This is a genomic window from Albirhodobacter sp. R86504, assembly GCF_042466415.1.
Taxonomy (GTDB): domain Bacteria; phylum Pseudomonadota; class Alphaproteobacteria; order Rhodobacterales; family Rhodobacteraceae; genus Albirhodobacter.
This window is the reverse complement of sequence record NZ_JAXHCH010000001.1, coordinates 2,501-117,843: the sequence shown is the minus strand read 5'-3', so window position 1 is coordinate 117,843 and position 115,343 is coordinate 2,501. Positions and strand designations below refer to the sequence as shown.

91 protein-coding genes, 1 tRNA gene, 2 rRNA genes and 7 pseudogenes (1 of these 101 cut by a window edge) are annotated in these 115,343 nt (G+C 58.0%); 47 read left to right on the top strand and 54 right to left on the bottom strand.

Annotation, left to right across the window (positions count from 1 at the left end; translation table 11 throughout):
• The 3 genes in view from SJY32_RS00520 to SJY32_RS00510 are tightly spaced (at most 28 nt apart) and all read left to right on the top strand, a layout consistent with a single transcriptional unit that may run on beyond the window.
• Window positions 1–1,115: the 3' portion of a GMC family oxidoreductase gene (locus tag SJY32_RS00520; RefSeq protein WP_376870346.1), read on the top strand. It extends 481 nt beyond the left edge of the window; the window shows 1,115 of its 1,596 coding nt (coding positions 482–1,596); the start codon falls outside the window, past its left edge; it ends in the stop codon at window positions 1,113–1,115.
• A 28-nt stretch (window positions 1,116–1,143) separates the two neighbouring features.
• Window positions 1,144–2,367 carry a mandelate racemase/muconate lactonizing enzyme family protein gene (locus SJY32_RS00515; protein ID WP_376870344.1) on the top strand — a complete coding sequence of 408 codons (1,224 nt, stop codon included), beginning with the start codon at window positions 1,144–1,146 and terminating at the stop codon, window positions 2,365–2,367.
• The gene (locus SJY32_RS00510) at window positions 2,364–3,812 is read left to right on the top strand and encodes an aldehyde dehydrogenase family protein (RefSeq protein ID WP_376870341.1); all 1,449 of its coding nucleotides are present in this window, start codon (window positions 2,364–2,366) and stop codon (window positions 3,810–3,812) included. The genes SJY32_RS00515 and SJY32_RS00510 overlap by 4 nt, the downstream gene beginning before the upstream one ends.
• 91 nt (window positions 3,813–3,903) lie before the next feature.
• On the opposite strand, the gene SJY32_RS00505 is transcribed toward SJY32_RS00510, so the two are convergent.
• From SJY32_RS00505 to SJY32_RS00465, 9 genes are all read right to left on the bottom strand, one after another.
• On the bottom strand, window positions 3,904–5,055 hold the full coding sequence (locus SJY32_RS00505; RefSeq protein WP_376870339.1) for a TauD/TfdA family dioxygenase: 1,152 nt from the start codon (window positions 5,053–5,055) through the stop codon (window positions 3,904–3,906).
• Between the two features lie 35 nt (window positions 5,056–5,090).
• Window positions 5,091–5,846 (bottom strand): class II aldolase and adducin N-terminal domain-containing protein, encoded by a 756-nt coding sequence (locus tag SJY32_RS00500; protein ID WP_376870337.1) that lies wholly within the window; start codon window positions 5,844–5,846, stop codon window positions 5,091–5,093.
• 4 nt (window positions 5,847–5,850) lie between these two features.
• The gene (locus tag SJY32_RS00495) at window positions 5,851–6,870 is read right to left on the bottom strand and encodes an NAD(P)-dependent oxidoreductase (protein WP_376870335.1); all 1,020 of its coding nucleotides are present in this window, start codon (window positions 6,868–6,870) and stop codon (window positions 5,851–5,853) included.
• 138 nt (window positions 6,871–7,008) lie between these two features.
• On the bottom strand, window positions 7,009–8,625 hold the full coding sequence (locus SJY32_RS00490; protein ID WP_376870333.1) for an ABC transporter ATP-binding protein: 1,617 nt from the start codon (window positions 8,623–8,625) through the stop codon (window positions 7,009–7,011).
• The gene (locus SJY32_RS00485; RefSeq protein ID WP_376870330.1) at window positions 8,618–9,436 is read right to left on the bottom strand and encodes an ABC transporter permease; all 819 of its coding nucleotides are present in this window, start codon (window positions 9,434–9,436) and stop codon (window positions 8,618–8,620) included. Before SJY32_RS00485 ends, SJY32_RS00490 begins: the two co-directional genes overlap by 8 nt.
• Window positions 9,433–10,389, bottom strand: a complete 957-nt coding sequence (locus SJY32_RS00480) for an ABC transporter permease (protein WP_376870328.1) — start codon at window positions 10,387–10,389, stop codon at window positions 9,433–9,435. Before SJY32_RS00480 ends, SJY32_RS00485 begins: the two co-directional genes overlap by 4 nt.
• A gap of 7 nt (window positions 10,390–10,396) precedes the next feature.
• Window positions 10,397–11,986 (bottom strand): ABC transporter substrate-binding protein, encoded by a 1,590-nt coding sequence (locus SJY32_RS00475; protein WP_376870326.1) that lies wholly within the window; start codon window positions 11,984–11,986, stop codon window positions 10,397–10,399.
• Window positions 11,987–12,430: 444 nt separating this feature from the next.
• A complete protein-coding gene (locus SJY32_RS00470; protein ID WP_376870323.1) occupies window positions 12,431–13,897 on the bottom strand; it encodes a PLP-dependent aminotransferase family protein in 1,467 nt (488 codons plus the stop codon).
• A gap of 67 nt (window positions 13,898–13,964) precedes the next feature.
• Window positions 13,965–15,347, bottom strand: a complete 1,383-nt coding sequence (locus SJY32_RS00465; protein WP_376870321.1) for an aspartate aminotransferase family protein — start codon at window positions 15,345–15,347, stop codon at window positions 13,965–13,967.
• A gap of 305 nt (window positions 15,348–15,652) precedes the next feature.
• On the opposite strand from SJY32_RS00465, the gene SJY32_RS00460 reads away from it, so the two are divergent.
• From SJY32_RS00460 to SJY32_RS00450, 3 genes are all read left to right on the top strand, one after another.
• Complete coding sequence (locus SJY32_RS00460; RefSeq protein ID WP_376870319.1) at window positions 15,653–16,633, top strand: ABC transporter substrate-binding protein; 981 nt, start codon at window positions 15,653–15,655, stop codon at window positions 16,631–16,633.
• 100 nt (window positions 16,634–16,733) lie between these two features.
• Window positions 16,734–17,519, top strand: coding sequence for an ABC transporter ATP-binding protein (locus SJY32_RS00455; RefSeq protein WP_376871014.1), 786 nt, complete (start codon window positions 16,734–16,736; stop codon window positions 17,517–17,519).
• Window positions 17,520–17,524: 5 nt separating this feature from the next.
• Window positions 17,525–18,778: an ABC transporter permease gene (locus tag SJY32_RS00450; protein WP_376871011.1), complete on the top strand. Its 1,254-nt coding sequence runs from the start codon at window positions 17,525–17,527 to the stop codon at window positions 18,776–18,778.
• Between the two features lie 75 nt (window positions 18,779–18,853).
• Here SJY32_RS00450 and SJY32_RS00445 read toward each other — a convergent pair whose 3' ends face one another.
• From SJY32_RS00445 to SJY32_RS00435, 3 genes are all read right to left on the bottom strand, one after another.
• Window positions 18,854–19,588: a TSUP family transporter gene (locus SJY32_RS00445; protein ID WP_376870317.1), complete on the bottom strand. Its 735-nt coding sequence runs from the start codon at window positions 19,586–19,588 to the stop codon at window positions 18,854–18,856.
• Entirely contained in the window at window positions 19,588–21,078 is a 1,491-nt protein-coding gene (locus SJY32_RS00440; RefSeq protein ID WP_376870314.1) for an aldehyde dehydrogenase family protein, read from the bottom strand. Before SJY32_RS00440 ends, SJY32_RS00445 begins: the two co-directional genes overlap by 1 nt.
• Before the next feature lie 487 nt (window positions 21,079–21,565).
• The gene (locus SJY32_RS00435) at window positions 21,566–23,080 is read right to left on the bottom strand and encodes an acetyl-CoA hydrolase/transferase family protein (protein WP_376870312.1); all 1,515 of its coding nucleotides are present in this window, start codon (window positions 23,078–23,080) and stop codon (window positions 21,566–21,568) included.
• A gap of 413 nt (window positions 23,081–23,493) precedes the next feature.
• On the opposite strand from SJY32_RS00435, the gene SJY32_RS00430 reads away from it, so the two are divergent.
• On the top strand, window positions 23,494–24,399 hold the full coding sequence (locus tag SJY32_RS00430; protein WP_376870310.1) for a bestrophin family protein: 906 nt from the start codon (window positions 23,494–23,496) through the stop codon (window positions 24,397–24,399).
• 87 nt (window positions 24,400–24,486) lie between these two features.
• Here SJY32_RS00430 and SJY32_RS00425 read toward each other — a convergent pair whose 3' ends face one another.
• The gene (locus SJY32_RS00425) at window positions 24,487–25,119 is read right to left on the bottom strand and encodes a GntR family transcriptional regulator (RefSeq protein ID WP_376870308.1); all 633 of its coding nucleotides are present in this window, start codon (window positions 25,117–25,119) and stop codon (window positions 24,487–24,489) included.
• Between the two features lie 259 nt (window positions 25,120–25,378).
• Here SJY32_RS00425 and SJY32_RS00420 point away from each other — a divergent pair, with 259 nt between their 5' ends.
• From SJY32_RS00420 to SJY32_RS00380, 9 genes are all read left to right on the top strand, one after another.
• Window positions 25,379–27,103, top strand: coding sequence for an ABC transporter permease subunit (locus SJY32_RS00420; protein WP_376870305.1), 1,725 nt, complete (start codon window positions 25,379–25,381; stop codon window positions 27,101–27,103).
• Entirely contained in the window at window positions 27,100–28,206 is a 1,107-nt protein-coding gene (locus SJY32_RS00415; RefSeq protein WP_376870303.1) for an ABC transporter ATP-binding protein, read from the top strand. Before SJY32_RS00420 ends, SJY32_RS00415 begins: the two co-directional genes overlap by 4 nt.
• Window positions 28,207–28,236: 30 nt before the next feature.
• Window positions 28,237–29,304, top strand: a complete 1,068-nt coding sequence (locus SJY32_RS00410) for an extracellular solute-binding protein (RefSeq protein ID WP_376870301.1) — start codon at window positions 28,237–28,239, stop codon at window positions 29,302–29,304.
• An 89-nt stretch (window positions 29,305–29,393) separates the two neighbouring features.
• The gene (locus SJY32_RS00405) at window positions 29,394–30,341 is read left to right on the top strand and encodes a 2-hydroxyacid dehydrogenase (RefSeq protein ID WP_376870299.1); all 948 of its coding nucleotides are present in this window, start codon (window positions 29,394–29,396) and stop codon (window positions 30,339–30,341) included.
• 58 nt (window positions 30,342–30,399) lie between these two features.
• The gene (gene dld, locus SJY32_RS00400) at window positions 30,400–32,112 is read left to right on the top strand and encodes a D-lactate dehydrogenase (protein WP_376870297.1); all 1,713 of its coding nucleotides are present in this window, start codon (window positions 30,400–30,402) and stop codon (window positions 32,110–32,112) included.
• A 94-nt stretch (window positions 32,113–32,206) separates the two neighbouring features.
• Window positions 32,207–32,863: a GntR family transcriptional regulator gene (locus SJY32_RS00395; protein ID WP_376870294.1), complete on the top strand. Its 657-nt coding sequence runs from the start codon at window positions 32,207–32,209 to the stop codon at window positions 32,861–32,863.
• Window positions 32,864–33,032: 169 nt separating this feature from the next.
• The gene (locus SJY32_RS00390) at window positions 33,033–33,389 is read left to right on the top strand and encodes a cupin domain-containing protein (RefSeq protein WP_376870291.1); all 357 of its coding nucleotides are present in this window, start codon (window positions 33,033–33,035) and stop codon (window positions 33,387–33,389) included.
• Window positions 33,390–33,707: 318 nt separating this feature from the next.
• Complete coding sequence (locus SJY32_RS00385; protein WP_376870289.1) at window positions 33,708–35,036, top strand: glutamine synthetase family protein; 1,329 nt, start codon at window positions 33,708–33,710, stop codon at window positions 35,034–35,036.
• Between the two features lie 31 nt (window positions 35,037–35,067).
• Window positions 35,068–36,363 (top strand): NAD(P)/FAD-dependent oxidoreductase, encoded by a 1,296-nt coding sequence (locus SJY32_RS00380; RefSeq protein ID WP_376870286.1) that lies wholly within the window; start codon window positions 35,068–35,070, stop codon window positions 36,361–36,363.
• Between the two features lie 190 nt (window positions 36,364–36,553).
• Here the strand turns inward: SJY32_RS00380 and SJY32_RS00375 are convergent, their stop codons facing one another.
• The 8 genes from SJY32_RS00375 to SJY32_RS00340 form a co-directional block, all read right to left on the bottom strand.
• On the bottom strand, window positions 36,554–36,910 hold the full coding sequence (locus SJY32_RS00375) for a DUF5368 domain-containing protein (protein ID WP_376870283.1): 357 nt from the start codon (window positions 36,908–36,910) through the stop codon (window positions 36,554–36,556).
• A 10-nt stretch (window positions 36,911–36,920) separates the two neighbouring features.
• Window positions 36,921–38,240, bottom strand: coding sequence for an NAD(P)/FAD-dependent oxidoreductase (locus tag SJY32_RS00370; RefSeq protein ID WP_376870280.1), 1,320 nt, complete (start codon window positions 38,238–38,240; stop codon window positions 36,921–36,923).
• A 54-nt stretch (window positions 38,241–38,294) separates the two neighbouring features.
• On the bottom strand, window positions 38,295–38,735 hold the full coding sequence (locus tag SJY32_RS00365; protein WP_376870278.1) for a hypothetical protein: 441 nt from the start codon (window positions 38,733–38,735) through the stop codon (window positions 38,295–38,297).
• A 30-nt stretch (window positions 38,736–38,765) separates the two neighbouring features.
• Window positions 38,766–39,743 carry an SLAC1 anion channel family protein gene (locus SJY32_RS00360; protein WP_376870275.1) on the bottom strand — a complete coding sequence of 326 codons (978 nt, stop codon included), beginning with the start codon at window positions 39,741–39,743 and terminating at the stop codon, window positions 38,766–38,768.
• A 71-nt stretch (window positions 39,744–39,814) separates the two neighbouring features.
• Window positions 39,815–39,955, bottom strand: a complete 141-nt coding sequence (gene cydX, locus SJY32_RS00355) for a cytochrome bd-I oxidase subunit CydX (RefSeq protein WP_376870272.1) — start codon at window positions 39,953–39,955, stop codon at window positions 39,815–39,817.
• A 15-nt stretch (window positions 39,956–39,970) separates the two neighbouring features.
• Window positions 39,971–41,134 (bottom strand): cytochrome d ubiquinol oxidase subunit II, encoded by a 1,164-nt coding sequence (gene cydB / locus SJY32_RS00350; protein WP_376870269.1) that lies wholly within the window; start codon window positions 41,132–41,134, stop codon window positions 39,971–39,973.
• A gap of 5 nt (window positions 41,135–41,139) precedes the next feature.
• Window positions 41,140–42,750 carry a cytochrome ubiquinol oxidase subunit I gene (locus SJY32_RS00345; RefSeq protein ID WP_376870266.1) on the bottom strand — a complete coding sequence of 537 codons (1,611 nt, stop codon included), beginning with the start codon at window positions 42,748–42,750 and terminating at the stop codon, window positions 41,140–41,142.
• 215 nt (window positions 42,751–42,965) lie between these two features.
• The gene (locus tag SJY32_RS00340) at window positions 42,966–44,339 is read right to left on the bottom strand and encodes an SLC13 family permease (RefSeq protein ID WP_376870263.1); all 1,374 of its coding nucleotides are present in this window, start codon (window positions 44,337–44,339) and stop codon (window positions 42,966–42,968) included.
• 66 nt (window positions 44,340–44,405) lie between these two features.
• Between SJY32_RS00340 and SJY32_RS00335 the strand changes: the two genes are divergently transcribed.
• On the top strand, window positions 44,406–45,173 hold the full coding sequence (locus SJY32_RS00335) for a helix-turn-helix domain-containing protein (RefSeq protein WP_376870260.1): 768 nt from the start codon (window positions 44,406–44,408) through the stop codon (window positions 45,171–45,173).
• A gap of 7 nt (window positions 45,174–45,180) precedes the next feature.
• Here the strand turns inward: SJY32_RS00335 and SJY32_RS00330 are convergent, their stop codons facing one another.
• Window positions 45,181–46,050: an MBL fold metallo-hydrolase gene (locus tag SJY32_RS00330; RefSeq protein ID WP_376870257.1), complete on the bottom strand. Its 870-nt coding sequence runs from the start codon at window positions 46,048–46,050 to the stop codon at window positions 45,181–45,183.
• A 271-nt stretch (window positions 46,051–46,321) separates the two neighbouring features.
• Window positions 46,322–46,966 (bottom strand): peroxiredoxin, encoded by a 645-nt coding sequence (locus tag SJY32_RS00325; protein WP_376870254.1) that lies wholly within the window; start codon window positions 46,964–46,966, stop codon window positions 46,322–46,324.
• 103 nt (window positions 46,967–47,069) lie between these two features.
• Between SJY32_RS00325 and SJY32_RS00320 the strand changes: the two genes are divergently transcribed.
• Window positions 47,070–47,945 carry a LysR substrate-binding domain-containing protein gene (locus SJY32_RS00320; protein WP_376870251.1) on the top strand — a complete coding sequence of 292 codons (876 nt, stop codon included), beginning with the start codon at window positions 47,070–47,072 and terminating at the stop codon, window positions 47,943–47,945.
• Between the two features lie 8 nt (window positions 47,946–47,953).
• Here SJY32_RS00320 and SJY32_RS00315 read toward each other — a convergent pair whose 3' ends face one another.
• Both SJY32_RS00315 and SJY32_RS00310 read right to left on the bottom strand, forming a co-directional pair.
• Window positions 47,954–49,648 (bottom strand): amino acid ABC transporter ATP-binding/permease protein, encoded by a 1,695-nt coding sequence (locus tag SJY32_RS00315; RefSeq protein WP_376870248.1) that lies wholly within the window; start codon window positions 49,646–49,648, stop codon window positions 47,954–47,956.
• Window positions 49,645–51,309, bottom strand: a complete 1,665-nt coding sequence (locus SJY32_RS00310; protein WP_376870245.1) for an ABC transporter ATP-binding protein/permease — start codon at window positions 51,307–51,309, stop codon at window positions 49,645–49,647. The genes SJY32_RS00315 and SJY32_RS00310 overlap by 4 nt, the downstream gene beginning before the upstream one ends.
• 140 nt (window positions 51,310–51,449) lie before the next feature.
• On the opposite strand from SJY32_RS00310, the gene SJY32_RS00305 reads away from it, so the two are divergent.
• The 6 genes and pseudogenes from SJY32_RS00305 to SJY32_RS00280 form a co-directional block, all read left to right on the top strand.
• A complete protein-coding gene (locus SJY32_RS00305; protein ID WP_376870242.1) occupies window positions 51,450–51,923 on the top strand; it encodes an Rrf2 family transcriptional regulator in 474 nt (157 codons plus the stop codon).
• On the top strand, window positions 51,916–52,560 hold the full coding sequence (locus SJY32_RS00300; protein ID WP_376870239.1) for a class I SAM-dependent methyltransferase: 645 nt from the start codon (window positions 51,916–51,918) through the stop codon (window positions 52,558–52,560). The genes SJY32_RS00305 and SJY32_RS00300 overlap by 8 nt, the downstream gene beginning before the upstream one ends.
• A gap of 13 nt (window positions 52,561–52,573) precedes the next feature.
• Complete coding sequence (locus SJY32_RS00295; protein ID WP_376870236.1) at window positions 52,574–53,785, top strand: HlyD family efflux transporter periplasmic adaptor subunit; 1,212 nt, start codon at window positions 52,574–52,576, stop codon at window positions 53,783–53,785.
• Window positions 53,782–54,954, top strand: a complete 1,173-nt coding sequence (locus SJY32_RS00290; protein WP_376870234.1) for an FtsX-like permease family protein — start codon at window positions 53,782–53,784, stop codon at window positions 54,952–54,954. The genes SJY32_RS00295 and SJY32_RS00290 overlap by 4 nt, the downstream gene beginning before the upstream one ends.
• Window positions 54,955–54,961: 7 nt before the next feature.
• A complete protein-coding gene (locus SJY32_RS00285; protein WP_376870231.1) occupies window positions 54,962–55,657 on the top strand; it encodes an ATP-binding cassette domain-containing protein in 696 nt (231 codons plus the stop codon).
• A gap of 758 nt (window positions 55,658–56,415) precedes the next feature.
• Window positions 56,416–56,619: pseudogene (locus SJY32_RS00280) on the top strand (IS481 family transposase); the annotation flags it as partial.
• A 108-nt stretch (window positions 56,620–56,727) separates the two neighbouring features.
• On the opposite strand, the gene SJY32_RS00275 reads toward SJY32_RS00280, so the two are convergent.
• The 11 genes and pseudogenes from SJY32_RS00275 to SJY32_RS00225 all read right to left on the bottom strand — a co-directional run bounded on the left by SJY32_RS00275 (window position 56,728) and on the right by SJY32_RS00225 (window position 69,467).
• On the bottom strand, window positions 56,728–57,522 hold the full coding sequence (locus SJY32_RS00275; protein WP_376870229.1) for an IS110 family transposase: 795 nt from the start codon (window positions 57,520–57,522) through the stop codon (window positions 56,728–56,730).
• Window positions 57,523–57,610: 88 nt separating this feature from the next.
• Window positions 57,611–58,175: pseudogene (locus SJY32_RS00270) on the bottom strand (transposase); the annotation flags it as partial.
• 83 nt (window positions 58,176–58,258) lie between these two features.
• Window positions 58,259–59,038, bottom strand: coding sequence for a hypothetical protein (locus SJY32_RS00265; RefSeq protein WP_376870227.1), 780 nt, complete (start codon window positions 59,036–59,038; stop codon window positions 58,259–58,261).
• Window positions 59,039–59,060: 22 nt separating this feature from the next.
• Window positions 59,061–59,987: an OmpA family protein gene (locus tag SJY32_RS00260; protein ID WP_376870225.1), complete on the bottom strand. Its 927-nt coding sequence runs from the start codon at window positions 59,985–59,987 to the stop codon at window positions 59,061–59,063.
• Window positions 59,974–61,233, bottom strand: a complete 1,260-nt coding sequence (locus SJY32_RS00255; RefSeq protein WP_376870222.1) for a hypothetical protein — start codon at window positions 61,231–61,233, stop codon at window positions 59,974–59,976. The genes SJY32_RS00260 and SJY32_RS00255 overlap by 14 nt, the downstream gene beginning before the upstream one ends.
• Complete coding sequence (locus SJY32_RS00250; RefSeq protein WP_376870220.1) at window positions 61,226–62,617, bottom strand: hypothetical protein; 1,392 nt, start codon at window positions 62,615–62,617, stop codon at window positions 61,226–61,228. The genes SJY32_RS00255 and SJY32_RS00250 overlap by 8 nt, the downstream gene beginning before the upstream one ends.
• Window positions 62,618–62,967: 350 nt before the next feature.
• Window positions 62,968–63,414, bottom strand: coding sequence for a hypothetical protein (locus SJY32_RS00245; protein WP_376870218.1), 447 nt, complete (start codon window positions 63,412–63,414; stop codon window positions 62,968–62,970).
• Window positions 63,415–63,706: 292 nt separating this feature from the next.
• A complete protein-coding gene (locus tag SJY32_RS00240) occupies window positions 63,707–64,078 on the bottom strand; it encodes a DUF4870 family protein (RefSeq protein ID WP_376870216.1) in 372 nt (123 codons plus the stop codon).
• 45 nt (window positions 64,079–64,123) lie between these two features.
• Window positions 64,124–65,917 (bottom strand): hypothetical protein, encoded by a 1,794-nt coding sequence (locus SJY32_RS00235; protein WP_376870214.1) that lies wholly within the window; start codon window positions 65,915–65,917, stop codon window positions 64,124–64,126.
• A gap of 190 nt (window positions 65,918–66,107) precedes the next feature.
• A complete protein-coding gene (locus tag SJY32_RS00230) occupies window positions 66,108–67,022 on the bottom strand; it encodes a hypothetical protein (RefSeq protein ID WP_376870212.1) in 915 nt (304 codons plus the stop codon).
• Window positions 67,023–67,139: 117 nt separating this feature from the next.
• Entirely contained in the window at window positions 67,140–69,467 is a 2,328-nt protein-coding gene (locus SJY32_RS00225; RefSeq protein ID WP_376870210.1) for a CHAT domain-containing protein, read from the bottom strand.
• Between the two features lie 71 nt (window positions 69,468–69,538).
• Here SJY32_RS00225 and SJY32_RS00220 point away from each other — a divergent pair, with 71 nt between their 5' ends.
• Window positions 69,539–70,264: a hypothetical protein gene (locus tag SJY32_RS00220; protein WP_376870209.1), complete on the top strand. Its 726-nt coding sequence runs from the start codon at window positions 69,539–69,541 to the stop codon at window positions 70,262–70,264.
• Entirely contained in the window at window positions 70,257–71,777 is a 1,521-nt protein-coding gene (locus SJY32_RS00215; RefSeq protein WP_376870208.1) for a type IV secretory system conjugative DNA transfer family protein, read from the top strand. Before SJY32_RS00220 ends, SJY32_RS00215 begins: the two co-directional genes overlap by 8 nt.
• Here SJY32_RS00215 and SJY32_RS00210 read toward each other — a convergent pair whose 3' ends face one another.
• From SJY32_RS00210 to SJY32_RS00190, 5 genes are all read right to left on the bottom strand, one after another.
• Window positions 71,778–72,590 (bottom strand): metallophosphoesterase, encoded by an 813-nt coding sequence (locus tag SJY32_RS00210; RefSeq protein WP_376870207.1) that lies wholly within the window; start codon window positions 72,588–72,590, stop codon window positions 71,778–71,780. It abuts the gene before it with no gap.
• Between the two features lie 101 nt (window positions 72,591–72,691).
• Entirely contained in the window at window positions 72,692–73,423 is a 732-nt protein-coding gene (locus SJY32_RS00205; protein WP_376870206.1) for a hypothetical protein, read from the bottom strand.
• A gap of 13 nt (window positions 73,424–73,436) precedes the next feature.
• Window positions 73,437–73,913, bottom strand: coding sequence for a hypothetical protein (locus tag SJY32_RS00200; RefSeq protein WP_376870205.1), 477 nt, complete (start codon window positions 73,911–73,913; stop codon window positions 73,437–73,439).
• Between the two features lie 200 nt (window positions 73,914–74,113).
• Window positions 74,114–74,296: a hypothetical protein gene (locus tag SJY32_RS00195; protein ID WP_376870204.1), complete on the bottom strand. Its 183-nt coding sequence runs from the start codon at window positions 74,294–74,296 to the stop codon at window positions 74,114–74,116.
• A 15-nt stretch (window positions 74,297–74,311) separates the two neighbouring features.
• Complete coding sequence (locus SJY32_RS00190; protein WP_376870203.1) at window positions 74,312–75,376, bottom strand: hypothetical protein; 1,065 nt, start codon at window positions 75,374–75,376, stop codon at window positions 74,312–74,314.
• Window positions 75,377–75,469: 93 nt separating this feature from the next.
• On the opposite strand from SJY32_RS00190, the gene SJY32_RS00185 reads away from it, so the two are divergent.
• Together SJY32_RS00185 and SJY32_RS00180 are read left to right on the top strand one after the other, a co-directional pair.
• Window positions 75,470–76,623 (top strand): IS3 family transposase gene (locus tag SJY32_RS00185; RefSeq protein WP_376870199.1). Its coding sequence is split into 2 segments (ribosomal slippage): window positions 75,470–75,737 and window positions 75,737–76,623, totalling 1,155 coding nucleotides; the frame shifts between segments, so codons are not numbered across the junction.
• Window positions 76,624–76,743: 120 nt separating this feature from the next.
• On the top strand, window positions 76,744–77,505 hold the full coding sequence (locus SJY32_RS00180; RefSeq protein WP_376870202.1) for a hypothetical protein: 762 nt from the start codon (window positions 76,744–76,746) through the stop codon (window positions 77,503–77,505).
• Between the two features lie 61 nt (window positions 77,506–77,566).
• Here SJY32_RS00180 and SJY32_RS00175 read toward each other — a convergent pair.
• The 4 genes and pseudogenes from SJY32_RS00175 to SJY32_RS00160 all read right to left on the bottom strand — a co-directional run.
• Window positions 77,567–78,064 (bottom strand): annotated as a pseudogene (locus SJY32_RS00175) (ArdC-like ssDNA-binding domain-containing protein); the annotation flags it as partial.
• 40 nt (window positions 78,065–78,104) lie between these two features.
• The gene (locus SJY32_RS00170; protein WP_376870201.1) at window positions 78,105–78,575 is read right to left on the bottom strand and encodes a hypothetical protein; all 471 of its coding nucleotides are present in this window, start codon (window positions 78,573–78,575) and stop codon (window positions 78,105–78,107) included.
• A gap of 139 nt (window positions 78,576–78,714) precedes the next feature.
• Window positions 78,715–79,868, bottom strand: a protein-coding gene (locus tag SJY32_RS00165; protein WP_376870199.1) for an IS3 family transposase whose coding sequence is annotated in 2 segments (ribosomal slippage) — window positions 78,715–79,601 and window positions 79,601–79,868 — 1,155 coding nt in all. Because the reading frame shifts where the segments join, the coding sequence is not laid out codon by codon here.
• Between the two features lie 294 nt (window positions 79,869–80,162).
• Window positions 80,163–80,455: pseudogene (locus SJY32_RS00160) on the bottom strand (Tn3 family transposase); the annotation flags it as partial.
• Between the two features lie 136 nt (window positions 80,456–80,591).
• Between SJY32_RS00160 and SJY32_RS00155 the strand changes: the two are divergent.
• Window positions 80,592–80,828 (top strand): helix-turn-helix domain-containing protein, encoded by a 237-nt coding sequence (locus SJY32_RS00155; RefSeq protein ID WP_376870198.1) that lies wholly within the window; start codon window positions 80,592–80,594, stop codon window positions 80,826–80,828.
• A 62-nt stretch (window positions 80,829–80,890) separates the two neighbouring features.
• On the opposite strand, the gene SJY32_RS00150 is transcribed toward SJY32_RS00155, so the two are convergent.
• Window positions 80,891–85,435, bottom strand: coding sequence for a calcium-binding protein (locus SJY32_RS00150; protein WP_376870197.1), 4,545 nt, complete (start codon window positions 85,433–85,435; stop codon window positions 80,891–80,893).
• 70 nt (window positions 85,436–85,505) lie between these two features.
• On the opposite strand from SJY32_RS00150, the gene SJY32_RS00145 reads away from it, so the two are divergent.
• The 4 genes from SJY32_RS00145 (at window position 85,506) to SJY32_RS00130 (ending at window position 89,420) form a co-directional block, all read left to right on the top strand.
• Window positions 85,506–86,321 carry a hypothetical protein gene (locus SJY32_RS00145; protein ID WP_376870196.1) on the top strand — a complete coding sequence of 272 codons (816 nt, stop codon included), beginning with the start codon at window positions 85,506–85,508 and terminating at the stop codon, window positions 86,319–86,321.
• An 839-nt stretch (window positions 86,322–87,160) separates the two neighbouring features.
• Complete coding sequence (locus SJY32_RS00140) at window positions 87,161–88,138, top strand: YHYH protein (RefSeq protein WP_376870195.1); 978 nt, start codon at window positions 87,161–87,163, stop codon at window positions 88,136–88,138.
• Window positions 88,135–88,740, top strand: a complete 606-nt coding sequence (locus tag SJY32_RS00135) for a YbhB/YbcL family Raf kinase inhibitor-like protein (protein ID WP_376870194.1) — start codon at window positions 88,135–88,137, stop codon at window positions 88,738–88,740. Before SJY32_RS00140 ends, SJY32_RS00135 begins: the two co-directional genes overlap by 4 nt.
• 32 nt (window positions 88,741–88,772) lie before the next feature.
• Window positions 88,773–89,420: a PEBP family protein gene (locus tag SJY32_RS00130; protein WP_376870193.1), complete on the top strand. Its 648-nt coding sequence runs from the start codon at window positions 88,773–88,775 to the stop codon at window positions 89,418–89,420.
• Between the two features lie 274 nt (window positions 89,421–89,694).
• On the opposite strand, the gene SJY32_RS00125 is transcribed toward SJY32_RS00130, so the two are convergent.
• Window positions 89,695–91,191 carry a Mob protein gene (locus SJY32_RS00125; protein WP_376870192.1) on the bottom strand — a complete coding sequence of 499 codons (1,497 nt, stop codon included), beginning with the start codon at window positions 91,189–91,191 and terminating at the stop codon, window positions 89,695–89,697.
• Between the two features lie 766 nt (window positions 91,192–91,957).
• On the opposite strand from SJY32_RS00125, the gene SJY32_RS00120 reads away from it, so the two are divergent.
• Both SJY32_RS00120 and SJY32_RS00115 read left to right on the top strand, forming a co-directional pair.
• On the top strand, window positions 91,958–93,118 hold the full coding sequence (locus tag SJY32_RS00120; RefSeq protein WP_376870191.1) for an AAA family ATPase: 1,161 nt from the start codon (window positions 91,958–91,960) through the stop codon (window positions 93,116–93,118).
• Window positions 93,119–93,706: 588 nt separating this feature from the next.
• Entirely contained in the window at window positions 93,707–95,395 is a 1,689-nt protein-coding gene (locus tag SJY32_RS00115; protein ID WP_376870190.1) for a recombinase family protein, read from the top strand.
• A gap of 320 nt (window positions 95,396–95,715) precedes the next feature.
• Here SJY32_RS00115 and SJY32_RS00110 read toward each other — a convergent pair whose 3' ends face one another.
• Window positions 95,716–97,086 (bottom strand): PLP-dependent aminotransferase family protein, encoded by a 1,371-nt coding sequence (locus SJY32_RS00110; RefSeq protein ID WP_376870189.1) that lies wholly within the window; start codon window positions 97,084–97,086, stop codon window positions 95,716–95,718.
• Between the two features lie 272 nt (window positions 97,087–97,358).
• On the opposite strand from SJY32_RS00110, the gene SJY32_RS00105 reads away from it, so the two are divergent.
• The 9 genes from SJY32_RS00105 (at window position 97,359) to SJY32_RS00065 (ending at window position 104,454) form a co-directional block, all read left to right on the top strand.
• Complete coding sequence (locus SJY32_RS00105) at window positions 97,359–97,841, top strand: MSMEG_0572/Sll0783 family nitrogen starvation response protein (RefSeq protein WP_376870188.1); 483 nt, start codon at window positions 97,359–97,361, stop codon at window positions 97,839–97,841.
• Window positions 97,842–97,904: 63 nt separating this feature from the next.
• On the top strand, window positions 97,905–98,924 hold the full coding sequence (locus tag SJY32_RS00100) for a Nit6803 family nitrilase (protein ID WP_376870187.1): 1,020 nt from the start codon (window positions 97,905–97,907) through the stop codon (window positions 98,922–98,924).
• Window positions 98,917–100,017 (top strand): MSMEG_0568 family radical SAM protein, encoded by a 1,101-nt coding sequence (locus tag SJY32_RS00095; RefSeq protein WP_376870186.1) that lies wholly within the window; start codon window positions 98,917–98,919, stop codon window positions 100,015–100,017. The genes SJY32_RS00100 and SJY32_RS00095 overlap by 8 nt, the downstream gene beginning before the upstream one ends.
• Window positions 100,017–100,562 carry an MSMEG_0567/Sll0786 family nitrogen starvation N-acetyltransferase gene (locus tag SJY32_RS00090; protein ID WP_376870185.1) on the top strand — a complete coding sequence of 182 codons (546 nt, stop codon included), beginning with the start codon at window positions 100,017–100,019 and terminating at the stop codon, window positions 100,560–100,562. The genes SJY32_RS00095 and SJY32_RS00090 overlap by 1 nt, the downstream gene beginning before the upstream one ends.
• Window positions 100,559–101,533, top strand: coding sequence for a sll0787 family AIR synthase-like protein (locus tag SJY32_RS00085; RefSeq protein WP_376870184.1), 975 nt, complete (start codon window positions 100,559–100,561; stop codon window positions 101,531–101,533). Before SJY32_RS00090 ends, SJY32_RS00085 begins: the two co-directional genes overlap by 4 nt.
• On the top strand, window positions 101,526–101,813 hold the full coding sequence (locus tag SJY32_RS00080) for an MSMEG_0570 family nitrogen starvation response protein (protein ID WP_376870183.1): 288 nt from the start codon (window positions 101,526–101,528) through the stop codon (window positions 101,811–101,813). Before SJY32_RS00085 ends, SJY32_RS00080 begins: the two co-directional genes overlap by 8 nt.
• Window positions 101,814–101,824: 11 nt before the next feature.
• The gene (locus SJY32_RS00075; RefSeq protein ID WP_376870182.1) at window positions 101,825–103,096 is read left to right on the top strand and encodes an MSMEG_0569 family flavin-dependent oxidoreductase; all 1,272 of its coding nucleotides are present in this window, start codon (window positions 101,825–101,827) and stop codon (window positions 103,094–103,096) included.
• Window positions 103,093–103,914, top strand: a complete 822-nt coding sequence (locus SJY32_RS00070) for a Pnap_2097 family protein (protein ID WP_376870180.1) — start codon at window positions 103,093–103,095, stop codon at window positions 103,912–103,914. Before SJY32_RS00075 ends, SJY32_RS00070 begins: the two co-directional genes overlap by 4 nt.
• Window positions 103,915–104,037: 123 nt before the next feature.
• Window positions 104,038–104,454, top strand: a complete 417-nt coding sequence (locus tag SJY32_RS00065) for a DUF983 domain-containing protein (protein ID WP_376870178.1) — start codon at window positions 104,038–104,040, stop codon at window positions 104,452–104,454.
• Between the two features lie 46 nt (window positions 104,455–104,500).
• On the opposite strand, the gene SJY32_RS00060 is transcribed toward SJY32_RS00065, so the two are convergent.
• Window positions 104,501–104,731 carry a LysR substrate-binding domain-containing protein gene (locus tag SJY32_RS00060; RefSeq protein WP_376870176.1) on the bottom strand — a complete coding sequence of 77 codons (231 nt, stop codon included), beginning with the start codon at window positions 104,729–104,731 and terminating at the stop codon, window positions 104,501–104,503.
• Window positions 104,732–104,809: 78 nt separating this feature from the next.
• Here SJY32_RS00060 and SJY32_RS00055 point away from each other — a divergent pair.
• Window positions 104,810–106,035: pseudogene (locus tag SJY32_RS00055) on the top strand (IS3 family transposase).
• A 290-nt stretch (window positions 106,036–106,325) separates the two neighbouring features.
• On the opposite strand, the pseudogene SJY32_RS00050 reads toward SJY32_RS00055, so the two are convergent.
• Both SJY32_RS00050 and SJY32_RS00045 read right to left on the bottom strand, forming a co-directional pair.
• Window positions 106,326–107,108, bottom strand: a pseudogene (locus SJY32_RS00050) (DUF3644 domain-containing protein); the annotation flags it as partial.
• 85 nt (window positions 107,109–107,193) lie between these two features.
• A pseudogene (locus tag SJY32_RS00045) lies at window positions 107,194–108,545 on the bottom strand (IS3 family transposase).
• Window positions 108,546–108,634: 89 nt separating this feature from the next.
• Here SJY32_RS00045 and SJY32_RS00040 point away from each other — a divergent pair.
• Together SJY32_RS00040 and SJY32_RS00035 are read left to right on the top strand one after the other, a co-directional pair.
• Window positions 108,635–109,753, top strand: a complete 1,119-nt coding sequence (locus SJY32_RS00040; RefSeq protein WP_376870175.1) for an AAA family ATPase — start codon at window positions 108,635–108,637, stop codon at window positions 109,751–109,753.
• Window positions 109,754–110,408: 655 nt separating this feature from the next.
• Complete coding sequence (locus SJY32_RS00035) at window positions 110,409–112,085, top strand: recombinase family protein (RefSeq protein ID WP_376871008.1); 1,677 nt, start codon at window positions 110,409–110,411, stop codon at window positions 112,083–112,085.
• Here the strand turns inward: SJY32_RS00035 and SJY32_RS00030 are convergent.
• From SJY32_RS00030 to SJY32_RS00020, 3 genes are all read right to left on the bottom strand, one after another.
• Window positions 112,042–112,118 (bottom strand) — tRNA-Met (locus tag SJY32_RS00030). The genes SJY32_RS00035 and SJY32_RS00030 overlap by 44 nt on opposite strands.
• A gap of 94 nt (window positions 112,119–112,212) precedes the next feature.
• Window positions 112,213–112,327, bottom strand: a 5S ribosomal RNA gene (gene rrf / locus SJY32_RS00025).
• Between the two features lie 82 nt (window positions 112,328–112,409).
• Window positions 112,410–115,244, bottom strand: a 23S ribosomal RNA gene (locus SJY32_RS00020).
• Between the last annotated feature and the right edge of the window lie 99 nt (window positions 115,245–115,343).

Here is a 115,343-nt window from a genome sequence, read left to right as displayed (position 1 = left end):
GGGAAGAATTAGGCTATCCGGCAATTGCGGATATGAACGCGGGCGAAGGCGTGAGCTATTACCGCAGCAATGTGCGGCGCGGGATGCGGTGGTCAGCGGCGGATGCCTTCTTGCGGCCCGCGTTGCGCCGCAAGAACGTGACATTGGAAAAGCGCGCGCATGTCACCGTGCTCGATTTTGACGGGCAGGCCGTCAGCGGGCTGACCTATAAGCAAAACGGGACACTCCACCGTGTCACCGCGCGACGAGAAGTGATCTTGAGCGCTGGCGCGATCAATTCGCCGCAACTGCTGCACCTGTCCGGCATTGGTCCCGCGGAGATGCTGAAGTCAAAGGGGATTGCTGTTCGCCATGATATGCCCAATGTCGGGCGCGGGCTTCAAGATCATCTGGCAGTGTCCTACCAGTTCCGCGCGACGCAAAAGACGCTCAACGCGATCCTCGGGAACCCTCTCGGACGGCTTGCGGCGGGGATAAAATACGTGCTGACGCGGCGCGGGCCGCTGGCGGTTCCGGTCAATCAGGTCGGTGGGTTTGTGCGTTCGTCCGAGGCATGCACGGCGCCTGATATCCAGTTATTCTGCAACCCTGCATCCTACGAGATTTCGCCCTCCGGCGAGGTGGTGATTGATCGTGCGCCGGGATATCTCCTGTCGGCGCAACCTTGCCGCCCGACAAGTCGCGGATCGGTTTCGCTCGCATCAGCGGATTACCGCGACGCGCCAGTCATTCAGTCAAACGCCCTCGCAACCCAAGAAGATCGCGACACGGCGATCCGCGCCAGTCGTATCGTCCAGCGCCTTGCACAGACAAAGGCGCTAACATCTGTCACCTCTAGCTCCAAATTTGAGGGTTTTGAAACGATGGGGGATGCTGAGCTTTTGGCAGAGTTCCGCAATCGTGCCTCAACCGTTTATCATCCGACATGCACCTGCCGGATGGGCAAGACTGCGTCGGACTCGGTGTTGAATGAGCGGTTGCAGGTCCACGGGATCGCGCGGCTGCGTGTTGTTGATGCCTCCGCCTTCCCGAATATCACATCGGGCAACACCAATGCGCCGGTGATGATGCTGGCCATGCGCGCGGCGGATCTGATTTTACAGGACGCCTCATAGGGCGCCCCAAACCGTAAAGGAGAAGCATATGCGTCTCGAGAAACTAGAAACATTTGTTGTTGGAAACCCGCCCCCCCGTCACGGCGGGCGCTATTTCATCTTTGTGCGCCTGACGACGACCTGCGGTATTACGGGCGTCGGCGAAATTTACAACGCCACCTTCGGGCCTGATGTTTGCTGCGCCATGGCACGCGATATGTTCGCACGTCAATTCGAGGGGGCCGATCCCCATCATGTGGAGCTGCTGTTCCGCAAAACATATAGCGCAGGGTTTACCCAGCGCCCCGATGTGAGCGTGATGGGTGTTTTCAGCGGGCTGGAGATGGCCTGCTGGGATATCCTTGGCAAAGCTGCCGACAAGCCCGTCTACGAATTGCTCGGCGGGCAGGTACATGATCGTTTGCGCAGTTATTCCTACATCTATCCCGCGAGCGGCGACGTCTATCCTGATCCCAACACCCCCAATGCATACAACGACCCCAAGATCGCAGCGGAAGTCGCGCTCGGTATGGTCGACCAAGGGTTCACCGCCCTGAAATTCGATCCCGCTGGCCCCTATTCGATCTTTGATGGGCACCAACCTCGCCTTGAGGATATCAGCCTGAGCGTCGCGTTCTGCCGCGAAATTCGTGCCGCCGTGGGCGACCGCGCGGATCTTTTGTTCGGCACGCACGGGCAATTTACGGTATCGGGCGCAAAGCGCATGGCCCGCGCGTTGGAGCCCTACGATCCGCTTTGGTTCGAAGAACCGATCCCGCCAGAAAGCCCCAATGATATGGCGCAGGTGGCGGCGTTCACGTCCATACCCGTTGCCGCGGGCGAGCGGCTTTGCACGAAATACGAATTCGCGCGATTGTTGGAAACCGGCGCGGCGTCGATTTTACAGATGAACCTTGGGCGCGTCGGCGGGCTGTTGGAGGCCAAGAAGATTGCGGGCATGGCCGAAACGCGCCAAGTGCAAATCGCACCACATCTCTATTGCGGACCTATCGTCGCGGCCGCGAATATCCAGATCGGTGCGTGTTCGCCCAACTTCCTGATCCTTGAAAGCATCGGAACTTTTGATGGCCCTTACATGTCTGCCGTCAAAGGCGAAATTGAATGGGAGAACGGCTACATCATCCCGTCCAAAGCGCCCGGCCTCGGGCTGGAACTTGACGACGAGATGATCGCTAAACTGCCCTATACTGGTACGGAATTGCATCTGACGATGGATCAGTTTCATGTGACCCCTGATGGAGGAAAGCAATGATTACCCTCGATAAATTCTACATCAACGGCGAATGGGTTGCACCTGCGGCCCCCAAAATGATGCCTGTGTTGACACCCTCGACCAATGCGCAAGTTGGCACGGTGGCGTTGGGCAACGAGGTTGATGTCGATCGCGCCGTGGCGGCGTCAAAGGCAGCGTTTGAGACCTTCTCAATGACGACGAAAGCGGAGCGCTTGGCGCTCTTGCGGCGCTTGGCCGACGTGACCAAGGCACGCTTAGGCGATTTGGCGGCGGCGATCACGATGGAAATGGGCGCCCCCGCGACAATGTCGCGCGAGTCGCAAGCCCAATCCGGTCTTGGGCATCTGGAGAGTTTCATTGCCGCGCTTGAGGCCCATGATGAGGAAGAAACCCTGCCCAATGGCGATATCGTCAGCTACGAGCCGATCGGCGTGTGCGGGCTCATCACGCCGTGGAATTGGCCGGTCAACCAGATCGCGCTGAAGGTCGTGCCGGCACTGGCGACCGGATCAACCTGCGTGTTGAAACCCTCGGAGCACACGCCGCTCTCTGCGCGGATCTACGCGGAACTCATCCATGAAGCCGGCTATCCGGCCGGTGTGTTCAATCTGGTCTTCGGCGATGGGATTTCCGTTGGATCGGCGCTTTCCAAACACCCTGACGTCGCCATGATGTCGTTCACGGGCTCGACGCGCGCGGGCAGCGCGGTATCTCGCGATGCGGCGGCGACCATCAAACGTGTGACGCTGGAACTCGGCGGTAAATCCCCCAACGTGATCTTTGCCGATTGCGATGTTGATGCGGCTGTCGCGGAGGGAGTCTCAAGCTGTTTCGATAACACAGGCCAATCGTGCAACGCCCCGACGAAAATGCTGGTCGAGCGCAGCGTCTATGCCCGCGCGCTCGATGTTGCGCGCAAGACTGCCGAGGCCACCAAGGTGGATGATCCAATGGTTGAGGGCGATCATATCGGGCCGCTGTTCGATCGGCTTCAGTATGAGCGCGTGCAAGCGATGATTCAGAAGGGTCTTGAGGAGGGTTCCACGCTTCTCGCGGGTGGTTTGGGGCGGCCAGACGGGCTCGCAAAGCATCTGCAAACCGGTTGGTTTGCGCGTCCTACGATCTTCTCCGATGTCACGCCCGATATGTCGGTCTGGCGCGAAGAAATCTTTGGCCCAGTTTTGATCATTGCACCCTTTGATACCGAGGATGAGGCCATCGCCATGGCGAATGATACGGAATACGGACTCGATGCGTATCTCTCGACGGGTGATGAAGCGCGCGCGATGCGTGTGTCGCGGCGACTTCGTGCGGGCGGCATCCACATCAACGGCCGCGCGTCTGATTACGGATCGCCTTTTGGCGGGTTCAAACAATCGGGCAACGGGCGCGAGGGCGGAAAATTCGGTCTGGAGGACTATGTCGAGGTCAAAGTCCGGCCGCCTTTCGCCCAATGGCCTTAAATATAAAGCGGCGCGCAGGAGGATCCCCTCGCTGCGCGCCGTGCGGCCCCAACAACCGGAGCGCAGCAACCCTGCGCTCCGGTTTTATATGTCAGGCGCTGATTTTCGTCTCGGCAGGTTGGACCATACCATCAAACCCCTTGCCCGCTAGCACCCTGTAGGTCGAGCGCAAAGCGCCGCGATCGCTATAGCATCCTCGCAAATGCCGCGCGCCGCTATCGGCCACATATCCCTCACGGCCGTGCACGATGCGGTGGTTGTCGAAAATCACGCAATTACCCGCCTCCGAACGGAACCGGATCATGAAGCGGTCTTCTTGCATAAGCTGGATGAACTTGATCAATGCAGGATAGTAATCGTCGAGCATCTCTTGCGGCAGATCAATCGTGTCCTGCAAATGCTGCGAGATTGTGACGCCGGTAACATTTCCGTCGTGATCCGTTTCGATCACGCGCTGATGGGCGCGGTAATCCCAATTGTCGTGACGATAGAAAAACGGGATATCCTCGCTCGCAAGGAGCGCAAAGGCTTTCGGGTCTTCGACGCGCAACGCTTCCGCAACGGCTGCACCATCCAAAAACAACGACAAGCCACCCTGAACCGTGTTCTCGAGGCAATGCAAGAATTGCACGCCCGGCGCCTTTTCCTCGCCTGGGAGATCGGTGTGCATTTCCAAAGGACCCGCCGTAAATGCGAGGTTCGTTGGGTTGATTTCCACACGCACGTTAAAATCCAGACCCTCCGCCGACGGCGTAACCGGACCGATCGCCTGCACCAAACGGAACAATGCCTCGTCGGTCTTATCCATTCCCGTGACAACCGCGATGCCGTCGACGATCAACGCGCGGGTCAATGTCGCGAGGCCGTCTTCGGTTTCCAACACCGCATTTTGCGGCACGCGCGTGATCCGCGGCAGGTGATCGCTAAACCAAAGGTTTCGCGGCAACTCGGCGGGATCATGCGGACGGCCATTCGCAGCCATCTCGCGGATCAACTTCATCGGCACGCGCGAGGGCTGCACCTCGTTTTCCCATGCGATGACGAGCATGTCGCCGTCAACATGCGCCGAAAGCGCCACCGGCTGCGACGTCACCGATGAAATATCGAAGATGCGCTCGCGCGTCTGCGGATCAAGCGTTGTCACGCAAGTATCGCGCAGCCAATAATAGTTGAAATAGGTTGGCCCCTCGGGCAGGCCGATAACCATGCCCTTGTCTTTGAACTCAAACGTAATGTCGGTCATCTTGATCGTTCCCGTGGCATAAGGTTGGGTGGGATTTAGCGGTTGTAGCTGCTGTTTTCATCGTCAAGGATTGCGCGCAGCTCCGAGAGATGCGCCTCCGCTTGGCCTGGATAATCATCGAGTTCTTGCGCAGTTTTTTCTGCGATTGCATCGCTCAAAACCCGCAAAGGCGCCCCCGTTTGCAGCGCGCGCACATAGGTTTCCGCCGCGCGTTCAAAGTAGAACAAGCGGTTCCACGTATCCGCAACGCTGGAGCCGATAACGAGCACGCCGTGATTGCCCATGATCATGACTTTTTTCTTTGGGTCGCTCAGCATACTCGCACAGCGCAGCCCTTCATCCTCAAACGCGAGGCCGCCAAAGGCATCGTCGATGACATATCGATTGTAGAAGGTGGCTGTGTTCTGATCGATTGGCAGCAAGTTGCTATCCGCGAGGCAGGCCAAAACCGTCGACCAGATCGAATGCGTGTGCATCACGCACCGCGCATGCGGGCAGAGGCGGTGGATACCCGAATGCAGCCCCCACGCCGTGGGGTCAGGGGCATCCGGCGCGTCTGGCGCGGGCGGGTTGTTCGCATCCAGAAGCAGCAAATCCGACGCCTTGATCCGCGAGAAATGGCGTTGGTTCGGGTTGATCAGAAACTGGGTTCCAGCCTCGTTCACAGCGAGGCTGAAATGATTGGCGACGGCCTCATGCATGCCCAATCTCGCGGCCCAACGGAAGGTCGCCGCAAGATCGGACCGCTCAGTCCAATGCGCCATATTGGCGGCGGAAGTTAGGACTGTCATCGCCTTACTCCGCAGGCACAGGCTTGGCCGGCTCGGCTTGCGCGGCGGCCTGAGCCTTCAAGATCGCGACGGGCGCGGAAAGGCCGGTAGGGATGACCTCGTAGCCTTGCGCTTCCGGTTCATCATCGACCATCTCGGCGGGGAAGCCGGGCGCAGTGATGTCGAGGCCGGTGGCCTCCTCAAGGCGACGGATGATATTGGGCGAAAGCTCTCGCGGGCCGAAACGAGCGATACCGTCATTGAAGATATCGACCATCAACGGGCTGATTTCCAACGGAACGCCTGCTTGGTCGGCAATTTTCTGGAATAGGCCGATGTCCTTTTTGACGAGATCCATCGTAAAGGAGATATCGCGCGACCCGTTCAGGATTACCTGACTTTCGGTCTCATGGACGAAGGACGTCCCCGAGGAGATTTTCATCGCCTCATAAGTGGTGTTGAGATCCATTCCGGCCGCTTTCATCGTGACCAAAGCCTCACAGCAAGTCAGCAAATTCGCGGTAGCGAGGTAGTTGGTCATGACTTTGAGCACCGAAGCTGTGCCGATCTCGCCCGTGTGGAGAACGCGGCGGCCCAAGGTTGTGAGGGTTGGCAACATGCGCTCAAACGTGGGGCGGTCGCAGCCCGCGAAGATCGCGATATTGCCGGTATCCGCGCGGTGGCATCCTCCTGAAACCGGACATTCCATCGCCGATCCGCCCTGCGCGATGACAAGCGCAGCGAGGCGCTTTACCTCGCCCTCATCTGTCGTGGACATTTCCATCCAGATTTTATCCGCGGTCACCGCAGGCAACATTTCCTCAACCACAAGTGCGGAGGCGGCGGGTGATGGCAAACACGTGATGACCGCGTCGCAGTCTTGCATCATTTGCAAGGGGCCTGTCGTCGCATGCGCGCCGAGGGCCACGAACCGCCCGACGAGCGCCGGATCGAGATCATGGACCGTAAGGTCAAAGCCGTTTCGCAGCAAGCTGCCCGCAAGTTTTCCGCCAACATTGCCAAGCCCGATGAAGCCAATTTTCATCTGTTGATACGTCCTTTTCCTAGAGGGTCTGTAGGGTCTGGGAACAGGGTGAGGCAGATCGAAACGACAGTAAAGCAACGGCATTTGGCCCAATGGGGTGGGTTCTGTTGCGGGACTTTCCTGCGCCCCGCGCTCGGTTCAGGCGCGCGCGGCGATCACTTCCTCCAGCCAGCCAAGGCGCATTTCAGGCACGGATGCGAGCAAAAGCCGCGTGTAATCGTCAAACGGCGGGCTCAGAACATCGGCCTTGCTGCCATAGCGCACGAGTTGGCCGCGATGCATGACCGCAATATCATCCGCAATCGCTTTCACCGTCGCAAGGTCATGCGTGATAAACATATACGCGACACCTTCGGCGGCCTGTAGATTGAGCAACAGCTTCAAGATCCCGTCCGCCACCAAAGGATCAAGCGCCGAGGTCACCTCGTCGCAGATAATCAAGCGAGGCTTCGCGGCGAGCGCCCGTGCGATGCAAACGCGTTGTTTCTGGCCGCCCGAAAGTTCTGCGGGGTAGCGGTCGATAAAGCCGCTTCCCATCTCGATCTGGTCGAGAAGCTCCTGAACGCGGGCGCGTTTGGCAGCACCTTTCAAACCGAAATAAAATTCCAAGGGCCGTCCGATAATTGCTCCGACGGTCTGGCGCGGGTTCATCGCGACATCGGCCATCTGATAAATCATCTGCAGCTCTCGCAGATCGTCCCGCGATCGTCGTTTGAGATCCGGCGAGAGGGTGCGATCGCCGAAGGTGATCGATCCTTCTGCGGGAGCGAGTAAGCCCGTGATCACGCGGGCCAGAGTAGATTTCCCAGACCCGCTTTCCCCCACGACGGCAAGCGTCTGGCCTTGGTTGATTTGCAAGGAGACATTGCTCAAAACGTCTTGCGCCAACCCGAAATAACGCGCTGTCAGCCCGTCGATCGTGAGAACAGGGGCGGTTGGCGGTTTTATTGGATGCGCGATCGAGCGAACGGATAGCAAGGCTTGGGTATAGGCTTCGCGCGGCGTTTCGATGATCTGTCGGGTCTCGCCGTGCTCAACGGTGCTACCACCCTTGAGAACCATAATCTCGTCAGACACTTGCGCCACAACGGCAAGATCATGCGTGATGTAGAGCGCGGCGACCCCTGTCTCGACAATCGCCTTCTTGATCGCGGCGAGAACGTCGATCTGGGTCGTGACATCCAGCGCCGTTGTCGGCTCGTCAAAGATCACCAAGGCTGGCTGCGGGCAAAGGGCCATCGCCGTCATCACGCGTTGCAACTGGCCGCCTGAGACTTGATGCGGATAGCGGTTGCCAATGCTTTGGGGGTTCGGCAGCCCGAGCCGACCGAATAATTCAATCGCGCGGACCTCTGCCTCGGCACGCGTCGCAAGCCCTTGGCTGACGGTAGCCTCGACGACCTGATCGATGAGCCGCATCGCAGGGTTGAAAGCCGCTGCGGCGGATTGCGCGACATAGGTCACCTCACGCCCCCGCAGCCCCCGCAAGCCCTTTGGCCCTTGCGTCAGAATATCGCGACCATTCAGAAATACCTCGCCGCCCGTGATCCGCACGCCGCCCCGCCCAAACGCCATGGCCGACAAGCCGATCGTAGATTTCCCCGCGCCTGATTCCCCGATAAGTCCGAGAACTTTCCCCCTCGAAAGGGTGAACGAGACCCCGTGCACAATCTCGATATCCTGCGCAGGACCGTCATCAGGATAGATCGTGGCGCCAATTTTTAGATTGCGCACATCAAGTAGGATGTCAGCCATCGCGGCCTCCTTTTAGGCTGGTCGTGCGGGTCAATATCCAATCCGCGACGAGGTTGACCGAAATCGCCAGCGTTGCGATTGCGAAGGCAGGCAGCAATGCGGCCGGAATCCCGTAAACAATTCCGTCCTTGTTTTCCTTCACGATTCCGCCCCAATCGGCCATCGGTGGCTGCACGCCTAGCCCAAGGAAGGAAAGGGTTGAAATGAACAAAACCATGAAGATAAATCGCAACCCCATCTCTGCGATGAGGGGGGATAAGGCGTTGGGCAAGATCTCGTTGAAGATAATCCAACGCTGACCTTCACCGCGCAGGCGCGCCGCTTCGACGTAATCCATCACGGCGATATCCGTTGCAACCGCGCGGCTGAGGCGGAACACCCGCGTGGAATCAAGCAGCCCCATAACCACGATCAAAACAGGGACCGTCACCGGCATGACGGAAAGAACCGTCAATGCGAAGATCAGGGCAGGGATCGCCATAACCAGATCAACGCCGCGCGATAGAAGTTGATCCACCCAACCGCCAATCACCGCCGCCGTCAGGCCGAGGATCGAACCGGTCACAAAGCTCAATGCGGTTGCGGCGGTCGCGATGAAGATTGTCGTCTGACCGCCGTAAATCATCCGGCTGAGAAGATCGCGGCCGATACTATCTGTGCCCAGCCAATGATCGGCGGAGACAGGCTCCCAAACGTCGCCAACCACTTCGGCCATGCCGTAAGGCGCGATGACCTGCGCAAAAATCGCGCCAAGGAAATATACAGCCACAAAGAACAGGCCAATGAGGGCGGAGAAAGGAATACGTCTCATTTGGGGTGCCTCAATCGCGGATTGGCCAAGATGGAGATGATGTCGGCAAGGATGTTCAGCCCGATATACACTGCCGCGAACACCAGCCCGCAGGCCTGCACAACAGGCACATCGCGTTTTGTCACATGATCCACGAGATACTGGCCCATCCCCGGGAACACGAACACGACCTCGACAACAACAACCCCGACAACCAGATAGGCGAGGTTGAGCATCACAACATTCACCACCGGCGCAACCGCGTTGGGCAAAGCATGGCGCGCAATCACGGTGATAGGGCGCAGACCTTTGAGCGTGGCCGTCTCGATATATGCGGATTGCATGACGTTCAGGATCGCCGCGCGGGTCATACGCATCATATGCCCTAAAATCACCAGCACGAGCACAAGAACCGGAATCGCGACGGTCTGCAGCTTTTCAATCAGGCTCATGCCGTCGTGGATCGTGGCGACAGATGGAAACATCCGCAACTGCACCGTCAGGAAGAACATGCCGATATAGCCCAGCATGAATTCTGGAACAGAGACGGTGGCCAGCGTCACGCCGGAAATCAGCTTATCGGGCCATTTGCCTTGATAACGCACGGCGACCAGCCCAAGGCCTATCGCGAGCGGCACCGAGATGATCGCGGCGCAAAACGCAAGAAACAACGTATTCGACAGCCGCCCGCCCATCGCGGTTGCGATATCTTGCCCATTCGTCAGCGCCGTTCCCAGATCCCCGCGCATGATCCCGCCAAGCCACTCGAGATATCGCGCCCAAGCGGGCGCATCCAAACCAAGCTCTTGGCGCAAATTGGCGAGCGCCTGCGGTGTTGCAGATTGCCCGAGGATCGATTGCGCGACGTCGCCCGGCAGGATTTCCGTGCCCATAAAGATTAGCAAGGACGCCGCGAGGAGAAGGCCGAGGCCCAGCACTATCCGCTGGGCCACGAGGATCAAAATTGGCCGCACTCCCACCTTAGCCGACCAACCATGTTTTATGGGGCGCGAGGCCATTCATCGTGTCTTGGCCGCCATCTGCGACCCAGCCTTGGATCTGATCGCTGACCGCTTCGACGAAATCATTGAACATCGGGCAGATCACGCCGCCCTCATCATGGATCGTTTGCGCCATTTCGAGATAGGTTGCTTTGCGTTTCGCCGTGTCGAGTTCACCACGGGCCGAGAGTAAAAGCGCATCAAATTCAGGATTTTTAAAGCGCGTATCATTCCAATCGGCGGTCGAGAGGTAGCCGGTGGAATACATCTGATCCTGCACCGGCCGACCGCCCCAGAAGGAGGCGCAAAATGGCTCTTTGTTCCAGACCTCCGACCAATACCCGTCGTTCGGAACGCGCTGGATTTCGAGGGGAATCCCCGCAGCCGCGGCGGATTGTTGGAACAAGGCGGCGGCGTCAATAGCGCCAGGGAAGACGGAATCGGCCACCTTGAGCACGATCGGGCTGCCATCATGGCCGGAGGCTTGATAATGCTCGGCCGCCTTGGCGAGATCGAATTCGCGCTGGGGGATGCTGTCGTCAAAGAGCGGGTAGGCGGCATTGATCGGGAAATCATTGCCGATCGTTCCATAGCCTTTGAGAATTTTCTCAACCATCTCCTGACGGTTGATCGCATATTTTAGGGCGAGGCGCAGATCGTTGTTGTCAAACGGTGCGGTGTCGCAATGCATCACAAACACATAATGGCCGCGCCCCGAAACGTTTTTCACGCTCAGCCCCGGTGCGCGCGTCAAAAGCCCTGCGACCTTTGGCTCAACAAGGTTCGCTACATGCACTTGGCCTGATTGCACAGCCGCCATCCGCGCGGTGGAATCGTTGATGATAATGAACTCGACAGCGTCATAGTGCCCGCGCGTCGTATCCCAGTAATTCTGATGTTTCTCAAATGTATAGCGGACGCCTGGTTCCGCGCTCACAAGCTTGTAAGCTCCCGCGCCAACCCCTGAATCCGGCGCATCACGCCCGCCGTTCGGCTGGATTTGCAAATGATAATCCGACATCAGATAGGGGAGATCGGCGTTCGCCGTTGTCAAATTCACCACGACCCAATCGCCATCCACCGACATCGACTCGATGCCCTGCATGATCCCCAAAGCGCCTGATTGAGCGTTCTCGTCCGAATGACGTTCCAAGGTCGCGAGAACATCCGCAGGAGTCACCGGCGCGCCGGTATGGAACTCCACGCCCTGACGGATTTGGAACCGCCATGTCTTGGCATCTTCCGAACTCTCGACGCTCGCAGCCAGTCGCATTTCCAGTTGCCCGTCCGCCGTTACATCAACGAGCGGCTCGCCCAAGGTGCGCATCACATGGAAGGTGACCGCGTTGGATGCGAGGGCTGGATCAAGGCTATCGGTGCTTCCGCCGCCGCCAAGGCCCATTTTCAACGTGCCGCCCTTGATTGGCTCTTGCGCCAGAACGGGGCGCGGGGACAGCATCGAGCCCGCCGCAATTGTCAGCGCCAAAGCTGAGACGCGGCCGAGGAAACCGCGACGGCTGAGCCCTGATCGCGGTTTAGAGGCGAGATCGTGAGTGGTGTCGGTTGTCATGTTCATAGTCCCTGTTCGCGGTTTGTATATTTATATGACGCACCTTTTTTGGCGCTTTTCTTCGATGGGGTCGGCTTTTTTGGCGCAGGAGACATCACGCCCTGCGCAGCCCGTCAGGACGACGCTGGCAGAGCAGCGACGCTTTTATGTAAAATGTGAAAACAGAATGCGCGCCACGTGCGCGCGCCGGTCTTGCGCAGGAAACCCGGCCGTTCAAGCAGCTCGAAGCATGGTCGCGCGCTCAACTTCGCTCCATCCCCTTGAGACGCAAAGATAAACGGGCAATCGTTTCATCGGCGAGCTATCCTTCTGCACTCTTTTTTCTGGAATTGCAGTGAGCGTGGGACAGTTCGAATGTTCAGTAAAGCAATGACATTTTGGTCAAAGGGGTTGTTGATCTAACGGCATCGCCTTTTGGCGAGGGTAGGCGACGTCGACACCAATCTAAGTTCGGGCCGCGATCGCCTCCGCAAGACGGGTGATGCCTTCTTCGATATGACTTGTTGAAATGGACGAATACCCCAAACGGAACCACCGCGCGTCGGGGCGCTCCGGCGCGAAAAAAACGCGGCCCGGCTCAATGAGAATGCTCTGGCTCCGCAAATCGAGGGCGAGGGACATCGTGTCGATATGATCAGGCGCCTTGACCCAAAATGAGGAGCCACACGGGCCCGACTTCGGATCGCTCAACAATCCGGTCGCGGTGAGGGCCTCTTCCATAACGGCTCGGCGTTTGCGCAAATGACGCGAGAGCCGCGCGAGTTGCGTATCGAAATGCCCCAAGGAGAGGAAGTAGGCGATGGTGCGTTGCACATGGCTAGGCGGGTGGCGGTAGACGACACCGCGCAACGCACGCGCCTCGTTGATCACCTCTCGCGGCGCCACAAGATACCCCATCCTCAGGCCAGGAAAGATCGATTTCGAGAACGAACCCGTGTAAATCACCGTGCCGCTGCGATCTTGAGATTTCAGCGATGGCATCGGCGGTTGGACTTGCGAAATATCCATATCGTAATCGTCCTCGACGATGACGAACCCCTCTTGCGCCGATTTCTTCAGCAATGCCGCACGTCGGTTCGCCGGCATTTGCGCATTTGTAGGGCATTGCAAGCCAGGTGTTACAAAGACCACATCCGTTTGTGGCGGGATTTTCTCTGGATCAAGCCCCTCCGCATCAACATCGATCGAAAAAACGTCGCAGCCGATTTGCCCGAGCACCTGCCGGAAACCCGGGTAGCATGGGTTTTCCACCACCGCCTTTCCGCCGCCGCGCAAGAGCAGTTCCGAGACCAACCATAGGCCGTTTTGCGTGCCCATTGTGATCAAAATCTCATCGGGCCGAGCGGAAATTCCGCGCCGCGGGAGAAAGTGCCGCAAGATAAAATCGATGAGCATCGGATCGTCGCGCCGGTAGTGATCCGTCGCAAGAGAATCGAAATCGCGCTTGCCTACCGCGCGCATTGCGCAGCTGCGCCAGTTTGCGTGGTCAAACAGGTTCGCGTCCGACTGGCCATAGATGAAGGGGAATTTGTATTCGCGCCAATTGGGCGGGCGCGATATCTGGGCATATTGCGGCAGTTTTCGTCCGAGCTTTGCCGCCCAATCGACGGCGCTCTCGCGCGGATGCGGCACCGGATCGAAACTGGGCCTTTTGGGGGCGGTCGGGGCTACGTAATACCCTGACCGGCCTCGCGAAACCAGATATTCGTTGGAGACAAGGTCCGTATAGGCGAGGGTCACGGTGATCCGCGCCACGCCCAGATGCGCGGCCAATTTTCGCGAGGACGGCATTTTCTCGCCCGAAACGCACCGTCCAGAGACGATTGCTTCAGAGACCGATTGCTGAATCTTCTGCTGAAGTGTGGCATTTGTTTCGGGCGAGAGCGTGAAAATTTCGGGAAGGATAGCCACGACTGGACCTAATTCTTGCTAAGTTTGGACTTACGCTAGAAGTTGGGCCGCGTCATGGCAATGACCATTATCCCCCGAACACATTGGTCAATGCGATATCGATCGCATCGGTGATCCGATCGATATCTTCAGCTGTCGCGATCAGGGCGGGAGATAGGCACAGCGTGTTATTGAACCCTTGAATCGCACGGCTTGTGGCGCCGATGATGACCCCTTGGCGCATACAATCCGCGACAACCGCCTGCACCATCTTTTCGGGTGCGGGTTCTTTACTCACACGATCGCTCACCAGCTCAGCGCCACAAAACAGCCCCAAGCCGCGCACATCCCCGATAGCCTCATGCTTTTCTTGCAACTTTCGCAAGTTGCCCATCAACCGCGCGCCCATCTTTTGGGTATTCTCCAATAGGCCCTCATCCTCAATAATCCGCATATTCTCCAACGCCGCCGCCGGACCGCCTGTGCAGCCGCCAAAGGTCGAAATATCGCGGAAATGGTTGAGTGGATCCGCGGCATCATCTTTAAACAGATCAAACACGCGCTCCGTCGTGACAAGGCAGGCAATCGCGGCGTAACCCGAGGCAACGCCTTTCGCCATCGTCACGAAATCTGGTTTAATTCCATAGTGTTGGTAGCCAAACCACTTACCTGTACGCCCCACGCCGCACACAACTTCGTCGATATGCAGCAAGATATCATACTTCTGACAGATCTCCTGAACGCGCTCCCAATACCCTTCTGGCGGGGTGATGACGCCGCCGCCAGCGGTCACCGGCTCAAGACAGATCGCTCCGACTGTTTCCGGCCCTTCGCGCAGAATCACTTCCTCGATCGCATCGGCGGCGCGGCGACCATAATCCTCAACATCCCATTGCTTACGGTATTCCATGCAATGCGGAACCGACACAAAACCCGGCGTATAAGGGCCGTATTGGGCGTTACGTTCATCCTGTCCGCCTGCGGAAATCGTCGTAATCGTCGCGCCGTGGTAATCGCGCTCCCGGTAGAGGATTTTATGCTTGGCGCCGCCGTAACGCTTGTGCGCGATCTGCCGCACCATTTTGAACGCTTTTTCATTGGCTTCGCTACCCGAGTTCACGTAGTAAACGCGGCTCATTCCTGGCATTTTCTCGATCAGTTTTTCCGCAAATTTCGCACTGGGAATCGAGCCTGCGGATTGTGCGAAGTAGTTAAGTTTTACGAGCTGTTCGCGCACAGCATCCGCGATTGTTTCGCGCCCGTAGCCGACGTTGACCGTCCACACCCCGCCCGACACGGCATCAAGATGTTCTTTTCCCGTGATGTCCCACAGCTTCATCCCTTTGCCTTCGACCATGATTCTCGGATCGACGGTTTCGTAAGGTTTGTGCTGGGTAAGGTGGTGCCAGACATGCGATTTATCGGCCGCGATCACATCAGCGAAATCGTTGGTTTGGGGCGCTTGGGTCAAGGGTTCGGTCCTCAGATTTGGGGGGAGGTTTTCGGTTGTCTCAAAGACGCCCATCCTTGCGGCGTGGATGCCTCTTTCTCTAGCCATCTGCTCAAAGAATGAAGTTGAGTAGGGCCAGTTCGCCCAATCGTATAGCGCCACTTTATCAGGGCCGTTGTTTCACGTCGCAACCGTGTGCTGAAATTTACGCAGGTGCTGAAATCTCAAGCACCCGAATTTAAAATGACCGGCGAAAAGTCGGCATAACCCCCAACGGATTAACCAGTGATAGGTCCGACAAGGCCAAGTCCAGACAAGGAGACACTATGAAACTACTCGCGAAACTCGCCCTCAGCGCCGCTGTCTTGATCCCGCAAGCTGCCTTGGCAAATGACGAGATCACTGTTGGCTACTTCTTGGAATGGCCTATGCCTTTCCTCGCTGCAAAGGCCGATGGCGCTTATGACGAGGCTCTTGGCGCAAAGGTTAATTGGGTGAGCTTTGATACCGGCACGGCGATGTCGGCTGCGATGGCCTCAGGTGATGTGCAATTCGCCATTTCTCAGGGCGTCCCTCCGTTCGTTGTGGCCGTGTCCAGCGGCCAGCCGATCCAGACGCTGGATGTTGCAGTGAGCTATTCCGAGAATGACAACTGCGTCGTCGCGACCGCCCTTGAAATTGACAAAGACAGCGCGGGCGAGCTTGCCGGCAAGAAGGTCGCCGTACCGCTGGGCACCGCCGCGCATTACGGCTTCTTGCGTCAGATGGAGCACTTCGGCGTTGATGTAAGCTCGTTGAGCGTCGTCGACATGGCGCCGACGGATGGCGCCGCGGCTTTGGGGCAGGGCGATGTCGATATGGCCTGCGGCTACGGTGGTGGCCTGACGCGCATGAAGGAATACGGCAACGTTTTGCTAACCGGCGCCGAGAAAGAAGCCCTCGGGATTTTGGTGTTTGACGTCACCTCCGCCCCTGCGGATTACGTCGCAGAGAATGCCGCTCTCGTGACGAAATTCCTCGCCGTCACTGCGGAGGCGAACGCCGAGTGGAACGCCAACCATTCCGACGAGATGCTGGCCAAAATCGCACAAGAATCCGGTATGGATGTCGCCGCGGCCAAGGCATCGCTTGACGGGTTCACCTTCCCGACTGTCGAAGAACAGCTGTCGGAAAAATGGCTGGGCGGAAACGCGGCTACGTTCATGAAGGGCGTCGCGGATGTCTTCGTCGAAGCGGGATCGATCAGCTCCTCGCTTGAGAGCTACGAGGGTTCCATCGCAACCGGCCCTCTGGCGGCTGTCCAGTAAACTGGCGGCGGGGGGTCGTTTGGCTCCCCGCCATATACCTTCAGACGTGATCAACAGTAAGGAGCCGAAGGTGGGCCAGTTGAAAATCGATAACATTTCCATGCGTTTTGATCTGCCCAATGGGTCGCATGTTCAGGCGCTTGAAGATGTGTCTCTTGAATTGAAAAAGGGCGAACTGCTGTCCGTTTTGGGGCCCTCGGGCTGCGGTAAGTCGACGTTGCTCAACATCCTCGCGGGGTTTTTGGCCCCGACCTCGGGCGAGGTTACGCTGAACGGCAAGCCCGTGCGCGGCCCTGGCCCGGAACGCGGGATGGTGTTTCAAAAGGGCGCCTTGTTTGAATGGATGAGCGTGCGCCGCAATGTCGATTTCGGTCCGCGTATGAAAAGCATGCCCGAATGTGATCGCAACACGATTGTGGAAAACCTGCTGTCGACTGTCGGGCTTGCGCAATTCAAGGAGAAGGCCGTCTATGAGCTTTCGGGCGGGATGCAACAGCGCGTCGCCCTCGCGCGGTGTCTTGCGAATGATCCCGACGTTATTTTGATGGATGAACCCCTCGGTGCCCTAGACGCTTTGACGCGCGAGAAGATGCAAGGGTTGATCCTCGACCTGTGGAAGAAGACCGGCAAGACGATCATTCTCATCACCCACTCAGTCGATGAGGCGTTGTTGCTGGGCGAGCGTCTCCTGGTCATGGCGCCGCGGCCGGGAAGGATCTTTAAGGAATATAACCTGCCATTTGCCGAGCGCGCCGCCCACAGCGATATTCGTCACGTTAAAGAAGACCCGCAGTTTGATGCCACCAAGAAAGAAATTCTGGAGATGATCTGGGGAATGGAAGAAGAAATCATGGGAAGTGCTGCGGTGAAGGAGGGTAAGAAATGACTGGCCTGTTTATCCTGACCGCTTATGCCATTCTGTACTTCCTGTCCTATTTGATCTTGCGTCTTATCCGCGCCAAAACCGCCCCTGCCGATGATTTCATCGCGCGCAAGACTGTCACGTTCGGGGATGAAAGCGCCGTCCGGCCGGATCGTGCCGCCTCGATTATCTCGTTGGTCGTGGTGTTCCTGCTTTGGGGGGCCTTCACGGGATCGAAACTGGTTCCGATTCATGTTCCGGGCCCGTTTAGAGGCGAAACATCTTTCACCTTCACCGCCAGTGATGCGGCGGGCCAGACGGCCGATGCGCGCGTAGACGTCGTTGTGCATGACATGGGCGAAAGTGTTGAGACGCCGGACCCCGCCGCCGATACCGGCTTTGCGCAATCCGCGACCGCGACAGTGGCCGCTTGGCGATCCGTCTTGGTGATCCCGAAGCAAACCGATGGAGAAAAAGCGACTGTCGTAGCCATTGACGGCAAACCGATTGCGGCCGGCCAAACGGTGCAAGTCGCCGACGGGGATGTCACGATGACCGAGAAGGGGTCGCTCAATTTCGCACCCTCGCCTGGTTTACAGATGGAGCCGATCTGGATGCCGGCGCCAGAGCACGTTGTCGCGCGTTTCTTTGAAATCGCGAAGAATGGCTATCAGAACGTCGATCTGTGGTCGCATGTCGGCTGGTCGCTTTGGCGCGTGATCGCAGGGTTTGTTTTGGGTTCGATCATCGGGATCCCACTGGGATATGCGATGGGCCTTTCCGGATGGGCACGAGGTTGGTTTGATCCGATCGTCGAATTCATGCGCCCAGTGCCGCCATTGGCGTTGATCCCGCTCGTCATCATCTGGTTCGGCATCGGTGAAAATGGAAAAATCGTCCTGCTGTTCCTTGCCGCGCTATGGGTAATGATCATCGCGGCGCGGGCAGGGGTGTCGGGTGTCAATATCACCAAGGTTCAAGCGGCCTATTCCCTTGGCGCATCAAAGTCCCAAATCCTGTGGCATGTCATCGTGCCAAATTCGTTGCCGGAGATCTTCACGGGTGCGCGGGTTGCGATGGGAGTTTGCTGGGGAACCGTGGTCGCGGCAGAGCTGGTCGCGGCGGAGATGGGCGTCGGCAAGATGATCGTGGCCGCATCGAAGTTCCAATCCACCGACATCGTGATGATGGGGATTGTGATCATCGGGATCATCGGCTTCGGGATCGACGTGCTGATGCGTAAATCCGAAATCTGGTTGGTGCCGTGGAAAGGCAAATCCTGATCCAGCATCAGTAACGACCAAAACGAAAGCGGGCCCCCAGATCGGAGGCCCGCTTTTCTATGCTGCGTTACAAGCTTACTGGATTAAGCCCTCAAGGCCCTTCGCGCCCGTCACAACCGCCGTCAAAAACATCACGCCGAGCGCCATCATCCGGTAGCCGCCATCCCCCAAACGGCGGAACAACAAAGTGCCTAGATGGGTGCCGAGTAGGAGAGCGGGCAAACTCAAGATCGCCGCATAAAGCATATCCAACGTCGCAATATCCGAAGTGAGCAAAACCGTCGTGAGAACAAACACCGCCGTCCCCGCGAAGAAAACCAGCAAGGACGAACGAGACGTCGCCTTATCCGCGCCCGTGCCGAGGAAATAGGCCACTGCGGCAGGCCCCGGCATCGCGGCGATGCCCGCGAGAAGCCCCGCAATCGCGCCCGCAATGATCGCAGGGCGGCGACCGCTGCGGAACGTGAGCTTTTTCGCAATCGCAATCAGCCCGATGAACACGAATATCGCAATCAAGATACGCATCACGTCCGGCGAAAGCCCCGCCGCAAAAATCGCACCAAGCGGCGCGCCGATCAAAGCGCCCAAAAACAGCAGTTTCAGGGCGGGACGATCAATTGTTTTCCGGTTGTGATAGATATCTACCGGCGCGACCGCAATTTGCAGGATTTGCACCATAATCACCGCGAATTGCGGCGGTACGACCATGCTATAGAGCGGAACAGCAGCAAGGGCGAAACCGAATCCGGTTACGCCCCGCAAGAACCCCGCCGCGAGTGTCGCGACGGGTAAAATGATCCAATGTTCCATCAGTCGAAGTTCATCACGATGGTTTTCGAGCGCGTGAAATGTTCCACCATCGCCTCCAAAGATGCTTCCTTGCCCAGACCAGACCGCCCGAACCCGCCGTAAGAGACATTCGGCTGGATCGTGAGGTTTTGGTTTACCTGCACATAGCCCGCGTTAAGACGCGATGTGCTATCGAGCGCGGTGGACAGATTACGTGTCCAAACGCTGGCGGCAAGCCCGTAATGCGTGGCATTGGCGCGTGCGATGACATCCTCATAATCCGACCAGCTTTGCACTACGGCAACAGGCCCGAAGATTTCCTGCGTGACGCAGGGATGATCCTCGGGCAAGCCCAGCAAAAGGGTCGGCAGCATGAAGAGCTCTGGCGCGAGGGCAGGATCGGATGGCAGAGTTCCGTAGGTTTTAATCTCGGCACCATCGGTGTTTTTCGCCAGATCGACGAAACGGTCAACAACCGCCTTTTGTTTAGCATTGATGATTGTGCCGACATCCGTTGCCTCGTCGAGCGGATCACCGATCTTGAGCTTGTTCAGCGCGACGCCGATCTTATCCATGAATGCGCCCATCAAGCTCTCGTGGACGTAAATCCGGCTCGCGGCTGTGCAGCTTTGGCCTTGGCGCGTGAACCGCATCCCCGAGATCGCACCAGCAACGGTTTTTTCCAGATCGGCATCTTCGCAAATGATCATCGGGGATTTCCCACCAAGTTCAAGCGAAGCTGGAATGATTTTGCTGGCTGCAACCTCGTAGATCTTTTGGCCAACCGCCTCCGAGCCAGTGAAGGTAATTTTCGCGATTTTAGGATGATGCGTCAGAGCCGTACCGCAGCGCGCACCGTCGCCATTGATAACATTCAAAACACCGGCAGGGAGGTGCTCCATCAAAATCTCGGCAAAGAGGAACGTCGCAAATGGCGCCTCCTCGGAGGCTTTGAGCACAACCGAATTCCCCGCGACAAGCGCCGGCCCGATTTTCAATGCGCCAAGAACCAAAGGCACGTTCCACGGCAAGATCGCCGCCACAACGCCCAAGGGCTCCAGCGTCGTCATGGTGAGCATTCGCGGATTATAGGGGATCGTCTGTCCCTTTAGTTCTGAGCCCAGATTGCCATAGAATTCAAGAATTTCAGCGGCAACCGCGACTTCGCCGCGGCATTCCGTGCGAATAGCCTTGCCAGTCTCGCGCGCTAGAACCTGCGCGATCAACTCCGCATTTTGCGCGATCGCACGTGCCCCTGCGGCAACCCGTTTGCCACGTTCGCGCGCGGGCACTTTCGCCCAGTCGGCTTGCGCTTTGCTCGCGTTTTCGATCGCAAAATTGGTCTCGTCCGCGCCGCTCGCGGCGGCTTTCCCCAGCAATGCACCCGTCGCCGGATTAAGCACATCAAGGGACTCTTGCGCAGGTTGAAGCGCGCCGCTGATCAGGTTCGCCTGTGCGTAGCGGGCGATGACATCTTCCGGAGTGTTAGGAAAAGCAATAGACAAGGTCATGGGAGGTCTCTTTTGCACGTGAGATGATGATAAAGCTCTGCCAGACAATCAAAATTTAGCATAGGGCCAGAGGTCTTCCTCCGTAAGTCCAGTTTGCGTGGTCTTCTGTATCGGATGCGAAAATCGATATATGCAGGGCGCGGATATGAAAGGGAGAGAATTTATTACATAAGACGGATTATCTGCCAAATCGATTTTGGGACGACCTCAGTAAGCCAAGGTCCCATCCACTCCCACAACACGTGGACTGGCTTAATTTTTATTGCGGCGAATTGTCGACTTTAGCTTGCTCACACAGTAAACTCTTTGCTCGTGAAACCACGTCCAACGCCGTGACGCATCCCGAGCGATCCTACCCGAAGCCGCCCGCGGCAACAGATCGTGCTGTGGTCGCACCGCACCTAAGTTTGCTTCAATGGCGTGGCTGAATGTTTATATCAGTTCTGAAAATCAGGTTTATGTTTTGGCCCCCCGAAGTCGGCTTTCGTTACTTCATCGACCCCGTCTCGATATATCGCTGATGCCAGCTTAACGCCTCGGGAAGCGCGTGCGGCGCGTGTTTGCCAAAGCTGCTGTGCTGAGCGCGCTGATAATAGTCACGCAGCGCGTCGCGGTAATCAGGGTGCGAGCAATTTTCGATAATTTTCATCGCTCTTTGCTTGGGCGCCAAACCGCGAAGATCGGCAAGGCCTTGTTCTGTAACAATCACCTGAACGTCTTGCGCAATATGATCCACGTGGCTCGCCATTGGAACGATCGCCGAGATTTTGCCACCTTTGGCCGTAGACGGGGTCACGAAGATCGAGACATAGGCGTTACGCGCAAAGTCGCCAGAGCCGCCGATACCATTTTGCATCCGCGAGCCCATGACATGGGTCGAATTCACGTTGCCATAGATATCGGCCTCGATCATCCCGTTCATCGCGATGCACCCAAGTCGACGCACCAATTCGGGGTGGTTCGATATCTCTTGAGGCCGCAAAATAAGCTTGTCACGGTAGCGATGCGCATCGGCGTTGAAGCGCAGTGCAGCCTCGGGGCTTAAGGAAAACGCGGTCGCGGACGCCATCCGCAACTTACCCGCATCCAGCAGATCGAGCATACCGTCCTGAATAACCTCGGTAAAAGAGGTCATGTTTTCAAAGGGGCTGTCCAGCAAACCCGCCAAAACCGCATTGGTGACATTTCCGACGCCTGATTGCAGCGGCAATAAAGCGGCCGGCATGCGACCGAGATTGACCTCGTGTTTCAGAAACTCCAGCAGATGCCCCGCAATCGCCTTCGCTGTGCTATCGGGCTTGGCAAAAGGCGCGTTGCGATCCGGCGTGTCGGTTTCAACGATCGCGATGATCTTACGAGGGTCCACTTTAAAATGAGTTTGGCCGATGCGATCATCCGGTTTCACAAGCGGGATCGGCAAACGGTTGGGCGGCAAAGCCGTGCCGTAATAGATATCATGCATCCCGTTCAGCGCGTCACTTTGCCAGCTGTTCACCTCGAGGATGATGTTTTGCGCCCGCTCCAACCATGTTTTATTATTGCCGACTGATGACGATGGGATCAGATCGCCCTCAGGTGTAAATCCGGAAATTTCGACGACGGCGGTATCCAGATCGCCCAGAAAGCCTTGCCACGCCATTGGCGCGACTTGGCTCAAGTGCATGTCGCAATAGTTCATCTCGCCCGCATTGATTTTCTCGCGCGCGACAGGGTCCGAGTTGTAGGGCATGCGAAAATCGATTCCGTTTGCCTTGGCCAATGCGCCGTCCAACTCAGGCCCTGTAGATGCGCCTGACCAGACTTTCACCTGAAACGGATTTCCCGCCGCGTGTTCCGTTTCGATCTGCGCTGCGAGCGCCAAAGGAACCGCCTTGGGATAGCCCGATCCGGTAAAGCCGCTCATCCCGAGTGTTGCGCCGTTATGGATAAGAGATGCGGCGGCATCGGCGCTCATGATCTTGGATTTCAGCGACGCGGGTGCTGTGCGAATGGTCCTCGTCATGATGAACTCCACTTGGCATGACTTTACGAGATGTCGTTAAACCGACTGTCTGACGTCCGTGTAACATGCGACCCGATGACGATACCCCCTGCGATAGGGGTGGATAACCCCCGTTCCGGCGCGACTTGCATGCCATATTGTCGCAGTACAGGATTTGTCACGTATGCAGCAGGCGCGATTTCTCGACCGATCGCCAAGATGGGCAAAGTATTTTGAGATAGCTCCCGAGGACACCCCATCTATGCGTTCACTTTTTCAGCTTTAACGCGTAGTCACACGGATAATCAAAGCGGTGCCCGCGCAAGCCGTTCGCAAACGCTTTACCTTTGAATTTCAACTGCTAACCTCGGATTTAATGCGGCGTTGTCACGGCGGCATTGAGCACAGATTTCCGACCCGTTGGAGAAAGCCACATGATCGTCAGGGAAGCCCCGTCTTCATTGCGGTTGTTCTTTGTAATTCAAGGGTCGGTGATCCCGCGGATTATGAGCCGGATTATCGGGGTCACTCTCCTGTCGCTCGCGGTTTTGCTGATAGATCATCACGTGGTGCGGCTTCCCCATATCTCCATTGCCGCTATGGGGGTTTTCGGGGTGGCATTGTCGTTGTTCTTGGGCTTTCGCAACAATGCTGCCTATGACCGTTGGTGGGAAGCGCGCAAGCTATTGGGTAGCATGATTGCCGATGTCCGCAGTTTAGGGCGCCAAACGAGCGTTTTCGTCGGCAAGGGCGAGGATCGCGACTTTATCATGACGCATGCGGTGGCCTTCGTGCATCTTCATCGTGGGTTTTTGCGCGGTGTTGACGTGCGATCTGACATCGTTGGATGGGTCGGGGAGGCGCAGGCGGACGCGTTGATCTCGCGCAGAAATGCGGCGGATGCCGCGTTGAACGCCATTGCGAACCGTTTCCATGACCTTGGGAAAAGTGGTTCCCTGACGACGCTAGGTCAGGTGGCGATGACGGAGACACTCGCTGCTTTGGGGTTGGCGCAGGCAGGCTGTGAGCGGATCAAGACAACACCCCTGCCCTTCGTTTATTCGCTTCTGGTGCGCCGCACGACCTATTTCTACTGTTTCATCATGCCCTTCGCCTTGATCGACGCGACCGGATGGTTTGCGCCCCTTCTCGCTGCGGTCGTCGCCTATGTGTTCTTCGGACTGCAAGCCGTGACCAATGAATTGGAATTGCCATTTCACAATCTGCATAATGGCCTACCGCTGGACGCGATCTGTCGCGTGATCGAAGTATCCGTGTCCGAGGCGCTGGACCGCCCTGCCCCCGAAGCTTTGCTGCCCGAAAACCATGTGCTGACCTGACGCTGCGAGCCGCTCTATCGTAGCCTCGATCCGCAAGCGCGTCTGATCGTTGCACATCAGACCTATCGGATCGATTGCCAGACTGAATCAAACAAGAAAATCCATCCCCTGTTTGACGTCTGCTCGAATGGCCGCCACGAACCGTTCAGCGTCCCCCGCCCCCAAAGCTTCGGTGATCTCATGGTGGAAATCGTCCGCAAAATTAGAGGCCCCGTATTTCACACTGATAAACCGCATTGAGGGTCCGTAGCGCATCCAGAGGATTTGGATCAGATTGAGCAATACGGGCGACATACCCTTATTATAGATCAGAAAATGAAACGCGTGGTTGTTCCGCATGTAGCTCGAGACATCTTTCTCGACGATCGCCTTGTTGATGGCCTCGTCAAACTCTCGCAACAGCTTCAGATCGCCTTGGGTCAACTGAAGGAATGCTTTGCGGGCGATTTCGCCTTCAAGGTAAATTCGCGCATTCAGAATGTCGTGGTGACTTTCCGGAGTCAGCGTCGGAACTATGATCGAGCGGCTATCGACAAACTGAAGGGCCCCCGTCGCAACAAGCTGACGCACAGCGTCGCGCGCTGGCATGATGCTCGTGCCTTCGGCTAAGGCCAGCGCACGGATCGAAATCCGCTCTCCTGGCTCAAAGTTTCCTTCGCACAGTTTCTGGCGCAAACGCCCAAAAATTGACTCGGACGCGGTCGTTGCTTCGTACCCCATACCCGTGCCGGCTCCCTTTCTAATTTCAGACTGCTTACATTATTTGCAACTGAAGTTTGAGTACCAAAAAAATAACTAAATCAGTTTACATGTGTTATAACATCTGCATTACTGTTATAGCAACGGTAGTGCGATCGCAGATTCGTTGCCAGAGTTATTTCGGCGAATATGAGAGAACGCGATGCTTTTAGAACACAAGAATGCTTCTGCATGGGACAGCCCCCACGATATTACGCACGCGCACAAAATGGCGCGCGGTATGTCGGTGACGCGCGGCCTTTCCCCTCGCGCCCAATCGCTCATGGCGCGGTGGGCGTTGATTGCCCCGATTATCGCGTTTTATGTCATCTTTTTCGTTTGGCCGATCACGACAGTTGTTCTGCGCAGTTTGTCACCGAGTGGCAAATTTGACCTTCAGAACCTCGTCTTAACTCTGGACAACTTCCGGCAATTACTTGGCGACGATTTTTTGTTGTTGGTCGAGATGCGGACGTTGAGGCTCGCGCTTTTCTCTACGATCATCACAACAGCGCTCGCATTTCCCACCGCCTATTTCATTTCACGGCTTAACAAGTGGCCCGCGTCGGTCTTGTTGCTGTTGATCCTCATCCCGTTCTGGGTCTCGATCGTGGTGCGGCTGTTCGCGGTGACGTCAATTTTGTCGCCGAACGGCCCCCTTAACCAAGCCAGCCTAGCGCTTGGGTTTGGTGAGTTCTCGCTGCTGTATTCCCAAGCCGGCGTGCTTGTCGGGACGGTTATGTACCTGTTGCCCTACATGATCCTTATTCTTTATGCGGGCATGGTGGCAGTTGATGGCAACCTGTTGCTGGCCGCGCGAACAATGGGCGCGAGCGCATCTTACTCGTTCTTCCGCGTCTATCTGCCAATGGTCAGCTCATCCCTGCTCAGCGGCGCGTTGCTGATCTTCATCCTGTCCCTCAGCTTTTTCGTGGTGCCCGCCATCCTTGGTGGTCCGCGTGACCAGACGATAGCTGTCTTCATCCAGCAGCAGATCGACATTTTCCGCTGGGGTATTGCAAGCGCGATGGGGGTTGTCTTGCTGGTTGCAACGGCAATTTGCTATGTCGGCGTGCTTAAAGCGGCGGGCGGGTTTCAGGCGGGCGGCGTCGGATCGGTTCAAGCCAAAGGTGTTAGCGCGGAGCGGCCCTTCCGCTGGTCGCCGCCGATGGCTGTCGCAGCGATCTGCACAGTCGTCACCGTCACGATCTTGGTCGTCCCGGTCCTGTTCGTCTTTCCGCTCTCAATCGGTGACACTGGAACGGTTGTTTTCCCGCCACGCGGCTTTACGCTAAAATGGTTCGGCGAGGTATTCACATCGAAAATCTGGCTGGGTCCGATCCTGCAATCGGTCGTGGTTGGCACTGGAACGGCAACGCTTTCCGTGTTGATCGGCCTGGTGCTGGCACGCGTGACAAACAGCATAAAGTCAACGACGGGAAAGGCCGTAATCAGTGGCCTCGCGCTTGCACCGATCATTGCACCCGCGATCTTGCTGGCGATTGGCATCTTTGATGTCGAGCTAAAGCTGAAATTAACCGGAACAACACTCGGGCTTGTCCTCGCGCACACGGTCATCGCCGCGCCTTTGGCCTTTGCGTTGATTACGGCTGCGATGGCCGGTGCCAATCGCGGGGTGGAGGAAGCCGCATGGACGTTGGGTGTCTCGCGCACTCGCACGTTTTGGGCGGTAGTTGTTCGCGGCATTATGCCAAGCGTCGTCGGTGCCTTCGCTATCGCCTTTGTCACCTCTTGGGATGAAGTCGTGCTCGCGCTGTTTTTGCAAACAGGCCCGAGTAAAACGCTGCCCGTGACCATTTATAAATATCTCGAGAGCGGTGTCGTGCCGACGGTTCCTGCCATGGCCTCACTGCTCATCATTTCGGTTGTGGCGATCGTTGCTGTGCGTGGGGTCGTCAGTTCGATCATGGCACGACGCCGCGCTCTTGTTCGGGAGAGAACATGAATATGATTTCACAGTTTAACGAAACCAGCTTGGGCCGCGTTGTCGCGTCCGATATCCACCTCGATTACAATGGCACGCCTGCCCTGCAAGATGTGGCGATAGAGGTGAAAGCGGGCGAATTCTTTACTCTTATCGGTCCATCGGGTTCTGGCAAATCGACACTGTTACGTATCATCGCGGGCCTGTTGGAACCAAAACAGGGCCAGATCGCAATCGACGACTCCGACGTGACGCATGTGCCAACACAAAAGCGCGACATCGGCTTTGTGTTCCAAAACTATGCTCTATTTCCGCATCTCACGGTTTCTGAAAACATTGAATTCGGATTGCGGGCGCGCAAGCTGGACGAAAAGCTGCGCGTCAAACGTTTGGCCGAGATGATCGAACTAACCGGGCTTGGTCACCTAGCGGGTCGGTATCCCGCGCAATTGTCCGGCGGCCAACAGCAGCGCGTTGCCCTTGGCCGCGCGCTCGCCCAACGACCGCGCGTTTTGCTTCTTGACGAACCGTTGGGCGCGCTTGATCGCGCCTTGCGAGAGGAGCTCGGCGGCGAAATCAGGCGCATTCAGCGCGAGTCGCAAACCACGGCGATATACGTCACGCATGACCAAGACGAAGCATTTGTGCTCTCCGATCGGATTGGCCTGATGCGCGATGGGAAAGTGTCGCAAATTGGAACGCCCGAGCAACTATACCGCGCGCCGAAAGATTTGTTCGTGGCAAAGTTCTTGGGCAGGACAAATCTGTTCCCTGCGCAAGTTATGGGTCACGGCCCAAATGGCACAACCGCTCGTATAGGCGATGCGGTGGTCACCGCCCGCGCCTACGACGCCAACGCCTCCGCGCACGCCTTTTGCTCGGTTCGGCCGGAACAATTGGTTCTCAGCACGGGCACAGTGCCCCAAGGGCACGACAAGATCACGACAGCCGTTGTGACAGACAGCCGTTTTCTCGGTCAGCGTCACACTGTGCAGGTCGCGATAGACGGGATGCTATGCGCCGCGGATCTGGACCCAGGCGGGCCCGTTCCAGCGGTTGGCGCCAAGGTGACCCTCTCGGTACGGTCGGGCGCATCTGCGCTCGTGCCACGCGACATAAGCTAAACACCAACCCCCAACAGTCGAGGTAAAACAATGAAAAATAATTCAAAAAAAGTCTCTCTCCTGACAACCGGCCCCATCGCGGCACTGCTCGCGGTTGGCGCCCAGCCCCTTGCAGCGCAGTCTGGCGGTGTGCTGTTTTATGATACCAGCGGCGGCGTGGTCTATGAAGCCGAGGCGGCAACGCTCTTCAAAGATTTCACCGCAGATACCGGTGCAAACGTCGTTGATGACTACAACGATTCCGCGACAAAATTCTTTGCCTCGGCAGAGGCCGGTTCAATGCCGTGGAGCCTCGTGCTGTTCCCGACGATGAATGACGCTGCAATCGCCGCCAAAGATGGCCTGCTGCAAAAAATCGACACCTCGGTTGTTCCGGTCGGTGACCTCGTTGATGGCACCTATGATGACTACGGCATTCAAGTCGGCACATTTGGTATGGTTCTGGCGTGGGACGATTCCGCGTACCCTGACAAAAAGCCGTCCGAGATGGCGGATTTGTGGGATTTGGAAGCTTTCCCCGGCAAGCGTTGCTTTTTCAACAACCCTCAATACGGCTGGACACTTGAGGCCGCATTGCTGGCAGATGGCGTCGCACCCGCCGAACTCTATCCGCTGGACGTTGATCGCGCTTTGAAAAAGCTGGATGCGATTTCCGACAGCATCACTTGGTGGTCCAGCGGCGGACAATCGATCGAATCCTTCGAGAATGGCTCGTGTGATATCGGTATCCTTTGGGCCAACCGTGCCTTCACCGCGCTATCGGAAAACGGCTTCCCTATGAAGATCACATGGAATGAGGCGGGCTATTCCAACAGCGTTTGGTCCATTCCCGCCGACGCACCCAATGCCGAGGCCGCCCAAGCGTTGATGGGCCATGTCATCAAGAACGTTGAAGGCCAGATCGCCTTTGCATCTAAAGTACCAACGCCAATCCCTGCCTCGCTCAAAGCCCTCAGCCCGTCTGATTTCCCCGACGAGGTGCAGGCGTTCTTGCCGGTCGGTTCGAATGTCGACGGGTCGATCGTGCAAGATAGCGATTACTATCTGAACAATCTTGATGCCGTGCTTGACCAATTCAACCGTTGGGTTGGCCAGTAACACCCCAACCTTTGCGCGCGCCTGCTGGGCAATCGGTCGGCGCGCGCATCGCCCATTTCCCATAAAAGACAATACGAAGGACCACGACCATGAGGATCGTATGCATTGACGGCGAAGCCCAGTATAAGGACATCGTCGCGCGCGATGTGAAAGCGCCGTTGGAAAAGGCCGGCCACGTATTCGACTGGTTCGAAGAGTCCTTTGCCGATCCCGAGGCCGCGATCGCGCGGGCATCGGGGTATGATTGCCTATATGTCGTAGGAGACCAAGGCCCCGTGCCAGCCGGCTTGATGGAGCGCAATCCTGATCTGAAGCTCGTGAGCTTTGTCGGGACGGGCGCACGCCGTTTCGTTAATATGGATGAGGCAGCAAAGGCCGGTGTGACCGTCACTAACGTGTCCGACTACGCCAGCCAAAGCGTTGCGGAGCATGCGATTGCACTTATGTTTGCCGTTGCCCGCCGGATCAATGAAGGTGCGAGCATCATCCAAGCGGGTGGTTGGGATAAAAACCAAGGCCTGAAATTATCGGGGCGTCGTATTGGTGTCGTTGGCACAGGCACAATTGGCCGTCGCGTCATCGCGATGGCGCAAGGGCTGGGGATGGAAGTCGTCTATTGGGCCCGCTCGCCGCGCGACGATATCAAGGCGCAATGGGTCGCGTTGGATGAGCTTTTTGCGACATCGGATGTGGTGTCATTGCACCTCACTCACACCCAAGAAACCGATGGCATGATCAGCCGCGCGCTTCTCGAGAAAATGAAGCCAACGGCCATCTTCATTAACACCGCCCGCGCCGAAATCGTGGACAATGTGGCGTTGAACGAAATCATCAATGCAGGTGCCATTTTTGGGGCCGGTCTGGATGTATTTCCCGTAGAACCGCCGATTGAGGGTACGCTGCCTAAAACAGGTCTGAATACGGCCCTGACACCTCATATCGGTTTTCACACAGATGAGGCAAACGACGTCTTTGGCTATGCTGGTCAGAACATCCTCGCCTTTATCGCGGGTCAGCCGACGAATGTGGTGACCTGAATGCGCAGAGTCTTGGTGGATATGCGCCGCGTCTCTTTTTATGCCGGAGCGACCTGAAATGAATGACACGTCTTTGACCAAGACAGCCAACGACCGCTTGTTGCAAGACTTGCGGGGTATCGTAGGGGCGCATCATGTGCTCACGGGCGACACGCGAACCAAACGGTTTCGCAAAGGGTTTCGATCCGGGTTTGGGGCGGCCTTGGCCGTCATCCAGCCCGGAACGCTCTTGGAACAATGGTATGTGCTAAAAGCCTGCGTCGCGGCGGATAAAATCGTTATCATGCAGGCTGCAAACACGGGCTTGACCGGCGGGTCCACCCCCGACGGCACCTATGATCGAGATGTCGTTTTGATCAGCACGAAGCGGCTGTCAATGCTGCACCTGATCAAGGGCGGGGCCCAAAGTATCGGCTTTCCGGGCACAACGCTTTACACATTAGAAAAGGCGTTGAGCCCGCTGAACCGACAGCCCCATTCCGTTATCGGAAGCTCTTGCATCGGGGCCTCGGTGATCGGCGGGATTTGCAACAATTCCGGCGGTTCTCTTGTCGAACGGGGGCCCGCCTACACCGAGATGTCGATTTTTGCCCAAGTGTCGGAAACGGGAACGTTGGAGCTGGTGAACCATCTTGGGATTTCGCTCGGGACGACGCCGGAGCAAATTCTGACGCGGTTGCAAGCAGGCGACTATACCGAACACGATATTCAGGACACGAACGCCAAAGCATCAGACACCGGTTACGCCACACGCGTTCGGGATGTTGAGGCAGCAACACCGGCGCGGTTCAATGCTGATAAACACCGTCTGCACGAAGCTTCGGGCTGCGCGGGCAAACTGGCTGTCTTTGCCGTGCGCCTCGACACCTACCCAAACCCCGAGGCCGAAACGACATTTTACATCGGCGCGCGCGATCCTGCGGCCCTGACACAGTTGCGCCGCGAAATCCTGACGGATTTCGAAACACTTCCCGTCAGCGCGGAATATCTGCACGCCGACTACTATGACCTTATCCGGAAATATGGCAAAGATTCCGTGGTAATGATTGATAAGCTGGGCACGGATTGGTTGCCGCGGTTTTTCGCCCTCAAAGGCGCGATTGATGCGCGGTTGGAGCGCGTACCGTTCTTACGCCATGCCACTGATCATTTCATGCAGGCGCTGGCAGCTGTCTGGCCAACCATCGTGCCCAAGCGCATGGACGACATACGCGCGCAATTCGATCACCACCTGATTTTGAAAGTACGCGATAGCGGCATAGAGGAGGCACGTGCAGCGCTGAGCAAACTTCGAGCCACAAGAACGCTCGACTTCTTTGAATGTACCGCACGAGAGGCAAAAATCGCGGCACTCTATCGCTTCGCTGCGGGGGCCGCGTCGGTTCGGTTTCGGACCATCCACGCCAAAGATGTCGAAGATATTTTGGCATTAGATATCGCCTTGCGCCGGAACGACGAAGACTGGTTTGAAACCCTTCCCAAACAGATCACGGATCAAATCGTTCATGCGCTGTATTGCGGGCATTTTCTCTGCCATGTCATGCACCAAGATTACATCGTGAAGGCCGGCGTTGATGTGGAGGCGCTTAAGACACAGATGCTCGAGATATTGGACAAGCGCGGAGCGGAATACCCCGCCGAACATAACGTCGGACATCAATATCTCGCAAAGCCGGATTTGGCGGCGTTCTATCGTAAAATCGATCCAACGAACACGCTGAACCCAGGTTTGGGGAAGATGTCCAAGCGTAAACACTACGCCGAGTCATAACCCCAAGGGATCAACTGCCGTTTACTCCGCGCCGATTTTTCGTGCTATGGCATGATGCTTAAGATTTGCGGCATCATACCTGGAGTGCAGGACCTTGGACGACAAAAAACCGGCGAGTGATTTCCCAATGCGGGCGATGGTTTATGACACTTTACGCCACAGGCTGGTGACGGGGGCAATCACGCCGGATCAAATTCTGTCGTCCCGTGCGATCGCGCGAGAGCTGTCTATCAGCCCTATGCCGGTTCGTGAGGCGATTTCCCGCCTCTCCGCAGAACGTGTGCTCGAGATTAAATCCCAAAGCAGCGTCGTTGTCCCGCAGATGACTTTGGATCGTTTCAACGATCTTCTGTTCAGCCGCCTACAACTTGAACCCGCCGCAGCAGTACGTGCGCTACCTGCAATCACGCCCGCTATTATTTCCGAGCTCGAGCAGATCGACCATCGTATGAATGTGGGTCTCGATTCGGGCGACGTGGCGTCCTATATGCTCGGAAACTATGAGTTTCATTTTAAACTTTATGGGGCCGAACCAGCGCCGACTTTGATGCGGCTAATTGAAATGCTCTGGTTGCAATTTGGCCCAATGATGCGCGTCGTTTTTGAACGCTACGGCGCATCGCAGCGTGAACATGACAAACATCCCGCGATCCTTCAGGCCCTTCGTAACAGCGATACGGATGCCCTGAATAAGGCGGTGACTGACGATGTTATGGACGGCATGAACCTTGTTTTGAGCAATATCAAATAACCCGCATTTGCCATCACGTTTCACGTTTACAAACTGCGATCTCAGTTATAGGCTTTCGCACATGTCGTGCAGAAATTGGCGGGATTTCCCAGTCGGCAAGCCAATCTGGCTTTGACCGCTATATGGGCGATTTCCAATGATGTGCCTTTCAAAAAGCTAGGATAAAACGATGGACGCTTTGTATTATTTCGATCTGAACACCCTCGGTGAACCCGTCGAGGGGGCGCCGTTGCCCGAACGCATTATCAGTGGCGCGCCTACAAATAAGACGTGGGAAATCGAAGTGACGCCAGATGGGTCGGTCAGCACTGGCGTTTGGGAAGTCCAAGTCGGCTCGTGGCAGGTGGTTAAAGAAACTTGGGAGTTTGTGACGATCATTCAAGGCGAGTCAGAACTGATTGAGGAAGGCAAAGACCCTCGCAAAATAACAGTTGGCGACAGCTTTATCATGCGGCCAGGCCACAGCTACGTCTGGAATATTATTACACCGACAAAGAAGATCTTTGTGATCCGCGAGAACGTCTAAGTTAAAGGAGGCAAAGCGCTGTTCCCCAACGCGCTTTGTCACGAACGGCCACTGCCAGTAGGCCGCAAACACCCACCGCGCAGCCGCCGCCCCAGCCCTCTCTGGCGATCGGGTGGCGGCTGCGCGTGATGAAACCCACCCTCTCCGCGCGTATTAAACCCTGCTTTTGAAAAGCGGGACGTTTTCCTGTGGCCGCCCGTCACAGACCATAAGGTTTATCGGTGATTGGGTCGAAAGGGCCTTTACATGTGTTATAGCAATTGGCAATCTGTTATAACACATTGCAGACCCAGACAGGGTGCTTCCCAAGGATAGATGATGCCGGAACCTATTACCGAAAGTGGCCATAGCATTCTTGCAGGGGTGTATGATCTGAACGGCTGCCTGCGCGGCAAACGTCTACCTGCGGCCATGGCAGAGAAATTGGCCTCGGGCGCGTTTCGGATGCCAATGTCCAGCATAGGCGTGGATATCTGGGGCACAGATGTTGATGGCAATTCCTTGGTCATGGAAAACGGCGATAAAGATGGCGTATGCCTCCCAACGGGGCGTGGTCCGTTGCACATCATCGGATCTGCAAACCATTGCCCTTTAATTCCGATGTGGATGACCCTTGAAGACGGGTCACCCTATCTCGCCGACCCCCGCCATGCGTTGGCGCTTGTGCTACAACGCTTTGCAGATATCGGACTAACTCCGGTCGTTGCGACGGAATTAGAGTTTCACTTGGTCGATCCAAATTGCGTGCGCGCCACTCCGATTGCCGATCTGCGCAGTGGGAAACCAAGGCGTGCCGATGCGATCTATTCTCTGGCGGAAATCTCCCGCGTCTCGCCTTTTCTGGATGCGGTTTACGCAATGGCGCAAGCGTGCGGTGTTCCCGTGGAGACTGCGATTTCTGAAGGCGGTTCAGGGCAATTCGAGTTCAACCTGAGCCATGTCGGCGATGCGCTGCGCGCCGCAGATGACGCCGTAATTTTAAAACAAATCATCAAAACCTGCGCGACCGAACAGGGGTTCTCCGCCAGCTTCATGGCGAAGCCATATCACGATGAGGCCGGCAACGGATTCCATGTGCATTTCAGCATGTTGAATGCAGCAGGTGAAAATGTGTTTAATGACAGTACCGAAGACGGGTCCGATTTGCTCAAACATGCCGTCGGAGGGCTGATCACCGCAATGCCCGCAACAACCTTGGTTTTTGCCCCGCATTTAAACTCTTATCGGCGCCTTTGTTTGGGGAGTCTCGCCCCAACCGTGGCCGCTTGGGGCTACGAAAATCGCACCGCCGCCATTCGCATTCCCGGTGGCGCCCATGCCGCGCGCCGTATTGAGCACCGCGTCTCTGGCGCGGACGCAAACCCCTACCTTGTTCTTGCCGCGATCCTTGGGGCCGCCTTTGTCGGGATGTCAGAAAAAATATGCCCGCCCGCGCCCCAGATAGGCAATGCGCATGAGGGCAACGCCACACAACTTCCCCTCGACTGGCGCGGCGCGACAGACGCATTTGAGGGGAGCGCTATGACGACCAGAATCTTTGATCCTTCCCTCATCGCGATGTTTGCCGCCTGCAAGCGGCAAGAGCAGGACGTCTTTAAATCATTGGTTTCAGATGTCGAGTATCAAGCATACCTCGACGCCGTGTGAACTATCAAAAATATACAGAGGATTGCCACACATGGCTGAACCGCATTGCAAAAGCTACTACGCCGCAAGCGCCAACAACACCGCAGCCTTCCCTAAGTTAGAGGGTGATATCGATGTTGATGTCGTAATTGTCGGCGGCGGATTTACCGGTATCAACTCGGCGTTAGAGCTTTGCGAACGCGGGCTGCGCGTGGCGGTGCTTGAGGCCAATCAAATCGGTTGGGGGGCAACGGGGCGCAACGGCGGGCAGATCACGGGGTCCCTCTCGGGCGACAAGGCGATGGAACGCGAGTTTAAAAAAACCCTCGGCGCAGAGGCCAAAAAATACGTTTGGGATCTACGCTGGCGCGGGCATGACATTATTAAAGCGCGCGTTGAGAAATACGGTATTCGCTGCGATCTGAAGCACGGTCACATGCTGACCGCATATAAACCTTCGCACATCCCCGGCCTTCAAGACATGTACCGCGAGGCGTGCGAAAACGGGATGGAAGATCATGTCGAGTTCATTGAGGGCGCGGATGTTAAGCAATACCTCGAAAGCGATTTATACCCCGCCGGCCTGCTGAACCGTAAGAACATGCATGTTCATTCATTGAACCTCTGCCTCGGGGAGGCGGACGCCGTGCGCTCCTTGGGCGGACAGATTTATTGCGACACGCGGGTCACCGAAATTGTCCATGGCAAGCGCCCCATCGTCAAAACGCAAAACGGCCAGGTTACAGCAGACAACGTATTGCTTGCCGGAAACGCCTATCACCATCTGGCTCAAGGCCCGATGAAGGGCGCGTTATTTCCGGCCTCTCTGGGGATAATGGCAACGGAACCGCTTTCCGAGGAGACAGCCAACGCTATCAATCCGCATGATATTGCCGTCTATGATTGTCGGATGGTTTTGGACTATTTCCGTCTGTCGGCTGACAAGCGCCTGATCTTCGGGGGCGGCACAAATTATAGCGGCAACGGTCACAGCGCGACCGCCGTTGAAAAGGAACTGAGACCGGCGCTCGAGCGAACCTTCCCGCGCTTGAAGGGGGTCAAAATCGACTACCAATGGTCGGGTCAGGCGGGGATCATCATCAACCGCATTCCCCATCTCGGGCAAATCGCTCCGAATGTGTTTTTTGCAGAAGGGTATTCGGGCCACGGTGTCGCGACATCCCACATCGTTGCCGAAGTTATGGCCAATGCGATCACACGAGGCACCGATGAGCTCAGCATTTTTACGAACGTGCGCCATACGAAATTGCCATTCGGGAAATGGTTCGGAAACACCGCAATCTCTCTGGGTATGTGGTATTATAAGCAGTTGGAAAATTTGAAATAATCGCGCAACATGTGTCAAAACAGCAGTTTGGAATAGAACATCTGGCTGTTTGTCGCATAGCTATGTGCCTCACGCGCCGGCGCGGCCCGCTTCATTGATGAAGCAGACCGCGCCAGTTTAGCAAAAGCGTCACCGCGACGCCGCGGACCTCCCGCTGTCGAAAGGATCTGCGCCTTGCGCTCCGCCTAGGTCACACTTGCCCGTCCTTGCCGTGAAACAGGGATTGCGCCGTATAGACCAAAATAGCCGCGCCAATGGCTCCGATCCCCGCCACGCCCAAAAGGACGATGACGTCAACCGGACCACCGACATCACGCAGATGCGAGTGGGTCATACGCTGGACAAAAAAAACCGCGGCGACCGCACCGAAGGGCATTGAGAGCTGCGCCAACATGAATTTGCGCATCGACATTGCCCGGTCGCGGACCAGCACGTAGAGATACGCCCCCGTCACGACACAGGCCACCGCAACCATTGCCCAAAAGACCCCGCGTCCGAAGATCTCCTCAAATACCGCAATCATGGTTTCAAACGTCATTTGTTCCATAATGCTCTCCTTAAGCCTTGCCGCGCAGCATTGCGTTATAGGTCGCTTTTAAGGCGACCTCTTTCATCAACCAACTCACCCACAACTCCTCCAGAGGCGCGATGACACCGAGGAAGGACGGTTTGAGATTGTTGTGGTAATCGAACTCAACGAGCATCGCGCGGCCAACGCGGGTGATGAGGGGGCAAGACGTGTAGCCGTCGTAGACCGCTGTTCCCTCTTTACCTTCAATGGCCGCGATCAGATGATCCTCTACCACGGGCACCTGCCATTTTACCGAGGCGGCGGTTTTGCCTTTCGGGACACCTGCGACGTCCCCTAAAGCGAAGATGTCAGGATAGCGCAAATGTCGAAGGGTTTTCATATCCACCTCGACCCATCCCTGATCCGTCCATTTATCGGCCCAGCTTAGGCCGGATTGGCGGATCACCTCGGGGGCGCGTTGCGGCGGGATGACGTGAAGATAGTCATAGCCCTGCTCTTGATCGCCATCGGGCGTGGCAAAGGTCGCAATTTTACGGCCAGCGTCAACCGCCTTCAGAACATGGCTGTAATGCGGTGTGATGCTGCGATCTTCAAACAGCATCCGCACTTTTTCCGAGACGATCGGCACGCCGAACAACGCGTTGTCATGTGCCGCATAATGCATCTCGTGCTTGCCTTTACCCAAGGTGCGGCTGGCAATATCCTCAATCAGGAAGGTATGCTTCAACGGCGCGCCCGCGCATTTCATCTCGGTTCCGGGGCGTGTGAACAGGCCGACACCGCCTTCCTCGATAAATTTAGAGGCCGCTTGCCATGTTTTTGCAGCGTATTGCGGCCCTGCGTATAAAGCACCGATGCCGTTGGTCCCGACCATATCGAGCGAGAACCCCTCAATCGCGCCATGGTCCAGCACCAGCCCCGGCGCGACGACCAGAAAATCGTAGGACAGCGTTTGCCCGCCGGTCGTGCTGACGGTTTTAACAATCGGATCAATGGCGGCGGCCGCCTCAGTGATAAGGGTGATGCCATCTGGCATCCACTCCGCGGTCTTTGATTGTGTATAGTAAGCAGGCTTCAACCCTGCCGCCACCAACGACAACCCGGGCTGGTATAAATGCTCCGCGCTCGGGTCCAAAATCGTGATCTCGGCCCCTTCAAGCCGCGCCACCAATCGGTTCACCAGCGATGTGCCCGCAGCGCCCGCACCGATAATCACAATGCGCGCTTTGGTCGCCAGCTTTTCGGCGGCCTGCGTCGGCCCAACAGCAGCAGCGAGCGCTAAGCCCCCAAGACCTAACCCTAAAAACCCTCGTCGCGAGGCGTGAATTGTGTTATCTCTCGTCATCCCCATCTCCTCCCAAATATGTCCGCGCGCAACAGTGTGCGGGGACTGATATCGTTAAAAACTCATAACCGTGGTGTTCGACGCAACGATGGCTGCGCCCATCGCATCCGGCGCGGCGGCTTTAATGCCGTCGATCAAAACCGAAGTATCAGCCCCCTTTGCCGGCAGATAAATCGCACAGACCTGAACTTTGAGGCCCGACGTCTCCATCATCATCTTCATCAAACCCTGCGGGCTTGCATTCTTTGGCGGCTGGCCTGCGGTCGCTGTTTCAGGGGCGTCTGTCAACGCGATATCCGCCGCAGGGCCGCACAGCAGCACCTCTGCCTCAGCCCCCGCGCCAATGGCGTTCATCGTCAACACCATCGCCATCAACTGTGTTTGCGGCTCGGGTGCGGTCAGGATCGTCAGCAGCTTGTTCGGGCTATCTGCCTGAGCACTCCCCGCAAAGCTGAACGACAAAATAGCGGTCATGATCAGTTTAGAAATCCGCATGGAATTTTCCTTTAACTGGGATTGAATTGGTTATTCTGGGATACAGATGCCACCCTCGCGGATCGCAACGGCGGTGCGCAGGATCAGCCCTGCGACAACGATCAGCAACAGCGCGAGCAACCCTGCCCCGATCCAGCGATGCGCCTCCGAAGCCGCCGCATGGGAGTAGACAAAACTTGCAACAGACAAAGCCGCAATCGGGAAGGACAACGCCCACCACGACAGCGCGAAAGGCAACTTGCGCAGCTTCAATACTTGGGTCGCAACCACTAACGCGAAGACATAACCCACACTCAGCAAGACATGCCCGAAAGGCCCCGTCTCCCCTGTCAGACGCACCCACGAGGTAAACGCAACAGCAGGCGGCGCCACCAAGATCATCAAGGTTGGAGCCATCTTCCCCGGCATTGGTTCGTGGAACATCAAACGGTTCATGACCAAAGTCAGCAAAACGATCCAAAAGATCAGACCCGCCGAGAAGAACAGCCACGATATCTCGGTAAATCCGAGGCGCGCGCCTGCCAGCGGCACAATCACATTGCCCACCGCGGGAATGAACCATGCGGGCGTCATCATTCCAGTCTGAAACGGGCGATGCCCGATCCATGCCGAAATGACCGACAGCGCCAGCCCGCCTTGCAGCACAGTAGCCAAGATCCACACCGGCTTGGCGATGTGTGGCGCCACATCAACCAACGCCGCTGCCATCAACAAGAATGCGATGGAGATCGCGGGAAAAAATGCAATCCGAACCGGATGACGCCATTCCGCCGCCACCTCAGAGCGGTGAAAAGTGGCCTTTAGTAGATACCCGAACGTGACGAGCCCAAGCAACAAAATCGACAGCGTCAGCACCGCGAGGGATGCGCCATTCGCCAAAGAAAACGCTGTTTCAGCGGCGCGAGTGGCCAGTGTCAGACCCATCATTCCCATGCCAATGGCAAAGAAGGTGACAGGGAAATGGGCAAGCCGTGATGGCTCTGCAATCGGGCGTTCAGTGACGGACATAATCGTATCCTCAAGAAGTTAAAAAGTGACCGGCCAGCGAGGGACGGGAACGCCGACCGGCCACACCACGATTAGTTTCGTGGATCATGAGCCGAGGCGGCGTTGCCCATGGCGATGCGTTTCTCATCCTCTTTCAATTCCAGCCACATCGCGTTCATCACGGCGAAGATCGCGGCGAGCGGGAGGCCCAGAAGCCAAGCAAAATACCACATGATTTTTAGTCCTTTTCAGTAAGAGTGCGTGTGCTCGTCGGTCACATCGGCCTCGGGGACCTTGCCCCAGAGCACTTTGTAAACCCACGCCGTGTACATGAGGATGATCGGCATGAAGATTGCCGTGGCGACCAGCATGATAAACAAGGTGAGATGCGAGGAAGAACTGTTCCAAACGGTTAGCGACGAGCGCGGATCGGAGGAGGACGGCATAATGAAGGGAAACATCGTCAGACCAACGGAGGAGATGACTCCCAAGATCGCCATTTTGGAAAACAGCAATGTGGACACCTCGCGCCCCGCCCGCAACCCGATGAAGGTGAGCAGGCCTCCGATAACCCCCATGATCGGCGCAATCGCGATCCACGGACGGTCCGCGTAGGCGGTCAGCCATGTCGCGGTGCGGGCCACCTCAAAATGCAGGGGGTTCGACGGACCACCGGTGGAATAGTCACCGACAATCGCAAAACCTTCGATGCCAAAGGACAGCCACAGTCCCGCGACGATATAGCCCGCAACCGCGACCAACGCCGCGATAGACCCAATCGCACGGCCGCGCGCTTGCACAACACCCTCCGCCTTCAACGTCAGCCATGCGCCGCCGTGCATCACCAGCATCGAGAGGGAGACCACGCCCGCCAAAATCGAGAACGGGTCCAATAGACCAATGAACTTGGTGTACCACGCGCCCTCATAGATCGAGTGCAGATCGTCTGTGAAATGGAACGGGACACCTTGCATCACATTTCCCACCGCAACACCGAACAACAGGGCCGGAATTGCGCCACTGGCAAACAACGCCCAATCCCAAGCGGACCGCCAACGCGCGTCATCACGCTTGGAGCGGTATTTGAACGCCACTGGCCGCACGATAAAGGCCGCCAGAATGACAAACATCGCAAGATAGAACCCGGAGAATGACACGGCGTAGAGCGGTGGCCATGCGGCGAAAATCGCGCCGCCGCCAAGGATAAACCAGACTTGGTTTCCCTCCCACACGGGGCCGACGGTGTTGATCGCCACGCGGCGCTCGGCGTCGGTTTTCCCAACAAAGGGTAGCAACGCGCCAACCCCCATGTCGAACCCGTCCGTAAGCGCAAAGCCGATCAGCAACACCCCCAACAGGCCCCACCAGATCACGCGCAGCATTTCATAGCTTATCAGGTCATGCAAAATCATGTCATTTACTCCGCAGGTTGAGCGATAGCGTCGGCGTTGTGACGCCCAGCCAAACGATCATGGTGACGGATCGTCCAAGCCTCGGTTTCCGCCACATCTTGGAACGGGCCTTTGCGGATGTATTTCAGCATCAGCCCCATCTCGACGATGAACAAGATGGTGTAGAAGATTACGAAACCCGCCAAGGTCATCGCCACTTCCGTCATCGACAGGGCCGACACCGACATAGCCGTGGGCAACACGCCGTCCACCGTCCAAGGTTGGCGCCCGAACTCGGCCACGAACCAGCCTAACTCCGCTGCGATCCACGGAGCAGGAATCATCGCCACCGCAAGCCGCAGAGCCGGGCGCGGGAATTCCATACGTTTGAAAGACGAACGGTAGAAGAAATAGCCCATCGTTGCGATAAAGCCGAACCCGAGCCCCACCATGAGACGGAACGCCCAGAACAAGGGCCAAACGGTCGGCACGGTATCATTCGACGCGGCCTTGATTTGCTCCTGTGTCGCATCACGAGGATCGTCGACATATTTTTTCAGCAGGTAGGCGAAACCGAGATCTGCAGAATGATCCTCGAAAGTCGCCATCACCTCAGGGGCGACCGCTTCGCGCTGCTCGCGCACTTGCAAAAGCGCGTCATAGGCAATGATGCCGGAGCGGATGCGGGTTTCCGCCTGTGCCACCAGATCATTGATACCGGGGATTTCCGTCGTCAAAGACCGAGTCCCGATCAGGCCCATCGCCCACGGAATTTCGATGGCATAATGGGTTTCGCGCGCCTCTTGGTCGGGGAAGCCGACAAGGTTAAAGGGCGCAGGTGCGGGGTGCGTCTCCCACATCGCCTCGATCGCCGCCAATTTCATCTTCTGGCTGTGCGTGGCCGAATAACCGGACTCGTCCCCCAAAAGCACAACCGAAAACGCCGACGCAAGACCGAAGGCGGCCGCGACCGTGATCGACCGCCGCGCAAGCTCTGTGTGCCGATTTTTTAGCAGATACCAAGCCGAAACGCCGATGACGAACACTGCCGCGGTGACATAGCCCGCCGACACCGTGTGAACGAATTTCGCTTGTGCGACCTCGTTGAACAGGACCGCGAAGAAGTCCGTCATCTCCATCCGCATGGTCATCGGGTTGAATTCTGCGCCCACCGGATTTTGCATCCAGCCATTGGCGATCAGAATCCAGAGGGCCGAAAAGTTGGACCCAAGCGCAACGAGCCACGCAACCGTCAGGTGCGCGACTTTGCTCAGCTTGTCCCAACCAAAGAAGAACAGACCAACAAAAGTTGCCTCCAAGAAGAACGCCATCAAGCCTTCAATCGCCAAGGGCGCGCCAAAAATGTCACCCACATAATGGCTGTAGTAGCTCCAGTTCATCCCGAACTGGAATTCCATCGTGATGCCTGTGGCAACGCCAAGCGCAAAATTGATGCCAAACAGCATGCCCCAGAATTTAGTCATCTGCCGCCAGATTGGGCGGTTGGTCATGACGTAGACCGTCTCCATGATGGCAACGAGGATCGAGAGGCCCAGCGTTAGCGGCACGAAGAGGAAGTGATACATGACTGTCACAGCAAATTGCAGGCGTGACAGCTCAACGATACCGAATTCCATATCTTAAGCTCCAGTTATCAGGGAAAAATCCAAGTCGGTCTTGAATTCTTATTTCTGAATGTGTCTCCCAGAAGCCGGGAAGAAGCCTTGATCTGAATCAATAACTGGAATTTTTAATGTGAGTTTTTCCAAGCCAATCGACTGAAAAAACAGAACCGCCCTCATGAGGGCGGCTGATTGCGGCTTGAGGCCGTTCAGGTCTGTCGCCCAACCGCTCATATGGCGCCAAGCAGCTTCCACCACACGAAATCCAAAGGCAGCAGAACCAGCAGGGTAATCACAAAAAGCGCCAAAGTGACTTTCAAAAGCGGGCGCGTGCTTTCTCCGGCAAGCCCCATCGCAACGATCAGCGGCCCGACCTGATACGGGAAAACCACCGTCGAAAACCCGATAACCTGCGTCATCAAAACGGCATTTAGCGAGAACCCAGTTTTCGTCGCCAGCTCAGGCGCAAGCGGCGTCAGCACCGCCGGAACACCAGGCATGGTGGTAAAGACCGATGTGCCCGTCCCCAAAAGCGAAAGCGAGATGAAATTCATAAAATCGTGCCCCGTTTCCATTGGCAGCACCGCAAAAGCTTCGCGCGCGATGATCGTCCCCAAGCCACTGGCACTGACAACTGTCCCCAGCGTTAAAGCTCCGGCGACAAACAAGAGCATCGAAAAATCCACCGAGGATTTGAACACCGGAGGCGGCACAAAGCCCAACTGCGGCACCATCAGAACCAAAGAAGTGCCAAGCCCAATCCACGCCGCATTGATCCCGTGCAGCTGATCCGTCGCCCAAAGCCCAAGTGTGACAAGCAAGATCGCCATCAGCGCGCCCTGACGCCGCCCCGAGCCCGAGCTCTGCGGCGTCTGCGCGGCGGTATCGCGCAGTCTCGCCGGAAACAGCACCAAAACGAGCCCCACGATCACCGCAGATTTCACGAGACCAAGCACAGGGTAGTGCAGTAAAAGATAGTCACTATAGCTGAAATGCAGCCCGAGGGATTGTTCTGCCACGCCCGAGAGAATGATGTTCGGGATGTTTGACGGCAAGATAGCGAAGCTTGGCATATTCGTGCCAAGCGCGATAATAATCGCAACCCCCGTTCGCCCTTTTGTCCCTCGCGAAAGACCCAAAGCATCGGCCAGCGCCATCCCGACCGGCACCAAAACTGCCGCCCGCCCGAGCGATGACGGCATCACAAACCCCAGTGCCATTCCCAAAAGCATAAGCCCAGCGATCAAGGCGGCGTAATTGCGCGACAGATGCGGCTGCGCAAGCGCCCCGATCCTTGCCCCCAAACCGGAATGGGTGATGGCAGCGCCGATCACGAACCCCGCCACGACGAGCCAAACCGCCGTGGATGAAAAGCTGGCAAACACTTCTTGCGGAGTTGCCAAACCGCCAAGGATCAGCGCCGCGAACAAAAAGGTCGAGCCGACATAACCGGGCACCAACCCCGTGCCCCATATCGCCAAAGTGATAAGCATGACGCCAAATGTCTGCGCCTGCACGGCCGACGTGCCTGCGGGTTGGCCGATGACCACCCAAACCGCCAGCCCGATTGCTAACGCGAATATCAGCTCTTTTGCGTGTTTCATGACCGACCTTTTTATTCTCTCATCAGACCGCTATCCGATTGCGGCCCTATGTAGTAGAGTGACAACATGACAAAAGATGTCGAATATCAGCCATCTCCGTTGCCGCGGATCACCGCGTGGTCCGGCACGCTCAAAAAGGGAACACGCCGCGCTGCGCATGATAGCGCCCATGCTCAGGTCCTTTTCTGCTTTGACGGGATGATGCGGATAGAGGCGGGTGAAGACCGTTGGTTTATTCCCGACCGCTTCGGGATTTGGCTTCCGCGCGCAAGCGTCGCACAGGTCGAAGTGATACAGACGATCGAGTTTCAAAGCTTCCAGGTTCCCATACGTCTCGCTACACGGCTCGATATGCCCGATCGCCCTACGGTGCTCCGCGCGACGCCGCTTATCCGTGGAATCGGGCGCCGCTTGATGCAACAAGATGCGCTGCCGCCTGCCCCGCTGCGCCGTCTTGGTGTGGTGTTGCTCGATGAGATCGTGCGGCTGGAACGCCCTGACTTGCATCTACCGGGGAGCAAAGACCCGCGCTTGGCGGCTGTGATGATGCATCTGCTTGATCGCCCGCAGGACTCGGGCAGCCTTTCAGCCCTTGCCGCGCGTGTCGCCTCCAGCGAACGCACCCTCAGCCGCCTGTGCAAGCAAGAGACCGGACTGACTTGGCGCGATTGGCGCGACAAGATGCGCTTTGTTCTGGCGCTGGAGGGGTTACAGGCCGGCAAAAGCAGCACCGCGCTTGCAACCAAGCTTGGCTATTCAACCCCTTCCGCGTTCGTCGCATCCTTTCGACGCCAAAGCGGGATGACGCCAACTCAATGGCGCCACCAAAACTGAGCCAGGCTCAGCGGCTCCGGAAATAATCCAGCGGAATTTTCAAATATGATCGGCCATCGGCCTCCGCCTCGGGTAGCCGCCCGCCGCGAATGTTGATCTGCAAAGCGGCCAGCATCAGCTTCGGCAAAGGCAGCGTGGCATCACGCGCATCGCGGATGGCGCGGTATTCCGCCTCTGTCGGGGCATCCTTCCAATGGATGTTCGCGCGGCGGTGCTCTGCCACGGTAGCCTCGCATTGCGCCTCTCGTTCGGGGGCGTAATCATGGCCGACAAACACGCGAGTCGCGTCTGGCAAGGCGAGGATCGCGGCAATGCTGTTGTAAAGCGCCGCCGAACTGCCCCCCGGAAAATCGGCCCGCGAGCTCCCGCTGTCGGGCATCATCAACGTGTCATGCACAAAGGCCGCATCCCCCGCGACATAAGTAATCGACGCAAGCGTATGCCCTGGCGAAAACATCACCTGCACCGGCACATTGCCCACCCTGAATTGGTCACCATCCGCAAACAGGCGATCCCATTGACTGCCGTCGGTCGCAAATTCCGGCGGCAGATGATAGATCCCCTGCCAGAGCTTCTGCACGCCCGTGACATGCGCCCCGATCGCCGTCGGCGCGCCGGTCTGGGCCTTCAGCCACTGCGCGGCCGAAAAGTGATCCGCATGCGGGTGAGTATCGAGGATCCACTCCAGCGTGATACCCGTCTCGCGCACATAGTCCAGTAGGCGCTGCGCATTTGCGGTTGATGTCGCCCCGGCCAGCGGATCAAAGTCGAGCACGGGATCAATGATCGCCCCTTTCATCGTATCGGGGTCATGGAAAACATATTGCCAGCTTCCGGTGGGTTGATCCCAGAAACCTTTAACGACGGGATTGCTCATGGGGAGTCTCCTCTAACGGATCAAACAAAGGTTATATAAGCCCGCAGGCTGAATCGGGGATGGCTAGCGGGTCGCTGCCTTCATCATGCAGTTCGCAAAAATTTTGCCCGCGACAGTTCAGTGATCGCCGCCGCTTTGCGCGTACTAACGTCTGGTTTACTTGAGGAGCGCTTTCGAACCAACGATAGCGGCGTGGGGTGTGGTAATCATATCCGACCTCCTCGAAACTTTGGCGAGCTCAGGGCGAGCCATAACAGCCCGCCCCTTCGCATCACAGCATCCGTGTCGAGAAATACCAATCGACAGTGTCATACCCTTCGCCCGCGCGGGCCATTGCGGCCTCCGGGGTGGCGGGTGTTGCCACGATCACCGGGTTGCCCGGTGTCCAGTTTTCCGGCATCGCGCAACTATGCTCATCCGAGGTCTGCATCGCGACCAGCAAACGATAGATCTCGTCGACCGAGCGTCCGGCTTTCATCGGATAATAGACCATCGCCCGCAAAACGCCCTCAGGATCGATGAGAAAGGTCGCACGCACCGCGGCCGTGTCTGACGCGCCGGGCTGGATCATCCCGTAGGCCTGCGCCACGGCCATGTTCAGATCAGCGATGATCGGGAAACGGATCTCGACACCAAATTTTTCCTTGATGTTCAACATCCACGCAATGTGGCTGTAATGGCTGTCAATCGACAGGCCCAAAAGCTCAGTGTTGCGCGCCGCGAACGCGTCTTGCTTCTTGGCAAAGGCGATAAATTCGGTGGTGCAGACGGGCGTAAAATCGGCGGGGTGGGAAAACAGCACCAGCCACTTGCCGCGATAATCCTCAAGCGTCTTTCGGCCATGTGTCGTGGGCGCGTCAAATGCAGGAGCTGGCTCGTTTAAACGTGCGCCGGGTGTCTGAAGAAGGTTGGTCATAGTGCAGTCTCTCTGTGCAGGGTTGCGATGAAACAGAGATAGGGGATCGACAGTTATAGAGGAAATTGAATATAGATATCAGAGTTATTGGAAAACCCTATCAATGCCCACCCTTCGCCAATTGCGCTTTTTGACCGCCGTCGCTGATACGCTCAATTTTTCGCGCGCCGCCGAGATGTGTTTTGTCACCCAACCCACGCTAAGTGCCGGCATTAAAGAGCTCGAAGATCAACTCGGCGTCTCTTTGATCGAACGGACGCGGCGCAGCGTCATGATGACGCCTTTGGGCAATGAGATCACCGCCCGCGCGCGGCGGCTGCTATTGGATGCCGCCGAGATAGAAACTCTCGCGCGGGCGCATCGGAACCCCTTTGAGGGAGATTTGAAGCTTGGGGCAATCCCGACGATAGGTCCCTATCTTTTGCCGCCGGCCCTACCCGCAATCCGCGCCGCCTTTCCTGATCTGCGGGTCTACTTGCGCGAGGAAATGACCGAGAGCCTGATAGAGGGGCTGAATGCAGGGCGGCTTGATCTGATCTTGATTGCTCTGCCTTTCGAAACGGGCGCATTGGAAACCTTGGCGCTCTTCGATGATGGGTATCAACTTGCCTCCCCCGCGACATGGCCCATGCCCCACGGCGCCGAAGCTCTGACCCAAAGCGGCCAGCTCATGCTACTGGAAAAAGGCCACTGCCTGCAGCGCCACGCTCTCGCCGCCTATCCGGGCCGTATTTTCGCCGCGCAAGACAGCTTTGCCGCGACCAGCCTGACCACATTGATTGCCATGGTCTCCGAAGGTTTGGGCATCACCCTTTTGCCAAACCTCGCAATCAAGGCCGGAGTCGTCGGCGCACAAAATGTCCAACTCAGCCCCCTGCCCGATGCTTGCCCACGCCATGTGGTTTTGGCATGGCGGCCAGGATCGGCACGCGACATGCTTTTTCGCAAAATCGGCACCCTGCTACAGCCCAAAGGCTAGCCTCCGGGCTATACCATATTTGTTGGTTTGAGCGGTGCCGTGCCTAGAGCACGCCAAGACCCGTCCAACGCGATCAGGCGATCGGCAAACTCTGTCTCTGCGCCCCGATGTGCCGCGATTAAGATGGCCGCATCGGGCAAAATGGTCCGGATGCCCTGCAGCACCGCTCGCGCGGTCGGGTCGTCCAACCCTTCGGTGGGCTCGTCCAGCAACAAGACCTTCGGCGCACGTAATAGCGCCCGCGCAAGGGCCAACCGGCGCGCTTCTCCGCCCGAAATTCCCTCACCCCTCGCGCCAATCCGCATGGAAAGCCCGCCTTTGGCCGCGACCACCGCATCCAGTTTCACCGCCGCCAACACCTCCCACAGGCGTGCATCCTCGGCAGGGCTGGCAAGACGCAGCGCCTCTGCCGCTGTTCCTGCCATAAGCGCGCTGCGTTGTGGCAAAAGGGTCAAATGGCTGCGCAGATCAGCCTCTGACCAGTCCCGCACATCCTGACTTCCGAGGAGGATCTCGCCTGCCTCAATCGCATGCAGACCCGCTATCGCGAGCAAAAGTGTCGACTTCCCGCTCCCGCTTGCGCCTGTGATTGCAACAGTTTCGCCCGCGCGAATTGCCACAGATATGTCATGAACCAATGGCGCGCGCGTGCCAGAGCGAAGCAGTGTTAAGCCGTTGACGTGTAAGCCCCCCGCGTTCGATGGCGCGCGCGGCGTGTCCCCCTTCGGAGCAGGGTCCGCCAAATCGCGCCCGACACGTCGCGCCGCATCGGCCATACGACCCAAATCCGACACCGCGCGGCGCAGGGGCGCAAGGGTCTCTGCCAAGGCGAGGGCCGCGAAAAACCCAAGCGCGGCGAAAGCCGGCTCGATCTGGCCCGATCCAGCCAGCGCCAAACCAATACCCAAGGCCCCCGCCGCGACGACGGAGGCAAGCATAACCAGTGCCGCACCCGCCCGACGCTCCGCCAAGTCCAGCTGGCGGCGTTGACCCAATCGGCGCTGTTCTGCTTCTTGCACCGCATCGTTCTGGGCCACCAAACGGCCAAAGACCGCAAGGTCGCGACGCCCGCGGATCATGTCGATCAGCCGTGTACGAAACGCCTGCGCCGCGACCTCGGCTCGACGTGACAACGGGATAGTCACCCGCGCCATCCAGCCGAAAATCGTCGCAGCGCCAAACAGATAGCCCCCGACCACCCACAGCGCGACCTCGGGCGCCACCAAAATCCACAGCATCACAAGCGCCACACCCAATACCGCCAACCCCGCCAGCATCGGCAAAACCAGCCGCAGCGGCACACCGTCAAGCGCGTCGATATCTGCGGTCAGACGGTTCAACGCCTGCGCGCCTCTCGCCTTGATCATCCGCGGATAGGGGGCCGCAAGATGCGACGCCAGTACCCGCAAACGCAGGCTTTCCAGTGCGCGAAGCGTGGCATCATGGGTCAGCATCCGTTCACCGTAGCGCGCCGCAGCGCGGCCAAGCGCCAAAAACCGCACAGTTGCCGATGGACGGAACACATCGAACACCGCCCCCGTTCCCGCCAACCCGGCCGCCGCGGCGGCCGTGATGAACCAGCCTGACAGGCCCAAAAGCGCCGCCCCCATCGCAAGCACCACGACACTCAACACCGCGCCGCGCAGCATGGCAGTACGTTGATCTTGCACGATCACTCGAAAGATCGACCAAAGCGCTCTCATGCTTGTGGCTCCTCATCAGCCGCGCCAAGATCAATGACGCGGTCCATCTGTGCGGCAAGGGCAAGATCATGCGTGGCAACAACAAGCGTCGCCCCTCGCGCCGCTTGTGCGAGCAATCCCTCGGTTACCGCCTGCGCCGTTGCAGCATCCAAATCCGCCGTGGGCTCATCGGCCAGAATTACATCGGGATTTGCATAAACTGCCCTTGCGAGCGTGATCCGGCGGGCCTCGCCCCCCGATAGCCCTCCGCCGGTTTCGCCAAGGCGCGTGGCTAAACCTTTAGGCATGGCTTGCACAACGTCGCCCACGGCGGCCGTGGCGAGTGCGACGGCAAGATCGCCATCGCGGCCCAGCGATAGGTTCTGCCGAAGGCTCCCCGATGAGAAATGTGGCATTTGCGGCATCCAGCCGATCCGCGCGCGCCACGCGTCGGCGGTCTCGTCGGTCAGGGCCTTCCCCGCAACGATGACACAGCCCGCGTCTAATCCGGCCATCAGGCGCAGGGCGCTGGTCTTGCCGCTACCACTCGCGCCGATCAGAGCCACCCGCTCACCCGGGGCAATCACGATATCCGGCAAGACACGCCCCGCAGGCGTTCTGCACTTTTGCAAAGACACGCCGGCAGGGCCTTTCAATCGCGCAGCCGCGCCGCCAAACCCCAACAACGGTGTGCCCCGATCGGCGGCATGCGCGGCCAATTCGTCGATGACGGCATCCGCGGCTGCCTTATCATGCCAAGCGGCCGAGAGATCGCGCAACGGTTGATAAAACTCCGGCGCCAACAGCAACAGGAAAATACCGGCCTGCGGTGATAGCACTGCGCCCCAAGCCCCGAACTCCAACGCGCCAAGCAACGAAAAGCCGACATAAACCGCGACCATTGCAACCCCGATCGCCGCAAACAGTTCGAGCACGGTCGACGAGAGAAACGCAACCGAGAGCACAGCCGTCGTCCTTCGCCGCAAATCTTGCGCAGCGGTGGCAAAGCTTTGCTCAACCAATGGCCCCGCACCGAGAAGACGAATATCCACCAAAGCAGACAGCCGCTCGACCAGAAAATCATTCAAGCTGCCGACTTCTGCCATCTGGCGCACGCTCGCCTCTTTCGCAGCCATCCCCACCAAGGCCATGAAGATTGGAATCAGCGGCCCCGAGATCACCAGAACGAGCCCGACCGCCCACGATTGCCAAAACGCGAGCGCCAGAATGAGCAAAGGCAACACCATCACCCGCGCGCGCGCCGGCGCGTAGCGTATGACAAAAGGCGCCAACAGATCCAGCTTCTCCCCCGCCAGCGCCGCGATCCCCCCCGCGCCGCCAAAGGCATTGTCATCCACCCTACCCGCCTCCGCTGCGACAATCGCCCTGCGCGCTTGCACGATCACAGTCTCGGCGGCTGCCTGCGCCTGCGTTTCGGACCAGAAACTGAGCATCGCCCGCGCCGCACCCAAGGCGGCAAATCCAATCGCTGCCCCCCAAGGAGACGGCATGTCCCCTTGCAAAAGACCCCCGATGGCCAAAGCAACCAACCCCGCCTGTATCGGCCAGATCACCCCCGCAAGAACCGACAGCACCGCCGCGCGACGCTGCATCGCAGACCCTACGGAAAGCACATCTGCCCGCAGGGGCGTAGCTTGGGTCGGCGGAACTCTGCGTATCATGGGGCGTATCATGGGGCTCACTAACTTGCGTTTTAAATGTCAGTTATCGCAACGGTTCCGCACCAGACCTGATCTAGATCAAGGCCCGTCCAATTCTTGGCGGCTATTGAGTAGAAACATGACAAAAGAAAGCGACTTTGATGCGCCTGACGACAAAAACCAACCTTGCCGCGCGCATCTTGATGGCCTGCGCCGTGAACGAGGGCATCATGCTGCGCAGCGCGGAAATCGCAAAAACCTGCAACGCGTCCCTAAACCACTTATTGCAGGTGGTGAACGCATTGCAGGCACACGGCTTTATCCACACCGTTCGCGGCCGCAGCGGTGGGGTGCAGCTTGCACGGCCTGCCGCGGAAATCTCGATGGGGGCGATGTTTCGGCTCTTCGAGGCGGGCGCGCCGTTTGCCGAATGCTTTGATCCTCAAACCAACAGTTGCCCGTTGTCGGACACGTGCCGCCTGCGCACCTATATCGCGCGTGCGCTTGAGGCCTTTTTCCATGAGATGGACATGGTCACGCTGGAAGACCTGACAAAAGGAAATTGCGGGCTGAACGCTTTGCTGGCTGTGCCCGAAAGCTTGCGCCGCGGGTGTGACGAGGTTGCCCTTGCGTGATCCCCAAACACCAAACCCTATCGTCACGAAAGGCACTCGGTTTTGGAACCGATTTGCCAAGCGTTACGCGGCACGGCCTATTCAGGACACCGCCGCCTATGAGGCGCTCTTGGCCGATGTCGCGACCCGATTACGCGCCACCGATCATGTGCTTGAAATCGGGTGCGGTACGGGGGGCACCGCCATTCGCCTTGCGCCGCTGGTCGCAAGCTTTCGCGCGACCGACTTTTCCGATCAGATGGTGCGGATTGCACAGGCGAAGGCCGCACCCGATAATTTAGAATTTCATGTGACCACCGCGCAAACTGCGTTGGAAGACGGGCCTTTCGATGCGATCTGTGCGTTCAATGTGCTGCATCTGGTCGATGACCTGCCCAAGCTTTTGCGCGAGATCTACCACGCTTTGCATCCCGGCGGTCTTTTGATCAGCAAAACCTGGTGTTTTGCCGATTTGGGGCGTCGTCCGCGCGCCATCTTCAAAGTGCTCAAGTTTATTGGCCTGTTCCCGCCCGCAACCTCTTTGACGGAATTGCGGCTACGGCAACTTTTTGAGGCGGCGGGCTTCAATATCACTGATCGCCGCGTCTTCGGAAACCACTCGCAAAACCCTTATTTCATCGCACGCAAGCCGATTTAGGCCGGGATACACCATGACAGACACAAGCAATCTGCCGCTTGAGGTGAAGACATCTGATCCGGATATGGTCACGCACCATCGATGGTTTCACAAGCGGTATCTGATGGTGCTGCTGGTGCCGCTGTTCATGTTCACGGGCGCGGTGCTGGGTTTGTACTTCCAGCCACCAGCGCTCCAGAAATTCTACGCCCTGACGGGCTTGCAGCCGGGCGCGGGATCAAACTCGCCGATTGCCCTGCCGCCCGATATCGAAATCCCGCCCAAAATGGCGGAAACGTTGCGAGCGAGTGATGTTGTGGGGCTGGCCAGAGTGATGCCGCGCGGCGATATATCCATTGTGGCTGCGCCTTACGGGGCGGGCGACGCGCGGATTTCCGAAGTTCTGGTGACGGTGGGCGACAGGGTGGCGAAGGGCGACCCTTTGGCGCGGTTGGACAATTGGTCGGCGCTGGAAAGTGCGGTTTTGGCGGCGGAGGCAAACCTTGCGATCAAAGAAGCCGCGCTGATGCAGACAAGGTCGGCCGTGCGCGCCAGCCGCGATGACGCCCAAGCCGCGCTTGATCAGGCAAAGCTGGCGGCGGCCGAGGCGGCGTCGACCCTCGCGCGCACCGAAGACCTTTTTCATCGCAAAGTCACAACCCAAGCCGTTTACGATCAGGTGCACGCAGCCTCGGTTACCGCGGATTTGGCCGTAACCCGCGCCGAGGCGACGTTGACACGGTACTCTTCCCTCGCTCTGGATGATCAACCCGATGTGCTGGTGGCCGCGCGCAACCGCGATGCCGCAACCGCCGAGCTCACCCGCGCAGAACTGGACCTTGACCGTTCATTCGTGGTGGCGCCGATTACAGGCACCATTTTGGATATCCACGTCACTCCCGGTCAACGCCCCCCTTCGGATGGGATTATGGATATGGGCGATACGTCTCAGATGATGGCCGAGGTCGAGATCTGGCAAGACCGGATTGCCAGCATTGCGATAGGCCAACCCGTAGAACTCGCCGCCGTTGCGTTGGGGCAAACGCTGCAAGGGGTGGTGAAAAGTATCGGCCTGACGGTCGGTCGGCAGGGGCTCATTTCCGATGACGCGGCCGAGAATAAGGACGCTCGTGTGGTTCGAATTCTGGTCGCGTTGGATGCGGAGTCTTCAATGATCGCGGCGCAATATAGCAACCTCGAGGTGATCGCCCGGATCGACACCACCCAACGACAGGCTGCTCCATGAGGCGATTGCTCCAAGCGATTTTTGGAAGACTTCCGATCGGCTGGTTGCAGTTGACGCATAACCGCCCAAGGTTCGCGGCCGCGCTCGCGGGCGTCGCCTTTGCAAACGTGCTGGTGTTTGTGCAGCTTGGCATCATGAATTCAATGGGGGCGGCGACACTGCGTCCTTACGAATTCTTCCAAGCCGACATCATGATTTCGGCTGGCGACGCCAATTCCCTGACCGATGGAGGCAACGTTGCCAGACAGTGGCGTTTGCAAGCGATGGCTGATCCGGATGTGACGGATGGCATGGGGCTGTTCGTATCCAACGTGGCTTGGGACCGAGGAGAGAAGGATATCAGCCTATCCACCTTCGGCATCGACCCGGTGAAGCCAGTCTTTATCAACCCCCAGATTGCCGGCGATCTGCCGCTGTTAGAGGTACAAGACGCGGTGCTACTCGATCGCCTTGCGCGCGGATTTACCCAAGACGAAGCTGCATCAACCCAACCCCGTACGCCGCTCGCGTTTGAGGCATCGGGACGCACCTTGGTGGCCTATAACACATTCGCAGGCGGGGGTGGTTTTGGGGGCGATGGATATATGCTGGTATCGGATCAGACGTTCCTATCGCTGTTTCCCGCCCGAAGCTCCGCGGCCCCCGATCACATTTTGCTAAAACTACGTGCCGGTGCAAATGTCGATGCAGTCATCGCGCGGCTGCGCAACCTGATTTCAGATCCCACCCTACGCATCCGCAGCTTTGCAAAAGCCGCGCAGGACGATCTCACCTATCAGCAAACGCGCAGGCCCACGGGCATCATATTTGGCTTTGGGGTGCTGATCGGCGTGCTCGTAGGTTTGGTGATCGTTTATCAAGTGCTATCGACCGATGTCGCTGAGCACCTGCGCGAATACGCGACCTTTAAAGCAATGGGCTACGGACCGAGCTTCTTTCTGGGGGTCGTGTTCGAGGAGGCGCTTATCCTCGGGTTTATGGGGTTCATCCCCGGCCTGATCATTGGCGCGGCGATCCTATCCATGATGGGCAAAATCACAACCCTGCCCTTGGGAATGTCGCTTTCCATGGCGGTGAGCGTGTTTGTAGGCACAGTCGTGTTCTCGGCGCTCTCGGGGGCGATTGCCACCCGTCGCCTAGCCGCCGCCGATCCCGCTGATCTGTTTTGAGGCGCTGATGGACCACGATAACATCCTTGAGACCAACGGCTTGAACCACTGGTTCGGGGCGGGTGAGGTGCGCAAACAGGCACTGTTTGATATCAATCTGACGTTGAAACGCGGCAGCTTCACAGTGTTGATGGGGCCTTCGGGGTCTGGCAAAACCACTGTCCTGACGCTGGTCGGCTGCCTTCGGGCCGTGCAGGAGGGTTCGGTCACCTTGCTGGATCGACAGCTGAACGGGGCGACCGAAGCCGAGCTTGTCGCCTTGCGGCGGCGGCTTGGGTTTATCTTTCAGGCGCATAACCTTCACGAAAGCCTGACCGCGACGCAAAATGTCATGATGGGGTTGCAAGTTCACCGCGGCGTGTCAGACGCAAAGGCGCAGACGGCTGCCCGACATGCGTTGGATCTTGTCGGCCTGTCTGACCGCGTGAGCTATCTTCCTGCCAATCTCTCGGGCGGTCAAAAACAGCGTGTCGCCGTGGCGCGCGCATTGGTCGGAAATCCGGCTTTGGTACTCGCCGATGAGCCGACCGCCGCCTTGGATAAGGACAGCGCTGCCGAGGTCGTCGACCTGCTAAAGCGCATGGGGGCTGAACGCGGCACGACGACCCTGCTCGTCACTCATGACAACCGGATCCTCGATCGCGCCGACTGCATTCTGACCCTCGAAGACGGGCGTATCGTACGCGTGGATGATAGGCACTAGGCTCCAGACATCGGTGCGAGGGAAGTCCGGCCAAAGCATCTTTTGCGAAGATCATGACCGCGCTCAAGTCGGAGAGCAGCAATTTTCGACGTCTTCCCCGCTTGCTTGATCGTGTATCGGAGTGGCGTGGTCGATCCAACAGACCTGACAAAACGCGACATCCTGTTGGAGTGTAGCAACAACCGTCACGCGAGTTCGTATTCTCGGTGTATTTGTGAGTGGCGCTAGGGTCGGGTGACGCTGGGTTGTGTCGGTTTGCGAGGTTGGCTTGCGGCTTTTCTGCGGGGTCAAACGCCAAAAACCCGCCGTGGCGGGTTGTGAGTGGTCTGATATTGATTGGTGTTTGTTGGTTGCGGGAGCATGCAACCGCCGAAACCTACCTCGGCTTCGGTGCATGACCTAATACTGACAACTTCGCCACCCAAACTCAGCGCCGTTTCATGCATTTATTTAGCGTCGATACGCTAAACCCCTTCCGACACCCGCTTGTAAACTGCGGCCTGATGGCTCAGTGGCGACTGCTTCCATGGCTCCGAATAGGTGTTTGATCCCACGGTTTGATGGTGCGATCCTTTCTCAGGAATGGAAGGAAGCATTATGGGCCAGGTTCGTCCTGAAAGCGCCACGATCCCGTTGACCGGCAGGTGAATGCGCGCATTCACCGAGAGGGGCGCACGCTGTCAGAGCTGCAATAATGAGGGCCAGCCCGCCATTGGTTCGAGGGATGTCCCGAATGATCGCAAGCTTCGCTCGCGACGTTGAGCAGAGTGCTGGGGATCAACCCCAAGACAGTCTCGAAGTGGCGCAAGCGCCAGACGGTTGCGGATCTCAAGACGGGACCGAGAGAGCCCCGCTCGACGATCCTGACTGAGGCGGAGGAGGCGACCGTTGTCGCTTTTCGGCGGCACACGCTGCTGCCGCTGGACGACTGCCTCTATGCCCTGCAGCCATCCATCCCGCATCCGTTGGCTGGTAGCTGCCCTCCGTAATTGTGCGCTGTCCGAGCCAGTTCAGTCGCGACATTGCACCGATGATCAACAGGCGTCGGACATCGGCTTGACCAGCCTTCGTCATGCGACCAAGGCGCTCCTTGCTCCGGAGGAATGTTGCCGAGGAACAAGGCCCAACCAAGCCGCAAAGTTGCGCCCGGTTTTGAATTCCACCATGTCGGGACCAAACGCCTCGACTGCAACGGCCGTCAGTGGTCCAACTCCCGGCATCGTCTGTAGCCGGCGTGCTCTGTCTGACCGGGTGGCCAGCGTCTTGCGCTTCGTGGTGCGCTCAATGATACGCGCGGTTTTCTCTGCGATCTGCCCGAGCAGGTCCAGGCACTCTTCCCGGATCAGCGCGTGCAAGTCGACGGTCTCATCCTGCACTAGCGCCGCCATGCGATTGAGGTGGGACATGCCGACCGGAAACACGTAGCCGTGCTCATACAGCAGAGCCCGTAAGGCGTTCACATCAGCGGCCCGCTGATGCACCAGACGTTCCCGGCCGCGGAAGACTGCCGCGCAAGACTGCTGCTCGACTGTTTTGGGCTCCACAAAACGCATCTCAGGCTGGCGTGCCGCAATGACAAGCGCCTCAGCATCGACCGCATCATTTTTCTGCCGCTTCACAAAAGGGCGCACATACTGCGGTGCGATCAGCTTTACCTCGTGCCCAAGAGCCTCCATCTCACGGGCCCAAAAATGTGTGCTGCCGCACGCCTCGAAAATCACCATGCTGGGCGCTTGCTGCGCCATGAACGCGGGGAATTGCTTCCGCGTCAGCTTCTTGCGGAACTGGACCTCCCCCGTTCGAAGGGCACCATGAACTTGAAAAACTGCCTTTGCCAGATCGACCCCGATCATCATATTCTTCATCTCGCCGCCCTCCTTTGCGCGTGGCGTTGAACACCACGACCTTGGCACATTGCGATGCCGTCTAGGGAGGGCGGCAACCACTCCATCTGACCTTCCCAGCCGACATGAAGAACCCGATCGGCCGCCCTTGCGCATCGGCATCGGCGTGCAGCTTGGTCCCTCTCGGGACATTGCTGCGCAATGCCCTGCCGGGCAACGGTTCATGCCACCTTTGGTGCGCCCGATCTGGCGCCCGCGCCCCCCTTTTTCACCCCAAGGCTCGATGCCGTGCCCCTCTCGCACATGCCCTGCATGTGCTGCCGGGCAACGGATGCGCCTTCAGATACGTCGCGTCGATCATGATTGTCTTGTGCTCGGCGCTCTCGGCGGCCAGGCCGACCATGATCCGGGCGAAGACCCCGTTGTCACTCCAGCGCTTCCAGCGGTTGTAGAGGGTCTTGGACGGGCCATGTTCCTTCGGCGCGTCACACCAGCGCAAACCATTGCAATTGATGAAAATTATACCGCTGAGAACACGGAGATCATCGACGCTGGGCTTGCCCATCCTCAGGAAAACAGTCCCCCGGACTGTTTTCTGACCTTCGGATACTCTTCGGAAAGAACGGCTTCAGACGCTCCATCTGGACGTCGCTCAGCCAGCAAAGGTTGCTCATAGATCAGGTCTCCTTGCGGAGCCTGAATCACGCCAACGGCCAGAAATCAATCGGTCTGGAGCCTAGGCGGTCGAGAAATGTCACTAACAATTTTCGCGAGGGCTCTCCAGAAATGTCAGCCCCTTGTTCATTGACACTCCCGCAAAGTATACTTCGGCGTTTCCACCCGGGTGCCAAAGCCGATTTACATTCACATACCCAAAGCAGCGCGCCAATTTTTTAGGAGAAATCGCATACCCATCAATTTTCGATATACTATAATTGGAGATCTTTTGAATCTCATCTAGTGTATTTTCTTGCGCAACCTCAATCGAAAATGAAAAAATTTTCTCGGAAATACCCGTTTCTTTGACGAAATTTTCTATTTCAGCCAACAGCTTGATATCGGTTTCTTCACTAGAATCTGCGAGAATTTCACTCGGCCCTCCATGCCAGACCAAGAGGCTTCCATCAACAGAAAGAATTTCTCGAGCAATTGGGGAAATATAGTTCGCGCAACTTGATGCACATATGCGATCAACGATCAAGATAGGTTTTGCTGTCGCCATTATTTTTCCAAGCGTCAGCCATCGCCTGACGGGCCCACCAGTGGACATCGTGACTACGACATCCACATTTGCCAATCGCGCTTTCAAAGGTGAAATATCAAGACCTTGAGCTGAGAGCGTTCCGAAAAGACAAGCTAGATTTTCACCCATAAAACTTTCGACATAAACTCCGCCTTCCGTTCCCGGATCAGATAAAACATCCGGAAACACTTCTTCACAACGAGAAATCCAGATATCATAATGCTCGGCATATTGATTTTCCACGTTCTGTGAGCACGCAGCATCAATCCTAGCGAAGCCAGTAAGCACGCTCAATATTATAGCATTCTTCAAAGCGTTATTCGCTCCCAAGATGAATTCTAATCTTCGTATCTAAAATGACAATTTTGCGTCTATCTGCTTCAATCTCGAGTTTTTTCTGCTCCTTTCTAATATTAACCGGGTCACTGCTCTGCTCGATAAGGATCGACTGACGCAGGTTTTCGGCTTGCAAAACGGCTTCGCTCTGTCCATGAGCCAATTCGATACGGCTTGGAGCGAAGGCAATTTTTTTCCTACAATTTCCCGGAGATTCATCGTTCGTATCTGAACAGAGTTGAATTTGCTGACGCTCGAGAACCTCAACAATAGCCTCACTTTTCGCCGAGAATAGGAATTCCACGCGGCGGTTTCGTGCGCGCCCCTCTGCAGTTTCATTGTTAGATATGGCAGCATATTCGCCGAAGGATACGCTATAGACTGACGCCTGATATACTCCTCTGCGCACAAGTGCAGCAGCGACCGCCTGAGCACGACGGGTTCCGAGATCAAGGTTATACTCTTCACTCGCGTTGCTATCGGTATGCCCCGCCACAAAAAGAGATACATCTGGAGGTTCACGCTTCAAGCTCTCGGCAATAATGTAGATAATTGGAATAGCTTCTGGCCTGATCTCATCTTTATCTGTGTCAAAAAATACATCGGCATTTGCGACGACCCGCAATACAGGGATTTCTACAGGAAAACCCGCGAGGCCATGCTCGTCTGGCTTGAGCATCGTCGTCGAAAATTCGAACTGCGCGTAATCTGCAGAAAGGCGTTTTAAGCGGTTAATTCTGTCCTCGTGCTCCTGCAGAACCATCTCGTAAGGCTGGGATGGGCAAGGCAGCGTTTCGGGAAAACCTGGAGGCCTTACACAGTCATCCGCCACCGCCATGTTGGGTGAAAAAAGAAACGTACCTGAGAGAATTAAAGGTATAATGTAAACCGTTTTACATACGCCCATCGACGACCTCCCGCATCTCGAATGGAAGCCCCTTATCCATCCCATCGAAGAAACAGGTCTGATCTGCGACAGAACCCTTCATCGTGTCTTCGTCAATCTTGAAAGTCAGGTTTCGAAATCCACCAAAAGGCAACCGTTCATTCAAGTTCAGGCATTCAGGTTCATCACCATTTTTTTTAGCCCAAACCTGAGCGAAGAGGCCATCGCCGATAAACTCGCATTGTTTATCAGCAGTGCAGGACAAACTGCCGCTGAACGGAGTATACCGAATTTTCCCCTGCGTTTCTTCCATCCAAGAATTGACGAGTGTATTGTTCAGGTCCCACGCTACGCGCATTCGGATCGGTAGGACTATTTCAGGGTTTGATTGCATAACAATAGAACCTTGAAACACTCGAACGTCCACGGGCGCGCCAACATTGGTCAGCGCCCCTCCCGCCGTTGCCAAGGTCTTGAGCCGCGCTTCACTTGCAAGGAAAAGGGCGCTGGCGTAATCAAAGGCGCCTTTGCTAGTGGGTGATCCTTTAGATAGGAGGTGCAGTTCGGAATAGCCCAAATGCAAACCGGTCTTGGCCCCGTCGATATGGCCTGCCGTGACGAGTGCCTCGGTTGTGCCATCCGGCATGCCGTATTTAGAGATGTCCGTAATTAACACCAACCGCGGAATTCCGGCGTTCAGATCGACGCCAGCGAAATTCCGCAATGAAGCCAAAAGAGGACTCTCCGCAAAGCGAATGCTCTCCATGGGCGCAACAGCTGCGAGCGCGCGTGCGGCAACGACTGCGCTGATTGCGGTCGATTTCGCAAAATCTTCCGCGATTTCAGAGTTCCGATCCTCCCAGCCATTGCCAAGAAACCAATCCAGCTTGGTTTCAGTGTTACGCAGCTCTTCGATCTCTTTTGGGGCCAGCAAGGGCAGGCAACCTTCAAAAAAGATATTCACGCCGCTACCATCGGGTTTCAACATCCCGAGCGACACCTGCTCGTGGGGGGCCATCAGCACTGCGGCTTCGCTTGCTTGGGCATTCACGAAACGGGCTAACTCAGTGCGCCAAAATGGTAGGGCACCTTTCGTGTCGGAATCCTCAATGATCGCCCCATCGACCAGCACGACGGTTTGACGCTTAGGTTTGTAAGGCCCATCTTGCAGACAGGCCGTCATGTTGCGTGTCACGTCGGCAAAGGCGGGGGCACTCGCCAAAAAACCCGCAACCAGCCCTACCAAAAAAAGTGATGTTTTACGCATAGGGCAGCTCCAAACCAATTGCGTTATACTCTGCAGGCGTAAGTTGTTTTCTTGGCTCACTCGCAAGCAGAGACGGCTGAATGAATACATGACTTTCAGGCGATGTCTTCCCAACAAGCGTGCTGCGGTATCTCGCCAGTGCGGCAAGAACGTGTGCATCTTGCGCCTTGATCCGCTCGATCATCCGGCGCGCCTCATTCTGAGCCGCAACCTGCGCAAGCGAGGCTTCCCGGCCCTGAGCGGCGGTGACCGCTTCTTTGAGCTTGGCAGCCGCCTGCTCGAAACGACGGTTCAGATGCTTGTTCAGCATGCGATGGAGGGATCCGAGTTTTTCTTCGGCGGCGGTAAGTTTGATCTTGGCCTCGGGAAAGCCCGGATCAGCGTCATGCATAAGAAAGGCCAGCGCAGCGCCTACAACCCAAACGATGGCGTTGGTCAACATCGAGCCAACAATCGTTCCGTAGAAGCTTGGCAATTCGCCCCCCAGCAGTATGATCTCTTCACGTGCAATCGAAAAATACTCCGCGCGGATCCAAAAGACAGCAGCAAGTGCGGTTGATACAAGCACCCCCGCCAAGCTAAACATCTGCCAACCGGCCCAGATATCGAGGTCATCATTTGCTCTATTGAAACGCGCTTTGGCTTGTCTCAATGTAGTGCCGATTAAATGCCCTGATACAGCGATCCCAACCGCTATTCCGAAGGATATTCCGAACGATTTAATCGGGCTTCCGATCTTTGCATCGTAAACGTGCTCCCAATTCAATGCCATATCGGTGATGCCAAGCACTATGAGTGCAAGGAAATATAAGATCTTGTTTGGTATCACAGGCTCACGGTTGTAGCGGTTCCTCTTTTGTTCATAACGGATACTCAGCTTTTCAACTTCAGCACGCTGCGCCTCAAGAGCCTCATAATCCCTCTGACGCGCCTCGCGTTCAGCGCGCTCCGCATCCCGTTTTTCGCTCAGCTCGGCCTGCCGCGCCTTCCAGAGTTCGCGCTCCAGAAAAACGCCGCCGCCATGCGCCTTGCTGTCAACCTGCGCCAACTGACGCTCAACCTCGTCCAGCGCACCGGTTCTTTCTTGCCGAACGTAGGAATCAAACCAGTTCGCCATTTCCGGCGTCAAATTCGCCGGACGGGCGCCCAAATGATCAGAAAGGACGATCGTTTCACTACTCGCCTCGGTCGCAGCCGAGTCATTCAATTCCTTCGAAATTGCGCCATTGCGCGAAAAATCGAGTGAACAATATGTCGCTATTGTCATTGGTGTGACCCTTTCTTCTCTATTTTTTGGGCTGCCAATCACCACCAGCGGTGCGGCACCAAATTTGCTCAGGTGTTTTAGAGGGGGCGCCATTTTCAGGGGCAATTTGATTGACAACACGACACTCAGAAAGCGCGTGCGTTTGCTTCCCAACCAAGCCACAGCCTGACACTATGAAAGTCAAAGCTGTGCTGATCAAAACCAAAAGGGTCATTCGAAGTTTTCGGAACATTCGTTTACTCACCTCAACATAATAATCGATCCTGGACCTTCACAATCGAGTCGAGACCACAAAATTCTCAGCGCTTACAATGGGGGCATAGACATCGGACACAATCGCCAATCCTTAGCCTGACTGTTTGAGACACGTGCTCAGTTCTGCACACAGCTGCGCTTCAAAGCATCGCTTTTGAAAAACGGCCCGATCCCGATATCGCGTCGAGTTACTGCCGCCCTCTAATGCGATTTCAGCTCCATGGCTGCCAATCCCCTCCCTCCACGCGGCACCAAACCTGTGCGGGCGCTTGCGAAGAGTTGCCGCCAACGGAAATCGTTTGTTGAACCGTACGACACGCCGTCACATTTGCAGCCGTTGCGCGGGCCGCAGGCTCAAACGACGGGGTAGCGGGCGTTGCTTTCGGTTTAGGAGCTGCGCGCACGACCGTTTTGACTTTTGCCGTTTTGCCCGATTGAGTTTTGATCGTCCGTGTTCGGGTTGCATTGGCGCGAACGGCTTGGGCTTCTTCCTCGGCAATGCGCGCGCGGTCTTTCTTGTTGGCAACCTCGATAAGCGCCAAACACCCAGCCCCCCCAATCAGGCCCCCCGCAACCGCTCCGCGTTTGTTGTCGATGAGCTTGCCGATCAGCATGCCGCCAGCTACCGATACGATACATCCACCGATCGCTTTCTGCATAGCGGTGCTTTGGGACGATGCCTTCGCGCCAGACCTGCCATTGAGACCCGACGGTGTTTGCCCAACATCCTCGACGCACCCCGATAAGGCCATAGCAACGGCGAGGACAGACAAGAGCGGACTTTTGCCAAAGAAAATCATTTATCATCACCATTATTCACAATACCGCGAGTATCCTCCGGTATATTTTGCTCCACATCAACCGCATTTTTTACGACGCTGTCGTTTCACTGCCCGCCATCACGAGCACTGACTCAAATCCCCCCGCCAGGCAGGCTGGCGGGGGAAGTGATTAGCGCGCAACAAACCCCATTGCGCCGGTGCTGGAGATCGGCGTGTCGCGCATCACGAGCACGATGCCCGAGATCAACCGCACCAGCAGCCAGACCGCGGTAAACACCCAAAGCGGCACGGCGATCACGATGCCGACCATGGTGATCGAAGCAATCAGGGCAAGTCCGGCCAACAGGAAACCAATCCAGAAGGTGCGGATCTGGAAATCCAAATGGGTGTCCAGATCCGCGGCCTTGCCGCGGGTAATATAGGCGTAGATCACGCCCGCTACGGGCGCGAGCACGGGCAGCACGGCACCCAAGACAAAGAGCCCGTAGACAATTTTGGCGGGGGTGAAGTCGCTGGGGCCAGCAAAAGTCATATTCGTCATTTGGAAGTCCTTTCAAAAGGGAAGTGGCGTTTAGAAGAAGGAATGCTACGAGGCCGATTTTCCGGGCCAGGTCTGCAACAGGCCCTGCAAGGCGCGAATTCGGAGATCGCGCTCCAACGCAAGCGCATAGCGCGCCGCGATCTGGGGGAAGCCTGCGCCAGTGTGGCGATCGGTGGCGGCGAGGTCCGCTACGGCCCCCGCCAGACTGTTTTCGTCGAGCATATCGAGGACGCGGAACAGATCCTCCTCATCCTGCGGCGCCCCCGCCATGCTCAACCGAAGCCGCATTGCGCGCGGGAAATTCATGTTGAAACCGCGAAATCCGTTGAGGCCACGCGCGGCGAGATCAAACTTTCCAGCGAGCAAAGCGATCTCGACGAGCTGACCATTCTTGTCCACCGTGCTCCGATCAATATCCTGATCGACCACCGCATTGAACAGCGTGGTGGCCGCATCGGCTTGTTTCGCCAGCAGCATCTCCCACATCGCCGCGTGCATCAGGCGCAGCCCCCTCTCCGAGGAAAGCCCGCCCAGATAGGTCTGGAATGCCTCGTTCTCGCCCTCCAAGAGACGCCCGACATGCCAACCGTCATTCAGGGCATCTCGGGCGGCCGCGTCAAACTGCGCCTCGGGCATTGCGAGCAACGCGTCTTTGAGCGCCGTGGAATTTGCGCGCCCCAGATCGACACCAGCGCTCTGTGCAAACCGTGCCAGCCCCTCCCGCAGGCGGGAGTCTTCGGACAAAACCGTGATCGCAGGCTTTGCCGCCTCGGCATCGCCCAGACCGATCACCGCCATCGCAATCCGGCTGATATCACCGGGCGCTTTGGCCTGCCCCAGCGCCGCGATGAGCAGATCCTTGCGTCCGTCAACGCTGGTCAATTTCGGCAGGCTGTCGATCACAAAATCATTCGATGACATGTCCGGATGGGCAAAAATCGCGCGCGCGGCCTCCTTCTCGCCCGCCTCCCAGAGCACCACCGCCGCGAGCCCTTCTGCATCCGAGCCCTTCCTGGCCCATCCCGCCTCACGCCACCGCGCAAGGGTTTTCAGCGGATCTTTTCCCATCGCGATTTTGATCGCCTCCAGCCCGCCGATCTGCGTGACCAGATACTCCGCTGCCGCGCCATCTGCTTTGGCCAGCCGTGCCGCCATCGCCCAGGTGACCGGGGTCTGAATCAGATTGCGCCCCGAATGATTCTCTGCGGCAAGATGAAGGAAGCTCGGCCAATCGACGATCTCAGCCCCCGCCTTCGGCGCCGTCGCCGCCAACCATGCCTTAGCGGTCGCCTCATGCCCTTGGTTCATCAAGCGCATCAGCAGCTCGAACAGGTCGGGGTCCGACAGGTCGCGCGGGTGCCCATTGAGCGCGGCGGTCGCCTGTTCCCCGCCATCAATCAGAGTCAGAAAATCCCGAAACGCCTGCGGCACTTCAGAAAATCGTGCCCGCGCAGCCTCCCCGCCGCGCGCAATCTCGTCTTGCTGCAGCGTCGCAAACAGGCAGGCCGCCGTCGGAGTGCTCTCACATTGCTCAACTTCCATCCCGATCTGCGCCGTCTCGATCAAAGCACCCAGCTCCGCCAACGAGACCTCGCCAATCCGCTCACCCGCCGCAATCCGCAGCGCCGTCTCCGTGCCAGCTTGATCGCGGCTGATCGCCTGCAGCATCTCCTGAGCCTTGATCAAATCCTGATAGGCGGCGGTCTGGCTTCGCGCAGAGCGCGACCCTGTCACCAGCTCGATCGCCGCGCCGAGGCTCTCGCGCGCGGTCTCCTCGTCGCTTTTGCATCCCGCCAGAACCGCGATCAGCGAAACCGCCATCAACAATTTCCGTTTCATCTCAAAGCCCTCTCGCCCAAACCCCGTTGCCTCACAAAACGCTGAATCGCCCCACTGCAGGGTTGCGCAGCCTTGTGCAGTCTTGCGCGGGGCGCATTATTTGGTGCTCAGACCAGAAAAAACCCGCGCCAATCGGGCGCGGGTCGGGCTGTCGTCAAAGGCGAATCGAGGGGGCCTCGAACCGAGCGGGCTAGCGGTTCACAACCAAAAACTCAAGGTCCGCCGTTCGCACCTCAGCGTCAGGGTTGTGCTGCAGCCAGCTCAAGATGCGCGCCGCTGAAATATCCGTGACCGCCACAGGCCGATGCCCGAGCGGGGTGTCATCGTCTTTGACAAGCGCCTCCGCATCCCCTTCCCCAAACAGCTGGACAAGCTCTTCCGGCCCCTCCACCGCGATGATCCGATGCTGGTCCGTGGGGCGGCGGATCTCCAGATCTTCGGTTTTATCCTGCGGCAGGATCATCCGCCCTCGCTCCCCGCGCTCGCCCATCAGCAGCGTCTCGGGGAAAACCGCCGTGGGCGAGAGCACATCAATCGCATGAGGCAAAACCCGCCGCGATTGCAGCAGCGCAACATGCCGCCCCGCCGCCCCTTGGGCTTTGATTTCAACATGTTCCCCGACATGAAACGTCAGGATCGGCGGCGTCGGATCCGAGCCATAGGTCACCCCGCGCTGGGGGGCTCTGAGCGCGCGCATCTCCACCGTCAGCCCTTTGCGCACCAGCCGCGCGTCCAGCTCTCGTGCCAAACGCAAACGCGGGCCACTGCCATAGACGCCAACCCCTTGATTTTTCAGCTCTGCGCGGAATGCCACCGGATCTGTGAGATCGAAAAGCGAGGCATCGAGCAGATGCGCGTTCAGCCCATACCCCGCGATAATCCGGCTCGCCTCGCTCGGCTTGAGCACGGTTTTTCCGTTGCAACGCTGGGTGATGCCCGACGGGTTGACACCCAAAATCGCCGCAAGCCCCGAAAAGGACAATTCGCGCGGCGAATGGGTCGGCCCGAGCACCTCGAACAGAATCTCAACCTGCCAGGCGAAGTCTGCCTCCGGTCCGATGTCTGTCGGTTTGGGCGAGGTTGAAGGAGTAGGATTATCGCTCATAGTGCCTCCGCTGGGGTGTAAGCGCCAGTTTGTCGAGACCAGTCTGGCATGCTGAAAGGCGCCACGATTTGCGCCGGCTTGCGCAAGCTTCTCCTGCGCCACGATTTCGCTGCGCCCTCAGGCGCTGTAACATTGAAACGCCGCCCAATGGCGCGGGGACGAAAAATCCTTGCTCTCGCGCAGGATCTGGCCCGCCCGAGCAAGCGCCCGCTCGGAAGACAGGCCCTGCGCCAACCCCTCATGGGTCGCAATCGCAAGGGCACTCGCCGCCGCATCATCTACCGGCCAAAGCGCTGCAATCACATGGCGCGCGCCCAGAGCATTGAGCTGCCCCGCAAGGCTCTGCGCGCCGCCATGCCCCGCGCTGTCGCAACCCGCGAGGAACACCAGCTGCGTCGCGCTCAGATCGACGAAGGCGTTGAACACCGCCGAAATCGGGATCTCCTCCCCGCCCGCGCCAATCACCGATGAGCGACCCAGATCGCCCTCCCGCATTCGGAAATGCGCGGCGATATGCAGGATTTTAGGCTGCGATGAGACCGCACGCATCAGGCTCGCGCGATTGAATTCCGACAGTGTCGCGGAGGGGGCACCGTGCAGCGCCGCGATCTGGCGGGCCTCTGCCTGCGGGGCGTTCAAGGGATCCTGCGGCCCGCCCTGCGCATAGGCAATCTCGATCGCGACCTGATCGGCACGCGGCGGGGCGCTTGGCCGCGCGGGCTGAGCAACCCCGGTGCCAATCGTCACCACTGCACCCGTTTCCAAAACCTGTCCCGCCCCCAGCAAAGCGCCAAAGGGTAAAGTCACGACCGGTCCAAGCGGCACGATATGCACTCGCGTCGCCCGCGCAAGCTCGTCCTCAAGCCCCGCAAACAACCCAGCGGCCAAGGCCGCAAGCGGGGCATGCCCTTCCTCTTCGCGGGCAAAGGCGCGCCGCAGCGCCCGCATCTGTGCCGAAATCTCCTCAACCGGCATCGCAAGCGCCTCGCGCCGCTCTCCCCGCGTGCTGGACACATGCCGCCACAGCCTGCCCTTCACCGGCAGAAACCCGATCCGCAATATCGTCGTTCCCATGGCATCGGTTTGCGCGCGCACGCCGAACGCAGCCGCTTCTTGGGCAACCTGCAAAGCTTGGCCAAACCCCATGATATGGCCCGCAAACGCGCCGCGCTCGATCGCGCCCTGGCGTTCTCTCGCCTGAAGATCCGTCGCCTCTGTCACGGCCTGCGCGATCTGCAGGCCCGGCGCCCAATCACGATACGCCCCTTCGCGCAGCGCATACCCCTGCAAAAGCGCTTGGTGTAGGGCCTCTAATTCTGCTGCCGCATGCGGATAATTGGCGGCACAGAGCGCCGCCACCATCGGCTCGAAAACCGCGAGGATCCGCGCACGCAGCTCTGGCGCCTCACTGCGCCGCTGCGGCAGGGTCGCCGCCACAGTCTCGATCCCGCGCACGAACATCGTGCTCATCACCACCGCAGCCTCGGTCTGATGCTGCGCGAACAGCGCCTGCGCCAGCACCCCGCTCAGCGACCAATCCAGCGGCGCGCTCTCCGGCGTGCCTTGCAGCATCAGCATCCGCGCGACCAGCGCCGGATCGGGGGCACCCATCGCCATCTGCACCTGCAAGCGCACCTGCCCATCGGCGCATTGCGCGACAACTGGGGCGTTTGCCCCCGGAGTATCTCCGAGCACTGCCGCCGCCAGAGCAGGCGCGCCCATCTTCAAATATTGCAAGGCGGCAAAGCGATTGATCTCGTCGATCTGCGATGGCATATGCGCAAGACAGGCTGCCTGCGCGGCTGCCAAGGCGGCCCCGAACCCCGCAATATCCCCCTCAGCGACCGCCGGGAAAAGACGCGCAAGGGCGAGATTGAACTGCACCTCGGTCGATGCCGCCGCCCCGCCCAGCTCCTCTGCCCGCCGCAACAGACGCGCCCCGCGCCGATAGTCGCCCAGCTCATAGGCCGATTGCACCGCATTGGTCAGGGTCGCAAACCGCCCGGTCTCGGGCACTGGCAGCCGCGCATATTCTTCCCCCGCGACCGCGAACCCATCCCGCGTAGCATCAAACTGGCCCTGCGCCTCGTGCAACCAAGCCTGCGCCATCAGCCAGCGCACACGCTCATCGCCCGATGCCTCCGGCAGATCGTCACGCGGCGGATCGCGCAACTCTGGCGGGCGCGCCATCTCGACAAACCGCGCCGCGCGGGCGACCTGCCCCACATCAATCGCCACGCTGAACAAATAGCGCCGCAATTCGCGCAGCTCGCGCTCCGCCCGCGCCGGATCCCCAATCGCACCGCCAGTAAACGCGCACACCTCTGCTTCAATCGCGTCGAGATCCGCCGCCCCCAGCCCGCCCGCATTGCGCCGCGCCGAAATCGAGGTCAGCAGCGCAAGATAGGCTTCAGGATCATACAAAACCGCATCAGATTGAAACACGCAACACTCCACAAGCCAGCCAAAGCCACCGTTTAAAATCTTCGGAGATCCTCGGCGCAAAGGAGATCAAAATGCGCCGCCCCAATTGGATTCGCCCCGCGATATTGCCCCAACATGCCCGAGAAATCGAACATGGCCCATTGTTTTTACATCTGTGCTCGCAGATCTCGAAAGCCTATGCGTTTGAGGGCTTTCTCTCAAACGAGATTTCCCGCCTTCGCGCCACCCGCTTGCCAGTGCTGCCGCGGATGACTTGGATCGAGGCGATGGTGCAGACCGAGATCGGCCCTGCACAGGCTAGTGTCGCGCTGACCGCGCCCAATAAACCGGGCACCCCAATGCATTGGCTTACCAGCGGCCTGCGCAGTCTAGACGGAGATATCAACAGGCTTTCTGACCATGCCACGCCACAGTTGACGGGCTCAGTAGATCCTCAAAACTGGCTCAATTACGCGCAGATCTTTTGCGCAACCATCCGCGAAAACCGCGCATTGTTTACCCTGTGCACCTGTTTCGACACGCTCACCGCCCTATCGCGCATAAACCCGCGCCAAAAGGCAGCGCTGCGGGAGGTCTTCGCGCCGCCGAGATGGATCGAAGCCGAAATCGAAGCCCCCCGCGTAGCCGAGGTGGTCATCGCCTATGGCCAACGTCTCGCACGCGCCCATCTCACGCTGCACGAAAACGGACGGTTTGAAATGCTCGAAGAGATCGAAATCGGACGCCTGCCCCCGCCCAGATATGTCGCAGGGCCGAAGAACTGGATTTACCGTCGAAAGGATCTGAACGATGACTGAAGCCCGCGCAAAATCAGGATTGCATCTTGGCTGGGCCGCGGCCTTGGACAGACGCGCCGCCTTCGGCTTTCGATCGAGCGCGGAGCTGGGCAAAGCGCTCAAAGCGGAGGCCGAGGTCATCCTTGGCCCCGAGGATCACGCGCTGACCTTCGCGCCCACCGGCGCTGGGAAAGGGACCACCTCGATCATCCCCTTACTGCTCAGCCATGAAGGGCCTGCGGTCGTCTTCGACCCCAAGGGCGAGGCGGCGCATGTCACCGCAAACTGGCGTCGTGGCCTTGGCCATGAGGTCCATATCATCGATCCGTTTGGCGTCACGGGCCTGCCGCAGGCGCGGTTCAACCCGCTCGATTTGATCGATCTGGCGCGGGCGGATGCCTATGACGAGGCGCGGGCGCTGGCGGGGTGCTTGATCGAGACTGACAACGATCCACGCAACGCTTTCTGGGTCAACCAATCGCGGCAATTGATCGTGGCGGCGATGCTGCAAGCCACGGCCAACGCGCCCCGATCCACCCGCAACGCTGGCACAAAAGCGCCCCGGAGCGCGCGTTTCGACGCGGTTCTGCAGCTCTGCGATGCGATGCGTCCGGGCCAGAACGACTGGCTGCGGCACTCCGGCGTGCCGGAGGTCGCGCGGATTGCCAAGCTGCTCGATCTTGGGGCGCCTGAAACCATCGGCGGAGTGCTGCATTTCGTCGAAGATGCGATGGAAACCTTGCAAAGCGCGCCAGTGCGCGCAGCACTCGGCCCCAGCAGTTTCCGGCTCGCGGATCTGATCGAGGGCCGTCCGATGACGCTGTATTTCGTGTTGCCGCCGCATATGCTGCGCAGCCATTCCCGTCTTGTGCGGCTCTGGTTTGGCGCGGTGATGCAGGCGATGGCGCGGCGCAGGCGCGCGCCCCAGCAGCCGACGCTCTTCGTGATTGACGAGGCCGCGCAACTGGGCCGGCTCGAGGTCTTCGTGACGCTGATGACCTTGATGCGCGGGTATGGGGTGCAGGTGGCGAGCTATTGGCAAGACCCCGCGCAACTGATCCGCGCCTATCCCGACGACTGGCAAAGCCTGCGCAACAACGCGCGGCTGATCACTGCCTTTGGCCAAACCGGCCCCGCCGCCCTGCGCGATCTGGAACGGTTTTTGGGCCAGGCGGAGGGCGCGCTCGGTGCGTTTGCGGGGGTGCGTTTAAGCCAGATCGAGGGGCATTTGATGCGCGCGCAGACCCGCGACTATCGCTATGATGCCGATCTCATGGCCCGCGCCGCGCCCAATCCGTATCACTCCGCGGCTATTGGCCCAATCGAGCGCCCCGCCGCCAAAGCACCGCGCCGCAAACCCGTGTCAAAGCGATCCCGCAAACGTGCCCCGGCGCCCAATGATACTGTGTCACTTGAGGACACCACGAAGGCCGCGCGAGAGGCCTTGGGCGAAGAGTGTCGTCAGGTGCACGAAGGCCTCGACGCTCTGTTTCCCATATCCCCCCCGCGCGATCCGGACGACAGTCCGCTCTGATCACCATTCAAGAACTCCCCGCGCGATCTGCGCGCCGGGGCTCTCTTGGGAGAGTTGGGGAGAGGTCGACGGCCATTCATCAGGATAGCCGAGCGAGACATTGCGCAGCGCACAGCCCCCCACCTGCGCCTGTTGCGCGCGGTGCGTATGCCCGAACAGCCACATGGCGGGCGCGTGGCGCTCGATCACCTCACGCAGATCCGACCCATATGCCGCATCCATATCGCCCGCAGGCTCAGGCGCAATCGGCGCATGATGGGTGATCACCACCGTCTCGCCCGCGAAGGGCCGCGCGAGCTCCGCCTCAAGCCAACTCAGATGCGCCTTGTGCAGCGCAATCGTATCCGCAGGCCAAGCGCGCCGGAACCCATCCGAATTCATCCGGATCTTGCGATAATCATTCATCACCCGCTCGGCCCGCGCGCAATTGCCCCGCAGATCCCCGCCGAGCGCCATATCGGTCCATAATGTGCAGCCTAAAAACCGCCGCCCCGCGAGATCGATCCGCGCGCATTGCGCGACCTGCGCCCCCACGGAATGCGCCGCCATGGCGAGCTTATCCTCGCGGTCCAGCTTGCCATCGTAATAATCATGGTTCCCCGGCACCACATGGATCCGCGCCGGATCAATAAACCGCCCCATATCCGCCAGCGCCTGTGGCCAGCGGATATGCGCCTTATTGGCCAGATCGCCCGCGAGGATCACCAGATCGAGCGTTTGCCAGAACTGAGGCCCCAATCCCGCAAACGGATCCCGCCCCGCCGCCCGCCAATGGGCCCAATGCAAATCCGCCAAAACCAGCACGCGCGGCATCGCTCTCCCCCATCACAAACCTCGCCGCCTCAGGGCGCATCTTGCCTTACGCCCGATCAAAACCGATTTGAAAGCCCTCGCCAAGAAAAGACGCGCGCCCCTCACTCCGCCTTCAGCCTTCGCATCCGTTTTTTCAGCGTCGTCACCTCCAACTCCATCGCAGCCACCCGTTGCTCGGCCAGTTCCAAAGCCTGCCGGGCAGCGTCCCGATGCGCTTCCGCTTCCGTCATCGTCGCGAATTTGTCTTTGCCGCAACGATATTGCACCGCACCGAGCATCGGCTTGTGTGTCTTGATCTCGGCACAGCGCGCCGCCGCCTCGCGCGCTTCGTCCACCGCTTGAGCCAAGCCAGGCACACGGCCCTGCGCCAGGTCAAGCTCGGCTTCCAACGACACGATCTCATCGCGACGATTCCGCTCCGCCATATTACGCGCAATGCGGGCCTGATACTCCGCCGAGTCGATCATCTCTTCCGATTGCAAGATCACCAAAAACCCGCCGGTATAAGACGCGCCATAGCCATACCCGAGCCCCCAGCCCCACCCCCAGCCATAACTCTGGTTGGTGAAAGTCGAAGAATTCGTCTGATGCGCGCTATGCGCATAGGTCTCCGCCGTAGCACCTTGCAAAGGGATCACCCCCTTCACCTCCATCTGCAACTCATTGGCCTGCGACACGAAATCATTCACCGCTTGAACCATCCGCTCACGGTCCGGAAGGTAGAAATGCGCGTCATTGACCCCCTCCGAAAATTTGCGATTTTTGTCGTTGTGGTGCGCAACCTCAGGCCCAAACCAGAACCAGGCATAGGATGTCGAAATCCAGCGTTTCATAATATCACCCTTCTCAATGCGTATAAAAATCTGCGAGGCGGCCCCATTTCAGCGCTTCCCCTGTGGTGAATGCGCGCACTGCGATCCAATCCTCGCCGCCAGAGGGCGAGACCCCCTCGATCGCAAACCCCTCGCCTTTGTCGAGTCTCTGGACCTGCGGCGCATCGGTGAGCGGGGCCGCAAACATTGGCGCCTGCGCTTTCTTGGCAAAATAGTTGCGCGGTTTGCGACGCACGTCAGGGGCCGCCCGCAGGTAGTCACCATAGCGGGCAGGCGCGGGCGGCGTCGCGACTTCGGGCGCGGTGCGCGCCGTGAGTGCCTCCAGCATCATCCAAGCGCCGAGCGTGCCAGTGATCGCGCCATCCGCCTCGCGCTGCACAACCAGCGGATAGGCAAAGCCCCCTACCGAGCCCGATCCGCCTGCCCCCGAACTCATCGCGCCAATGCCTTGCGCCATTGTATTTCCGGTCACCTGATTGACGGCATCCATCAATTCCCCCGCGCGCGGCGAAAGCGCCGGGTTGCGCCCCCGCGGATCCTTGAAGACCGGACCGACCTGATCTCAGCCTCACTAAAGAACGCCTTTGCCATCGCCCCGGCGGCGTGGCGCTGATCCATCAAGACGAAGCGGAAATCGACATCCCGTTTTTGCGCGGTGATCGTGTCGTAGAGCTGATGGCAAAACGGGCACTAAGGGGCCGCGATCACATAGGCCGCCTTGGACGCGCCCCGCCGTGTCGAAAGCCAGATGCTGCGTTCGAGATTGCTCAAGATCTGTTCGGGCGTGACTGTCCCGCCGTCGGCCAAGGCCAGCTTCGGCAAGGCGAGTGCTGCGAGAGAGGAAAGCGCGAAGCGCCGACGGGTGATCAACATGGCCATAATCCTTTCTCAGAGCTTCGGAGCGGCGGCGGTCGCATTGGAGACGCCGTCATAGAGGGTTTCGATGCCACGCAGCTCATCACGCGACCAGATCGTCCAGAAGCGGTCCCAAGCGATATCGGGATCATAGAGCACGAGGATCAATCGCTCGGCGCGCCCCGAACTGCTATCACTGCGCATATAGCTTGTCAGCCTGGGGCCGCAGGATGGGCTGAGTTCAGAACGTCTCAGCGACCAGCCAGGAAACGAATCCCCCGCCACGAACCGCTGCAGTCCATTTGGCTTACAAGCTTCCCTCTCGGCGTCAGAGGTCGCAAGAACGGCCCCCGCGCGATCATAGGCCCAGTCACTCCCGCCGTTCAATGCAGCGCCATATTTCTGCGTCAAAGCCTGCTTCAAGGTGATTTCCGAGAGCTGCTCCGATGCCGAAATCTCCCAATTGCGCCCCACGAGTTCAAGGCGCTCCGTTGGAGACTCGCCTTCAAAAACCGGCGTAAATTGCACGCCGATTATGTCGGATGCCCCCTCCGGCGCATCGCGTTTCACCGCGTTGAGCGCCTGCGCCTCCCAGCCGCGCCCCATAGTGCCGCCGATTTCATCGCGGTCAAGCTCGTATCCCGCCGCCTCCAGCACCGCCTCAACATCCGCCCGCGCCATGCCCGGCGCGAGGCCCAGAATATCAAGCCCCGCCACCGGAACCCGCGCATCGGCCGCACGGAACGGCCGCAGCGATGCGTTCATCTCCGCCTTCGTCAGGAAATCCGCCCGCTCAAACCCTAGCAGCAAGCCATTGGCAGCGCTGCGCTCAAGGGTAACGGAAAACCCCGCAGGGCATTGCGCAGCCTGCCCATAAGCTCCATTGACCAAGGCTTTCGCCGGCAGTCCCGGCTCCACCGCGAACACATATTGGCACCGCGCATAGCCCTCAAACGGCGCCCACCGGTTAAACTGAATCTCGAGTTTTCCGAGCTTTTCAATCTGCGTCAGGTTCAACTCGATGCTGTTGTAACCTTTCTCATAGCCGCTGAACCAAACCCCCTCCGTATCGGTGGGCTCATAGCTTTGCGCGGACAAGGGCGATGCGATCTGAGCTACCCCCTAAAATTAGGACACTGACGTAAGCTGCGATTTGTTGTCTGTTGATCTTCAACACGAAGGAGATCGACGATGTCGAAACGGAAGCAACATCATCCAGAATTCAAAGCCAAGGTAGCGTTGGAAGCGCTGAAGGGCGAAGAGACGGTCAGCGAGCTGGCCAGTCGGTTCGGCGTGCATCCCACGATGATCCATCAATGGAAACGTGCTCTGCTTGAAGGTGCGTCTGGCGTATTTGAGCGTGGCGGCCGGAAGGCACCGGAAGTCGATGAAGAGCAGGTCAAAGACCTGCACGCCAAGATTGGGGAGTTGGCCGTCGCCAACGATTTTTTGGCAAGAAAGCTCAAACCCTGGACCGACAAATGAGGTGCAAGATGGTTGAGCCCAATCTGCCTGGGCTGTCTGTTGGGAAGCAATGCGCGTTGCTGTCGATCTCTCGATCCTCGTTCTATTATGAGCCGAAAGGCGAAAGTGAAATGAACCTCGACCTGATGCGGCTGATTGATAAGCAGTTCCTGGAAACCCCGTTTTACGGCGTGCGCCAGATGACTTGGCACCTGCGAAATGAGGATCACGTCGTAAACGAGAAACGGATCAGACGCATTATGCGGCTGATGGGCCTCATGCCCATCTATCAGAAGCCGAACACCAGCAAGGCGGCAAAGGGGCACAAGATTTATCCTTACCTGCTGCGTGGGTTGCGGGTAAATCGGCCCAACCAAGTCTGGTGCGCCGACATTACCTATCTGCCAATGCGGCGCGGATTCTTGTATCTTGTGGCAATCATGGACTGGCACACACGCAAGGTGCTGGCTTGGCGCATCTCAAACACGCTGGAGGCAGAGTTTTGCGTCGATGCGTTGAACGAAGCGATCCACAAGTTCGGCCCGCCTGAGATTATGAATACCGACCAAGGCTCACAGTTCACATCGTTTGCATGGACAGACCGACTGAGCCGCTCAAATGTCCGCATTTCAATGGATGGCAAGGGCCGCTTCCTTGACAACATCTTCGTCGAACGACTGTGGCGGTCCCTGAAGTATGAATGCGTCTACCCGCATGCTTGGGAAACCGGATCGGAGGCGAAAGCAGGCATCAGAAAATGGATCGAGTTCTACAATCACAAGCGACCGCATTCCTCGCTTGGCGGCAGGCCACCTGCCGTGGTCTATTGGCAGAGAATTAAAACAACCAACCCCGATCAGCAGGTGCAAAGAGTAGCTTAATTTACGCCAGATCCTGTCCAACAAATGGGGAGTAGCTCACCAGTTTGGTCAAATTGTCTTGCCTTCATTCAGTCTGAAGCTTTTGCGAGCGACGCTCTCATCGACTTCCTTAATGACGACATGGTTCGTGCTGCGCTTCTTGAAACGCCAATTCCGGCAACGAATGAAGCTTATTCACTTCGAAAGTTCCTGATCGAAGCAGAGCATCTCTCCAATGATACGTATCGTCAATATGCCCGTGCGCTACCGAAGCCATTTGCGGAATTCCCGACAAATATAGGAACTAGCAAGCGCCGAATGCTCATCGAAGAGAGGCGCATTACGTTCAACGCTGGGAATCTGGCTGCGCTGGCAGCTGAAGTCGATCTGCAAACGATATTCGTTGCCCAGAACATCGCCTTCTATCTTAGCGACCCTAGCTCGTTTCCGTTCGACGATGACTTCCGCGGACGGTTGCTAACCGTCGATATCTCGGACAACGAGAAGCGAGCGATCATCGAATTGATGGACTTGAGCGATATCTCCAGCTTTCCCGAGCGTGCCGGTATTATCGGGCCAATCTTGTTGCGGACAAATGTCGCGCTGCCGCTACTCACGCCTGATGTCGTCAAGGCAATTATCGTGAACTCAAAGCCAGTAGACAAACAGATCCGGCTGCTAAATCTCCTTCACGAAAAGCTCGATAAGAACGAGGTTCGCGAGGTCTTGGGGCAGTTGCCGGATCCCTACTCGAAAATCCAGACAGGATATACGAGTCCGACGCTAAAGAGGACGAATGAAAATACCGAACTCGCCAGTTGGCTGAATGAACGCGATATCATCTCTTCGGTAGGAACGCCGTACTGGTCGAACGATATCAAAGTAAATCTGTATCGCTCTTGAGGTGATCACCAAATACCTATGAAAATGCTGCTCCATGTGTTGACCGTCCGCTTCGAGCAAGAAACGCTGCAGAGTGCATGGGCTCGGACGGCGGATGCTCGGGCGCGGGCTCCGGGTCAGGGTAGAAACTGTCGGGCAGGCCCTCGATCTGGCAGGCATTGAACACGCGGTAGGATTTCTGGAAGCGGAAGATACGGGCTTCCTCGGAGTGATCATCCCCGTCGCTGCGGTCATGCTCATCTGCGCCCGCGTCTTTCCAGCTTTGGCCGTAATAGACGACGACAGAGGACTTTTCGCCCTTGCGAACCTTTGCATCCAAGGCATTGGCTTGCGGCAACGTCATCCAGAAGGGAGAGCTGTGGCCCGCCATCACGGTCCGCATCGTCAGCAGAAAGTTGTTCACTCCTTGGTAGGGTTCACCGCCCACGCGCAGGGGGCGAGAGCTGCCACCTGCGGTCCAGGGCTTGCGCCACGGTAGGACGCCGCGCTCGATGATGCGGATGATTTCGTTTGTGATGACCTCGGAGGCATCGAATTTGGTCGTGCGGGATCGGGCCATGGCTGGCGTCCTTTCGAGTGTTGATGAGAGGGAGTGGTGATCAGGCTGACTGACGGGCGCGTGGATCGTTGGCGATCCTCGCGCCGAGCCCTTCGAGCATGTCGAAGTAGTCGGTCAGCGAGACGGACCTGCCAGGGCCCCAGGGTTCAGAGTTGTCCGATCCGTCTCGCGCCACCCGCGGCAAGTTCGCGAAGGCGATGACATCGGTGACGGGTCTGATATCGATGAACGGGGTCCCTCGTGCGACCGCAGGAGCGGCCAATGGAAAGCGCTCGATCGGCGCGAAGGTCGACACGGTGGTCAAGCCGAGGTGGATGAATGCCCCACCCTCTCCGCAAATCACATGCGCGTTCGGCAATAACGCCGCCTGCTTCAGATACCCGAGATCACGCAGGACCGTCTCTCGCTCGAGCCGCTGTGCCTTCCCCGTCTGGCCGGTTCGGCGTAGTTCTTTGTGTCGCCACCACGAGGCAGCGGTCGCGCGCAACACGCGCAAGACACCTGTTTGCATCGGAATGCCCTTCATCAGGAACGGCAGACCGGAACCCGGTCCGGACCCGTCTGAAGGACCCCAAAGGCCTCATCCGTCAGTCACAAAACCCGAAGAACACTGAGCTACTCCCCATTTGTTGGACAGGATCTGGCGTAAATTAAGCTACTCTTTGCACCTGCTGATCGGGGTTGGTTGTTTTAATTCTCTGCCAATAGACCACGGCAGGTGGCCTGCCGCCAAGCGAGGAATGCGGTCGCTTGTGATTGTAGAACTCGATCCATTTTCTGATGCCTGCTTTCGCCTCCGATCCGGTTTCCCAAGCATGCGGGTAGACGCATTCATACTTCAGGGACCGCCACAGTCGTTCGACGAAGATGTTGTCAAGGAAGCGGCCCTTGCCATCCATTGAAATGCGGACATTTGAGCGGCTCAGTCGGTCTGTCCATGCAAACGATGTGAACTGTGAGCCTTGGTCGGTATTCATAATCTCAGGCGGGCCGAACTTGTGGATCGCTTCGTTCAACGCATCGACGCAAAACTCTGCCTCCAGCGTGTTTGAGATGCGCCAAGCCAGCACCTTGCGTGTGTGCCAGTCCATGATTGCCACAAGATACAAGAATCCGCGCCGCATTGGCAGATAGGTAATGTCGGCGCACCAGACTTGGTTGGGCCGATTTACCCGCAACCCACGCAGCAGGTAAGGATAAATCTTGTGCCCCTTTGCCGCCTTGCTGGTGTTCGGCTTCTGATAGATGGGCATGAGGCCCATCAGCCGCATAATGCGTCTGATCCGTTTCTCGTTTACGACGTGATCCTCATTTCGCAGGTGCCAAGTCATCTGGCGCACGCCGTAAAACGGGGTTTCCAGGAACTGCTTATCAATCAGCCGCATCAGGTCGAGGTTCATTTCACTTTCGCCTTTCGGCTCATAATAGAACGAGGATCGAGAGATCGACAGCAACGCGCATTGCTTCCCAACAGACAGCCCAGGCAGATTGGGCTCAACCATCTTGCACCTCATTTGTCGGTCCAGGGTTTGAGCTTTCTTGCCAAAAAATCGTTGGCGACGGCCAACTCCCCAATCTTGGCGTGCAGGTCTTTGACCTGCTCTTCATCGACTTCCGGTGCCTTCCGGCCGCCACGCTCAAATACGCCAGACGCACCTTCAAGCAGAGCACGTTTCCATTGATGGATCATCGTGGGATGCACGCCGAACCGACTGGCCAGCTCGCTGACCGTCTCTTCGCCCTTCAGCGCTTCCAACGCTACCTTGGCTTTGAATTCTGGATGATGTTGCTTCCGTTTCGACATCGTCGATCTCCTTCGTGTTGAAGATCAACAGACAACAAATCGCAGCTTACGTCAGTGTCCTAATTTTAGGGGGTAGCTCACACTTTCACTCTTTAGGGATCTGATGCCGGGGAGCGTAAAATGCAAAGCTCATGAGAACGTAGGATCCTCCACTTTCCGGCATCAGACACCAATGAGGAACAGGATCAGGCCCGGACGCCCTCTTTCGGGCATCCTCAGGCCTAACCTCCCCCGGCCCTCCTCTTCCTCGGGTAAATTCCGGCTGGGTGCAGAATAGTACGTTAAGCGCACCGCTCACAGATTTTCCCATCTGTATTCTCCTGTGAAAAGGATGTGTGCCCATCCTAGGGGTGAGATATGGGCCAGAAGCTCTGGCGACCGATGCGCAGTGCATTTTTGAGGGCATGATGGGCCTCGCCCTTGTTGAGACCGACCTGGACGCGGCGCTGCATGTCAGCATCAAGCAGCCAATCGATGATGAAAAGCGTACGTTCGATGCGACCGATTTCACGCAAGGCAAGTGCAAGCTCATGCTCGCGTGGATAGGCTGCAAACTTCTTGAGCAACTGACTGGGCGGCATCAGACCCCACCAAGCTCGACCGGCTTGGGCGCGATGCTATTGATGTCAGCACCACGGTAGCCAAGCTCGAAGACATCGGTATTCGTGCCACTGCCTCGCACTCTGCAGTGTTGATCTCACCAGCTCCGCCGGGAAAATGACTATGAACGTCATCAACGCCGTGGCCCAATTCGAGCGCGACCTCCTGATCGAACGCACGCAATCTGGCCTCGCCCGAGCCAAAGCAGAAGGAAAAATGTTGGGCCGACCAGCAGCTCTATCAGCCGATCAGCAAGCTGAGGTGAAAGAGAACATCAAAAACGGCGAGGCAATCTCAGCCATTGCACGCCAATTCAAAACCAGCAGGCAAACAATTCTGCGCGTCAGAAATCAGGGATAATCCTATGTCGCATTGCGTACCTTTGTTGGGATAGACTCAGCCTATTCAAAGGGCAAGACCGTTTACAGGAAATCGAAATGGTCCGCCCCAAGGCTGGCCGGATCCACCGCCAGCAACGTCACCCGATCACCCGCGCCATAGTCGATCTGCGTATCCGCCCCAATCTGCACAATCGACAGCGCGGCGAAGTTTGCGGCCTCGATCGCCAGATGATCCACCCCAAGGGCGAAATCCGTCACCAGATCATTCCCGTCGCCCTGCATAAAGACGAACAGATCCGCGCCGCCATTGCCACGCAGCGTGTCATCACCCGCGCCAGAGACCAGCACATCGCCTAGGGTTGATCCCGTGATCGCCTCGGCCCTCGCGCTGGCCTGATCGGACAGGGCGCGCGCATGGATCGCCTGCGCATCCAGCACCCCGTCCGCCGTGATGATCTGTTCGATATTGCCGCGCGCATGGCCTTCGTCGTAGCGCAGCTGGTAATCCAGCGTAATCACCCCGTCAGGCGTGGTAATGCGCACATCAAAGCCCGACACATCAAACAGCAGATCGCCTGCCGCATAGGCCGACAGATCCAGACGGTCAAAACCGCCATTCACCGCGTGGTCATTCGATCCGCCGATCGCGTCATTGCCCGCCAGAAAGACAAAGACGTCATCGCCGCCCCCGCCCACCAGCGTGTCATCGCCTTGGGTGTCATGGAAAATATCCGACTGGATCGTCCCCTGCACCAGATCGTCGCCCGCGCCCGCCTGATCGGCCAGTGCCCGCGCATGGATCGCCGCCGTGCCCTCCAGCACCGCATCGGCCATCACGATGGTTTCGATATTGGACCGCGTATCGCTTTCTTCATAGCGCAGCTGATATTCGACCGTAATCACCCCGTCGGGGGTTGCGATCAACAGATCATGGCCCGACACATCAAACACCAGATCCGGCGCCGCATAGCCCGACAGGTCTAGCACATCCGCGCCGCCATTCACCGCCTGCGTATCGCCACGGATCAGATCATCGCCACCGCCGTAAACGATCACATCATCGCCACGCCCCGCAACAATCGTATCATTGCCCGTGCCTGCCGCGATCACATCCTCCAGCACCGTGCCCGTGACCCGATCGTCCCCCGCGCTGGCCTGATCGACCAGCGCCCGCATGCGGATCGCGGCTTCGTCCAGAACGCCATCGGCGAATTGCACCACCTCGATATTGCCGTGCACATGGCCCGTCGCATAGCGGGTTTCGTATTCCAGACGGATAGTCCCATCGGGCGTTTCGATCAGAATATCGAAGCCCTCATTGCGGAACTGCACATCGGCCGCGTCATAACGGCTCAGGTCCAGCGTATCGACACCCGTATTCAGATTGGTGCTCGACGCGCCATAGATCACGTCATCGCCCGCGAAATAGCGGATCACATCATCGCCCGCGCCCGCCGCGATCACGTCATCACCCGCGCCGCCCGCAATCACATTGGCACTGCTGCCGCCTTGCAAGGTATCGCCACCAGCGCCCCCCGTGACCTGACTGGCCGCCGCCATCTGCCACGCGGCCAGATCGACGCCCGCCAATGTGACCGTGCCGCCATCCGCCAGCGTGATCTGCACATCGCCGCCGACTTGCGCCACGTTATAGCCCGCGCCGCCTGCGGGGCTCAGAATCGCGCCCCCCATCAGCAAAACGCCACCATCGGCGGGATCGAAGCCTTGATAGGTTTTGCCTTCGGTAACCTCTTGCACCGTGTTCGAAACCAGCAAGATATCTGTCGGCAGATCATCATCCGAATAGGGGTTGGGCGCCGATGGCGGCACTGACTGATCGCCACTGACCGCAGGCAGGTCCACATCCAGATCGGGGGCCGTCACCTCGAAGCCCGCAAAACTTGCATCTGCCAAGTTGAAGCCCGTGCCCATCGTCAGATCGACATTTCCATAAGAATCAGGCCAGCTTTCGGTATCCGATCCCGTCAAATTGCCCAAAGGCAGGTTCAGAATGGTCGGATAGGTTGTCTCGCCCGTCTCGGGATCGGTATGGGTGATGTAATACACCCCCAGCCCGTGATAGCCCTCAAGCCGCGCGGTCTGCAGCCCGAAATCGCCCATATTGAAATAGACACGCCCTGCGGTTTCACCCGTGAAACGGTCGAAATCATCGAACATATCGCCGCCGATATTGGTCACCAGACGGCCTTCCCAGGCAACACTGGCCTGCGTGCCGTCGAAATAGAACTGGATCAGCGCGGGGCGTACCATCAGCACCCAGTCCCGCGCCAGCAGATTGGCCCGCGCCTGACTGCCTTCGGGATACCAGCCATCGGCACCGAACATCGCCCCGTTGCCCGTGATGCTGATGCCGCCGATGCTCAGCGTGTCCTGCGCATCACCCGATGCCGCAGACCCGATCCCGCCCGACATCACATCTGCGCCCGCGCCGCCCGACATGCTGCCCGCACCTGCAACGGTAATCACGTCATTGCCGTCACCGCCGCTGGCACCGCCCGAGGCAATAGAGATCACATCATTGCCATCACCCCCATCGGCAGACGCCCCCTCGCCGCCCGTGATCTGGTCATTGCCGCGCCCGCCCGTCAGGTTTGCATTCTCGATCGTGCCGCCATTCAGGATATCGTCGCCATCGCCACCGAACAGCGTGCGCACCTGCTCGCTGGCCGTCAGGTTATCATTGCCCTGCGACCCGTTGATCCGCGTCAGATCGGGGAATTCGACAGACCAGCTTGCGGTCGAAATCGTAGTCCCGCCATCGTAGGTAAAGCCCACCGTGTTGGACGACATATCCAGCGTCGTCGCATTTTCGATCACCTCGAAATTCAGCAAGATATCGGTGATTTCCTCGCCATCGGACAGTACCAGATTGCCGTTGCCATCGCCGTAGACCGTGCCGCTGACCGACAATGTGTCCTCGCCCGCGCCACCATCGACAATATCATAGCCAGGCGTTACATCGCCCGAAAGCCCGCCGCCCATGTCATCCAGAAGAACGTAACCCTCCAGCACGGGCCCACCGATGCCGCCACCCGTGCTTTCGGACGAGGCCCAGATCCAGTCATTGCCATCGCCGCCCAGCAGCACGTCATTGCCATACCCGTCGTAAATCGTGTCATTGCCCGCGCCGCCGAACAGCACATCATCGCCGTACAGACCGTCGATCACATCATCGCCCGCGCCGCCGTCGATCGTATTGGCGCCGGGGTTATCCCCCAGATTCCCTTGGCCCGAGCTCCCCTCGATACGGTCATCGCCCTCCGATCCGCGCACATTGTCGAAATTGCGCACGCTCAGCTGCCAATATTCGTCCGCCGCGCCGCCGACATCGCGCACAACCGCACCAAAGCCCCAGTAGTTTTCCTCAAGGAAAACCTCCAGTTCATTGGCAGAAAAGGCGCTCAGATCCAGATAATCGACCCCGTCGCCCGCATCTATCATCTGCAAATCGGACCGCACATCTTCGGGCGTGCCGACCAGACGCACATGGTCCGCACCAGCCCCCAGAACGATCTGTTCGACGTTATACAGCATATTGCTCGATACAAGGCTGTAGGCCCGCGCACTAAAGGGCTGCCCCGCCGCGCCATCGCCCCACAGATCATACAGGGTCACGCGCCAGTCGACCTGCCCCGCCGCCTCCTGCGAGAAATCGACGGTATCGAGATCCGTCCCCCCGTCGATGACAGAGAAAGACCCCATGACCGTCCCCAGCACTTCGAAGACGTCATTGCCCGCCCCGCCATGCAGCAGCATCCCGTAAACATTGCCCGATGGCAGAACCATCACCGCAGATTCGCTGCCATCATCGGAAAACGTGCTGCCCACACGGATATTGTCGCCAGGCACCATTGCGCTTAGCAGATCCAGCCAGCGCGCCGCGCCGCTGATCCCGTAATTGTCTGCGAAATAATCCGCGACCGTCCACATCGCGCTCAGCGCATTTGCGCCCGTCACATTGCCCGTCGCCCAGGCCGCGGACCCGAACGCCCCCCCCAGCGTCGCAGCCCCCGTGCCGCGCATCGCCTCCAGCGCGGCCATCATATCATAGGTGCCCGCAGGATCGCCCTCACCGATATCGCCATGCAACAGCGACCCCGTCAAAGGCACATCCTGACCCAGCGCTACCATGAACAGATTGCCTGACCAGACTTCATCATTGACCGCAAAGTCCATCCGCTGCAGCCCCTCGACAATCGTATCGTTATCGATCCTGGTGATTTCCGCAATCGACGGCGTGCGGCCGTCTATTTCGATGGAATCATAAATCGCCTCCGCCAGCGCCGCCGAAAGCTGCAACAGCTGCGCATCCGAAATCGTCGCGTTCAGTCGCAGCTCGATCTGGTTGCGGGTATAGCCCATCAGCATGCCGTGAACAGAGGACTCAGGGTCCGTAATGACCTGACGCGCCGAATGATACCAGGTCGCTTCCAGCTCTCCTGGACCTGCACCGATTTCCCATTCTTCGGCAATATCCACCTCTGCCAGCGCAATCAGACGCGCGTAATACGTGGAAAAATCTTCCGCATCCAACGCAGCCTTCAACTCTGCAAGCATCTCGTTGCTCACAACAGCCATCTTGACCCCCGAAATCAGTTCACTCAATATGCCTTATCTTTAACCACGAGTTCCAATGTCTCAACGCAAATTACCGCAAAAAAGCAAAGTTTCTCGCTTGATACGGCGAACCGCCTTACTGGCTGTGGGGGTGCTGACCCTTGCTATCGCATGGCCAGACCAGCCCCCCACCAAATCGCATCGGCAGACCAAGCAGCTGCGCCCGCCGCCCCCTTTACCGCCACTGCACCCGCTGATCCGCCCCGCGCCGCCCTTTGATCCCGATACCGCATTTTGCGCAGAGACCCAGAGCCTCTGGCATGGCCGCCCGGTGATCCTCGTGGGAGGGGGGAAACGTCTGCTGCTTTGCATCAGGCCCGCCGATTTCGAACAAACCGCGCAAACCCCGGAAAGCCTGTATCTTGCCTATCTGAACCCCGCCCGTATCAAGGGGCTGACGATCATGGCCGATATCAATTCCTTCCTGATCTCGGCGCTGCCCTATGACCAGATGCGCGCCAACGTTCTGCGCGGCGCGACCTGCGCTGACGAGCTGATGATTGGCCCGCTGCGCTACCGCCACTGCAAGCGCTTGGGCGGAGATTACCTCGAATGGCTGCCAGACAGCGCCCAGCACACCGCAGTTCCCCCCCCGCCGCCCCATATCATCACCTGCAGGATGGATAAGGGCCAAAGCATCGCAACAGGGCGTTACGGGCATTGCCGCCTGAATCTGGATACGGGGGCGGGCCATGTCTGGGTCAACATGATCGGCCATGACACTGCCTTTTCATGGCCGATCCCGCGCGACGACATCCCCCGCATCGTCGAAAGCTGGGGCCTGATCCTGCGCGAAATGGACATCACCACCCGCCCCGAGGCCGCCATCGGTATCCCGACCCGCCCCTTTACCGAAACCACAACGGGCGATTAACGCGGACCGTAACGCGCCGCGGATAGCGCCCCCTAAACCCTGCCTGATTTCTGCTCTGCAACCGCCTTGCGTAAGATATCCATCCGCAGCCCATTCGCGGCGCTCCGCCTGCTTAAAGCTAGATCATCTAAATCTGGAGCCTAGACTACGCGCATTCTGTGAAAGTCTTGCGCCACAGGCCGTACCGCAGCGATAATAGATCTGGCGAATGTCAGCTTTGGGGCGGGTGCAAAGATGTAAGGCATCGGGCCTGATCGTCTCCTTAGGGCCGTCCTTACCATTCAGCGTCGCTCAACAGCCTGAACTTTGCAAAGGTCGCAATCTGCGCATTGCTGACCTTGGTGCATGACGCGGCAAGAGCTACCGCGCAGGCAGGTCGGTGAATGTCGGCTTTTCACAATACGAACCAATGAACGCGCACCTGCAGCGAACTCCCGCTTTCCGCCGTTGGTGTCGAGTGACACGAACGGCCCTAAGCCGCCGCTCGCTCCATCGGTCAGCGCTGCGGTGCAGCTTCACCAAACCCGCCATGCGTGCGCCGCGCAGCATTTTGGCAGACCAAATGACGGTGTGCTGACAAGGCACTATATGATTGCCGCGCCAATGGCTGATGTCATAGAGTGACTTTAGCATTTGATGATAGCTGATTTTGCAAAGCAACCACTCCTCTGCGTTTGTATTGCAATGCCAGGCCAACATAAAATTTTGAGGCAGTAACAGGCCAAAAACTGTCGGCCGCATCTGTCCTCGTCAAATTTCAAAAGAAAGAAACGACGGAAAACCCAGAATGCAGCGTATAATCTTTAAAACCATTCCCAATCCTTACCGAAGGCATCCACATGCGTCATTTGCTTCTTCCGCCTGGCCTGGCCGTGCTCGCCTGTCTTTACGCCACAACAGGGCAAGCCCATGAAGACTCCTTTCACTGCGAAGCGGTCATGGAATCCGTTGCGGAGGCGGGTTTTGACGATGTGGTCACGGTGACCTGCACCGACAATCGGGCCCTGATCTCGGGCGACACCTATCCCGACCACGAGATGATGACGGGGATCATTGGCACGAACGAGCAAGTGCCCGTGCCTGCGGTTGACTACGCCTCTCCTATTATATTGGCCCCTGTCAAAGGAACTGCGCCTCATACCCGCGATGCGGCGCTTGGCGTGGCAGTGAACGGGGTGCCGATTTATGACTACACAGCTGGCGGAGAGATGTCGCAAGAAGATCTGGCGACCTATCAGGCCAACTTGGACACCGTCGCGACGGGTCAGCTTGATGCCTGTGGCGGCCATGCGGGGCGTGGCGACGACTACCATTATCATGCCGCACCGACCTGCATGATTGATCAGATGGCGAGCAAGGGCCCCGATGCGATCATCGGCTGGGCGTTTGACGGCTTTCCCATTTACGCAGACACCAATCCCGACGGAAGCGTTATCGCCGCAGGTGTTCTGGATGTGTGCAACGGGCAGGCCGACGATGTCTTTGGCTATCGCTACCACACGTCCGAAGGCGCTCCCTACATCATCCAATGCCTGATGGGGGAAGTGCCCGACATCGATGCCTTGCCGCGCGTGCGGCCCTTAGGTGCAGCAGACGGTGGTCGCGGGCCAGAAGCTGGCCAGCCACCGCGCGGCGGGGTTGATGATTTGGTGTTCGTGCAGGACGAGGACGGCACCCGGACCATGACCTACAGTTATCAGGGCGGCGATTATTACATCAAATACGCGCCGTCCGAGACCGAGAATTGCTACAACTTCGAGACCCGCACCGTGACAAACGGCGGGGAATTGTTCGAAAAGGAGTTGTGCCGCGAATGACCCGTTTTTCCGCTTTAGTCATCGCCATGCTGTGCTGCACGACCGCATTGCCCGCCACCGCGCAGCAAACGCCGCCGCCAAAGCCGGATGAAGCGCCCGCCGCTCATGCAGAGGGGCGGGAGTTCACGGTGACAAGTTCAGCACTGGTGGACGGCGCCGCCTTGCCCGACGATCTGCGCTGCACCCGCAGCGGCGGGGACGGCGTTTCGCCGCCGCTGTCATGGGAAAATGCGCCAGCGGGCACGCAGGCCTACGCCATCGTCATGCAGCATTATCCCCGTGGCACCTATCCGGGCGTAAACGAGCCGAGCCATTATTGGCTGGTCTGGAATATACCCGCCGATGCGGACGGCGTGGCGCGGGGCAATCCGGAGTCTTTGGGGGTAGAGGGCAGCGATAAAGATATCCGCGCGACCGGCTATACGCCGCCTTGTTCGCCAGCCGGTGCGGGCACCCATGAATATACGATCTGGGTCTATGCCCTTGATGCGCCGCTGGCTGATCTGCCGGAACAAGATGACATCGGCATTGGTTGGACCGAAGTGATGGCCGCGCTGAAGGATCATGTCCTTGCGGGCGACTTTATCACTTTCCTGAACTAAATCACGACAGCTTTGACACGATTGGACACGATATGCGTTTTATCTTTGCGACAGTAGCAGCCCTGATAGCCTGCGCCGCTCAGGCCGAAACCCGCGACATCACCGCCGACGTTTGGGTCGATAACTGGTTCACTATGTCAGCCAATGGCGAGGTGGTCCTGGAGGATTCCGTGCCGATCACGACGGAGCGGTCTTTCAACAAAGAAACCGCGACCTTTTCGGTCGATCTACCAGCAGTGATCGCGATTGAGGCAAAGGATTTCAAGGAAAACGACAGCGGTCTGGAATATATCGGCACAGATCGCCAGCAAATGGGCGATGGCGGTATGATTGCCCAGTTCAAGGACGCGGTGTCTGGCAAAACGCTCGCCGTGACCGACGGAGATATGAAATGCCTTGTCGTGCAGTTCGCACCGGTAGAGCCGTCTTGCGCTGAAGAAGCGAACCCTGTTGCTGGGGAGGGGGCCTGCGGATTTGTTGCCACTGACATTCCGGCGGACTGGACCGCACCCGATTTTGATGACAGCGACTGGCCCGCCGCAATCGTCCATTCCGCAGCTGACGTCGGCCCGAAGGACGGCTATGATGAAGTCACATGGGACGACAGCGCAGAGCTGGTTTGGGGCGAAAGCCTGAAGCAGGACAACACCTTGCTATGCCGTTTGAGGATCAGCGAATAGGTAAAACAACATCTAAAGGGTGTGGCATATTACATGCCTTACCCTTTAGAACTGCATTCCGGCATCATGACAAAGAAACTGGTAGAACGGAGTCGGAGCGGCCTTCCGCACTGAAGCGATAAACTCAAAAACCGTGCCCGTCGGAATGTTCGCTTCGACCGATGGCGCGTTCTTGGCTCGCAGATGCAGCGAAAGTCCGGTTTCCGCCCTTCGTGTCGATAGTTTCGATCCACGCATAGTTGATGCTCCGTTAAGAACATTCTTCCACGGCACTTCAACCTCCCAGCCCCGGACCGTCATCTTGCATCTCCGGTGCGTGGCTATCCTGCGTCCTTTTCGACAACCTGACAACAAGCCGCGCGAAGCCATTAATCAGCTTGCGGATCGGTGAGGAAACCTGGTCCCGGTCGGCGCCTTGCATGCGGGAGACGATACCCGGCCAGCGAGGCTTAAAAAGTTTGTTATTTACAATTTCCGCCTCTCCGGTTTCCACCGCCTCGAAGATTTCCCCCATGGCATCGACAGCCTCGGTCAGTTCGGCCTCACGATGCAGAAGCTCATTTTCTTTTTCGACAAGTCCTTTTTCCCAGTTTTTGTGGGCCTTTTCGACCTCGTCCTTGGCCTGTTGGAAGGAAGCCCGCTCTAGCTCAAGCGAGTTTTTGGCGGCGTCGACATCGGCTTTATGCGTCGTTTCCCGCTCAGCCAATTTTGCTTCAACGGTTGCCAACTCGTCTGCACGGGCCGCGAGTTCTGCTTCCCTTGCCTCATGCGTTTTCCGTTGTTCTTCCAACCGCGCAGCCTCTTTGGCCAGTCGTTTGGCCTGTTTTTTCTCTGCCGCGTATTCCTTGGTGGATTTCCGCGCCAAACGCGGACCAACCCGCAGCAAACCGCAAGGTTTGCCAACGGCCTCGTAATAGTCGTCCTGCAATTTTTTCATCGCCGCGATATAGGCTGTCTGCACTGATGGACGCCCACGTTTCTGACGCCCCTCGTTCAAGTGCCGCTTGTTCTCAGCCTCCCATGCAGTGATCAGCTTGTCGTTCGCGGCATCAATTTCGGCGCATTCGGTCTCCCAAGCAATCACAGCGGCGGCGTGGGAGGCATCGTTCTTTTTCTGGGTGACGCGGTTCTTTGACGGGCGCGACTTCTTTGGCTTGTTCGGACGCTTTGCAAGGTCGGGTTTTGGCAGGGATTCAATCGCATCCGAGACATTCTGATCGCGATGCACAGCCGCAGCCACCTTGCCCGCATGCAATTTGTTCGCGTCCAGCTTCGGATCAGCTGTGTTCATCGCCAAAATATGGATGTGGACGTGGCCTTCGTCGAGATGCAGGACTGATGTGTAATCGATACCCTTCGGCATACGCGCCTTAAAATCATCCAACACGCGCGTCCCCCAGTCGACAATACTATGCGCATGAGCATCCGGATCCGCCATGACCTCCTCTGATGTCAGAGGATGCGAATGGATCTCGGTGTAAAGCGTCGCTGCATCTTTGCGCAGGGCGCGTGTGTAAGTCGTGCCGTTTTTGCCGGTGACGGTTTCCGTAATATTGGCCAGGAGCTGCGCCCGTTTTGCCCGAAAATCTGCAATTGTCAGCGTGCCCGCGAGTTGCTTCGGTGGCAAAGGGCTGTCGACATGTTCGGAATAGAGCGGATCGCGCGCAGCTTCCCCCTCGACCTGCGCCGCGCTGTTGAAGTGGCCTTTTGAACCTTTAACGGGCTGGGGTTGCTCGCTGTAGGTTTCGATATGGAAAAACTGATAGGCCATGGCGCGTCCTTCGGATGATGATCCTTGGACAACCACATATGACCATAGCGCGAAAATCAGAGGGTGTTTTCCAGAGGGGAAGATCGATTTCTGTGGACGACGGCCTCATATCCCGCTGAAAATATGCACTTTATTTTATACCTGACCGCAATCTGCCCTTTCAAACCGATCCACCGTCAACTCCTTCGCTCCTGACCTTTCCACCTACCCGCCCTAAAAACTCTTAATAAACTCCTGTCCCAGACCTTGCTTGCATGGCCTGCCCTTCTGCTTCGCGCCCTACCTCAATTGCGCGCAAAAAATGCGTGTGAACACGCACCAAGGCCGTGCGTATGGCGCGGCAAAGAAGAACATCGAATATGATTTGCGCTATTCGTCTGCGACCAGATTTGTTAGGTTTGTTTGTCTGATCTTCTGTGCGCCCTCTGCTGAAATAGCAGCGCCAAGAGCTATGCACAGTGACAGACTATAGGTAGCTAAAGCTACCTCGTCTGCCCCTTACGCCGGGGGGGCGCTCCATCACCCGTTGGGTAATTGCGCGGATCATGCCTTGGGGGCCTGATCCTTGCTTTGATGCAGCCCGTCGGGGCTGGATTTTACACACTTGCATCTGTCACCAGCGCACGGTTATGATTTCGGACATGAACACACGCCTTTCCATTCGAATTAGTCGCATAGGCTCATAAGACCCTTTCCGGGTCCATGATGCCTGCTGCTCTCTAATCGAATGCTGCCCTTTGCGGGGCGAATGAAAGGCCCATCCCCGATGACCACCTCTACCGTTCCCGCCCGTTTTCTCGGGTTTGATCTGCCCACCTCGCCGGAGGATTCCGTCGAAAAGGTCCGTGATCGTCTGATGCGCAGCCAGCAAGCCCGCGCATCGCGGCGCCCCGTTGCGCCCACGATCACAACAACGCCGGATTGTCTGGACGCTCTTCTCGATGATCTGCTCGATACGTCCTCAAGCAACACCTCTACGGCCCGTCCACCTTCCGTCGGGACATCGAGCCGCGCGATCACTTGGAGCCGTCGCTACATGCGCCGCCGCACTTTGAGCCTTAAGGTGTTGAACCACCTCAAACCCGACGACCGCGACTCACTGCTCGCAGCCGCCTGCGGTGCCCGTGCCGTTGGAGTGGTTGACCGTGACCGCATGGAAGAGCGGATCGCAGAGCTCCACGCGATCTATCCATGGCTGGCCGCGGCCTCCACGGCCGTTATGAAGCATATGCGGCCGCGCACCCTCTCAGGCCCCACACCATTGCATGTGCCACCGCTGATCCTGCTCGGCCCGCCCGGCATCGCAAAATCAAGCTGGGCGCGTGATCTTGCGCGCGTGTTCAATGTGCCATCGGTTGATATCGACGTGGGCGCAACCAATGGCGCGACCTTCTCGGTGTCAGGCGTTGAGCGCGGCTGGGGTTCTGCCACGCCGGGTCGCGTGGTGCAGACCATGCTGCGCGAGCGCTTGGCGAACCCGGTGGTGATCCTGGACGAGATCGACAAAATCCCGGAACAGGTGGCGACCAGCGGAGGCGGCAAACTGCCCGGGGCTTTTGAAGTGCTTAAAAGCATGATCGAGCCAACCACGGCTCGCGCGTGGGTCTGCCCGTTCTACCAACTCCCTTTCGACCTGACGCGGGTGAGCTGGATCATGACCACCAATTCGATCGACCGGATGCCCGCTGCCTTTCTGGATCGCTGCAAGATCATCCGTCTGGAGACGCCGGGTTTCGATCACTTGGCGTCCGCCGGTTGTCGGCTATTGCATGACAGCTTGCCGGAAGATCAACGTGACCTCGGAGTCGCTCTCCTGCGTGAGGCGCTTCACAAGCTTGGGAAGAAACATATGCGCGTTTCGCTGCGACAGGTCGAGCGGATGGTTGAGACTGTGGTCGAGGGTCTGAGCAGCCCGATGCTGATGTAGACTTAGATGAAGGTCGTATTTTCGCGATTGGAAAGGAGTTGCCCAACCCCGCGCTCAGCTGTGTATTCCAGCGAATCACTCGATACCGTTATTGGGCGGAAGATATGGATTTATACGGAGCTCAAAAATCAGCGATTTTCTATAGCGATTATTTTGCTTCTGGTCCGCATCAAAAGAATTGGGCAAAGAATTTCGCATCCGGTTTATCCACATATTTAGCGCCTAAACGACGGGTTAATATAGGTTATTGTTAAACTAGGAGGTCTGGAGTGCTGTATATAGAGGGTCAGACAACCGGACTAACACCGGCCCCTAAACACACCAATTCAAACCGCCCAGCATTGCGCTGGGACGGGCAGGAGCACTCGGCCGATAGCACGGGATATGAGGGATATTGCCAAACGGAAGGACGCGGCCAAACCGGCAGCGGCGCCCGCTTGCGCAGCACCCCCGGACACCGCGCTTGCCAAAACGCCACGAGATGCGGAGGATCGAGAGGCGTTTCATCGCCTTCTTCGAGCCCTTGCCCGCGATCTGGCGCGCGCCGATCATGCGCGGGATGCCTAAGCCCCTAAATGGATGCCCCTCATGACCCAGCCTTTGCGCGCCGTTATCTATGCCCGCTTTTCGACCGACATGCAGCGGGATGCGTCGATTGAGGACCAGATCCGGTCCTGCCGCGAACATGCGGCGCGTCAGGGGCTGGAGGTGGTTGATGTCTATTCTGACAAAGCGATTTCCGGCGCGAGCCTGATGCGCAGCGGGATCCAGAAGCTGCTGCGGGATGCGCAAATGAGCGCGTTTGATGTGGTGCTCTCCGAAGGGCTCGACCGGCTTTCGCGCAACCAGGCCGATATCGCGTCGATCTACCAGAAGCTGCAGTTCCGCGACGTTGTGATCGAGACGGTCAGTGAGGGTGTCATCTCGGAGATGCATATCGGCCTGAAGGGCACGATGAACTCGCTGTTCCTCAAGGACCTCGCGATCAAAACCCACCGCGGCCTCAAAGGGCGCGCGCTGGCAGGCAAATCGGCGGGTGGCAAAGCCTACGGCTATCGCAACATCCTGCATTACGATGCGGCGGGCGAACCGATCCGCGGTGACCGCGCCATCAATCCGAGGGAGGCAGCTGTGGTGCGGCGTATCTTCAAGGACTACGCGGCGGGCATCTCGCCCAAGAAGATTGCCGAAGCCCTGAACATCGAGAAGATCCCTGCCCCCACGGGGCGTGGCTGGGGAACCTCGACGCTGCACGGCAACCGCGAACGCGGCACGGGCATTCTGAACAACGAACTCTATATCGGGCGGCAGGTTTGGAACCGGCTCACCTATGTCAAAGATCCTGACACCGGCAAGCGTATCTCAAGGCTCAATCCCGAAGCGGACTGGGTCATTACGGATGTGCCTGCACTGCGGATCATTGATGAAGATCTGTGGAATGCGGTGCGCAACCGTCAGGGGGCGATGAAGACCAAGAACACAGATACACCGGTTTGGGACCGGCGCAGGCCAAAGACGTTGTTTTCGGGGCTGATGACCTGCGGCGCATGTGGGGGCGGCTTTGCCAAAGTGTCGCAAAGCCAATTTGGTTGCTCTACCGCGCGCAATAAGGGCAAAGCGGTGTGCAGCAACATGGCGACCATTGGTCAAGCCGAACTCGAACGGCGCGTGCTGGATGCCCTGCAAAACAATCTGATGGATAAAGAGGCTCTGACGATTTTCTGCGAAGAATATGCAAAAGAGCGCAACCGGCTGCAGGCCGAAGCCTCGTGCAATCGGGGATCTTTGGAGAAAGACCTGGCAGCGGCCAAGCGGGACCATTCCAAACTGATCGATGCGATCCTTGCCGGTGTGCCTGCGGAGCAGGTCAAAGACCGCATGATCGCGTTAGACGCGCGCAGGATCGAATTGGAGGCGCAACTCAGCCGCGAACCCGCCCCCTCCCCCATCAGAATTCACCCGAAGATGGCGGAGACCTATCGCGCGCAGGTGGGCTTGCTCATTGAACAGTTGCAACAGCCCGAGGGCATGCTGGAGGCAAAGGAAGCATTGCGGGGATTGATTGACCGGATTGTGCTCACGCCGCCGCCTGAGGGGGGCAAGCTGAGCATCCATCTGGAGGGCGCTTTGGCGGCGCTGCTTTTGTTGAGTTTGGGGTCCAAAACGCAAAAAGGCCTGAGCGATAAAACTCAAGCCGTTGAATGTGTTGAAGAATTAGTGTTGGTTGCGGGAGCATGCAACCGCCGAAACCTACCTCGGCTGAAGGCAGCGGTATGAGGCACAAATTATCAGACGGCGTCTTTCATAATTGCCTCGCGAAGCTCGACAAAACAGTGCACCACAGCCCAAGGTCAAATCGCAAAACTAATCTTTCAGCCTTCGACGATGCCGCGGAGCTGACGTCGAATTTGTCGCTGAACTATCAACTCAGCCCGATCCTCCTCTATCGTGACAACGTGCACGGCAACTTTGCTGCGGTTCACATGATCGGGCCGCGTCGCGATGGGCAAGCTCACCAGTCATTTCGTGTCGCAGAGCGGAGCGGAAATCAAACACAGGTTTCTCAACGGTAACATGTATCACTTAGCGCCGCCACCTCACCCGATATAGGAGCTGGGCACCAAGATGTGCGACAGGAACTGCAGGCCTGATTGTAGGGCGTCGCGGGGGATCGAGCCGCCGAGGCAGATCCGCACGTGCTCATCTGGCGGCCCCTCAATGGTGAAGGCATCCGATGGCACGATCCCGATATGGCGCCCCGCCATCCGCGCGATGATATCCGCGCGGCTCACACCCGCCGGAAGACGAAGCCAAAGATTGAACGCGTTCTCAGCAGTGGAAAACTCGAACCCGTCCAACGCCGCCGCCGCCACTGCCTGACGCGCCGCGCTCTCTTGCCGAATGAAGCGGCGGATCCGGTCTGCCGTGCCATCCTCAATCCAGCGCGTCACCAGCGCCATCGAGATCGGCGAGGGCATCACCGAGATCGTCCGCAACGCCTGCGCCAACGCATAGGCATGTTTGGCCGACGGCGCGACCGTATAGGCGAGCCGCAGCCCCGCCCCGATACATTTCGCCAAACCGCCAATATGCCACGTCAGATCAGGGGCCGAGACCGCCAGCGGTGCCGGCGCTTTCAAAGGGATGAACCCGTAAGCATCATCCTCGATCAGCGGCAAACCATAGCGATTGAGCACCTCCGCGATCTCCAGCCGCCGCGCTGTCGGGATCGTCAGCGTCGTCGGGTTCTGCAAGGTCGGGTTCAGATAGAGCGCGCGCGGCGCATGGGCTTTGATCGCGGCCTCCAACGCATCGGGCAGAATCCCCTCCGCATCCATCGCGATCCCTTTAAGCTGGACCCGCATCTGCGCTGCAATATTGCGAATGCCCGGATAGGTAATATTCTCGCACAGCACCACATCACCGGGCGTCGTCAAGATCGACAGGATCGCCACCATCGTCGGATGCGCGCCGGGCGTGACCGCGATCCGCTCCAGCAAGGGCACCATCCCCCGCATCGATAACCAAGTGGAGGCCGCCATCTTGTCCTGCTCGCTGCCCACCGCCGATTGATACCGCAGCAATGCAATGAGATTGGCAGATACATAGCCCATCCCCTCGCGCATCTTCTCCAGCAAGGCCGCATCGGTCGGCTCTGGCGCCATATTCATCGACAGATCTTCTTCGCCATCGCGCTTCGGATCAGAACAAAAGGCTTCGGGCGCCACGCTTGTGACAAAGGTGCCGCGCCCGACATGGCTCGCCACCAGCCCCCGCGCCTGCGCCTCGGAATAGGCCCGCGACACCGTGGTGAAATCGATGCCCAAGCGCGCCGCCAGCCGCCGCTGCGGCGGAAGACGATCCCCCGGCGAGAGCGTTCCCGTGCGAATATCGACGGCAATCGCTTCCGCTATCGCCAAATAGCGCGGCTTCCCGTTTTGCGTGAGGGTCGGAATCCAGTCAATCATCGGCATCTCCATTCCATCCACACATAGCGCGCCCCAATAATGAATTGAAGCGGATTGTATGCATCAACGCGAATCGATGGGCGGAAAGCTAAGGAAAGTGCGAGGGTTCCATTCCGACATCGGATATTTTCTAAGCATATGGCTTCGGCTTGCGGAAAAATTGCGCGGTTTTCAGCGCATCATTTCCAATTATTGTATGTATATTGAATTGAAAATTGAATGACTCAATCTCACTCAGCCATGACTAAAGCATCAGCACCAAGGAGAGCGAGATGCCAACAGTCACCAAAGAAGCACATAAGGACGGCGACTATTTCGTCGACTACGAACAAAAGGTCTTTGAAGACGTGAAGGCCGACGCGGGCGAAAAAGCGCTTGTCACCTTCCACACCGTTGCCTTTGAAGGCTCGATCGGGCTCGTCAATATCCTCAACGCGATCCGCCTGCATCGCAAAGGCTATGAGACTTCAATCTTGCTGTATGGGCCGGGCGTCACGCTGGGCATCCAGCGCGGCTTTCCAACCCTAGGCGATGAGGCCTTCCCTGGCCATCTGAATTTCAACAACAACCTCAAGCGCTTCATGTCTGAGGGCGGCAAGGTCTTCGCCTGCCGTTTCGCCCTGCAAGCGCTCTACGGGCACGGCGAAGCCTCGCTGATCCCCGGCATCACGCCGATCGCCCCGCAAGATGTGCTCGATTGCATCCTGCTGCACAAAAAAGCCAACGCCGTGATCCTCGATACCTGGACCGTGTGACCTCTCGAGGGGCCGGTGCTTCCGGCCCCCATGCCCTCCCCCAATGAAGCCTCGGAGATATCCATGCGCACTGACACCATCCGCGCCGCCGCCGTCCAAATCGCGCCTGACCTAAGCAGCCGCGCGGGCACGATCGAGCGGGTGCTCAACGCCATCGCCGAGGCTGCGGATAAAGGGGCGGAATTCATCGTCTTCCCAGAGACATTCGTCCCCTACTACCCCTATTTCTCCTTCGTTTTGCCGCCCGTGCAACAGGGCGCACCACATCTGGAACTGTATAAAGAAGCGGTCACTGTCCCCTCCCCCGAAACCCGCGCCGTTGCCGAATGCGCGCGCAAACGCGGTGTGGTTGTGGTGCTGGGTATCAACGAGCGCGATAACGGCTCCCTTTATAACACCCAACTGATTTTCGATGCCGATGGCAGCCTCGCACTAAAGCGCCGCAAGATCACGCCCACCTACCATGAGCGGATGGTCTGGGGGCAAGGCGATGGCGCGGGGCTCAAAGTTGTTCAAACCAAAGTGGGTCGTGTCGGCGCGCTGGCCTGTTGGGAGCATTACAACCCGCTCGCACGCTACGCACTGATGACCCAGCACGAAGAAATCCACGCCGCCCATTTCCCCGGCAGCCTCGTCGGGCCGATCTTTGCCGAACAGATCGAGGTGACGATGCGCCATCATGCGCTGGAGGCTGGCTGCTTTGTCGTCAATGCCACAGGCTGGCTGACCGAGTCGCAGATTACGGAGATCCACCCCGACCCGTTGCTGCAAAAAGGGCTGCGGGGCGGGTGTATGACCTGCATCATCTCCCCCGAAGGACGCCATCTCGCCCCGCCCTTGACCGAAGGCGAAGGCATCCTCCTCGCCGATCTCGACATGAAGCTGATCACCAAGCGCAAGCGGATGATGGACAGCGTTGGCCATTATGCGCGCCCTGAATTGCTGCATCTGATCCATGACACGCGTCCCGCCACCCCGCGCGCCGCGATGCATTTCCCACCCGATTTTCCGGCGGATTCTCCGGTGCCCGCCCCCGCACAAAGCGCCGCGAAAGCGCCTTTTGAGGAGAACGAAGATGCATGAGCAATCCCTCATCAATGACCTGCAGACCAAAGGCATGCGCCTCGTCGATCCGCGCGCAGGCCATGAAGCCCGTCGCGGTGGCGCAGGCCCTTCGGACCATAAGGCCGTCACGATAGGCGACACCACCGTCATGGTTCCGGTGCATACCGCGCCCGCCTTCGAGAGCCCGTTCCTGATTGAGGCTCCCGACCCAGATGGCCGCGCCCGCGTTCTGCGCGATGGCGAGGAGGTTGCGAAAGTGCGGTTTCCGCTGCGCCCGCGGTTCTACGATTTGAGCACCACGGACGGAATCCCCTACAATCAAATCGCCACGCTCCATGCACGGGATGTGCTCGCGACAACGGTGCTGCAAACCTGCATCCGCTATGAAAGCCGCAAGAAAACCTGCCAGTTCTGCTCGATTGGTCAAAGCCTCGCAGCAGGACGCACGATTGCGCATAAAACGCCCGCACAACTGGCCGAGGTTGCAAAAGCGGCGGTGGAGCTCGATGGCATCAAGCATATGGTGCTAACCACAGGCACCCCGCGCGGCCCAGATCGCGGGGCAGCGGTTCTGGCGGAGAGCGCCCGCGCCATCAAAGCCGCAGTCAACCTGCCGATCCAAGCACAATGTGAACCGCCTGAGGAGGATATCTGGCATCAACGGATGTTTGCTGCAGGCGTGGACAGCCTTGGGATGCACTTGGAGGCCGTCACACAGGAGGTCCGCGAACGGATCATGCCCGGCAAAGCCTCGGTGCCGCTGGCAAAATACTTCTCCAGCTTCGAAGCCGCGGTAAAGGTCTTCGGGCATGGCCAAGTCTCGACCTATATCCTCGCAGGCTTAGGCGATACGCCCGAAACCATTCTGAACATGTCCGAAAAGCTCTGCGGCATGGGGGTCTATCCCTTCGTCGTGCCCTTCGTGCCGATCTCTGGCACGCCGCTGGAAAGCCACCCCGCGCCGAGCTCGGCGATGATGGCCGAAATCCTGCGCCCGTTGGGGCAGATGATCGTGCGGGCAGGCATGAAATCGGAGGATATCAAAGCCGGCTGCGGCAAATGCGGCGCCTGCTCGGCCCTCTCGACCTTCGAGAAACTCAAGGGGGTGTGATGGAACATATCCAGCAACAGTTTCACTGCCCCGGATATTACATCCGCCATGCGACAACACCGTGGGAAGCGTTTGGCGCGGCAGATCTACGGCGCCGTGTCTTTGTCGAAGAACAGAAGATTTTTGAGGGAACCGACCGCGACGAGATCGACCGGATCGCGACCCCGCTCGTCGCTCTCTCTACCTATGCGCATGAAGCTGATGCCGTGGTGGGAACCGTGCGCATTCACCAGCCGGAGCCACGGCTCTGGTGGGGCTCGCGCCTCGCGGTGGACCGAGACTTCCGACAGGTCGGGCGTCTCGGGGCGGAGTTGATCCGCCTCGCAGTGCGCACCGCACAAAGCCAAGGCTGCGATAGGTTTCTGGCCCATGTTCAGGCGCAGAACGAAGTCTTGTTCCGGCGGCTTCACTGGCGCTCGTTGGAAGAAGTCACGCTGCGCGGCGTCAAACATGTGAAGATGCAAGCGGACCTTGGCTATTATCCCCCGCTGACCGACGCGCCTGCGGGCTGGTATCACCCCACACGGCGCGGGAGGGCGGCATGACGCTGGATCTTGAGGCCCTCGCCAAAGCCCTGCGCACCCATCCGAGCCTGCGCTCGAAGCTCGCCATTGGGCAAGCGGCGGTGGCGCTCGGACTGTGCGGAGATAGCCTCGGCCACCCCGGAGATGATGCAGCCGTCCTGCCCCGCGCGGACGGCTACGATCTCTTGGCCGGAGAGGGGTTCATTCCGGCGTTTGTGCAGGATGATCCATGGTTTGCAGGCTGGTGCGGGGTGATGGTCAACCTCTCCGACATCGCGGCGATGGGCGGACGGGCAGTCGCGCTGATCGATCAAATCTGGGCGCCCGATGCGAAGACCGCCGCGCCGCTCTTGGCGGGGTTGCGCGCTGCGGCCAATGCTTACGGGGTGCCGCTGGTCGGCGGCCACACCAATTTCGCGGCGCGTGAACTCTCCCTCGCTGTCTCCGTCATGGGACGGGCCAAGACCCTTATCAGCAGCTTCACAGCCCGCCCCGGCGAGAGGCTGATCGCCGCCTATGACCCTCGCGGAGCCTATCGCAATTTCGACAATTTCTGCGCCGCCCTAGACGCGCCCCATGATCGCCTGCGCGGCGACCTAGCCTTATTACCCGCGCTTTCAGAAGCGGGTCTGGTGCGCGCGGGCAAGGATATCAGCCAAGGCGGGATCATCGGCACGGCCCTCATGCTGGCCGAATGCTCCGGCGCGGGGATCGAGATTGACCTCGACCGGATCGCGCCGCCGCAGGGCGTCCCGCTCGAGCGCTGGCTACGGAGCTTCCCCAGCTTTGGCTTTTTGTTCACGGCCACGCCTGCGCAGGCCGATGGCCTGTGCGCGCAGTTCCACGCCCGCGATCTGCGTGCAGATATCATCGGCGAGGTGACGCATGACAGCGCCGTCACGCTGCGCTCCGATGCGCAGCGCGCAACTTTCTGGGATCCGAGAACTACACCCTATCTCGGCCTTGTCCAAAAGGAGAAATCCTATGCCTGAAACCCATTTCACCCTGCGCTGGCCCGATGGATTTGAGGAGCGCTGTTATTCCCCCTCCAGCGTTATTGGCGAATTACTGAGCGCGGGCACGAGCTACCCGATGAAGGACTTCCTCCACCGTACCCGCATCGCCCTCGTGCGCGCCTCGAACCGCGTCGAGGCCAAATACGGCTTTGCCTGCTCCAGCGCGATGGCGCAGCTCGACCAGATCGAAGTCCGCGCCGCCACCTTCGACGGGCAGGACGACGCAACCGTCACCTGCCTTAACATCTCGCAGTGAAAGAGACCCCGATGAAACAGCATCCCATTCCGCATATCCCCGTGGTGATCGTCGGCGGCGGGCAAGCGGGCCTTTCGGTCAGCTATTGCCTCAGGCAGAAAGGCATCGAACATATCGTGTTCGAACGCCACGCAAAGTTCCACTCATGGCGCGAAAACCGGTGGGATACTTTCTGCCTTGTCACCCCCAATTGGCAATGCCGCCTGCCCGATTTCCCCTATGCGGGCAATGATCCCAACGGCTTCATGCTGAAGGAGGAGATTACTGAGTATCTTGATGCCTTCGCAGAGAGCTTCGAGCCGCCGCTACATGAAAATGTAACCGTGACGCGTGTCGGGCCGCAGCTGAATGGCGGTTATGAGGTCGACACATCGATTGGCTCTTGGACCTGCGATCAGGTGGTGATCGCAACAGGGGGCTATGACAATCCGATCATGCCAGCCTATGCCGCGGATCTTGATCCGGCCATCGCACAGATCCATTCGGTTGACTACCGCCGCCCGTCGCAAGTGCCAGAGAGTGCAACTTTGGTGATCGGGACGGGGCAATCGGGGGTGCAGATCATGGAGGATCTGGTCCGCGCGGGCCGCGATGTGCATCTGGCCGTCGGCCCCGCCCCGCGCAGCCCGCGCAAATACCGCGGGCGCGATGCGACGGACTGGCTCTATGATATGGGCCATTACTCGATCACCATCGACAAACATCCCGATCCGGTGAAAGCGATGACCCAGACCAACCACTATATGTCGGGGCGTGACGGCGGCAAGGAAATCGACCTACGGCGCTTTAAGGCCAAAGATGGTGTATCGCTCTACGGATCGGTTGCCGGAATGGCGGGCAGCATCATTCGCTTCCTGCCGGACCTCACGAAAAACCTCGACGATTCTGATCGAAGCTATGTCGGTATCCGCGATCAGATCGACGCCTATATCGCCCGTGAAGGGATCGACGCGCCGCTTGAGCCGCCCTTCGTCAAGCTGTGGGAACCGGAAACGGAAATCACCGAGATCGACGCCGCGGCCCTCGGGATCACCTCGATCATCTGGTCGATCGGGTTCCGCCCCGATTACGGTTGGATCCATGTCGATGTTTTCGACGAACGCGGGAAACCGCAGTTTGATCGCGGCGTGACAGCCGTGCAAGGCTTCCACTTCATCGGCCTTGGCTGGCTGAACACTTGGGGCTCGGGGCGGTTCCTCGGGATTGAGGAGGACGCCCGTTATCTCGCCGACGCGATCGAATTACAGCTTCACGATCAACGGCTGGAGGCGGTTGCTCAATGACGGCTTTCGCCTCGTCTCGCCCCTTCGCGCAACGGCTCGATCGCCCTGCGGCACCGCAGACTGCGCAGGAGTTCCCCTTGGGCATGATGCAGCTCGGGCCCTCCGGCCTCTCCGAGCAATGGGTACTGCGCGCGGGCGGGGATCGGCATTGGGCCTTGATCGCGCAGGCCATGGGGCAGGAGAAGGCCGTGTTTCACGATGCGCAGGGGCGGGAGATCTATGCCGCCTTCTGCGCGACATCTCTCACGCTCACAGCGCCCGCTCAGACGCTTTTGGGGCAGCGTGCTCTGTTGACTTCGACCCTGTTCGAAGCGGGACCCTGCCAGCTCGGATCAACCCATAAAATGACGTTCAACGGCCAGATCCTCGCAGAGCTGATGATGATCTCGGCCTTCGTCGGCCATGACGATAGCAGATCGAACCACCGCATCACCCGCCGCCACCCGCGCAGGATGCCGCCCTTGCCAGCCCCCCCGCCCGCGCTGGCCTTACTCGCCTTGGAAGCGCGCAGACAGGCCCGCCAAACCCGTAGCATGAAGGCCAACGGCGCTGCGCATCTGCGTTTGACCCCCTGCCCATCGCTCGATTTCAACGCCGTTGGACTGTTGTATTTCCCGAGTTTCTCAGCGCTAGCCGAGCGGGCCGAGTGGATCGCCACCGGCGAGGCCAAGCCCCTCCTTCAGCGCGATATGTTTTACTTCGGCAATCTGGAAGCGGGTGAGAGTGTTGATTTGTACCGCAGGGGTGAGAATACCAGCTTATGCCGTGCAGACGGTCAGATGATTGCCAGCGGAAGAGTGCTGCGGGGCGGCCTATAGACGTTAGCTCGCGCGGTCTCGGCAGGGTCAATTTGCCGCATATTGATTGCAATCAAAAAACTTCAATTTACGATCAATATCGCATACATTTACATGGTGATATTCCTGAAGAAAGATCGCATCATGCAGGCGAAGATCTCCGAAGAAGCCGAAACACCACGTGATGTGAAGCAATCGGTCAAGCGCGGCATGATGATGAAATGCCCACGCTGCGGGGAGGGTGCGATGTTTTCGCGCTACCTGAAAGTCGCGCCGGAATGCCCCTGCTGCGGCCTTGATCTCACGCCGCAGAGTGCCGACGACGGGCCGGCCTATGTCGTCATCCTACTGATGTGCCACCTCGGCGGCTTCCTATTGGCCTTCTTTTGGGAAACTTACCGGATGGAGCCGATGATGATGGCCTCCCTCACAGGCCTCTTTGTTGTCGGGAGTTCAATCTGGATGTTGCCACGCGTCAAAGGTGCCTTTGTCGCCGTGCAATGGGCCAATCGTATGCATGGGTTCGGGCGCTCGGCCTGCGCCTCGGCAGAGGGCGCCTAGAGCAGATCTCAACGCGCAAACTCGGCCCGAAACTGCGCCGGAGGCCTCACTGATCATCCCGTGGCGCTTCTGACTTATCCGGGGATCCATCCGCGATATGCGCTCGAATCCATTCAAGAAATTTCAAGAGCGGCGCTGACGGGGTCGTATCTTTGCGCCATGTGAGATAATAGCTCTCCCCCGTCGGACAGCCCGCCCCGAAGGGGGCAACCAGCGCGCCGGACCTGAGTTGATGCTGCACAAAGTGACGGTTTGCAATGGCCACGCCCAGATCCATCAGCGCGCCCTCTGGAGTGCCCCCACTGAAGTGGTCCACCAACTGGGATAGTATAATCCCATTTCAGGAGGACTAGAGATGGCTGGAAAGAGAGACAAGCCCGAAGAGATCGTGCTGAAGCTGCGGCAGGTTGAAGTGTTGCAGGGGCAAGGCAGCTCGCTTGCCGATGCCGTGCGTCAGATTGGCGTGACGCAGCCGACCTACTATCGATGGCGCAAAGAGTATGGTGGCATGAGCCGGGATCAGCTCAAACGGCTGAAAGAGTTGGAGACCGAGAATACCCGGCTGAGGCGCGCCGTGTCGGATCTGACGCTGGACAAGATGATCCTGACCGAGGCCGCCCGGGGAACCGAAGGTCCGCGTCAGCGAAACTTCTAAGCCCTTCCCGCCGTCGTCGATGTATCGACCATGTGCGGCAAACTCTCAGCGTATCAGAGCGCCGAGTTTGCCGCACCTTGGGACAGCATCGCTCGACCCAGCGCAAGGTGCCCATCGGTCTGCCCGACGAAGAACGGCTGACCGAGGACATCATCGCGCTGGCGCGAGAGTTCGGACGCTATGGGTATCGCATGATCACTGGAATGCTGAACAACAGCGGCTGGCATGTGAACCATAAAAGGGTCGAACGGATCTGGCGGCGGGAGGGGCTGAAAGTCCCGCAAAAACAACCTAAGAAGTGTCGGCTTTGGCTGAATGACGGTTCTTGCGTGCGGCTGCGGCCGGAGCGTCCGAACCATGTCTCCCTCTCGACGATGTGAACATCGTCTGCCGGGCAACGGGATCCTATGACTTTGTTCAGGACCGGACGCACGACGGGCGGATCTTCCGCACGCTAAATATCATCGATGCGCTGCCTGGCAGGCTTTTGCGCAGCAAATGCCGAGAGGGAGTTCACGAAGGAGGCTCTGGTGATCCGTGTCAAACGCAAGCTGAATTCTACAGACGTGGTCGACGCATTGACCGACCTGTTCATTCTCCGCGGACCGCCGGAATACATAAGGTCCGACAATGGCGCCGAATTTATCGCCAAGAAGGTGAGGGCATGGATCGGAGCTGTAGGCGCGAAAACCGCCTTCATCGCGCCGGGTTCACCATGGGAAAACGGCTATTGCGAGAGCTTCAACGCACGGTTCCGGGACGAACTTTTGAACGGCGAGGTCTTCACCACATTGCGCGAGGCCCAGGTCCTGATCGAGAGATGGCGTCGTCACTACAACACCGTCAGACCTCACAGCGCCTTAGGGTACCGTCCGCCAGCGCCCAAAAGCATCGTCCCGATAGACCAGAGGCCGACCATGCACTAACATTCAAACTGGACCACTCGGTGGGGGCAGACCAGCATCATGCCGAAATAAAATTGGTGGAGCGCTCGAAAATCCATGTCGTTTAGAAAACATTCAAATTCCTTCCCGCAATAAAGAAAGCGCATGTTCCGATGGAAAGGCTTGTATGCCAATGCAAGAAATTCACCGTCGAAGCGGTAGCGCGCAAGCCACAGATGGGCGAAACAGAAGATTCGAAGTCAGGCCTCGACAACCTTTCGTTCGCCACCCTGATCACGATCTTTACTCAGATCACAGCAAACGCCTTTCAATCACCGATAGCGATCACCTTCCTGCTTGCAATGCTCGATGACTCGCTCGATCCAGCGGTCATACCAGACCCAAGTGCCCTTGTAGTCGCCCCCGCAGCCGTATCCCTTTGTAGGGTCCTTAGCTTCGAGCTCTTGCATGAGTGCTGTGTGGTCCCCAGGGCCAAACTTTGGGTAACCGGCCTCCTTCACGGAAGCTAGGACTTCTTTCCTGATGTATCTTGCGCGATTGACCTCTTTGAAAATCACGTCCCCAACCTTTTCAGCCTCATCACTGCCGGGCTTGACCGTAACAACCGCGACATCGGCTCCCGCTGCCTTCTTCGCGGCGATCGGCACGAAGGCGACTTTCAACCGGAATGCGGGGTCCTTCACCTGCTCGTCGGTAAGACCATTCTCAAACGCTTTGATGAAAGATGAGACGTGGATAGGCAGTGACGACGCATTCTTCAATGCACTCCGTTGCTCCGGACCGAATGACACGAATTGAAGCGCGATCGGCAACCTTTTTTCGAGACCGAATTGCCTGCCGAACAGGCCATTGAGCGCATCGTTGAAGTTGAGCGCACAAGACTGGAGCTCAGCACCGATCGCGTCGTCGATACGGCTGGTCGACTGATGCTCGATTTCATGCCTGAGGTCGATCAAGAATTTCAGGTTAATCTTGGCGCCTTCAGAAATCGGGCACTTTCCAGTGCTGAGACATTTAGTGAGGTCCCAATACCTTTCAGCGCCGTGAGCGGTCTTATGGTCCTTGTAAACATATGGGATGCCCTCGCGCTTGTAGTAGGCGTGGAGTGTCCGTCGTCATATAAAATGGGGCATCAGAGCGGCTTGAGTATTGGAGGCTCTGGCTCGTTTGTGTGATTGATTATGCGGCTTGTTTCTGATGTTGCAAGCGGCGTTGTTTGATTGTGTTTTTCTTGATTTTTTCCCTTTCTCTGAGAATGGCTTTGTCGCGGCCGAAGTAGACGTCGGCTGGTATGACGTTGTTCAGGCTCTCGTGGTAGCGCTGGTTGTTGTAGTATTCGACGAAGGCCCCGATCTGGCGTTCGAGGTCACCGGGCAGATAGTAGTTCTCCAGCAGAACCCGGTTCTTCATGGTCTGGTGCCAGCGTTCGATTTTGCCTTGGGTTTGTGGGTGGAACGGTGCGCCCCGAACATGCGTCATTTTTTGATCCTCCAACCACTTGGCCAGATCGCCGGAGATGTAGCATGAACCGTTGTCGCTGAGCAGGCGTGGCTTGTGACGCACAACCGCCTGGTCGCAACCAGACGCCGTCAGCGCCAGTTCGATCGTGTCTGTCACGTCCTCAGCACGCATGTTGGTGCAAAGCTTCCACGCAATGATGTAGCGGCTGTAATCATCGAGGATCGTGCTCAGATAATACCAGCCCCAGCCAATGATCTTGAAGTAGGTGAAGTCCGTTTGCCACATCTCGTTGATGGTCGTGGTTTTGTCTTTGAACTCCTCGGCCGCTTTAATGACCACATAGTCAGGTGCTGTAATCAGGTCCGCTGCTTTGAGAATGCGGTAAGCTGATGATTCAGAAACAAAATACCGCTTCTCATCAGTGTATTTGACCGCCAGTTCCCGTGTGGTCAGCGCCTCATGTTCCAGCGCAAACTCGATCAGGTCATCACGACGGGCATCAGGGATGCGGTTCCAGACCGATCCTGGACGTGGGGATCTGTCAGCCAGTCCATCCAGGCCGCCGTCAATATAGAGATCATACCATCGATAGAATGTCGTGCGCGGGATGCCCAGCATGTCGAGGGTTTGTTTGACCGGCAAATGCGATCCCTCAACAGTGCGAATGATTTCCAGTTTCTCCGATGCAGGATACCTCATTCCTCGTATCCCCCACTTCCTGTCATGCTTTTTTTAAGCAGACGGTTCTCGAGCGTCAGATCCGCAACGCACTCTTTGAGGGCCAGGGACTCAGAACGCAAATCCTTTACCTCAGGCGACGTAGCCTGTCGTGCCGTATCACCAGATAACCGGCGCTTGCCAGCTTCCAGAAATTCCTTCGATCAGCTGTAATACAGGCTCTCGGCAATCCCCTCGCGACGGCATAGCACCGAGATGCTTTCCTCGCCACGCAGGCCCGCCAAGACGATGCGGATTTTCTCTTCAGCTGAATAGGTTTGCCGCGTCTTGCGGCGGATGTTCTTAACCACCTTGTCGGCGGCGTCTTTTGATGTCTGGGGCTTCTTCGTCATCTCGATCTCCTAATCGATAAGATGAACCAGAAATCCTCCGTTATTCAAATCCTCAAATCTGTCCCACGGGTGCTGACGTCAGACATACTGTGACCGGCGGCTTTGGCGAGTGGCAATCTGCGGGCCATCTTGGCGATATGCTGCGCGAAATGCGCGCCAGCTTTGCCGAGGCCCGCAGGCGCGCGCCCTGCCTGCTGATCATCGACGAAATCGACGCTGTCGGATCGCGCAGTGATGCCGATCGTCACGCCTCGAATTACAGAACCCAAGTCATCTCCACGTTCTTGGCTGAGCTCGACGCCATCTCACGCGAGGAAGGCGTGATCGTGGTTGGCACCTGCAACCATCCAGACCGTATGGACCCTGCCATTTTGCGCGCCGGTCGGATGGACATCAAAATCAAGGTGCCGCTGCCCGATGCTGATGCCATCCTCGCCATTTTGCGCCATCATCTCGTTGAAGATATCGCCGATAGCGAGTTGGGCAGCCTCGCGCCGCTGGCTGTTGGACATAGCGCGGCAGAACTCGACGCCGCGATCCGCGCGGCCAGATCAGATGCGCGCCACAGTCGCAAGGCGCTCAACATCGCGATGCTGCGGGAGCACCTCAACATCGACCCATCGGGCGAAAACGCCCCACTTCTCTGGCGCATCGCGGTGCATGAAGCTGGCCACGCGATCATGGGCACGGCGCTGCAACTGGGACGAATTGATAGCATTCAGATAACGGCCGACGGGGGCGCCATCTTGCGCCAACCTATCGCTCACCAGGGCCTCCTCGCCGACATTGAAGCCGAAATGGCCTATTCATTGGCTGGCCGCGCCGCCGAACACCTTATCTTTGGCGAAGTTTCTGCCGGATCGGGTGGGCCAGAGACTTCGGACCTCGCCAAAGCGACCCGCTATGCGCTTGATATCGAGACGACCTATGGTCTGGGATACGAGGGGCTGCTCTGGCAGTCAAAGCCGAACGAGGCTCTGCTCACCACACCGGCGATCCGCGACCGCGTGCGTCACAGGTTGGTGTGCGCCGAGCGACATGCGGCGGCGATCCTCACAAAGCATCGAGCTGTTCTTGAGGCTTTGGCGGATGAGCTTGTGCAAAAACGGTCAATGCCCGCCGCAGAGATTGAACCATTTCTGCGCAAGGTGGGACAAAGCAAGGCCCAAGAGACTGCCACAACATATGCAGAAGAGGTCGCACGATGAGGGACCTCAACGCCCCCCAGCAAAGCGTAGGCATCAGGCCGTTCGGGCCACCTCATGCATGAACCTCAAAATCTGTGCCTATGAGAAAAATCGAGCCAAGGCGGGTGTTCCAGCGAATCACACGAATCCTTTCTTGGGCAGAAAATACGGACCTTTCTGGAACTCTAAAATCAGTGATTTTTTATAGTAATTATTTTGCTTCATGTCCGTGTCAGAAGAATTGACCAAAGAATTTCGTATGCGGCTTATCCACATATTCAGCGCCTAAACGCCCGATTTATCAAGGTTCTTGCTAAAAGAAGAGGTCTCTTATGCTGTATATATCTGCGCAGACAACCGGACTAATACCGGCCCCTAAATACACCAACATAGACCGTCCAGCCTTGCGCCGGAACGGGCAGGAGAACTCGGCCAGTGGCACGGGACCGGAAAGGACATGCGTGCGACAAGGAGGTGCCAAGCGCGCCACCTGTCGACGTGCCTGTCATCCTGTCTGCCGATCCCACAACGGCCCAGCACCGCGAAGACTTTCTCGCCCTAATCAGAGCGTTAGCGCGCGAGGCCGCTCGCGTTGATCATGAAACAGCCCTAGGCAAAACCTCCGACCCACGCCATTCTAACAAGTAAATCTACATTTAAAGCAACGGATCGTTCCATGACCCAGCCTTTGCGCTCCGTTATCTATGCCCGCTTTTCGACCGACATGCAGCGGGATGCGTCGATTGAGGACCAGATCCGTTCCTGCCGCGAACATGCGGCGCGTCAGGGGCTGGAGGTGGTTGATGTCTATTCTGACAAAGCGATTTCCGGCGCGAGCCTGATGCGCAGCGGGATCCAAAAGCTGCTGCGGGATGCGCAAATGAGCGCGTTTGATGTGGTGCTCTCCGAAGGCCTCGACCGGCTTTCGCGCAACCAGGCCGATATCGCGTCGATCTACCAGAAGCTGCAGTTCCGCGACGTTGTGATCGAGACCGTCAGTGAGGGTGTCATCTCGGAGATGCACATTGGCCTGAAGGGCACGATGAACTCGCTGTTCCTCAAGGACCTCGCGATCAAAACCCACCGCGGCCTCAAAGGGCGCGCGCTGGCAGGCAAATCGGCGGGTGGCAAAGCCTACGGCTATCAGAATGTCATCCGTTACGACGCGAGTGGTGAGCCAATCAGAGGGGACCGCAAGATCAATCCCGTTGAGGCTGCTGTGGTGCGTCGTATTTTCAAGGACTATGCGGCCGGGCTTTCGCCCAAAAAGATTGCCGAGACCCTCAACGCCGAAGTCCTCCCCGGCCCGTCGGGACAGACCTGGGGCGCATCTACCTTGCATGGCAACCGTGAACGTGGCACCGGCATCCTCAACAACGAGCTTTATATCGGCCGCCAGGTCTGGAACCGGCTCACTTATGTCAAAGACCCCGAGACCGGCAAGCGTATCTCAAGGCTCAATCCCGAAGCGGACTGGGTTATCACGGAGGTGCCCGAGCTGCGGATCATTGATGAAGATCTGTGGAATGCGGTGCGCAACCGTCAGGGGGCGATGAAGGTTAAGAACACAGATACACCGGTCTGGGACCGGCGCAGGCCAAAGACGTTGTTTTCGGGGCTGATGACCTGCGGCGCATGTGGTGGCGGCTTTGCCAAAGTGTCGCAAAGCCAATTTGGTTGCTCAACCGCGCGCAACAAAGGCAAAGCGGTGTGCAGCAACATGGCGACCATTGGTCAAGCCGAACTCGAACGGCGCGTGCTGGATGCCCTGCAAAACAATCTGATGGATAAAGAGGCTCTGACGATTTTCTGCGAGGAATACGCGAAGGAGCGGAACCGGCTGCAGGCGGAAGCCACGCAAAACCAGGGAAGCTTAGAGAAGGAGCTTTCCGCCACCAAGCGGGACCATTCCAAACTGATCGATGCGATCCTTGCCGGTGTCCCCGCCGATCAAGTCAAAGACCGGATGAATGCCTTGGACGCGCGCAGGATCGAGTTGGAAGCGCAGCTATCGCGCGAACCCGCCCCCTCCGCTATCAGAATTCACCCGAAGATGGCGGAGACCTATCGTGACCAGGTGGGTTTGCTCATTGAACAGCTGCAACAGCCCGAAGGCATGCTGGAGGCCAAGGAAGCGTTGCGGGGGTTGATTGACCGGATTGTGCTCACGCCGCCGCCTGAGGGGGGCAAGCTGAGCATCCATCTGGAGGGCGCTTTGGCGGCGCTGCTTTTGTTGAGTTTGGGGTCCAAAACGCAAAAAGGCCTGAGCGATAAAACTCAAGCCGTTGAATGTGTTGATGAATTAGTGTTGGTTGCGGGAGTAGGATTTGAACCTACGACCTTCAGGTTATGAGCCTGACGAGCTACCGGGCTGCTCCATCCCGCGACGGTGTGCGATTTGTTGCACGTTAGCCCCTTGGGCGGTTAAGCTTTTGGGGTTTTTTGAGTATCGTTTGAGAGAATATCTTGGTTCTTACTAGGTTTGGCGGTGACCTACTCTCCCACGTCTTAAGACGCAGTACCATTGGCGCGACGGCACTTAACTGCCGGGTTCGGAATGGAGCCGGGTGTTTTGCTCGCGCTATGACCACCAAACCGAGAAAGAACCATGTCCAAGTCAAGTCACTGACGTTTATTGTGTATACTTGTTGATCGTAGAGTTTATCTTCTACTGGATCAAATCAAGCCTATCGGGCAATTAGTACCAGTCAACTGAATGCATTGCTGCACTTACATCTCTGGCCTATCGACGTGGTGGTCTTCCACGGCCCTCAAGGGATACCTAGTTTTGAAGGGGGCTTCCCGCTTAGATGCCTTCAGCGGTTATCCTGTCCGGACATAGCTACCCAGCACTACCGTTGGCACGATAACTGGTCCACCAGTGGTCCGTTCACCCCGGTCCTCTCGTACTAGGGGCAACTCTTCTCAAGTATCCTACACCCACGGCAGATAGGGACCGAACTGTCTCACGACGTTCTAAACCCAGCTCACGTACCTCTTTAAACGGCGAACAGCCGTACCCTTGGGACCTGCTCCAGCCCCAGGATGAGATGAGCCGACATCGAGGTGCCAAACGATGCCGTCGATATGGACTCTTGGGCATCATCAGCCTGTTATCCCCAGCGTACCTTTTATCCGTTGAGCGATGGCCCTTCCACTCGGGACCACCGGATCACTATGACCGACTTTCGTCTCTGCTCGTCTTGTCAGACTTGCAGTCAGGCAGGCTTCTGCCATTGCACTCAACGAGCGATTTCCGACCGCTCTGAGCCTACCTTCGCGCGCCTCCGTTACTCTTTGGGAGGCGACCGCCCCAGTCAAACTACCCACCACGCAGGGTCCCGGATCCGGATAACGGACCGCGGTTAGACATCAAGAGTGCGAAGGGTGGTATCTCAAGGGAGGCTCCACAGAAACTGGCGTTTCTGCTTCAAAGCCTACCACCTATCCTGCACATCACAATCCTGATGCCAGTGCGAAGCTATAGTAAAGGTGCATGGGGTCTTTCCGTCTAACCGCGGGTAGTGTGCATCTTGACACACAGTTCAATTTCGCTGAGTCCACGTTTGAGACAGCGGGGAGATCGTTACGCCATTCGTGCAGGTCGGAACTTACCCGACAAGGAATTTCGCTACCTTAGGACCGTTATAGTTACGGCCGCCGTTTACTGGGGCTTCAATTCAGAGCTTGCACCCCTCCTTTTAACCTTCCAGCACCGGGCAGGCGTCAGACTGTATACGTCGCCTTACGGCTTCGCACAGCCCTGTGTTTTAAGTAAACAGTCGCCACCCCCTAGTTTGTGCCCCCTACCCAGACTTGCGTCCGAATAGGGCCTCCTTCTCGCGAACTTACGGAGGCATTTTGCCGAGTTCCTTAAACGTGGTTCTCTCAAGCGCCTTGGTATACTCTACCTGTCCACCTGTGTCGGTTTAGGGTACGGTCTTGCGGAGGGCTATTTCCAGGAACCCCTAAGCAGCCCCTCCAATCCGATAAGGAGGAACTACACTCGGGATCCGTCACCATCTCCTGGCCCAGGAATATTAACCTGGTTCCCATCGACTACGCCTTTCGGCCTCGCCTTAGGGGCCGGCTTACCCTGCTCAGATTAGCTTTAAGCAGGAACCCTTGGACTTTCGGCGAGAGGGTCTCTCACCCTCTTTGTCGCTACTCATGTCAACATTCTCACTTCTGATCACTCCACCGGATCCCTCACAGGCCGGCTTCACAGTCAGAACATTGCCTCCAAACTTCCCGAAGGAAGCAAAGAGGCAGCGTTCTATATCACAGAACGCTCCGCTACCACGTGCACCTTGCGGTACACATCCAAAGCTTCGGCTCGTGGCTTGAGCCCCGTTACATCTTCGCCGCAGGACAACTTATCTAGACCAGTGAGCTGTTACGCTATCTTTAAAGGATGGCTGCTTCTAAGCCAACCTCCTGGTTGTTTTGGTCGTCCCACCTGCTTTCCCACTTAGCCACGAATTGGGGGCCTTAGCTGTTGGTCAGGGTTGTTTCCCTCTTCACGACGGACGTTAGCACCCGCCGTGTGTCTCCCGGATAGTACTCATGGGTATTCGGAGTTTGGTTAGACTCAGTAAGGCTGTGGGCCCCCATCATCCATCCAGTGCTCTACCCCCCATGGTATTCGTCCGAGGCGCTACCTAAATAGCTTTCGCGGAGAACCAGCTATCTCCAAGTTTGATTGGCCTTTCACCCCTAGCCACACGTCATCCGGACCCTTTTCAACGGGTGTCGGTTCGGACCTCCAGTAAGTGTTACCTTACCTTCATCCTGCACATGGCTAGATCACTTGGTTTCGGGTCTGATCCATCGAACTCATTCGCCCTTTTAAGACTCGCTTTCGCTGCGCCTACACCTAACGGCTTAAGCTTGCTCGATAGACCAAGTCGTTGACCCATTATACAAAAGGTACGCCGTCACTTCTCAAGGAAGCTCCGACTGCTTGTAGGCGTCCGGTTTCAGAAACTGTTTCACTCCCCTCGTCGGGGTGCTTTTCACCTTTCCCTCACGGTACTGGTTCACTATCGGTCAGTAAGGAGTACTTAGCCTTCGAGGGTGGTCCCCCGATCTTCAGACAGGATTTCACGTGTCCCGCCCTACTTAATACGTCCAATTGAGCTTCCTATACGGGGCTGTCACCCGCTATGGCTGATCTTTCCAGATCATTCTAGTCACTGTCTTGGCTCGGCTGGTCCCCGTTCGCTCGCCACTACTAGGGGAGTATCTGTTGATTTCCTTTCCTCCGGGTACTTAGATGTTTCAGTTCCCCGGGTTCGCTCTTAAAACCCTATGTATTCAGGTAATAAGTACCTGTTTCAGCAAGATATAAACTACCGAGGTAATTATATCGAACTGTCAGGTGGGTTTCCCCATTCAGAGATCCATGGATCAAAGCTTGTTCTCAGCTCCCCATGGCTTATCGCAGAGTACCACGTCTTTCATCGCCTCTTACTGCCTAGGCATCCACCAAACGCCCTTCTCGCGCTTGATTTGATCCAGAAGAAGTTAAACTCCCTCCGGTCAAAAACAATGTATACTACCCGCATCAGTCGATTATTGGACATAGCCCATGCAAGGCTATGAACGTCAA

What these genes read in the sequence shown, in the direction of transcription:
- SJY32_RS00515 (WP_376870344.1), top strand. Translation starts at nt 1,144, where the DNA reads ATGCGTCTCGAGAAACTAGAAACATTTGTTGTTGGAAACCCGCCCCCC.
- SJY32_RS00510 (WP_376870341.1), top strand. Translation starts at nt 2,364, where the DNA reads ATGATTACCCTCGATAAATTCTACATCAACGGCGAATGGGTTGCACCT.
- SJY32_RS00505 (WP_376870339.1), bottom strand. Translation starts at nt 5,055, where the DNA reads ATGACCGACATTACGTTTGAGTTCAAAGACAAGGGCATGGTTATCGGC.
- SJY32_RS00500 (WP_376870337.1), bottom strand. Translation starts at nt 5,846, where the DNA reads ATGACAGTCCTAACTTCCGCCGCCAATATGGCGCATTGGACTGAGCGG.
- SJY32_RS00495 (WP_376870335.1), bottom strand. Translation starts at nt 6,870, where the DNA reads ATGAAAATTGGCTTCATCGGGCTTGGCAATGTTGGCGGAAAACTTGCG.
- SJY32_RS00490 (WP_376870333.1), bottom strand. Translation starts at nt 8,625, where the DNA reads ATGGCTGACATCCTACTTGATGTGCGCAATCTAAAAATTGGCGCCACG.
- SJY32_RS00485 (WP_376870330.1), bottom strand. Translation starts at nt 9,436, where the DNA reads ATGAGACGTATTCCTTTCTCCGCCCTCATTGGCCTGTTCTTTGTGGCT.
- SJY32_RS00475 (WP_376870326.1), bottom strand. Translation starts at nt 11,986, where the DNA reads ATGACAACCGACACCACTCACGATCTCGCCTCTAAACCGCGATCAGGG.
- SJY32_RS00460 (WP_376870319.1), top strand. Translation starts at nt 15,653, where the DNA reads ATGAAACTACTCGCGAAACTCGCCCTCAGCGCCGCTGTCTTGATCCCG.
- SJY32_RS00455 (WP_376871014.1), top strand. Translation starts at nt 16,734, where the DNA reads ATGCGTTTTGATCTGCCCAATGGGTCGCATGTTCAGGCGCTTGAAGAT.
- SJY32_RS00445 (WP_376870317.1), bottom strand. Translation starts at nt 19,588, where the DNA reads ATGGAACATTGGATCATTTTACCCGTCGCGACACTCGCGGCGGGGTTC.
- SJY32_RS00440 (WP_376870314.1), bottom strand. Translation starts at nt 21,078, where the DNA reads ATGACCTTGTCTATTGCTTTTCCTAACACTCCGGAAGATGTCATCGCC.
- SJY32_RS00435 (WP_376870312.1), bottom strand. Translation starts at nt 23,080, where the DNA reads ATGACGAGGACCATTCGCACAGCACCCGCGTCGCTGAAATCCAAGATC.
- SJY32_RS00430 (WP_376870310.1), top strand. Translation starts at nt 23,494, where the DNA reads ATGATCGTCAGGGAAGCCCCGTCTTCATTGCGGTTGTTCTTTGTAATT.
- SJY32_RS00425 (WP_376870308.1), bottom strand. Translation starts at nt 25,119, where the DNA reads ATGGGGTACGAAGCAACGACCGCGTCCGAGTCAATTTTTGGGCGTTTG.
- SJY32_RS00420 (WP_376870305.1), top strand. Translation starts at nt 25,379, where the DNA reads ATGTCGGTGACGCGCGGCCTTTCCCCTCGCGCCCAATCGCTCATGGCG.
- SJY32_RS00415 (WP_376870303.1), top strand. Translation starts at nt 27,100, where the DNA reads ATGAATATGATTTCACAGTTTAACGAAACCAGCTTGGGCCGCGTTGTC.
- SJY32_RS00410 (WP_376870301.1), top strand. Translation starts at nt 28,237, where the DNA reads ATGAAAAATAATTCAAAAAAAGTCTCTCTCCTGACAACCGGCCCCATC.
- SJY32_RS00405 (WP_376870299.1), top strand. Translation starts at nt 29,394, where the DNA reads ATGAGGATCGTATGCATTGACGGCGAAGCCCAGTATAAGGACATCGTC.
- dld (WP_376870297.1), top strand. Translation starts at nt 30,400, where the DNA reads ATGAATGACACGTCTTTGACCAAGACAGCCAACGACCGCTTGTTGCAA.
- SJY32_RS00390 (WP_376870291.1), top strand. Translation starts at nt 33,033, where the DNA reads ATGGACGCTTTGTATTATTTCGATCTGAACACCCTCGGTGAACCCGTC.
- SJY32_RS00385 (WP_376870289.1), top strand. Translation starts at nt 33,708, where the DNA reads ATGCCGGAACCTATTACCGAAAGTGGCCATAGCATTCTTGCAGGGGTG.
- SJY32_RS00380 (WP_376870286.1), top strand. Translation starts at nt 35,068, where the DNA reads ATGGCTGAACCGCATTGCAAAAGCTACTACGCCGCAAGCGCCAACAAC.
- SJY32_RS00375 (WP_376870283.1), bottom strand. Translation starts at nt 36,910, where the DNA reads ATGGAACAAATGACGTTTGAAACCATGATTGCGGTATTTGAGGAGATC.
- SJY32_RS00370 (WP_376870280.1), bottom strand. Translation starts at nt 38,240, where the DNA reads ATGACGAGAGATAACACAATTCACGCCTCGCGACGAGGGTTTTTAGGG.
- SJY32_RS00365 (WP_376870278.1), bottom strand. Translation starts at nt 38,735, where the DNA reads ATGCGGATTTCTAAACTGATCATGACCGCTATTTTGTCGTTCAGCTTT.
- SJY32_RS00360 (WP_376870275.1), bottom strand. Translation starts at nt 39,743, where the DNA reads ATGTCCGTCACTGAACGCCCGATTGCAGAGCCATCACGGCTTGCCCAT.
- cydX (WP_376870272.1), bottom strand. Translation starts at nt 39,955, where the DNA reads ATGTGGTATTTTGCTTGGCTTCTGGGCCTCCCGCTCGCCGCGATCTTC.
- cydB (WP_376870269.1), bottom strand. Translation starts at nt 41,134, where the DNA reads ATGATTTTGCATGACCTGATAAGCTATGAAATGCTGCGCGTGATCTGG.
- SJY32_RS00345 (WP_376870266.1), bottom strand. Translation starts at nt 42,750, where the DNA reads ATGGAATTCGGTATCGTTGAGCTGTCACGCCTGCAATTTGCTGTGACA.
- SJY32_RS00340 (WP_376870263.1), bottom strand. Translation starts at nt 44,339, where the DNA reads ATGAAACACGCAAAAGAGCTGATATTCGCGTTAGCAATCGGGCTGGCG.
- SJY32_RS00335 (WP_376870260.1), top strand. Translation starts at nt 44,406, where the DNA reads ATGACAAAAGATGTCGAATATCAGCCATCTCCGTTGCCGCGGATCACC.
- SJY32_RS00330 (WP_376870257.1), bottom strand. Translation starts at nt 46,050, where the DNA reads ATGAGCAATCCCGTCGTTAAAGGTTTCTGGGATCAACCCACCGGAAGC.
- SJY32_RS00325 (WP_376870254.1), bottom strand. Translation starts at nt 46,966, where the DNA reads ATGACCAACCTTCTTCAGACACCCGGCGCACGTTTAAACGAGCCAGCT.
- SJY32_RS00320 (WP_376870251.1), top strand. Translation starts at nt 47,070, where the DNA reads ATGCCCACCCTTCGCCAATTGCGCTTTTTGACCGCCGTCGCTGATACG.
- SJY32_RS00315 (WP_376870248.1), bottom strand. Translation starts at nt 49,648, where the DNA reads ATGAGAGCGCTTTGGTCGATCTTTCGAGTGATCGTGCAAGATCAACGT.
- SJY32_RS00310 (WP_376870245.1), bottom strand. Translation starts at nt 51,309, where the DNA reads ATGATACGCAGAGTTCCGCCGACCCAAGCTACGCCCCTGCGGGCAGAT.
- SJY32_RS00305 (WP_376870242.1), top strand. Translation starts at nt 51,450, where the DNA reads ATGCGCCTGACGACAAAAACCAACCTTGCCGCGCGCATCTTGATGGCC.
- SJY32_RS00295 (WP_376870236.1), top strand. Translation starts at nt 52,574, where the DNA reads ATGACAGACACAAGCAATCTGCCGCTTGAGGTGAAGACATCTGATCCG.
- SJY32_RS00290 (WP_376870234.1), top strand. Translation starts at nt 53,782, where the DNA reads ATGAGGCGATTGCTCCAAGCGATTTTTGGAAGACTTCCGATCGGCTGG.
- SJY32_RS00285 (WP_376870231.1), top strand. Translation starts at nt 54,962, where the DNA reads ATGGACCACGATAACATCCTTGAGACCAACGGCTTGAACCACTGGTTC.
- SJY32_RS00275 (WP_376870229.1), bottom strand. Translation starts at nt 57,522, where the DNA reads ATGAAGAATATGATGATCGGGGTCGATCTGGCAAAGGCAGTTTTTCAA.
- SJY32_RS00260 (WP_376870225.1), bottom strand. Translation starts at nt 59,987, where the DNA reads ATGGGCGTATGTAAAACGGTTTACATTATACCTTTAATTCTCTCAGGT.
- SJY32_RS00255 (WP_376870222.1), bottom strand. Translation starts at nt 61,233, where the DNA reads ATGCGTAAAACATCACTTTTTTTGGTAGGGCTGGTTGCGGGTTTTTTG.
- SJY32_RS00245 (WP_376870218.1), bottom strand. Translation starts at nt 63,414, where the DNA reads ATGCAGAAAGCGATCGGTGGATGTATCGTATCGGTAGCTGGCGGCATG.
- SJY32_RS00240 (WP_376870216.1), bottom strand. Translation starts at nt 64,078, where the DNA reads ATGACGAATATGACTTTTGCTGGCCCCAGCGACTTCACCCCCGCCAAA.
- SJY32_RS00235 (WP_376870214.1), bottom strand. Translation starts at nt 65,917, where the DNA reads ATGAAACGGAAATTGTTGATGGCGGTTTCGCTGATCGCGGTTCTGGCG.
- SJY32_RS00230 (WP_376870212.1), bottom strand. Translation starts at nt 67,022, where the DNA reads ATGAGCGATAATCCTACTCCTTCAACCTCGCCCAAACCGACAGACATC.
- SJY32_RS00220 (WP_376870209.1), top strand. Translation starts at nt 69,539, where the DNA reads ATGCGCCGCCCCAATTGGATTCGCCCCGCGATATTGCCCCAACATGCC.
- SJY32_RS00215 (WP_376870208.1), top strand. Translation starts at nt 70,257, where the DNA reads ATGACTGAAGCCCGCGCAAAATCAGGATTGCATCTTGGCTGGGCCGCG.
- SJY32_RS00210 (WP_376870207.1), bottom strand. Translation starts at nt 72,590, where the DNA reads ATGCCGCGCGTGCTGGTTTTGGCGGATTTGCATTGGGCCCATTGGCGG.
- SJY32_RS00205 (WP_376870206.1), bottom strand. Translation starts at nt 73,423, where the DNA reads ATGAAACGCTGGATTTCGACATCCTATGCCTGGTTCTGGTTTGGGCCT.
- SJY32_RS00200 (WP_376870205.1), bottom strand. Translation starts at nt 73,913, where the DNA reads ATGGATGCCGTCAATCAGGTGACCGGAAATACAATGGCGCAAGGCATT.
- SJY32_RS00195 (WP_376870204.1), bottom strand. Translation starts at nt 74,296, where the DNA reads ATGTTGATCACCCGTCGGCGCTTCGCGCTTTCCTCTCTCGCAGCACTC.
- SJY32_RS00180 (WP_376870202.1), top strand. Translation starts at nt 76,744, where the DNA reads ATGGTTCGTGCTGCGCTTCTTGAAACGCCAATTCCGGCAACGAATGAA.
- SJY32_RS00170 (WP_376870201.1), bottom strand. Translation starts at nt 78,575, where the DNA reads ATGCAAACAGGTGTCTTGCGCGTGTTGCGCGCGACCGCTGCCTCGTGG.
- SJY32_RS00155 (WP_376870198.1), top strand. Translation starts at nt 80,592, where the DNA reads ATGAACGTCATCAACGCCGTGGCCCAATTCGAGCGCGACCTCCTGATC.
- SJY32_RS00140 (WP_376870195.1), top strand. Translation starts at nt 87,161, where the DNA reads ATGCGTCATTTGCTTCTTCCGCCTGGCCTGGCCGTGCTCGCCTGTCTT.
- SJY32_RS00135 (WP_376870194.1), top strand. Translation starts at nt 88,135, where the DNA reads ATGACCCGTTTTTCCGCTTTAGTCATCGCCATGCTGTGCTGCACGACC.
- SJY32_RS00130 (WP_376870193.1), top strand. Translation starts at nt 88,773, where the DNA reads ATGCGTTTTATCTTTGCGACAGTAGCAGCCCTGATAGCCTGCGCCGCT.
- SJY32_RS00125 (WP_376870192.1), bottom strand. Translation starts at nt 91,191, where the DNA reads ATGGCCTATCAGTTTTTCCATATCGAAACCTACAGCGAGCAACCCCAG.
- SJY32_RS00120 (WP_376870191.1), top strand. Translation starts at nt 91,958, where the DNA reads ATGACCACCTCTACCGTTCCCGCCCGTTTTCTCGGGTTTGATCTGCCC.
- SJY32_RS00115 (WP_376870190.1), top strand. Translation starts at nt 93,707, where the DNA reads ATGACCCAGCCTTTGCGCGCCGTTATCTATGCCCGCTTTTCGACCGAC.
- SJY32_RS00110 (WP_376870189.1), bottom strand. Translation starts at nt 97,086, where the DNA reads ATGATTGACTGGATTCCGACCCTCACGCAAAACGGGAAGCCGCGCTAT.
- SJY32_RS00105 (WP_376870188.1), top strand. Translation starts at nt 97,359, where the DNA reads ATGCCAACAGTCACCAAAGAAGCACATAAGGACGGCGACTATTTCGTC.
- SJY32_RS00100 (WP_376870187.1), top strand. Translation starts at nt 97,905, where the DNA reads ATGCGCACTGACACCATCCGCGCCGCCGCCGTCCAAATCGCGCCTGAC.
- SJY32_RS00095 (WP_376870186.1), top strand. Translation starts at nt 98,917, where the DNA reads ATGCATGAGCAATCCCTCATCAATGACCTGCAGACCAAAGGCATGCGC.
- SJY32_RS00090 (WP_376870185.1), top strand. Translation starts at nt 100,017, where the DNA reads ATGGAACATATCCAGCAACAGTTTCACTGCCCCGGATATTACATCCGC.
- SJY32_RS00085 (WP_376870184.1), top strand. Translation starts at nt 100,559, where the DNA reads ATGACGCTGGATCTTGAGGCCCTCGCCAAAGCCCTGCGCACCCATCCG.
- SJY32_RS00080 (WP_376870183.1), top strand. Translation starts at nt 101,526, where the DNA reads ATGCCTGAAACCCATTTCACCCTGCGCTGGCCCGATGGATTTGAGGAG.
- SJY32_RS00075 (WP_376870182.1), top strand. Translation starts at nt 101,825, where the DNA reads ATGAAACAGCATCCCATTCCGCATATCCCCGTGGTGATCGTCGGCGGC.
- SJY32_RS00070 (WP_376870180.1), top strand. Translation starts at nt 103,093, where the DNA reads ATGACGGCTTTCGCCTCGTCTCGCCCCTTCGCGCAACGGCTCGATCGC.
- SJY32_RS00065 (WP_376870178.1), top strand. Translation starts at nt 104,038, where the DNA reads ATGCAGGCGAAGATCTCCGAAGAAGCCGAAACACCACGTGATGTGAAG.
- SJY32_RS00060 (WP_376870176.1), bottom strand. Translation starts at nt 104,731, where the DNA reads ATGGATCTGGGCGTGGCCATTGCAAACCGTCACTTTGTGCAGCATCAA.
- SJY32_RS00035 (WP_376871008.1), top strand. Translation starts at nt 110,409, where the DNA reads ATGACCCAGCCTTTGCGCTCCGTTATCTATGCCCGCTTTTCGACCGAC.